Raw genomic sequence first — 114,034 nt, 5'->3', positions numbered from 1 at the left:
GGCCTGGAGGCGGGCGCCAACGACTACGTGGTCAAGCCGTTCAAGTTCGCGGTGCTGCTCGCCCGCATCCGCGTCCAGCTGCGCCAGCACGAGGCCAGCGAGGACGCGGTGTTCCGCATCGGTCCCTACACCTTCCGCCCCGGCGCCAAGCTGCTCGTCGGCGAGCGCGGCTCCAAGCTGAAGCTCACCGAGAAGGAGACCGCGATCCTGCGCTACCTCTACCGGGCGGGCCGTGAGGTGGTGGGACGCGACACGCTGCTGGCGGAGGTGTGGGGCTACAACGCCCACGTCACCACCCACACCCTCGAGACGCATATCTATCGGCTGCGCCAGAAGATCGAGCCGAACCCGGCCACCGCCGCGATCCTCGTCACCGAGGGGGGCGGGTACAAGCTGTTGCCCTGAGGAGCCTCAGGCGCCGGCAGCCGCTGGTTGGCTCTTCGCTTCGCGCGATGCCCCGGCAGAGCCGAGGCCGCTGCGCGGGGCAGTCTTCGTGCCCCCCGGCAAAGGAAATCGGCGGCGGCGTTTCGCGCGCGTCCCGTATCGGTTAAGCTTCACCGGGCCGTGACGGGATCGGCCGAGGGGCGGGACAGGCGTTGGGGCTCGACGACGATATCGCGATCCTGGCCGCCGCTCCGGTGTTCGAGTTGTTCGATCGCGACGCCCTGCGCCTCCTGAGCTTTGCCGGGGATCGGCGTCAGCTCGAGGCCGGCGAACGCCTGTTCGCCCGCGGCGAGCCGTCCGACGGCGGCTACGTGGTGATGTCCGGCACGATCGCGGTCGAGTCCCGCCGCGACGATGCGCCGGCGACCCTGGTTGCCCGCTCCGGGCTGATCGGGCGCAACGCCCTGTTCCGCCAGGTCGAGCGGCCGGCGGACGCCCGGGCCGTGGAGACGGCGGACGTGATGCGCCTGACGCCGTCGGTGATGAGCCGCGTGCTGCGCGAGTTTCCCGAGGTTGCAGTGGCGGTCCATGACGGCATCGCCGGGGAGTTGCGCGACCTCGTTCAGGGGTTCTCGCGGGTCGGCGGGCGCCTGCGGGATCTCGTGCCGAGAGAGCGGTGACAGGAGGGTGCGGCTTTTGTAAGCACGCCCGATCCTTCGCGTCGCGAACCGCCGGAACCTGACGATGTCCCAAGCCGCCTCCCACGCCGATCTCGAAAAGACCATCGAAGCCGCCTGGGAGGATCGCGCGAACGTCTCGACCGCGACGACCGGCGCGGTGCGCGAGGCCGTCGAGGAGGCCCTGAACCTGCTCGATTCCGGCAAGGCCCGCGTCGCCGAGAAGGCCGGCGAGTCCTGGCAGGTGAACCAGTGGCTGAAGAAGGCGGTGCTGCTCTCCTTCCGCCTCAACGACATGGTGCCGATCGAGGGCGGCCCCGGCTCGTCGCCGTGGTGGGACAAGGTGCCGTCGAAATTCTCGGGCTGGGGCGAGGCCGAGTTCCGCTCCGCCGGCTTCCGCGCGGTGCCGGGCTGCTTCGTGCGCCGCGGCTCCTACATCGCGCCGGGCGCGGTGCTGATGCCGAGCTTCATCAATCTCGGCGCCCATGTCGGCGAAGGCACCATGGTCGACACCTGGGTGACGATCGGCTCCTGCGCCCAGGTCGGCAAGAACTGTCACATCTCGGGCGGCGCCGGCATCGCCGGCGTGCTGGAGCCGCTCCAGGCCAACCCGGTCATCATCGAGGACAATTGCTTCGTCGGCGCCCGCGCCGAGGTGGCCGAGGGCGTGATCGTCGGTGAGGGCTCGGTGCTGTCGATGGGCGTCTATATCGGCGCCTCGACCCGCATCATCGACCGCACCACCGGCGAGACCTTCTACGGACGCGTGCCGCCCTATTCGGTCGTCGTCTCCGGCACGACGCCGGGCAAGCCGCTGCCCGACGGCACGCCCGGCCCCGGTCTCTACTGCGCCGTGATCGTCAAGCGCGTCGATGCCGGCACCCGCGCCAAGACCGGCATCAACGAATTGCTGCGGACCTGAGGCGCGGGACGGTGTGCGGGGCGCTCCGCACGCCGTGATGGAACGACGGCCATCGCGTCGCGGCGGCATCGGCCCGCCCGCGACGCGTCGGGGGTCCGTTCGTCCCGCCGCTTCCCTCCCGGCGGCGGACATCCTCGCGCGGGCCGTCCATCGTTCGGTGGCGGTTTCGATGAAGCGGATGCCGATTCGTCGAAACGCGCGACGTAACCGGAACTGAGGGCCGCCGGCCTGATGCGATCAGGTCGGAGGCGGCTCGACGAGCAGGACACCCGCTTGATCATGGCGACGGCCGGCACCTCCCATCCAACGCTCACGACCCGCATTCTCGACCTCACGGTCGCGGGGCAATCCGTCCCGACGCCCTGCACGGAGATCGGCACGGGACCGGCCGCCCTGCTCCTGCCGGCCCTGTCCTCGATCTCGGCCCGGGAGGAGATGCGGCCCCTCGCCCGCGAACTGGCCGGGGGGCATCACTGCCTTGTGCCCGACTGGCCGGGCTTCGGCGCGCAGGCCCGCGCCCGGGTGCCGCTCGCGCCTGCGACCTACCATGCCTTCCTCGACGCGCTGCTCGCCGCCGCGCCCGGACCCTACGCGCTGGCCGTCGCGGCGGGCCACGCCGCGCCCTATCTCGTGGCGGCCGCGCGGCGCCACCCGGACGCCTTCGGGCGGCTGGTTCTGGTGGCGCCGACCTGGCGCGGGCCGCTGCCGACCGCGATGGGCGAGCGGCGCGCCCGGTGGTTCGGGCGCATCCGCCGCGCCATCGAGATGCCGCTCGTCGGCGAGGCCCTCTACCGGATCAATATCAGCCCGCCGATCATCGGCCGGATGATGCGCGCCCATGTCTACGCGGAGGCCGCCCACGTGACCCCCGAGGTGATCCGGGCCAAGCACCGCATCACCCGCCAGAGCGGCGGACGCTTCGGCACGGCGGCCTTCGTGACCGGCGGGCTCGATCCGGTCGGCTCCCGCGCGGAATTCCTGGCCCTGTTCGGCAGCGATATTCCGCCGGTGCGGGTGCTGCGGCCGGAACGGGCGCCCCGTCGCTCGGGCGGCGAGATGGATGCGCTGATCGCGACCGCCGGGGTCGAGGCCCGCACCGTGCCGGGGGCTCTCAGCCCGCATGAGGAGTTTCCCCGGGAGGTCGCCGCGGCGATCCGCGGCTGAGGCCCGGAGCCCGCCCCGACGGAATAGAGGCGGCTCGTCGCGGGACAGAGCGGCACGGCAAGGGCCGGCGATGTCGGCCCGATGAAACGGGGTCGGATACGGCTCCGGCCCCGGTCCGGCCGCTCGCCGGAATCGCCCGAAAGCCGTCTGATCCGCCATTTTCCGAACGACACGGCGGTCACGAAATCGGGAACAACGCGGAAAAGCTGTCAGGAAACAGGATGTTGCAGGACTGTGACAAAGCTGTCGTACGTCCATCATAGAGAAATGCGGATTCGATCAGTATCCGATTCTCGAAAGTGCCTCGTTCGATGCTCCGTCCGCCGGTCCGCCACGCCGCCCTGCTGACCGTCCTTCTGACGACCCTGTGTTCGGCGCTGCCCCTGGCGGCACAGACCGAGGCCCCGCAGGCGGCTCCGCCTCCGGAGACATCCGCGCCCTCGCTGGACCGGGACAAGCTGAATCCGGGGGCGCCGGCGCCGAAGGCCTATCTCACCGACGCGACCGCACCGAACCTCGTCGCGATCCTGCCCCCGCCCCCCGCCGGCCACTCGGTGGCGGAGGCGGCGGATCGGGCCGCCTTCAACGCGACGCGGGCCTATCAGGGCAGCGAGCGCTGGGCGCTCGCCACCAACGACGTCGCCGAGGGCGGCGCGGCCCTGCTGGAGGATTATGCCTGCGTCCTCGGCCAGCGGCTCGAACAATCCCGCGTGCCCGACCTGATGCGACTGCTCGACCGGGCCCGTCTCGACATCGCCCGCGCCACCCGCGAGACCAAGCGCCGCTACCGCCGCCTGCGGCCCTTCGTCGGCAACGACGCGCCGATCTGCGTCGCCCGCTCGCCCGAACTCGCCGACAGCTACAGCTATCCCTCCGGGCATGCGAGCCAGGGCTGGGCCTACGGTCTCATCATGGCGAACCTGATCCCGGAAAAGGCGACGCAGCTCCTCGTGCGCAGCCGGCTCTACGGCGAGAGCCGGGTGGTGTGCGGCGTCCACTGGCTGAGCGACGTCGTCGCGGCCCGCACCGGCGCCTCGGCGCTCGTCGCGGTGCTGCTCGCCGATACCGGTTTCCGTGCCGATCTCGAGCGAGCCAGGGCCGACCTGAAGAAGGCGCTCGCGGCGGGCGGTGCCAAGCCCGACCCGGCGGTCTGCGCCCGCGAGGACGCCGCCGCTCGCCAACCCCTTCTCTGAGTGGAGAGATCTGTTGCGCTCAGGTCACAGGCGGGACAGTTCTGCTGATTGCCCCTTTAGAGCTTTGCGTTGCAGTATTCTGATTTTGTTTATCAATCGCCGCGGCGGTTAGATTTATAATTATTATAGATTCATCTAGCAATTGTATTGCTCTTGATGACGCGCGTGGACGTCGGCACCGAGGGGGCTTGCCGCCTTACGAGTCGTCCATGCCTGCATCCACCCGCCACCACGCCCCCGCGCATCTCGCCGCTCTACTCGTCGCCAGCACCGCACTGACGAGCCCGGCCCTCGCCCAACAGGCCAGCACGTCGCTGGAGACGATCACGGTCGAGTCCGGGGCAAAGCTGACCGAAGGGCCAGCCCTCGGCAACGGTGCCGTCACGAGCGGTGGCGGGGGCGGGCCGAGCGGGGTCGTCGGCTACACCGCGCAGGTCAGCCCGACGGCGACCAAGACCAACACGCCGCTGATCGAGACCCCGCAATCGGTCACGGTGGTCACCCGCGAGCAATTGAACGACCGCAATGTCCAGACGGTCACCGAGGCGCTGGGCTACGTCGCCGGTGCCTCATCGAACGTGTTCGGCTTCGATCCTCGCTTCGATTCCTTCTACGTGCGCGGCTTCGACCTGACCTACAACGGAATCTTCCGCGACGGTCTGCGCCAGATCGGCTCCAGTCTGACGCTGCCGCGGATCGAGCCCTACGGATTGGAGGCCGCCACGATTCTGCGCGGCCCGGCCTCCGGCCTCTTCGGACTCGGCTCGCCCGGCGGCATCGTCGATGCGACGACCAAGCGCCCGATCTTCACGCCCTTCGGCGAAGTGCAGTTCCAAGGCGGCAACTACAACCGCTTCCAGGGCAATTTCGATCTGGGCGGCCCGGTCGAGGGAAGCGGCGGCACGATGGCCTACCGGGTCACCGGCATCCGGCGGCAGGCCGACACCTTCCTACCCGGCGCCATCGACGACCGAACCTACATCGCTCCGGCTTTTACTTGGAAGCCCTCAGCCGATACCACTCTGACGTTCCTGGGCGAGTACCAAGAGAACAAGCTGCCTGGAAACCCGGCGTTCTTTAACGAAAACGGTCGGATCACCCGGCTCTATTCGGGCGATCCTGCGCTCACCGACTTCAAGCAGCGGCAGGGCCGGATCGGCTACGCCTTCGAGCATCGCTTCTCGCCCGATCTCGTGTTCCGCCAGAACGCCCGCTATTATGGCGTCGCCAATTCCTACGCCTATGTGCAGATCAATTCATTGAACGATGCGCGCACGCTGGCGAACCGAGGAACCGGCTTTCTGAAGGAACAATTGAGCCAAGTCACGCTCGACAACCAGATCGAAGCCCATCTCGCGACCGGCCCGGTCCAGCACACGCTTCTCGCTGGCGTCGACTACGCGCATTACGACTTCAACACCCGCAGCGGATTTGGGGTCGCTCCGGATCTCGATCTTCTCACCCTGAATTACGGGCGCCAATCCATCGCGGCACCACCGCTCGGCCCGCGCAACTTCCAGAGTCAGGATCAGGTCGGCGTCTATCTTCAAGATCAAGCCAAGCTCGACCGCTTCATCCTGACGCTGTCGGGACGGCACGATTGGGTGTTCCAAACCAACCGCGCGGAAGGAACCCCAGGGACTCAGCCCCAGGACGATCGAGCCTTCACGGGCCGCGCGGGTCTCAGCTACCTGCTCGCGCCCGGTCTCGTGCCCTATGCGAGTTATGCAACGACCTTCGCGCCGCAGATCGGTTTCGATGCCGCCAAACGCGCATTCAAGCCGACAACCGGCGATCAGATCGAAGCGGGCGTCAAGTATCTGATCCCGAACACGAACATTCAGGCGAACGTCGCCGGCTTCGACATCGTGCAGAGCAGCGTGCTGCGCACGGACCCGAACAATCTCACCGCGCAGATCGCGTCCGGTGCCGTGCGCTCGCGCGGCTTCGAGATGGAGTTGATCGCCAATTTCGCGCCCGGCACCAATCTGACGCTGGCCTACACCCATCTCGATCTGCGCTATCTGCGTCAGTCGACGCCGGATCCCAACGATTCGACGCGGCTGATCGATATCTCCGGCAACGCGCTCTCCGGCATCCCAGGCGACACGTTCTCGGCCTTCGGTACCTACCTGTTCCCGCCTGCCTCGCCGCTCGCCGGCCTGACCATCGGTGGCGGCACGCGCTTCACGACCCATAGCTTCGGGAACGAACTCAACACGTTCCGCAACCCGACGGTGACGTTGTTCGATGCGCTGGTGGCGTACGATTTTGCCGCGATCGACCCGAAATACAAAGGTTTCCGCGCGCAGATCAACGGCTATAACGTCCTCGATCGCAACTACTTTAACTGCCAAGCTGGCTACTGCTATCGCGGCGCGCCGGCAACGGTGATCGGGAGCCTGATCTATCGCTGGTGAGACAAGCCGTCCTCTCAGGCCTCCGACCCAAGCCGCCCTCGACGGCGCCCTGCCGGAAGGCTTCGCCGTCTTCGCGGGCCGGCTGCGCCTCGATCCCGATCCGGAAGCGCGAACGCTGCCGGAACTGGCCGCGCGCGGCGCGCTGTCGGATGCGTTGGCGATCTTCGCCGACACGCATCCCGGGGGCGAGCGCCGGGCGGTGGCGTCGCTGTGGAGCGCCTATCTCTTCGCCGGACTGATCGCACCGGGGCTCGCCGCCGGGGCGCGGCTCGGGCTGGCGCTGGCACCGGATCGCCTGCGCCTCGCCGCCGGGAACGGCTTGCCCGAAGCCTTCCACCTCGGGCCCGAACGTCCGCTCCCGGCCCCGCTGCCGATGCAGGTCGACCGATTGCTCGCCGAATGCGTCGCCCCGGCGGTGCGACTCCTGCGCGCCGAGACCGGGCTGTCGGTGCGTCTCCTGTGGGAGAATGCGGGCGGCTACCTGTTCTGGACGCTCGGGACCCTGGCCCGCGAGACGCCGGAGCGGGCCGGCGAGGTGGAGGAAGCCTTGCGGGCGCTCCGCTGGCCGCAGGAGGCCTGCACCGCCCTCACCCTGATGCGCGCTGATGCCCTGGCCGGGCTCGAGGCGCCGCGCCGCCGGGTCTGCTGCCTGCGCCACGCCCTGCCGGGGCATGGGAAATGCGCCGGTATCTGCCCGCTGCTGCGCGGGCAGGCGGGCGGCTGATCCGGCCCTCGAACCCGCTCGCTGCCGCGTCGACCGCCGGAGCGAGGCCCCGGCAGTCCCGTGCCGTCCGGTGCGGCGGCGATCCTGCGCCGCCGCCGGCTCAGGCGGTTCCGGCCTTCTTCTGCCGACGGCGGCGCGCCAGCATGTTGAGGCCCTCCACACCCGCCGAGAAGGCCATGGCGGTGTAGATGTAGCCCTTCGGCACATGCGCCCCGAAGCCCTCGGCGATCAGCGTCATGCCGATCATGATGAGGAAGCCCAGCGCCAGCATCACCACCGTCGGGTTCGCCGCGATGAAGCGCGAGAGCGGATCGGCGGCGATCAGCATCACGGTCACGGCGGTGACGACCGCGATCACCATGATCGGCACGTGCTCGGTCATGCCGACGGCGGTGATGATCGAGTCGATCGAGAAGACGAGGTCGAGCACGAGGATCTGGCCGATCGCCGCGGCGAAGCCGATGCTCGCCCCGCTTCCGGCCTTCTCCTCCGGGTTCGGATCGACGGTGTGATGGATCTCCTTGGTGGCCTTCCAGAGCAGGAACAGGCCGCCGGCGATCAGGATGAGGTCGCGCCAGGAGAAGCCCTTGCCGAACACCTCGAAGACCGGCTCGGTCAGGTGGACGATCCAGGCGACCGTGCCGAGGAGGGCCAGCCGCAGGATCAGCGCCAGCCCGATGCCGATACGCCGGGCCTTGGCTTGGTTCTCGGGCGGCAGCTTGTTGGTCAGAATCGAGATGAAGATGAGGTTGTCGATCCCGAGCACCACCTCCATGACCACGAGGGTGGCGAGCGCCGCCCAGGCGGTCGGGTCGGCGGCGAGTTGCAGCAGGCTGTCCACGGTCGGTCCGTCCGGCGTCAGAGCTTGAAGGGAAGGGGAATGCGGTTCGCCCCCGTCTCGATCGGGGGCGCGAGCACGCGCACCGCCTTCGGCATCACCTTGAAGTGGGCCGGCGTCCAGGTGGTCAACTCGCCGTCGGTGTTGACCGCCCGCGGCTTGCGGGTCGTGAGCTTGAGTTCGGTCGTCTCGAAGGCGCGCACGTCCTCGGCCTGCCCGTGGGTGCCGCGGCGCAGGGCCGGCAGCAGCGCCACCAGCCGCCACCAATGATCGACCTCGAGGCTGTAGAAATCGAGCTTGCCGTCATCGACGGTGGCATCCTCCTGCACCGTCATGCCGCCGCCGTAATGGCGCCCGTTGCCGACCGAGGCCTGGATCGTGGTCACCTTCTCGGTGGTGCCGTCATGCTCGATCGTCACGGTGAAGGGCCGCGCGCGCCGCAGCAGCCGGAAGGCCGCGATGGCGTAGCCCACCGTGCCCCAGGTCTTCTTCGCCTCGGCGGTCAGTTCGCCCGCGAGGTCGGCGGAGAAGCCGATGCTCGCGACGTTGAAATAGTAATGCCCGTTGACCCAGCCGAGATCGATCGCCTTCTCCGGGGCCGTCGGGATGACCCGCGCCGCGGCTTCCGGCTCCAGGGGCAGGCCCAGGGAGCGGGCGAGGTCGTTGGCGGTGCCGAGGGGCAGGATGCCGAAGGGTAGCTTCGTCTCCACCAGCGCGGGCGCGGCGGCGTTCATCGTGCCGTCGCCGCCGCCCAGCACCACGAGATCGACCGAGGGCGCGTGGCGGGTGATGGTCTCGTGGCAGTCGCGGTTGTTCTCCGGCTCGACAAGATCGAGCCCGCCCTCGCGCAGGATGTTCCGGATTGCATCGAGGGATGCCCCGCCGCTGCGGGCCTTGCCGTTGACGAGCAGCAGGGCGCGGCGCGGTGTTCCGTCCGCCCGGCTCATGGCATGCCTCCCTGGGCTCGGGGGCGGAGGGCGAGTGGCAGATTGATCGCGGCCGGCAAGATCGTCTCGCACGCAGTCGCGCCGCGTCAGCGCTCGGGTCGCGAAGGGGTCCGACATCGCGACCGACGCCTCGGCCGCCAGAGGGGCCCGGACCCGTCTCTGGAGAGCCCACCGCGCCCTCGCTCCAACGAGGAGGAGCGGCGATCCGGTTGAAGGCTCCCGCCCAAGGTGGGAGGTTCCGGCGGGAGGGCAAGGGTTGGGGCAAAGGGTTCGGGGAGGAGGACCGGCATCCGGCAAGGGTCAAGGGTCGGCAAGGACCGGCCGCCTTGTCCGATGCAAATCAGCAACGGTTCCGGAGAATGCGCCGACGGCAGCGCGGGACGGGAACCGCGCATGCGACGGGCCGCGTTTCTTCAGGTCGCGCCCGACCGATCGGTGATGCCATGCGCCCCCTCCTCGTTACGACCGCCCTGGCGGTCCTTGCCCTGTCGTCGCCGGTCGCCGCCCAGCAGGGACCGGGCTGGGTCGATCCTCCGGCCAAGGCAGCGGATGCGCCGGCCAAGCCGAAGACTGAGCTGCCGCCGGTGACACGGTCGGAGACCCCTCCCTCGGCCTCATCCCCTGCGGAGGCGACGGCCCCGTCCCGGCGCGAGACCCGCTCGGCGGCCACGGGCGACACCCCGGCCGCGCATCGCACGGCGCGCGGCACCCGCCGCGTGGGCGAGGAGCGGCAGGCCCGGCGGCAGGCGGCCCGGGAGGCGGCGGCCCGCGAGGCCGCGGGCCGGGCGCCGCGTTCGGCCCGCGTCGCGCCGCCGGTCTTCACGCCGCCGCCGCGGGAGATGCAGGGCATGGCCCGCGCGGAACCGGATCCGCGCTTCTCCGAATGGGCCGGTTCGGCCCAGCGCCTGAGCGATGCCTATCTCGATAGCGTGTCGAGCCCCGGCGACGGGATGGCTGCGGCGGCGCCGCGCTTCTACGCCCCCCAGGTCCGCTTCCATGGACGCATGATGTCGCTCGCCGCGCTGATGGCGGAGAAGCGCCGCTTCGCCCGGCGCTGGCCGGAGCGGCGCTACGAGCCGCAGGGTGATCCGCGGGTTTCGTGCAATGCCGCAACCGCGACCTGCCTCGTGCGCACGATCCACGAGTTCACCGCCGAAAGCCCCGGCCGCGGCGCCCGCTCGCAGGGGGTGGGTGAATTGGTGCTGACGGTGAGCTTCGCGAGCGGGCGCCCGGTCATCGTCGAGGAGACGAGCCGGGTGCTGCGCCGCGGTGCCCTCAGCGCCTCGGTCGGCGGACGTGGCGGCGCCTGACCGGTACGGGGCAGCAGGGGCGTGGCACGGCGGCGGGCGATCCTCCAACCGGCGGTTCCCGCGGGGAAGGCGGCGCTTGGCTCCGCCCTGCGGTTCCGCCCGGCCCGCCCGATTGTGCTAGGAGGAGGCGCGAGACCGGGACCGGTCCGAGAAGCGGCCGGCGAGACGGAGTGACCCGCGCGTGAAGGGATCGGCAAAGGCCGCAGCGAGGAGCGGGACGGAGATCGCATCTCCGCCCGAGATGCCGGTCTCGGAGGATGACCGCCGCATTCGTCAGATCATCCTGGCCGAACTCGACCGCCGCCGGGTCCGTCCGGTGGCGCGCCGCACGCTCGCCCTGATCGCCGAGGGCTTCGTCGAGCCCGCCGACGGGCTGCCCGGCTACCGCATCGTCGATCGCTTCGGCGCGGTCCGATTGCGGGGCGAGGGCGAAGGCGCAGGAGTGCCGCTCACCATCCACGACCTCGTCGACGAACTGGCCGAACAGCACCCGGCCCTGGTCCTGCCGGCCCTGCCGCCGCCGGAGCCTGCGGAGCCGCCGCGCGATCCGATCGCCGACGTGCGGGCGGCGGGCGCCCGCTTCGTCGAGACGCAATCCGCCCTGGCGCGCTCGCTGGCCAACACCTCGGCGGAGCGCAGCCGGGCCCTCGCGAGTGCCGCCAGCGAAACCGTCGAGGGCTGGCGCCACCGCTTGGCCGAGCGGTTCAGGGCCAAGGCTCGTCCGGCACCCGCCGCGCCGTCCCCCGTGGCATCGACGACGCCCGATTTCGCTGTTCCCTTGACGACCTCCTCGTCCGCCCCCCCGCCGGTCGGCGGGGCCGCGAACGGCGCCCGCTTCGGAATGGCCTTGGCCGGACCCGCTCTCGGCGGAGCCGCCTTGAGGAACCGTCTGAGTGGCGGCCTGCGCACCGCTTCCGCCCGGTCCCGCGAGACGGCGGTGCGGCTGCGCGACTGGGTGGATGACGGGCTGGCGGCGGGCAGCCGCCGGCCGGTGGTGCTCATGGGTTTGGGGGCCTTGGCGGGCGCGGCCCTGGTGGCCGCCCTCGTCCTGACCGGGCGGGAGGACGGCGTCGGCGAGACGCAGTCCGAGAGGCAGGCCTCGCGCAATGCCGCCCCGCAGGCACCCGCCGGAGAATCCGCGCCCGATGCCGCCCCGACGGACGCGGCTCCCAACGCTGCCGGAACGCCGCCCCCCGAGACGGAGCAGCGCCCCGCCGAGCCACCCCGCACCGCCAATGCCAACGCCGTCGTCGGCGCCGCCGAGGTGATCGACACCGCGACCCTGCGGGTCGGCGGCAAGCTCGTGCGGCTGTTCGGCGTCGAATGGGTGCGCGGCGGACAGGCCGACGAACTCGCGAAATACCTGCGCGGACGGCCCGTCACCTGCCTGCCGGCGGCGGGCAGCAGCGCCCATGTCTGCACCGTCGAGGGCCGCGACCTGTCGGAGGTCGTGCTGTTCAACGGCGGCGGCCGTGCCTCCTCGGAGGCCACGCCCGAACTCGTCGCCGCCGAGGATCATGCCCGCACCGAGCGGCTGGGCGTGTGGAAGCGGTGAGCCCGCGTCCTGGATCCGCCGGCGCCTGCGTCGGGAGGGCGACCGGCGCATAAACCGGGCAGCGGCCGCGCGGCCAGGCGCGGCGGCCCGGATACCGTCTGCCGGACGATGCTCTACACTGCACGCGGCGCACGATTCGCGCGGCGAACGGACAGACGGGAGCTCATGACCATCTCGCTCGGCCTGAGCGCCTTCGCCGTCGTCCTCGCCCTGCTCGTCGTCGTGACGCTCGCCATCGGGATCCGCACGATCCCGCAGGGTCACGTGCACACCGTCGAGCGGTTCGGGCGCTACGACCGCTCGCTCGGCTCCGGGCTCGGCCTGATCATCCCCTATGTCGAGCGGATCGGCCGGCGGGTGAACATCATGGAGCAGGTCGTCGAGGTGCCGAGTCAGGAGGCCTTCACCCGCGACAATGCGGGTGTGCGGATCGACGCGGTGGTGTTCTATCAGGTCCTCGATGCCGCGCGCGCCTCCTACGAGGTCTCGAACCTTCAGATGGCGCTCCTGACCCTGACCATGACAAACATCCGCACTGTGGTCGGCTCGATGGATCTCGACCAGCTGCTGTCGCACCGGGACGAGATCAACGAGCGGCTGCTGCGGGTGCTCGACGCGGCCGCCGCGCCCTGGGGCGTCAAGATGAACCGCGTCGAGATCAAGGACATCCTGCCTCCCGCCGATCTCGCCGGTGCCATGGCCCGGCAGATGAAGGCCGAGCGCGAGAAGCGTGCCTCCGTGCTGGAGGCCGAAGGCCAGCGCCAGGCCGAGATCCTGCGCGCGGAAGGGCGCAAGCAATCGGCGATCCTGGAAGCGGAGGGGCGCCGCGAGGCCGCCTTCCGCGATGCCGAGGCGCGGGAGCGCGGGGCGGAGGCCGAGGCGAAGGCCACCGCCATGGTCAGCGAGGCGATCGCCAAGGGCGATCTCGCGGCCGCGAATTTTCTGGTCGCCGAGAAATATGTCGAGGCGATCCGCGCGCTGGCGACGGCGCCGAACCAGCGCGTCGTCGTGGTGCCGATCGAGGCGGCGGGGCTCGCGGGCACCCTCGGCGGGATCGCCGAGATCACCCGCTCGGTCTTCGGAGAGGGCGGAAGCGGCGGGGCGGGCCGCGGCGGGCTGCCGCCGCGCGTCCCCGCCACCCCGTCCGCTCCCCCGAAGGTCTGATCCGTGGCGGCTCTCGACGCGCTCGGGCCCGCCTGGATCTGGATCATCGCCGGGCTGCTGCTCGTGGGTGGCGAACTCGCCCTGCCCGGCGTCTTCCTCGTCTGGCTCGGCCTCGCCGCCGGATTGACCGGATTGGCGGAGGCCGCCTTCGGGCTGCCCTGGCAGGGACAGCTGCTGCTGTTCTCGGTGCTCGCCGTCGCCGCCGTGGTGCTGGCGAGCCGCCTCAACCGGGAGCGGGCGCCGATGCTGAATCTGGGAGCCCACCGCCTGATCGGCCGCAGCTTCCGGCTGGAGAACGGCATCGTCGCGGGCGAAGGGCGCGTCCGCCTCGACGACACCCTCTGGCGCGTCGCCGGACCGGACCTGCCCGCCGGAACACAGGTCCGGGTGTCCGGCGTCGAGGGGACGGTGCTGCGGGTGGAATCCGTCCAGCAGAAGGAGGAAACCGTAGGCTCCCCAGGCTCGTGAAAGCCGTCCCAATCGGATTCTCCGACCAAACTCCCTCATCCTGAGGCGCCGGAGCGAAGCGGAGGCCTCGAAGGAGGGCTCCAGCTGACGCGCGATTCCTGAAGCCCTCCTTCGAGGCTCCGCCTTCGGCGAAGCACCTCAGGATGAGGACGAGGATGGGAGAAATTGCCGGATCGAGATGGTCGACGCCCGCTGATCGGGATGTTCAGCGGATGAGGTTGCTCTTCGCGAGATCGAGGATGGCGTCGCCCCGCCCATTCATCACCGCCTGCAGCGCGTAGAGACTGAAGCCCTTCACCTGCTCGGCCTGAAGCTTCGGCGGCATGGCGAGCTCCTGCCGGTTCGTCACGACATCGAGGAGGGCCGGGCCGGGATGGGCGAGCACATCCCGGATCGCACCCTCCAGATCGCCCGGATCCTCCACCCGCCGGGCATGGATGCCCACGGAACGGGCGAGCGCGGAGAAATCCGGGTTCTGCAGTTCGACACCGGTCTCCAGATAGCCTGCGGCCTTCATCTCCAGCTCGACGAAGCCGAGCGTACCGTTGTTGAAGATCACCACCTTCACCGGCAGCTTCTCCTGCGTGAGGGTGAGGATGTCGCCCATCAGCATGGCGAAGCCGCCGTCGCCCGAGAGCGAGATCACCTGCCGGCCCGGGCTCGCCGCCTGGACGCCGATGGCGTGCGGCAGGGCGTTGGCCATCGAGCCGTGCGCCCAGGAGCCGATCAGCCGCCGCCCGGCCGTCATGGCGAGGTAGCGCGCCGCCCAGACGGTGGGCGTGCCGACATCGGCCGTGAACACCGCGTCGTCCGTCGCCGCCTCGCTGAGGAGCCGGGTCAGGTATTGCGGATGGATCGGCCGGCGGCCGGGCTTGCCGGTGGCGAGATCGTCCAGCCCTTCGCGGGCCTTGACGTAGTGCTTCAGGCTGGCGTCGAGGTGGCGGGTGCTGTCGTTGCCCGACAGAAGCGGCAGCAGCGCCTCGATGGTCGCCGCCACGTCGCCGACGAGGCCGAGTTCGATGCGGCAGCGTCGCCCGAGATTCTCCGGGCGGATGTCGATCTGCGCGATGCGGGCATGCTCGGGATAGAATTGCCGGTAGGGGAAATCGGTGCCCAGCATCAGCAGGGTCTCGCAGGCCTCCATGGCCGCGTAACCCGAGGAGAAGCCGATCAGCCCGGTCATGCCGACATCGTAGGGGTTGTCGTGCTCGACATGCTCCTTGCCGCCCAGCGCGTGGACGATCGGGCTCTTCAGGCGCTCGGCCAGCCGCATCAGGGGGGCATGCGCCCCGGCGCAGCCGCGCCCGCACAGCAGCGTGATCTTCTTCGAGTTGTTGAGGAGCTCTGCCAAACGCTCGAGCTCGTCGGCATGCGGCACGACGATCGGCGCGCGCGGCCGCAGCGTCGAGGCCGCCGCCAGCGTCCGCTCGGGCGCGGGCTTGAGCGCGACTGTGCCGGGGATGACGATGACGGCGACGCCCCGCTGCCCGACGGCGCTGCGGATCGCGGCCTCCAGCACGTTGGGGAGCTGCGCCGGATCGGAGACCAGCTCGCAGAAATGGCTGCAATCGCGGAACAGCTGCTCGGGCCGCGTTTCCTGGAAGTAGTTCAGGCCGATCTCGGAGGACGGGATATGCGCGGCGATCGCCAGGACCGGCGTGCGGGTGCGGTGGGCGTCGTACAGGCCGTTGATGAGGTGGAGGTTGCCCGGTCCGCAGGAGCCGGCGCAGACCGCGAGCTCGCCGGTGACCTGCGCCTCGCCCGCAGCGGCGAAGGCCGCGACCTCCTCGTGGCGGACATGGACCCACTCGATCACGTCGCGCGCCCGGATCGCCTCGGTGATGCCGTTGAGGCTGTCGCCGACGAGCCCGTAGATCCGCCGCACGCCCGCCAGCTGGAGGGTCTCGACGATGAGGTCGGATACGTTGTCGGAGGCCATGCGCCGTCTCCCCGGTGACCGCGGGCAATCGATGCGGGCCAACGTCGGCGCGGGGCGATGGTTCGCGCCTTACGCGAATTTCACAAAGGATGCAGGATGTTGCTGGTCGTCAGAGAACGACTCGCGGCCGTACTTGTCTGCCGTGATGCGCGTCCGTTCCTGGGTGGGCTCCGATCCGGATCTCCGCCGTCAGTCAAACCCCCTCGACGGTGCTGATCCGCTCGAAAGCGGCGGGGCCGAGAAAAGCGCCTGACGCCGATCCCGACCCATTCCGTTTGTGGCTCTTGCTCGTGCGGCGCGGATAGCGCCGCCTCAGGTGTTCATCGAGTCGAAGAAGTCGCTGTTGCTCTTGGTCTGGCGCAGCTTGTCCATGAGGAACTCGATCGCGTCGGTGACGCCCATCGGGTTGAGGATGCGGCGCAGCACGTAGGTCTTCTTGAGCGCATCCGGCGGCACCAGCAGCTCCTCCTTGCGGGTGCCGGAGCGGGTGATGTCGATGGCCGGGAAGATGCGCTTGTCCGAGACCTTGCGGTCCAGAATGATCTCGGAGTTGCCGGTGCCCTTGAACTCCTCGAAGATCACCTCGTCCATGCGCGAGCCGGTATCGATGAGCGCGGTGGCGATGATGGAGAGCGAGCCGCCCTCCTCGATGTTGCGGGCCGCGCCGAAGAAGCGCTTGGGCCGCTGCAGGGCGTTCGCGTCGACGCCGCCGGTCAGCACCTTGCCGGAGGACGGCACCACCGTGTTGTAGGCCCGGCCCAGGCGGGTGATCGAGTCGAGGAGGATCACCACGTCGCGGCCGTGCTCGACGAGGCGCTTGGCCTTCTCGATCACCATCTCGGCGACCTGCACGTGACGGGTGGCCGGCTCGTCGAAGGTCGAGGCGATCACCTCGCCCTTCACCGAGCGGATCATGTCGGTCACCTCTTCCGGGCGCTCGTCGATGAGCAGCACGATGAGGTAGCATTCGGGGTGGTTCAGGGTGATCGACTGCGCGATGTTCTGCATCAGCACAGTCTTGCCGGTGCGCGGCGGCGCCACGATCAGGGCGCGCTGGCCCTTACCGATCGGCGAGACGATGTCGATGATGCGGGGGCTGAAATCCTTCTTGGTCGGGTTGTCCAGCTCGAGCTTGAACCGCTTGGTGGGGAAGAGCGGCGTCAGGTTGTCGAAATGGACCTTGTGCTTGATCTTCTCCGGGTTCTCGAAGTTGATCGTGTTGACCTTGATCAGGGCGAAGTAGCGCTCGCCGTCCTTGGGTCCGCGGATCGGGCCCTCGACGGTGTCGCCGGTGCGCAGGCCGAAGCGGCGGATCTGGGTCGGCGAGATGTAGATGTCGTCCGGGCCCGGCAGGTAGTTCGAATCGTTCGAGCGCAGGAAGCCGAAGCCGTCCTGCAGCACCTCGACGGTGCCCGCACCGATGATCTCGGTCTCGTTGGCCGCGAGCTGCTTGAGGATCGCGAACATCAGCTCCTGCTTGCGCATGGTCGAGGCGTTCTCGACCTCGACCTCCTCGGCGAAGGCGATGAGCTCGGTCGGCGACTTGGACTTGAGATCCTGCAGGCGCACCTCGCGCCGCACCGCGGCCTCGACGGCCACGGGGCCGTCCTCGGACGGGGCATCGACGGGGGCGAGAGCGTCGTTCTGTGACGTCATGTGGGGGGATGCAACCAACGAAGGCGGGGGAAGGATCGGCCGGTCGGAAAGCAGGGCTAGGCGCCGGGGAGACGCCCCAGGTCCGGCGCGTCTGCGAGCGCAGCGGTCCGGCCCACGCATCGGTTCCTCTTGGCTTGGAAGAAGCCCCAGGGATGCGACACGGCTGCAATTGGAAAGCAGTCGTCCTTATCGCGTTTCGCGGGGCGGCTCAAGGGGTGCCGGGCAGCGAATGTCCCGCGCGCAGGTTCCAAGCAGCCGGGTAGGCGGTGGGACGAGCCATCTCAGCGCCGTCGCAGCCGCACGTAGAGCGCGCCCGCGCCGCCATGGTGGCGGGCGGCCTCCTCGAAGCCGAGGACGAGGCCGCGCAATTCCGGACCGCGCAGCCAGTGGGGCACGCTCCGGCGCAGCACGCCGCGCTCGGAGAAGCCCGCATCGGAGAAGGCCTCTCCTCCCTTGCCGGTGACGACGAGGACGCGAGCATGCCCGGCCGCCCGGGCCCGCATCAGGAAGCCGACGAGGGCGGCATGCGCCTCCGCCTGATAGAGCCCGTGCAGGTCGATGCGCGCCTCGATCGTCAGGGTGCCGCGCTCCAGGCCGCGGCGCTCCTTGCGCTCCAGCCCCGGCGGAGGCGCAGCCGCGGGAGGCCGCGCGGCCGCGGGCCGACCGGCGGGAAGGCCGGCGAGATCGCCGAGCTTCACCGGCCGCTTGGCGGCGGGCGGGGTCGCCTGGGCCGCGGGCCGCACCGTCGGCGGCACCGCGGCGGCGGGATCGGGTTTGGCGAGGCCCGGCTTCGTGGGGCTCGGCTTGGGGGTGGCGGGCCGAGGGGTGGCAGGCTTGGCGGGAGCAGACTTGGCGGGGGTAGATTTGGCGGCGGCTGATTTTGCGAGAGAGGGATCGGCGAGAGCCGGCGTCACGGGTGCCACCGCGTCCGGCCCGGCCTCGGGCGCCGGCTTCTTCGGCCGTGCCCGCGCCCGCAGGGGCGTGATCAGCTTGGCGATCTCACCCCACAGATAGGCCTCCTCGCGAGAGAGCGAGCGCCGCCGTGGCGGCCTCATGGCCGGGGCTCCGCGATCGCCGGCGTCGCTCCGGGTTTCGGCAGGAGCACCACGAAGCCCATGCGGTCATGCAGGTCGCCCGCGGCGATTCCGGCCTTGGCACCGGTGCCGACATAGAGGTCTCCGCGCGCCGGGCCGACGATGGCCGAACCGGTATCGGCAGCGATCACGAGATGCCCGCGGCCGGGCTGACCCGGCAGCTTGCCCTCGAGGAAGAACGGTAGGCCGTAGCGCCACAGAGTGCCGTCCACCGCCACGCTGCGGCCGGGGCTCAGGGGCGCGCCGGCGGCGCCGGGGGGCCCGAGGCGGGCATCCTCCACCGGCTCGACCCGGAAGAAGACGTAGGACGCGTTCTTCCGCATCAGCCGGCGGGCATGGTCGGGGTTGGCCCGCAGCCACGTCGTCCAGCGCTCCAGGCTCAACCCGTTGAGCGGCAAGTGCCCTTCCGCCACGAGCAGCTTGCCGATGGAGGTGTAGGGCTGTCCGTTCTTGCCGTCGTAGAGCACGCGCACGGAGCGCCCGTCGGGCAGGCGGGCCCGCCCGGAGCCCTGCACCTGCAACACGAACAGATCGACCGCGTCGCGCAGCCACAGCACGGGCTTGGTGCGGGCCGCGATGGCGCCGTCCTCGATGGCCGCGCGGTCGGGATAGGGCTCGAGCCCGGTCGCCGTGCGGCGGCCCGCCTTGTAGATCGCATCGAGCCCCGGCGTGGTCTCGCCGGGCGCCAGCGTCACGAGGTCGTCCGGGCGCGCCAGCACGGGCGCGGTGTATCCGGGACCGGGCTCGAGCGAGCCCACCAGCTCCGGCTCGAAATACCCGGTCAGGAAGCCCAGGCGCCGTTCGGGCTCGGCGCCGGAGGCCGGCCGCACGATCCGGTAGGCCGAGAACCGCGCCTCGAAGAACGCCTTGGCCTTGTCCGCGGGCAGGTCGGCCGCCGCCGCGCAGGCGGCGGCGAGGTCGGCCGGGTCGCCGGTGACGTTCGTGGCCTGGGGCGGGTTCGGCCCCGGCGCGGCGCAGGTACGGCGGAAGGCGTCGAGAGCGGCCGCCGCATCGTCCTCGCGCCAGCCGGCAAGGGCGGAGAACGCTACCGGCTCCAGTACCCCGTCGCCCACGCGCGGCGGTGCCTCCGCGCGGGCGAGCGGAACGGAAAGGGCCGCAGCGACGAAGACCGCTGCGGCCCGAGGGAGAACGTGTCGGAACGACATCGCGCCGAGAGGGAATCAGCCGCCCGCGTCGGTGGCGACGAGCTGCCAGTTCGGATCGCGCGCGCCGAGCGTGCGGGCGAAGGTCCACACGTCGGGCACCTCGACGCCGGTCTCGGCATTGCCGTCGATCACCTTGCCCTCGGCGTCGCGCGTGGCGGTGATGAGGTTCGAGAGGAAGCGCACGGTGACCTGCGCGACCCGGTTCCTGACCTCGACGGCGACGATCTCGGCCTTGTCGATCGAGATGAAGGTGGTCTCGGCGGTCTCGCGGCGCTTCTCGCGCTCGGAGATCGCCCGCTCGAAGCCCTCGCAGACCTCCCGCGACAGAAGCGCCCGCAGGGTCTTGCGGTCACCGGTGGCGAAGGCCGTGACGATAGCCTCGTAGGCGCCCTTGGCGCCCTCCAGGAAGGCCCGCGGATCGAAGGCGGGCTCGACCTGAACGATCTGCTCCAGGCCGCGGGCGACCGCCGAACCCGGCTCGGCGATGCCGCGCCAGTCGCGCGGTGCCGCGCTCTGCGCCGCAGGGGGCTGGCCGCGATCGGCACCGGGCAGGCGCACGACATTGTCGCCCTCGGACCGGTTGCCGGGGGTTTCGGTGCGGTTGCGCTCCACCGGGCGGAAGGGCGAGCGCTCCGTCCCGGTCTTCTGGCCGAGGACCGAGCGCAGCCGCCAGATGACGAAGACGGCGAGCGCCAGGAAAATCAGGGTGGTTGCGTCGAAGGAATCCTGCATCACCGATCCGAATCGTGCCCGTCGCACGCGTGAGGCTGACACCCGAGGGCTGCCGGAGGGGAGACCCCGCGCGATCCGATCTCGCGGCCTGGCCCGGGGGCGACGCACCCGCAGCCGCCAGCGGCCCGAGGGGACGTCTCGCGAAAGGCTTTCGAAGCTCTTAGCCGAGCCCGGCGCGGGGATCGAGCCGGAGGCGCAGCATCTTGAAGGTGAATGTCTCCGGCGTCGAGAACCGCGTGACCTTGCCGTGATATGGGTGAGACCGCGCGCGATTCCAGGCGGACCGGCGGAGCAATCGCTGCAGGCCGGCACCGCGCGGCTCCACTGCCCTCTCGCGCGGGGGCCAGGACACAGGGTCGAGGGCACCGGCTTGTTCGCGGGAAAGCGGCATGTTAGCGCGCTGCCCGCGCCGGTCAGGCGCGCCGGCCCTCGAAGCCGCGCAGCAACGACGCGAGGAGGAGACACTCGTCATGGCCGACACCGCGGCACCCAACGGCAACGGCGCCCAGGACGGCGACCTCACCCCCGCGATCAACGCGCTGGCGCAGTACACCAAGGATCTCTCGTTCGAGAACCCGAACGCGCCGCGCTCGCTGCAGCCGCAGGAGGGTGGGCCGCAGATCAACATTCAGGTCAACGTCAACGCCCAGCAACTCGCCGAAGCGGATTTCGAGGTCGAGCTGTCGCTGGAAGGCGATGCCAAGATCAAGAACGACGTGCTGTTCAAGTTTGAACTGAAGTATGGCGGCGTGTTCCGGATGCGCAACATCCCGCAGGATCAGATCCATCCGGCGGTGATGATCGAGTGCCCGCGCCTGCTGTTCCCCTTCGCGCGCCAGATCGTCGCCGAAGCCGTGCGCAACGGCGGCTTCCCGCCGCTCTACATCGATCCGATCGATTTCGTCGGCCTCTACCGTCAGAAGATGGAAGAGGCCCAGGCCGCCCAGGGCCAGGGCGCGCCGCTCGCCTCCTGAGCGAAGCGACGTCCGTCCACGACACGAGCTCCGGCGCCGACGCGCCGGGGCTTTTTTCTGTCGCGCTGGGCGGCGCGGGAATCGCTCGGACGGTGATGGTCCGCCGGGGCGATAGAGGGCGGTGTGGCAGCCCGAAGGCCGCGCTGAGGCACGGGGCCGCAGCCGGGCGAAACGCCTGCCTGTTTAGGCGCTTACGGCCCAGGTTGCCCGTGGGATGCGACGCGCGCCGACCCACGAATGAGAAAACCTTCTGCTCCGGGCGTTATGGCCGAGCAAGGATGCCCGGGCCGCGTGAGCGGAGGGGCGTCTTCCAGGCTCGACCGAAGGATCCGATGACGCCCACGACCCATCTCGCCCTGATCAACGTCTTCATCGGCGACATCCAGGGAGGGCTCGGGCCATTCCTCGGCACGTGGCTCGCGCAGCAGCGGCAGTGGAGCCCGTCGGAGATCGGCCTCGTCACCACGCTCGTCGGCGGCGGCGCCCTGCTGCTGAGCGGGCCCTTCGGGGCTCTGGTCGACCGGGTCGAGCGTCCGCGCCTGCTGGTGATCCTCTCCTGCGCTGCGATCCTGGCCGGCACCCTGCTGCTGATGCCGGCCCACGGCTTCGTGCCGGTGCTGGCGGCGCAGTTTCTCGCGGCGGCGGGCGGCACGCTGCTGCTGCTCGCCGTGACGGCCCTCACCCTCGGCATCGTCGGCAAGGAGGCCTTTCCGCGCCAGCAGGGCCGCAACCAGGCCTTCAATCATCTCGGCATCCTGTTCGCCGCCGGCCTCATCACCCTGGGGACCGCCCGGTTCGGACCGGCCGTGGCCTTCTGGGTGCTCGGCGCCATGGCGGCGGCGGCCATCGCGGCGACCCTCGCCATGCCGGCCGATGCCTGGAACTGCCGCCGCTCCTTCGGCTGGAAGGAGGAGGACGAGCAGGCCCCGGACCGCTCGTCCTATAGCCAGATCTTCTCCGACACCCGCCTCCTCGTGCTGGCCGTGGCGCTTGCCCTGTTCCAGCTCGGCAATGGCGGGATGCTGACCCTGCTCGGGCAGAAGCTCGTCCACACGACGAGCGATCCGGTCGCCTGGACCGCCCGCTACGTCATGGTGGCCCAGCTCGTGATGGTGCCGGTGGCGCTTCTGGCCGGCTCGCTCGCCGACCGGCGCGGCCGCCGCCAGCTTCTCATCGCCGCCTGCCTCGTGCTCCCGGTGCGCGCCGCGATCTGCGCCTTCGTGGATGACCCCACTTGGCTGATCCTCGCCGAGGTGCTCGACGGCGTGGGCTCCGGCATCATCGGCGTCGCCGTGCCCGTGGTGGTGGCCGATCTCACCTGGGGCACCGGCCGCACCCAGACCGTACTGGGTTGCGTCAACGCGGTGCAGGGCGCGGGCGGGGCGCTCTCGGCGTGGTATGGCGGGCTCGCTCAGGGCTGGCTCGGCTGGACCGGCAGCTTCCTCGCCCTCGGTGCGGCGGGCGTGGCGGCGTTCGGCCTGGTCTGGTGGCTCGCCGCCACCACGGAGGAGAGCGGCGCACAGCGCCGCCACGCGCGGCGGACCGCGCGCCGCGAGGCCCGCACCGCCGAGGGAGCCGCCTGAGGCATCCCCGTAGCCCGGATGGCCCTCCGGGGCATCGCCGGAGCGCCGCTCGTCCGAGTCCACCGGAACAGGCGGACGACCCGCCCGTTTCCGGCGGGAATGCCTCAGCGACGGACCCCATGAACCGCCCCCTGACCGATCGCCGCGACGGCCGCACGATCCACGCCTACGAGCCCAGGGCCGTGCCCTGGCTCAGCGTGGTGTTCGGCTATGGACCGATGCTGCCCTTCCTGGCCGGCGGCGCCCTCGTCTGGCTGCTGCGCGGGGAGGCCGGCGCGGCGATCTTCACGCTGACCCTGCTGTGGGGCTGCGCGATCCTGCTGTTCCTGTCGGGCGTGCGCCGGGGCGTCAGCTTCCGCACCGAGGGCGGGGCCAGGGTCTCGCAGATCGTCACGATGCTCGGGCTGTTCTTCCTCGGTTTCAGCGCGCTCGTGGCCTTCGCCCTCGGCTTCGTCGTGGCCGCCCTCGGGCTCCTGATCGTCGGCTACGTCGCCATCGCGGTGCTCGATCCGATCGCGGCGCGACGCGGGGAGGCGCCGCTGTTCTTCGAGCGGCTGCGCCCGTTCCAGATGCCGCTCGCCGTGCTCGGGCTGGCAGCCCTCCTCGCCTACCGTCTGCTCGCCTGACATGCACGTCACCCACGATCCGCAGGCGCCGGAATCCGAGACAATCGGGTTCGACGCCTTCCTGGCCGTCGATATCCGCATCGGCACGATCATCGCCGCCGAGCCGTTTCCGGAAGCCCGCAAGCCGGCCCTCAAGCTCGTGATCGATTTCGGATCGGTGATCGGCCACAAGCGCGCCAGCGCGCAGATCACCGAACATTACACGCCCGACGACCTGATCGGCCGGCAGGTGGCCGCGGTGGTGAATTTCCCGCCCCGTCAGATCGGCAAGTTCCTGTCCGAGGTGCTGACGCTGGGCTTCGCCGACGCGGCCGGCGCCGTCGTGCTGTTTCGCCCCGACCTTCCCGTACCGGATGGGAGCCGGCTGTTCTGAGGGGGCTGAATGGGATGCCCATGCTCCGTTGCCGCGGCTTGCCGCCGCGCCGCCGCCTGCGATAGAGCCGGGCCTCATTTTCGAAGAATTTCTGATCGGCGACGACATGGCCAAGGCCGAGACCCTGAAACCCCGCCTGCCGCGCGGCTTTCCCGACCGCACCGAGGCCGACCTGCTCGCGCAAGGCCGGATGCTGGACACGATCCGGCAGACCTTCGAACTCTACGGTTTCGAGGCGCTGGAAACGCCGTTCGTCGAGTACACCGAGGCGCTGGGCAAGTTCCTGCCCGACCTCGATCGGCCGAACGAGGGGGTGTTCTCGTTCCAGGACGACGACGAGCAGTGGCTCTCGCTCCGCTACGATCTCACCGCGCCGCTCGCCCGGCACGTCGCCGAGAATTTCGACGTCCTGCCCAAACCCTATCGCAGCTACCGGGCCGGCTACGTCTTCCGCAACGAGAAGCCCGGTCCCGGCCGCTTCCGCCAGTTCATGCAGTTCGACGCCGACATCGTCGGGGCGGCCTCGGTCGCGGCCGATGCCGAGACCTGCATGCTGATGGCCGATACGCTCGACCGGCTCGGGCTCGGCGGCCAGTACGTGGTCAAGGTCAATAACCGTAAGGTCCTGGACGGCGTGATGGAGGCGATCGGCCTCGCCGGGGCCGACAAGGCCGGCCAGCGGCTCACGGTGCTTCGCGCCATCGACAAGCTCGACCGGTTGGGCGCGGACGGCGTCCGCCAACTGCTCGGACCCGGCCGGAAGGACGAGAGCGGCGATTTCACCAAGGGCGCGGGACTCGCCGACGACGCGATCGAGCGCATCCTCGCCTATGTCGGCTTCGAGGCCGCCCCGCACGAGGGCGCCGACCGGCTGGCCTTCTGGGAGAAGTTCTTCGGTTCCTGGCACGCGGTGGTCGGGGATTCCGAGACCGGCCGGGAGGGCATCGCCGAACTCCACGCCATCATGCGGCTGTGCGAGGCGGCGGGCTACGGCCCCGACCGGGTGCGGGCCGATCCCTCCGTGGTGCGCGGCCTCGAATACTATACCGGCCCGGTCTACGAGGCCGAGCTGACCTTCCCCGTGACCAACGAGGACGGCCAGACCGTGCGCTTCGGCTCGGTCGCGGGCGGCGGACGCTACGACGGGCTGGTGGGCCGCTTCCGCAGCGAGCCGGTGCCGGCGACCGGCTTCTCCATCGGCGTCTCGCGGCTGTTCTCGGCGCTGCGCCTCACCAAGAGCCCCCTGGTCGAGGGTGCGGCCAAGCCCGGCCCCGTGGTCGTGCTGGTCCTGGATCGCGAGAACGTCGCCGAGTACCAGGCCCTGGTCGCCCGCCTGCGCGCGGACAACATCCGGGCGGAACTCTATCTCGGCGCTGCCGGCATGAAGGCGCAGATGAAGTACGCCGACCGCCGCCGGGCGCCGGCCGTGGTGATCCAGGGCTCGAACGAGCGCGAGGCCGGCGAAGTCCAGATCAAGGATCTGATCCAGGGCGCCCAGGCGGCCGCCGCCATCGCCAGCAACGCCGAGTGGAAGGCCGCCCGGCCCGCCCAGGTCTCGGTGCCGGTGGACCGGATGGTCGAGGCCGTGCGCGAGGTGCTGTCGCGGCATTTCGGGTGAACGGCGGAATCCCTCTCCCCTGCGGCGAGGGAGCCGGAATGACGGCCGAGCAGAGGATGGCGTCCCGCCTTACCCTGTGACGCTTCACCTGCGGCTCACCCCCAGGGAGAAGGCGAACGCCTGGGAAGGCGGGTGTTTTTCGGCCTAGAACCCCGCCGCGAGCCTCTGCGGCGCGGCCGCCCGGTGCGTCGCCCCCTGGCGGTAGAGGCCACGATGCTGGCCGTCGGGCACCAGCGCCTCGGTGAGTCCGATCACCGTCTCGGCGGCGCCGAGCAGCACCGCTCCGTCGGGGGCGAGCGCCTTGGCGATCCGCTCCAGCACGTCGGCCTTGGTCGGGGCGTCGAAATAGATCAGCACGTTGCGGCAATAGACGATGTCGAACTGCCCGAGATGCTCGAACGGCTGCAGCAGGTTGAGCGGCCGGTAGCTCACCATGCCGGCGAGCTTCGGACTGATGCGCCACTGCTCGCCTACCTGCGTGAAATGCTTCACCAGCAGTTGGACGGGCAGCCCGCGCTGCACCTCGAAATGGCTGTAGAGGCCGAGCCGGGCCTTCTCCAGCACCTCGGTCGAGAGGTCGGTGCCGACGATCTCGATCTGCCAGCCGGCGAGCTGAGCGGCCGCTTCGTGAACCAGCATCGCCAGGGAATAGGGCTCCTGGCCAGTGGAGGCCGCCGCCGACCAGATCCGCAGGCGCCGGGTCGCCCCGCGCGCCGCGATCGCGCGGGGCAGGAGCACATCGCGGAACAGGTCGAAGGGGACCCGGTCGCGGAAGAAGAACGTCTCGTTGGTCGTCATCGCCTCGACGACCGCCCGCTCCAGCGGGCCTTCCCGCGACAGGCGCAGCGTGCCGACGAGATCGGACAGGGTCGCGAGATTGAAGCGGCGGCAGACCGGCGAGAGCCGGCTCTCGACGAGGTAGCGCTTCTCCGGTCCCAGGGCGAGGCCGGAGCGCTTCTTCAGGTAGTCGCGCAGGAAGGCGAAATCCGCCTCGGTCATGCCGCGCTCCCGCCGAGGGCGGTGCGCAGGGCCGGGCCGATCTCGGGTAGCGGCAGCACGGCGTGGCACAGGCCGGCCTTGGCGACGCTTCCGGGCATGCCCCACACCGTGCTGGTGGCCTCGTCCTGGGCGAGCAACTGACCGCCCGCCTCCACGAGGGCGCGCGATCCCGCCGTGCCGTCCGAGCCCATGCCGGTCAGGATCACGCTGAGCGTTGCCCCCCCGTAGAGGGCGGCGGCGTCGAGGAAGAGCACGTCCACCGCCGGGCGGCAGAAATTCACCGGCGGGCTGTCGTCGAGGCGGATCACCGGTTCGGACGCGGTGCCCGACAGCCGCATGTGACGGCCGCCGGGGGCGACGTAGATGCGGCCGGGCTGCACCCGCTCGTCCGCCTTGCCCTCGGCCGCCGGCAGGCCGACCCGAGCGCCGAGATGGTCGGCGAAGACGGCGGTGAAGACCGGCGGCATGTGCTGGACGATGAGCACCGGCAGGCGGCGCAGGGTGGCCGCGCCGATCTTCTCGAGCACCTCGCCGACCGCCTTCGGGCCGCCGGTCGAGGAACCGATCAGCAGGACGCGCGGGGCGGTCATCGTGCGCGGCCGCGGGCGCAGGGTCACCGTACCGGACAGGCGCGAGACCGGGGCGGGCGCGGGCTGCGTCGAGGCGGTGGGTTCGACCGCGGCGGGAACGGGCCGGCGCCGGGCGCGGGCGGCGCCGAACACCCGGATCCGCTCCAGGAGATCGGCCCGGAAGCCGTCGGAGGTCGTGACGCCGCGATTGCTCTCGGGCTTGGGGATGTAGTCGACGGCGCCGAGCGAAAGGCAGCGCAGCGACACGTCGGCGTTGCGCTGAGTCAGCGTCGACATCATCACGACCTGCACGCCGGGCTGGCGCGCCAGGATCAGCGGCAGGGCCTGGATGCCGTCGAGTTCCGGCATCTCGATATCGAGCAGCACCACGTCCGGGGCGCAGCGCGCCAGCGCGTCGACGGCGGCGCGGCCGTTCGGGGCGGTGGCGACCACGTCGTGGCCGGCCTCGCCGAGCCAGCGGGAGACCAGTCCGCGCACCACGGCGGAATCGTCGGCGACCAGGACCTTGACCGCGCTGCGCGGCGCGGTTCCAGGGGCGAAGGCCGGAATGGCCGACATGCGTTTCGTGCCTCCGTGGGAGGAAGGGGAGAGAAGCCCTGCGGCCTCCCCGGGCCGCTCGGCTGGCTCGGGAGCGTCGGCGCGTCCGGCGCCCGCCGGCCGGGGCCGCTCAGGCGTGTTCGGGCAGGCGCACGGTGAAGCCGACCTGATCGAGCTTGGCCATCATGATCTCCCGGTCGAAGGGCTTCATGATGTACTCGTCGGCGCCCGCGCGCAGCGCCCGGGCGATGGCGCCGATATCGTTCTCGGTGGTGCAGAACAGCACCTTCGGACGATCGCCGCCGGGTAACTGGCGCAGGTGCCGCAGGACGTCGTAGCCGTCCATGTTCGGCATGTTCCAGTCGAGCAGGACCACCGCGGGCATCTCCTCGGCGCAGAGCGCCAGGGCCTTCTGCCCGTCCTCGGCGTCGCGGACGCTGAAGTCGAGGGTTTCGAGGATGCGGCGGGCGACCTTTCGGATCACCGCCGAGTCGTCGACGACGAGACCGGTCCTCATCGAATCTCCCCTCACGCGACCTTGGCGTCGCGGCCGGCCTCGCCGAAGGCGAGCAGCGCGTCGACGTCGAGGATGACGAGCAGGCGTCCGTCGAGACGGTGGACGCCGAGCGAGATGTCGCGCCAGCGGGGATCGAGATTGATCGGCACCGGCTCGTGGGTCTCGGCGCCGAGCTTCAGCACCTCGCCGACGCCGTCGACGATGAGCGCGAAGGTCTCGCCCGTCTGCTCCAGGCCGATCGCCATCTGCGCCGCGCCGGCCTCGCGGTCGGGCAGGCTGAGGCGGCGGCGCAGGCACAGGGCGGTGACGACGCGCCCGCGCAGGTTCAGCAGGCCGACGATCTCCTTCGGGGCGAGGGGCACCGGGGTGATGCCGGCGGGCACGAACACGTCGTGCACCCGGTCGATGGTGAGTCCGAACATGGTCTCTCCGACGAACACCGTCACGTAGTCGGTGGTGTCGGCGGGGGCGATGTTGGCGTTGGCGGCCTGCATGGCGGTCGACTCTCTCACAACAGGACGGGATCAGGCGGCGCTGGCGAGGGCGGGCTCGCCGATCTCGGAGAGGGCTGCCAGCAGACCGGAGCGGTCGAACTTCGCCACGAGGTCGCTGATGGCGAGGCTGCGCGCCTGCTCGATCGCCTCGGGGCCGACCGTCCCGGTCAGCGCCACCACCGGCATCTCGGCGAGGCGCCCGCCGGCCTTGCGCATGGCGCCGACGAGGTCGAAGCCGCTGCGGCCGGGCATCTCGAGATCGCTGACCACGACATCGATGGAGGGGTTGGACAGGAGCGTCTTGAGGGCCTCGTCGGCGCTCGCCGCCGCGCTCACGGCATAGCCCGCCGCCTTCAGCACGGGGGTGAGCATGTCGCGGAAGAAGGCCGAATCGTCCACCAGCAGGAGGGACGGCGCCTTGGTGGTGGTCTTGCGCGGACCCCGCGCCCAGTCGTCGTAGGCCAGCGGCAGGAAGTGGGCGATGTTGATGATGTCGGTGGCGCGGCCCCGCAGCACCGCCGAGCCGATGAGGTCGGAGCGGTCCGCGGCGATCTCGATGTCGAGCCGCTCCTCGACGATGTCGACGATCTCGTCGACCACGAGACCCATCGCCCGGTCGCCGTCGGAGAACACGACGAGCGACTGGCTGCCCTCCGAGCGCAGCGGGATCGACGGGTCGGCGGGCACCAGCGGCATCAGGCGGCCGCGATATTGGATCAGCGGACGACCGCCCAGCCACTCGATCTTGGTGGCGTCGATCTCCTCCAGGCGCGTGACGAGGGAGAGGGGCACCGCCTTGAAGCCGCCCGCGCCGCTCTTGAACACGAGGAGCGTCGCCTTGGCGTCGCCGGTCTCGACCTCCTCGACCTCGCTCTCCGCCGCGGCGCCCGACTGCGCGCTCTGGCCGACGAGCCGGGCGACGCCGTTGGGATCGACGATCAGCACCACGGCCCCGTCGCCGAGGATGGTGTTGCCGGCAAAGAGCGGGATGTGGCGGAGCTTGGACGACATCGGCTTCACGACGATCTCTTCCGTATGGAAGACCTCGTCGACCAGGACGCCGAAGCGCTGGCGCCCGACCTGGGCGACGACCACGAAGCCGGATTCGACGACCTCGCCCTCCTCCACCGTCGCCTGTCCGCGCATCAGCCCGTCGAGGGTGACGATCGGCAGGAGCCGCTCGCGCAGGCGCAGGACCGGCGCACCGTTGATCCGCTCGATGGCGTTGGCGCCTTCCTTGGCGCCCTTGGCATCGACTCGCACCAGTTCGAGCACGGCGATCTGCGGCACCGCGTAGCGCTGGGCGCCGGCCTTGACGATGAGCGCCGACACGATGGCCAGAGTCAGCGGGATCTTGATGGTGAAGGTCGTGCCGCGGCCGAGTTCGGTGGCGATGTCGACCACGCCGCCGATGGTCTCGATGTTGGTCTTGACCACGTCCATGCCGACGCCGCGGCCGGAGACCGAGGTGACGGCCTTGGCCGTCGAGAAGCCGGCGTGGAAGATGAACTTCGCGACCTGCGCGTCGGTCATCTTCTCGATCTCGGCGGCGGGCGCGAGGTTGCGCTCGACCGCCTTCTTGCGGATCGCGGCGAGGTCCAGGCCCTTGCCGTCATCGGCGATCTCGATCGTGATCGTGCCGCCCTCGTGATAGGCGGACAGGCGGATCGTGCCGCGGGCGGGCTTGCCGGCCTTGATGCGCTCGTTGGTGGCCTCGATGCCGTGGTCGGCCGAGTTGCGCACCATGTGGGTGAGCGGGTCCTTGATGACGTCGAGCACCTGCCGGTCGAGTTCGGTCTCGGCGCCGGACATCACCAGCTCGATGCCCTTGCCGAGTTCGGCCGAGAGATCGCGCACGACGCGGGGCAGCTTCTGCCAAGCATTGCCGATCGGCTGCATGCGCGTCTTCATGACGCCCTCCTGCAGCTCGGCGGTGACGTGGGAGAGCCGCTGGAGCGGCACCTTGTAGCTGGAATCCTCGTGACGCCGGGCGATCTCGAGGAGCTGATTGCGGGTCAGCACCAGTTCCGACACCATCGTCATCAGGTGCTCGATGGTGTCGACGTTCACGCGGATCGTCTGCGCCTTGGCGATGGCGCCCTCGCCGCCCTCGGCAGGTCCGGAGGCGGCGGCGGAGGCGCGGGGGGCGGCCGGCTCGGGCGCCTCCTCGGCGGCCATGTCCGAGGCCATCTCGAAGGCAGGCAGTTCCCGGGCCGGCTCCTGGGCCAGGGCGTAGGCGGCGGGGGCCGGAGCGGGTTCGAGAGCGAAGTCGTCGGGGCCGGGCGCTTCCAGGAAGGCGCGCTCCAGCTCGTCCAGCGAGACCTCGCCGGGTTTGAGCTCGCGTTCCACCGGCGGCGGCAGCACGATTGCGGCGGGTGCGGCGACGGGGGCCGGGGCGGCGGCCGGCGCCTCCTCGGACGACATGCGATCGAGGGCGCCGATCAGGTCGTCGTCGGAGCCGGAGGGCTCGGTGCCGGAGGCTTCGAGGTCGGCGAGGATCGCCTTGAGGCGGTCGAGGGTCGCCAGGATCAGGGTCACGGAGGCGCCGCTGACGGGATAGCCGTCGCGGAAGCGGCCCATCAGCGTCTCGGCGGCATGGGCCAGAGCCTCCAGCCGCGGCAGCCCGAGGAAGCCGCAGGTGCCCTTGATGGTGTGAACCAGGCGGAAAATGTTGCGCAGGATCTGCTGGTTGTTCGGATCCTGCTCGAAACGGACCAACTCCGCGTCGACCGTGTCCAGATGCTCGGCGCTCTCGACCAGGAACTCGCGAAGCAGATCGTCCATGACAGGCACTCGTCAAACGCGCACGAAAGGATGTGCGCCGAGCACTCTCGCCTTGGAAAGTTAGTGAAGGGTTTCGTGAAGGGCGGAAAGCACAGATAAGCCGTAAGAGATTCCGCCCGCCACGATTTAAGCGAGCTGCGTGTCCGAGGGCGGCGCGCTGTCGGAGGGGCGCTCGTCCTCGACACTCGGCGCGGGCGCGCCGGGCAAGCCGGTCTTGGCTTCGGTCGGCGTGGCGCTGACCGTCACCTCGTCACCCTCGATGACGAAGCGCACGTCCATGGCGGCGGCCCGGGCCACGAGGCCGGCATAGAACGGCAGGATGCCGTGGGCGTCCACCGTGCCGCCCTCGGGCGTGCCGGCGATCAGCGCCTCGACATGGTTCGGGATGCGGGCATGGCTGCCCTTGGAGCGCAGGGTGAAGGTCGGCGCATCGCCGTCGCCGGCGACCTTCACGTCGATATGGCCGCCGCGGGGGATCGCGGTCGAGGCGATGACGACCAAGTTGAGGAGCAGCTTGACCTTGTTCTTCGGAAACAGAGCCTGCGGGGCGCTCCACGAAAGCTGGGTCTTCTCGTCGGCGAACATCGCCCGCGAGACCTTCTCGGCATCCGCGAGGTCGATCGAGGCGCCCGCCGAGCCCGCCGCCCCGAAAGCGATGCGGGCGAACTGAATCCGGGCCGAGGCGGTCTTGGCGCTCTTGCGGATCAGGTCGAGGGCGAATTCGCGCATCGACGGGTCGTTGTCGTCCTCCAGCACCTCGAGTCCGTTCACGATGGCGCCGATCGGGCTGATCACGTCATGGCAGACGCGGGAGCACAGGAGCGCCGACAGGTCGAGGGCGTCGAGGGTGAGGCTGGTGCTGGGGCCGCTCATGGCACGCTCCGTTGCCGGCTCCGATGCCGGATGTCGCGGCAAGCCGCGCGTTCTTGTCCAAGTTCGCCGCCCGCCGGTCCGCGGCCGCAAGGCTGCGTTCGGCGCGGGCACCCGGGCACCGATAGTCATGGAAGGCGGCTTTGGGAAGGCGCACCCGCCCCGCCCGACCGGCGAGCGCTGTCGGCGACACGCCTGCCCTTTCGACGCTCAAGGCGGGATCGCGCCTTCCTTCGGCGCCGATGCGGTCATCGCTCGGGAGCGCCCGACCCCACGGATCCCTCCCGATCCCCTGACGGTTTCCTTCACGATTGCTTGGGCGGACGCTTCAACCGGATGGCAGCCCGAAATGGCACCGACCCGTCTCGAATTGTCCCAAATCGGGCCCGAAGAGGTCTGCGCGGGTCGATCCGCCGGGACGTGCGGGACGCCGTTCAGCAACGAGTCAGGCCGGGACGCGCCATTTGCCCGGCCCTTGCTTGCCGAACCGTGCCGCGTCGCCCCGGCGCCCGCCCAGGTGCCCTGCCCCCGATCGATCGCCCGACCCTAACCGCATCATGACCCCGCGATGACCCCCCCCGATCCGCTCCCCGCGCTTTCCCCGACGGCCCCCGTGCCGGAGGCTCTGCGCGATCCCGTGGCGGAGGCGTTGGCGGGCATCGCCTGCGAGGCGGGACGGATCCTGCGGGGCTTCCACGGCGGCGACTGCCCGCACGTGGTCAAGCCGGACGGTTCGCCCGCGAGCCTCGCCGATGCCCGCTCCGAGGAACTGATCGTCTCGGCGCTGACCGCGCGCTTTCCCGGCATTCCGGTGATCGCCGAGGAGACGTCCTGCACGGCGCCGCCCGCTCCGTTGTTCTTCCTCGTCGATCCCCTCGACGGCACCCGCGACTTCCTGGCCGGCAACGAGCAGTACTGCGTCAATATCTGCCTCGTGCAGGGTGACCGGCCGGTCGCCGCCGCCCTCGCCGCGCCCGGCCTCGGCCGCGTCTGGGCGGCGGGCCTCACCGCCCGCGAGGCCTCGATCCGGGAGGGGCGCCCCACCGCCTTCCATCCGGTCACGGTGCGGGAGGCGCCCGCCGACGGCCTCGTCGCCCTCGTGAGCCGCCTGCACGGCGACAGTGCCACCGATGCCTGCCTGGAGCGCCTCGCCGTCGGCGAGCGCCGGGTGACGTCCTCCGCGCTGAAATTCTGCCTGATCGCCGCGGGCGAGGCCGACATCTACATCCGCTGCGCCCCCACCATGGAATGGGATACGGCGGCCGGCGACCACGTGCTGACCATGGCCGGCGGGCACGTGGTCGGGCCGGATGGCGGCATCGTCACCTACGGGCATTACGCCCGCTTCTACCGGAACGGCCCCTTCGCCGCCCTTGGCTCGGCCCGCTACCGCGACGACCTCGACCTGCCGCGGGACACCGCCGTCACCTATTTCGACCGCCGCCGCGCCGGGGAAGCGCTCGACGTCGGCCTGCGGGGGTGAGGCGGGCGCGCTTAACCCTTCGTTAACCGGAACTTGACTTGATCGGGCCATCGTTGCGCGCTCTCTCCCCGGGCCCGGCCCGGCCGGAGCGCCCGTGTCGCGTCCCGGCACGGGGCCTCCGGCGCCGAGGATCGGGCGCCGCCGAGGGAGACCGACCATGCCGCACGATCCCACCCGGAGCACGAGCCGCCGCGCCGCTTTGCTCGGCCTCGCCGCCGGCCTGATGGCCGCCGCCGCCCCGGCGGCCGCCGTCGATGACGGGGGACGCCCCGAATCCTTTCGCCCCTCCGAGATCATCGACAACGGCCACCGCTTCTTCGGCAGCGTGTCGCGGGGGCTCGCACTGACCATCGAGGAGGCGACCCGGCGCTGGGGCGAGCCCAATGGCTACATCCTCGGCCAGGAGGCCTCGGGCGCGATCGTCGGCGGCCTGCGCTACGGCGAGGGCACGCTCTACACCCGCAATGCCGGGCAGCGCCGGATCTACTGGCAGGGTCCGACGCTGGGATTCGACGTCGGCGGCGACGGCGCGCGCACCATGATGCTCGTCTACAATCTGCCGGCCCTGCCCGCCCTCTACCGCCGCTTCGGCGGCGTCGCTGGCTCGGCCTATTTCATCGGCGGCTTCGGCATGACCGCCGTCACCGACGGTGACGTGGTCGTGGTCCCGATCCGCTCCGGCGTCGGCGCCCGGCTCGGCATCAATGTCGGCTACCTCAAATTTACGAGCCGCGCGACCTGGAACCCGTTTTAAGGGGAGACGCTTGCCTCCGCGGCGGCAACCCGGGCAAAAGACCCGCGGCCGGATGGATCGGCCGAACGCCGCACGAGGGCTGCCCGCGTGATCGAGACCGTGATGATCTTCGGCCTCGGCTTCCTGCTGGCGAGCCTGTGCGCCCTGATCGCCCTACCCACCGTCAATGCCCGTGCGACCCGGCTGGCCCGGCGGCGGATCGAGGCGACCCTGCCGGTGAGCGCCGCCGAGGTCGCCGCCGAGCGCGACCATCTGCGCGCCGAGTTCGCGGTGGCGCAGCGCCGGCTGGAGCGCAGGGCCGAAGCCGCGGCCGCCAAGCGCCACGCCGACATGGCGGCTCTGGGGGCCCGCACCATGGAGGCCGAGACCGCGATCGCGGCGCGGCTGCGCAGCGAGGCCGAGTTCGCCCGCGCGCAGGAGCGGATCGCCGGTCTCGATCAGGATCTCGCTTCATCCCGGGACGAGCACGAAGCCGGCCTCGCCACGCTGCACGCCCTGGAGGAGGCGCATCGCGCCGTCCTCGACAGCCTGAAGGCCGCCCGTCGCAGCCAGGCCGCCGATCCGCAGGCGGCCCCTGACGCGCCCCCGGCGCCGGCCGATATCGCGGCCCTGCGCGCCGAGCGGGAGGCCCTGCGAGCGGAATTGGATGAGGCCCGGTCGGCCCTGGCCGCCCGCGGCGACGACACCGCCGAACTGCGCCGCCGCATCGGCGAGGTGGCCGACGCCCTGGCCCGGCGCGATCACCTGCCGAATGTCGGCGCCTTCCCGGCCGCCGCCATGGCGGACCGCTGACGCCGCCTTCGCGTCGGTCCCGAGGCGCACGCCTAGCGAAAATCCTTCGTGCGCGGCGGCACCTTCCCGCCTCGGGCGCATGTGCCGGGTCCGTGGGCTCCCTTGCGGGCCTGTGTCCAAATCCGTAACAGGAAAAGCCATTTCGCGATGGTCGCGGCCCGCCTTGTTTCGGACATGCGGCAGGCTCATCGCGCCGGATCTATCCCTTGAACCGCGATCGAGCGAACATCATGGCCTTGAAGCTGACGTCCCTTGCCCTCGTGCTGTCGGGCGTGACCGCCCTCCTGGTCGCACCGGCGCAGGCGCAGCAATCGAAGCGCGGCAACGAGACCCTGAAGAAGTACTGCACCGGCGATTACCTGAGCTATTGCGGCAATCTCGATCCGGATGATCCGGCCACCGATCAGTGCTTCAAGACCAACTGGTCCAAACTCTCCGAGAATTGCCGCCGCGCGATCGACGCCTACACCCCGCCGAAGGATGCGTCTCAGCGCAAGAAGAGCTGAAGCCTCCGTCCTTCCGCCTGACGGAAGGATCGGCCCCGCGGGGATCCCGGTATCCGCACGGGGCCTCCGCATTACTGATATGCCTGTTTCAGATCGAGGGTGCAGCGCACCCCGACCTCGTCGTAGCCCTCCGCGAGCCAAGTCTGCGCGGCCTGGCGGCCCTTGTCGCGCAGGCGCTCGATCATCCGCCAGCGGGCGTCGAGGCGCGAGGAGGCGGCATAATCGTCGAGCAGGTCGGTCCCGTCGATGCGGTGGAGGAAGACCCGCTCCAGCCCCTCCACCTGCTGGCCACCTTCCTCGATCAGGCCGTGCACGAAATCGATGGCACGCAATTCCCGCATCAGGTTGGCGTTGAAGGTGATCTCGTTGAGCCTGTTCTGGATGTCCTGCGGGGAGCGGGGCGTCTCGCGGCGCTCCACCGGGTTGATCTGAACCAGCAGGATGTCGCGGGTGCGCGCCTCGTGCAGCGGATAGAGCGCTGGATTGCCGAGATAGCCGCCGTCCCAATAGGGCACGCCGTCGATCTCGACCGCCTGGAACACGGTGGGCAGACAGGCCGAGGCCATGACGTGGTCTGCGGTCAGGCGCTCCCGATCGAACACCGCCAGCTTGCCGGTCCAGACATTGGTGGCCGAGACGAACACGTTCGCGGTGCTGGCCCTCCGCAGGCGCTCGAAATCGACCACCCGCTCCAGGGCGCCGCGCAGGGGATTGATGTTGAGGGGATTGGCCGCATAGGGCCCGGGATTGAGCACCTTCAGCCAAGCCTCGACGAAGGGATTGCCCTTCCAGACGTGGAACAGCCCGTCGATCCAAGTCTGCTGCACCGGCTTGAGATCGGCATCCAGGCTCGCCTCGCGCCAGAACGCCGCCAGGGCGGCGCGTGCCCCCTCCGGCCCGCCCGCGAGCCAGCCGTCGACGAGGACGACGGCGTTCATCGCCCCCGCACTCGCGCCGGTGACCGCTTCGAAGGCGACGCGTCCGTCCTCGATCAACGCGTCGAGCACGCCCCAGGTGAAGGCCCCGTGCGAGCCGCCGCCCTGAAGCGCCAGCGACACCGCCTTCTCGGCTCGCGGCCCGGCCAGCCCCCGAAAGTCTTCCCCGGGGCGGGTGGTGTGAGCGATCGGGCTCGGGACCGCGGTCACGGGATTGTGAGCGTCGTCGTGAGCGTCGTCACGGGACGTTTCCGGCGATACGGCGGCGGCGCTCGTCTCTGGGCTGGTCCTGTCCATCGGATCTCGCACGATTGTTGCGGTGCTTCCACAGATGGTGCAAAGCAGCAATCGGTTCCGTGCGGTTCTTTGCCTCGCGGAGGACCGATGCATACAGGTTAACGCGCGTGGGCGCAGGGACATCCTTGCATTCACGGCACCCACGCTCGACATCCCGCCTGGGATGCGACATGGAAGCGGCCTTGAGCGCAAGGCGCGTCGCGCATCCGTTCGCGCGGGCTTGAGGCGACACGTCGCGGATCGCGCCGGATTCGGATAAGATCCCATCCGCGCCTGCGGAACGCCCGAGGCTGGCACGCGCGGACAACAGACGACCCGCGAAGGCACGATGGAAGTCATGGAAGCTCCCGACGCCCTGGCAAACCCGATCGAGGCTCAGAGCCCGAACCTGCGCGGTCCGGAGATCGCCGGGCCCGCCCCGCGCCACCGCACCGTCGGCGTACGCATCGGTGAGGGCGAGGGCTCGGTCACCGTCGGCGGCGGCGCACCGATCGTCGTGCAGTCGATGACCAACACCGACACGGCGGATATCGATGCCACGGTGGCTCAGGTCGCCCAGCTCGCCCGGGTCGGCTCGGAACTGGTGCGCATCACCGTCGACCGCGACGAGGCGGCCGCGGCGGTGCCGAAGATCCGCGAGCGCCTCGACCGGATCGGCGTGCACGTGCCGCTGATCGGCGACTTCCACTATATCGGCCACAAGCTCCTGTCCGACCATCCGGCCTGCGCCGAGGCGCTGGCCAAGTACCGGATCAATCCGGGCAATGTCGGCTTCAAGGAGAAGAAGGACACGCAGTTCTCGACCATCATCGAGCAGGCGATCAAGTACGGCAAGACGGTCCGCATCGGCGCGAACTGGGGCTCGCTCGACGGCGAGCTGCTGACGCATCTGATGGACGAGAACGCCAAGTCGCCCCGCCCCATCGATGCCCGCGCGGTCATGCGCGAGGCGATGGTGCAGTCCGCCCTCACCTCCGCCGATCGCGCGGTGGCGCTCGGCCTGCCGAAGGATCGCATCATCCTCTCCGCGAAGGTCTCGGCGGTGCAGGATCTGATCGCGGTCTATCGCGAGGTGGCGCGCCGCTCCGACTACGCGATCCATCTCGGCCTGACCGAGGCCGGCATGGGCTCGAAGGGCATCGTCGCGGCCTCGGCCGCCATCGGCGTCCTGCTGCAGGACGGCATCGGCGACACGATCCGCTACTCGCTGACGCCCGAGCCCGGCGGCGACCGCGGGGTCGAGGTCAAGGCCGCGCAGGAACTCCTGCAGACCATGGGCTTCCGCACCTTCGTGCCGCTCGTGGCCGCCTGCCCCGGCTGCGGCCGGACGACGTCCACGACGTTCCAGGAACTGGCCCGCGACATCCAGAACTGGATCACCACGTCCATGCCGGAATGGAAGAAGACCTATCCGGGGGTCGAGGGCCTGAACGTCGCGGTGATGGGATGCATCGTCAACGGGCCGGGCGAATCGAAGCATGCCGATATCGGCATCTCGCTTCCCGGCACCGGCGAGAGCCCGAGCGCGCCGGTCTTCATCGACGGCAAGAAGGCGATGACCCTGCGCGGTGCGACGCTGGCCAAGGATTTCGAGGGCATCGTCATCGACTACATCGAGCGTCGCTTCGGCCAGGGCAAGCGCGACGCCGCCGAGTGAGCCGGAGCGCGCGTGAGCGCGCTCTGCCGACGGATGGCCGACGTGAGGGGGCCAGGCCCCGGAACCCGTCAGGGGCGTTTCCGGGCGTCGCACCCCATGCTAACGCTGGCTCGATCCGCCCGCCCCGCGAGGCCGCGATGCCCGGCCTGAACCTTGCCGTCCCCGACCCCGCGCTTCCGGGCACGGCGATGCCCGGCCTGCCCGGGCGCCCCGCGGCGACGGCACGGGGCATGACTCCGCGGCCCGAACCGGCGGCGGGTCGGCGCTCATCCGGGCGACCGACGCATTCCCTTCACGCGGCTCCGGCAGACGCTTCCGGACGACGCGCGCACCCGAACCCTACGGTCCGATGACCCAGCCAGCCAGCCCGAGCCTGCCGGCCGATTCCACCGCAGCCCCCGTCGTCGGTGGGCCGGCGCCCGGCGAGGGCGGTCCGGTCGCGACCGCCGCCGGCGCCGTCGACGCCTCCGCAGCCTCGGCCCACGGCCACGCCCGCACCGGCTTCTGGGCCCTGACCGTCGGCTCCGTGGGCGTCGTCTACGGCGATATCGGCACGAGCCCGCTCTATGCCTTCCGCGAGGCGCTCGCGCCTTCCCGCGTCGATGGCATCCTTCTACCCGAGGAGGTGATCGGCACCACCTCGCTCATCATCTGGGCGCTCCTGCTGATCGTCACGATCAAGTACGTCGCCATCCTCCTGCGCATGGACAACAACGGCGAGGGCGGCATCCTCTCGCTGATGGCCAAGGCCCGCCAAGCGCTCGGCGGCTCGAAGGTCGTGTTCATGCTGGGCCTGCTCGGGGCCTCGCTGTTCTACGGCGATTCCGTCATCACGCCCGCGATCTCGGTGCTCTCGGCGGTGGAGGGGTTGAAGCTCGTCACGCCGGCCTTCGACCATTACGTGCTGCCGATCACGGTGGCGATCATCGTCGGGCTGTTCGCCGTCCAGAGCCACGGCACCGCCCGTGTCGCGACCTTCTTCGGTCCCATCATGGTGATCTGGTTCCTGGCGCTGGCCGCGGCCGCGATTCCCTACATCGTCGGCAATCCCGGCGTGCTCGCCGCCTTCAATCCCTGGTACGCCCTGCATTACCTCCTCGGCCACGGCACCGGCGCGCTGGTGGCGCTGGGGGCGGTGTTCCTGGCAGTGACGGGGGCGGAGGCATTGTTCGCTGATCTCGGCCATTTCGGGCGTCGGCCGATCCAGGTGGCGTGGCTGTTCCTCGTCGCGCCCTGCCTCGTGCTCAACTATCTCGGCCAGACCGCCCTGGTGCTGGCCAAGCCCGACACGACCGATCCGTTCTATCAGCTGGTGCCGGAATGGGGCCTGATCCCCATGGTGCTGCTCGCCACCATCGCCACCGTCACGGCGAGCCAAGCGGTCATCACCGGCGCCTTCTCGCTGTCCCGGCAGGCGATCCAGCTCGGCATGCTGCCGCGCATGGAGATCCGCCACACCTCGGAGGCGCATTCCGGCCAGATCTACCTGCCGCAGATCAACATGCTGCTGGCCCTCGGCGTGGTGATCCTGGCAGTGACCTTCCGCTCGTCCTCGGCCCTCGCCTCGGCCTACGGCATCGCGGTGACCGGCACGATGCTGCTGACCGCCGCCATGGCCTACGTGGTGCTGTGGAAGGTGGTGCGCCTGACGCCGATCGTGGCGGCGATCGCGATCGCGCCCTTCATCGTCATCGAATTCCTCTTCATGCTCTCGAACCTGCTCAAGGTGCATGAGGGCGGCTACGTGCCGCTGCTGCTCGCGGGCGGCCTGATGCTGATGATGTGGACCTGGGTGCGGGGTGTGGCGATCCTGGTCAACAAGACCCGCAAGACCGACGTGCCGCTGATCGAGCTCGTCGGAATGCTGGAGAAAAGCACCTCCTACCACCGGGTGAAGGGCACGGCGGTGTTCCTGACGAGCGATCCCGACATCGCTCCGGCGGCGCTGCTGCACAACATGAAGCACAACAAGGTCATCCACGAGAAGAACGTGGTGCTCACCGTCGAGACCATGGACCGGCCCCGCGCAACCGAATCCGAGCGGGTGCGGATCGAGCCCGTCGGGCCGGGCTTCTCGCGGGTGGTGATGCGCTTCGGCTTCATGGAGACGCCCAACATCCCCCGGACGCTGGCGCTCCTGAAGCGCGAGGGCTTCAAGTTCGACATCATGTCGACCTCGTTCTTCCTCTCGCGCCGCTCGATCCGGCCCGCCGCCCATTCGGGCATGCCGCTCTGGCAGGACCGGATCTTCATCACGCTGGCCAAGAACGCCAACGACGCCACCGACTTCTTCCAGATCCCCACCGGCCGCGTCGTCGAGGTCGGGACGCAGGTGACGGTGTAGCGGACTCATCGAAAGCGAGGCCGCTTGGCGGGCTGTGCCAGTGAAGGGGCCTCGAACCGATCGCCCACCCGGCTCGATCTCTTGAAAGAAATCCTCCGCACCGCTCGCCGCAACGGCGGGATTGAGGATCTTCGTCAAAGTACAACTTCGCGGATCGCCAAGGCGGCCGATGCGCGAATTGCGCGCAATCCTGTGGCGTGCCTGCTACAGGCCCCGGCTATCACCCTTGCTGTTCCGGCCGGCGCCTTGTCCGTCCCGTCTTGCCTGACTACAGCTGAGCTTACAAAAAGCCAGTAATAACAGTAGTTTAGCATAGTTCCAAACTGGAGATTCGGTCGCGTGTGGGGCACGCAATCGGCTGGATCCGCTGGTTCGGGCAAATGGGACAATCACGGCGATGCGGTCGGCTCACACACTCATCGGCTCGTCCAGACTGCGAATGGCGGCTCTGGCGAGCGCCTCGCTGGTGGCCCTGACCGTCAGCGCCCACGCGCAACAGAGCACGCAGCTCGAAGAGATCTCGGTCGCGGGCGGTGGCGCCGGCGGCAATGCCGCAACCGGCCGTACCGTCCCCGGCCCGCCCGTCGCCGGTGGACGCCCGCTGCGCGAGGACCCGCGCGGGCCCGTCGATGGCTACGTCGCGACCCGCTCGGCGACGGCGACCAAGACCAACACGCCGCTGATCGAAACGCCGCAATCGATCACTGTGGTGGGACGCGAGCAGATCGATGCACAGAAGGCACAAACGCTAACGCAGGCGACGCAATACACGGCTGGTGTATATTCCGGTACGTTCGGTGCTGATACCCGTGTTGATTACTTCACGCTGCGTGGCTTCATTGCGAGCGATTACGGTATCTACCGTGATGGGCTTCAGGTGCTGAACTATGGCTTCGGCACCTTCAAGGTAGAGACGTTCGGCCTGGAGCGCATCGAGGTGTTGCGCGGTCCCGCTGCCGTTCTCTTCGGCGCCGGCAATCCCGGCGGTATCATTAATCAGATCACCAAACGCCCGACAGCCGAACCGTTCGGCTATGTCGAGGTCGGCGGCGGCTCATTTGGTCAGGTCTATGGCGCCTTCGACATCGGCGGCCCTGCCGATGATTCGGGCAAATGGTTCTATCGGCTGACCGGCTTTGGCCGTCAGGGTGGTACGCAGGTCGATGGTGCGCCTGACGACCGTGGCTATATCGCTCCAGCCCTCACCTATCGTCCGGATGCAGGAACATCGCTCACCATTTTGACGAGCTATCAGCGCGACTCGACAGCCGTTACGGCGAACTTCCTGCCCTATTCGGGAACGGTACGTCCGAATGCGAGCGGTCTGCGTATCCCACGCTCGCTCAACGTCGGTGATCCGGCGCTCAACACGTTCCAGCGCGAGCAGGTGTTTGCCGGGTATGAATTCGAGCATGCCATCGACGCGACATGGACCTTCCGGCAAAACCTTCGCTATTCATTCAGCGACGGCTTCCAGAACTCATACCTCAATCAGACCGGCTACGTGGATGCGGCTGAGACGACTCTGAACCGCTACCAGTTCCTGACAAGCTCCAAGGTCGGCATCTTTCAGGTCGATAATCAAGCCGAGGCACGTTTCTTCGACGGATACTTCCGGCACGATCTTCTTCTTGGGCTTGATTACAAGCGTTACGACCTGCACGATAATCAAGGGACCAACTTCACGAACTTCTATCCCGTGCCGGGCCTGAGCATTATCAACCCGGTCTACGGACAGATCCGCGGCAGGCCGGCGCCTTATCTTGTGAATGCCGACACCTTCCAGCAAATCGGCATCTACGCGCAGGACCAGATTAAGCTTACCGATCAGTTGACCCTCGTGCTCGGTGGACGGCAGGATTTTGCCGACAACGTTGTGCGGGACCGACTGACCCCCGCCAATAGTAGCCAACGCAGTGACGAGGCTTTCAGTGGCCGCGCGGCCCTGATCTACAATTTTGTCGATGGTCTTGCGCCCTACGTGAGCTACTCGACATCATTCCAGCCGCAGATCGGCTCGGACGCAAACCGTCGCAGTTTTGCGCCGGAATACGGCGAACAGGTCGAGGTCGGTGTCAAGTTCGAGCCGATCGGCTACGGTTTCTTCCTGACAGCCGCGGCCTTCGATCTCGTGCGGCAGAACGTGGTGCAGCCCGTACCGGGGACCTTCTTCAGCTCGCAGCTCGGAGAGGTGCGCTCGCGCGGCGTCGAGGTTCAAGCCGTCGCCAATCTTGCCCAGGGACTCAACATCGTCGGCGCCTTTACCGCCTACGACCTCGTCACGCTCAAGGGCGAAGCGGATCAGGTTGGGCGCACGCCGACCCGTATCCCGGAGGTATTGGCATCAATCTTTGCCGATTACACGATCCCAAGTGGTGATTGGCGCGGCTTCGGCTTCGGTGGCGGCGTGCGCTATGTGGGAAGTTCATTCGCCAACGTAGCCAACACGCTGGTGGTCCCCGAGTATGTGCTCTTCGATGCTCAGGTGCATTACACATGGGGCAATTGGCGCGCGGCAATCAACGCGACAAATATCGGTGACCGGCGGTTCGTTTCTTCCTGTATCTCCGCCAACGAGTGCTTCTACGGCGAAGCACGCCGCGTCCTCGGAAGCATCAGCTACAAGTGGTGAAGCGCCGCAGGGCCCGTTTCCGGGCCCTGGCCCGGCTTTGACACGACGGCGCGTCGGACTATCTCGGGTCTCTCTTCCTAAGCGGATCGTGAGAATCCGTGGCTTCGAGGAACGTCCGATGACCGCCCGTCTTCTGCTCGCCGCCGCCCTTGTCGGCGGCCTACTCTCTCCTGCGGCCGCGCAGGAGCCGGCAACGCCCCCCGCGGCGACGCCGCCCGCGCAGGGCAGCACGCAAGACGCCGCCCCGCCCCGGCCGATCCGCAATGCGCCCAGCCCCCGTGCGCTGGAATTCGCCGCCTACATCTTCTCGGCGGTCAATGTCTGCGGCTACGTGCTCAGCACGAGCGAGTTCGAAGCGCTGCTCGCCAAGCAGAACACCAAGCCCGAGGATGTCAGCCCGCGCGGGCCGTTCGGCAACCGGGTGATGGGCATCTTCACGCTGATGTCGAACCAGATGAATCTCAACCGCGAGCAGGCCTGTCTCGCGGTGGCCGGCGAGTACGGCCCGGAGGGTTCGGTGGCCAAGAACCTTCTGCTGCCGCCGGGCACCACGCCCCCCGAGGCGAAGCCGAAATAACCTGCGGCGTTCCGGTCCGACCGATCAGCTGGGCGGGCCGTGATCAGGGGCCTGGATTACGATCCCGCATGAGTCGACACCTGTCGGCTCATCGGCCAAGCGATAGGCCGGCTCTCGCGCCGGCCCGAAATGCTGTAGAGGGACGGCCATCGTCTTCGCCGCCCCACGCTGCCACCATGTCCTCATCTCCCTCCGCGCTTCGCCCCCTCCCCCGTCCGGGCGTGCTTGCCATCGAAGCCTATGTGCCCGGCAAGAGCGCTGCGCCGGGCGTGGCCAAGATCCATAAGCTGTCCTCGAACGAGACGCCGCTCGGGCCGAGCCCGCGCGCCGTCGAGGCGCTGCGGGCGGAATCCGCGACGCTGGCGCTCTATCCCGACGGCAGTGCCGCGCGCCTGCGCGAGGCGATCGGGGCGCGTTACGGGCTCGATCCGGCCCGGATAGTCTGCGGTGCGGGCTCGGACGAACTCCTGACCCTGCTGGCGCTCGCCTTCGTCGGCCCCGGCGACGAGGGCATCTTCTGCGAGCACGGCTTCCTCGTCTACCGCATCGCCGTCCTGACGGCGGGGGGCACGCCGGTCGTGGCACCGGAGACCGATCTCACGGCAAATGTCGATGCAATCCTGGCCGCAGTGACGCCGCGCACCCGCATCGTCTATCTGGCCAACCCCAACAACCCGACCGGTACCTACCTGCCCTTCGACGAGGTGCGCCGGCTGCATGCCGGGCTGCCGGGCAACGTGCTGCTCGTGCTCGACGGGGCCTATGCCGAATACGTGCGGGCCAACGATTACAGCGCCGGCCTGGAACTGGCGCTGGAAGCCGGCAACGTCGTGATGACCCGCACCTTCTCGAAGATCCACGGCTTGGCCGCGCAGCGCATCGGCTGGATGGTCGGTCCCGAGGGCGTGGTCGACGCGCTCAACCGCATCCGCGGCCCGTTCAACCTGTCGGCCGGCGCCATCGCGGCGGGGGCTGCGGCCATCACCGACGAGGCCCATATCGCTGCGGCCGTCGCCCACAACGACGAGTGGCTCGTCTGGCTCACCCGAGAGGTCGACGCTCTGGGTCTGACCGTCACGCCGAGCGTCGGCAACTTCCTTCTCGTCCATTTCTCCGACACCCCCGGCCGCAGCGCGGCGGAGGCCGACGCGCATCTCACCAAGGCCGGCGTGATCGTGCGTCGCGTCACCGCCTACGGCCTGCCCGACGCCCTGCGGGTGACGGTCGGCAGCGCGGAGTCCAACCGGGCCTTCGTCGCCGCCCTCACCGACTTCCTCCGCGGAGACCGCGCGTGAGCGAGGTGGTCGAGCGGATCGCCATCGTCGGTCTGGGTCTGATCGGCTCCTCCATCGCCCGCGGCGCCCGCACCTACGGACTCGCCCGGACCATCGTGGCCATCGACCGCGATCCGGTGGTGATCGAGCGGGTGAGAGCCCTCGGCCTCGCCGAGACCGCGACCTGCGATCCGGTCGAGGGCGTGCGGGACGCCGATCTCGTGATCCTGTGCGTGCCCGTCGGCGCCATCGGCGCGGTGGCGGAGGCGATCGCGCCGCATCTGAAGCCCGGCGCCGTGGTTTCGGATGTCGGCTCGGTCAAGGCGGCGGTGGTCGCCGCCGTGGCGCCGCATCTGTCGGATGCCAACACGTTCGTGCCGGCCCATCCGGTGGCGGGCACCGAGTATTCCGGGCCGGATTCGGGCTTCGCCACCCTGTTCTCCAACCGATGGTGCATCCTCACCCCGCCCGAGGGCGCGGAGGCATCCGCGGTCGAACGGGTGCGGTCCCTGTGGCAGGGCCTGGGCGCCATCGTCGAGACCATGACGCCGGAGCACCACGACCTCGTCCTCGCCATCACCAGCCACGTTCCGCACCTGATCGCCTACAACATCGTCGGCACGGCGGCCGATCTCGAAGAGGTCACGCAGTCCGAGGTGATCAAGTTCTCCGCCGGCGGCTTTCGCGATTTCACCCGGATCGCGGCCTCCGACCCGACCATGTGGCGCGACATCTTTCTGACCAACCGCGATGCGGTGCTGGAGATGCTCGGGCGCTTCAACGAGGATCTGTCCGCCCTGTCGCGCGCGATCCGCTGGGGGGACGGCGAGGCGCTGCACGAGCTGTTCACCCGCACCCGGACGATCCGCCGCGGCATCGTCGCCATGGGCCAGGAGACGGCGGAGGCGGATTTCGGACGGGCCCGCGGCGGCGCGCCGTCCGGTTCTGTCCGCAGCGAGAGCCCCCTCCCCGACGTCGCAGCGGGGACGTCGCGTCACGGCGCCGGGTCTTAGCCGCACCATCCGATAGCCGGCACGGCCATCCGATGAGGCCGTGATGAAGCGGCGATGGGGGCTGCTCCGAGGCAGCCCGTCGGCGACGAGGGCGAGGCCCGCAGCGTCAGTAGAGCGGCGGCACCACCACGTTCGGCACCGCAAAGGGGCCGAGCATCAGGCGACCATCGCCGAGCTTGAGCGTCGGCAGGGGCTTGAGCGCGTCGGTCCCGGTCTCCGCCGCACGGCCTTCGCCATCTTCCTTCCGGCGCAGGCCGCCGAGGAACTGGCCGACAAGATTGCCGATCAGCGCCCCCTTATCCGCCCCGTAGCGCTGGCCCATCACCTGCCCGACCAGTGCCTCCAACCCGACCGCGCGCAGTTCAAATCGGCCCTCCGGGCGGTGTTCGGGGTCGAGCGCGGCGGCGCCCTTCGCCTGAAGCCGGCGCTCGCCCTTGGCGATCGAGAGACGCGTGACGTCGAGGCGTCCACCGGCCTGCCGCCACGTCTCCAATTCGTTCGCCACCGTGCCGGTGCGCAGCACGGCGGCCTGCTCGATGGTGGTGTCGAGGTCGATATCGGCGGGGTCGGTGCTGCCCGCGAGAACGTCGAGGCGCGGCACGGCGGCCTGGGCGAGGCGCAGGCTCACGTCGACCGCGCCATCGCTGGCGAAGCGGCCGGGCGTCGGGCGGGCATGCAGTTCGAGATGACGCGCGGCGAAATCGATCGGACCGGGATCGGGCGTGTTCACGACGCCCTTCGGGGCATCCAGCACGAGGGAAGCCCGTGTGAAACCATCGGACGCGCCGTGGAAGCTCGCTTCCAGCGCGTTCCAGCTCACATCGGCGCTCAGATCGCCCTGTTCGACCCGGAACGGGCCGGTGGCCTCGAGCAGCAGGTGGCGCGGATCGTAGATCTGCACGACCGCCGTGATCGGCCCGAGCGAGAAGCGGCCGTCCGAGCGGGCGAAGCGCACCGATGCGCAGCGAAGTTCGAGGCGGAACGGGAAGCCGGTGATGGAGCGGTCGGCGCAGGTCCATTGGCGGCCCTCCTGCGCCTCGTGGGCGAGCCACGCATCCATCTCGCTCTCGGCCCGCGCCCGGATCACGAACCAGCCGACCGTCCAGGCCAGCACGAGGGCAGCGAGCAGGATATAGGGGAGGAACAGGCCGATCCGCCTGCGCGGCCGCTCGGCCGTTCCGCCGGGGATCGGAGAGTCAATCTGCGCCATCGGCCTCGTCCTGCGCGGCCCGGCGAAGCATCCGGGCGCGCCCGTGTTTGGAGATCGGGCGCGCGCAAGGCAAGTGCGCTGTGTCGCAGCGGAACGCCGCGACGGGTGCTTCAGGCGGAGGCCGCCTCATCATCGAGCGCCAGATCCGCCACGATGGCACGACGCTCCTCCTCGCCCTCGGCGAGGCGGTGGACGTGCATCTCGGTCGCGCCCTTCTGGCGGACCCGGGTGAGCCAACCACGGGTCAGCCGCTCACGCGGGCTCTCGCTGGTGGCCGTCACCGAGACGGGCTGGGCGATGCCGGCACGATCGCGGCGGACCGCGATCAGCACCGCCGGACCCATCTCAGCCACCTCTGCGGGGGCGACATCGGGCGCCGCAAGATCGTGAACGCCGACGACGTAGCGCCGGCCCGAACGTCCGCGCCACGCGCTCAGGGATAGGGCCGGGCTGCCACGCAGGCCCGCCATCGTTCGCAGACGCTCCTCGCGCACATCCGCTCTCCGGGTTCGGTCGTCCCTCAGGTCGCGCAGCGCAACCGACCAGGACAGGGCTCGTTTGTTCGCCATTTGTTCCAATTTACGCCGCGCGTTCGTCCAGCGTCAAGGCGTTGATCGAAGCGTGGTTGCGGTAGAGGAGAAATGGGGATCGGCCGCCTCGCGCGCAAGCGCGCGACCCACCCGCCGGACGATCATCGTCTCGCCGCAGAGGTTTCGTAAAGCATGGTTCTGGCAGGATGACCGGGCGGGCGGCTTGCCGTACAAGCGGGGCCGTGCACGCGTAAGGTCGAGGAGCAGCCGTGAGGCATCGGATGGGTGTGGCGACGGACAGGCCGGGGGCCCGGCTCGCGCGGCTCGCGCTCGCCCTGGGGCTCGCGCTCAATCTCGGCGCCTGCTTTCGTCCCCTCTACGGACCGACCGCCTCGGGCGAGTCGATGCAGACAGTTCTGGCGGCGATCCAGGTCGACGACGTCGTCATGGCGCAGGATCAGGAGCGTCTGGGACATTACCTGCGCAGCGAGCTGATCTTCGCCCTCGACGGCTCCGGCCAAGCCGGTCCGCCCAAGCGCTACCGCCTCAAGATGCAGGGCAGCGAGCAGGTGCAGACCCCGATCGTCTCCTCGACCACCGCCCGCGCCGAGGCCGGCACGATCGTCGGAACGGTGCGCTACGCCCTGGAGAGCGTCGATGGACGCCGCGTCATCACCGAGGGCGTCGCGACCTCGACCGCGACCTACGACCGGTCGATCCAGCGCTTCGCCTCCCTGAGGGCCGCCCGCGACGCCGAGATCCGGCTGGCCAAGGTGCTGGCGGAGCAGATCAAGACCCGCATCGCCTCCGTCCTCGCCGTGAAGCCGAACAGCTGAGCCCATGAGGGCGACCTCATGACGGCGGTCAAGGCTGGCGATGTCGAGGGGCTGATCCGGCGCGGCCCCGATCCGCGGGTGCCGGTCATTCTGCTCTACGGCCCCGATACCGGCCTCGTCGGCGATCGGGCGGCGCGGCTGATCACCAAGCTGGTGGCGGATCCGGACGATCCCTTCGCCCTGATCCGTCTCGACGGCGACGTGCTGGCGGGCGATCCCGGACGTCTCGTGGACGAGGCCGGCACCCTCGGCATGTTCGGCGGTGCACGCACCATCTGGGTGCGCTCGGGCAGCCGCAACTACGCTCCCGCGGTCGATGCCGTGCTCAAGGCGCCGATCGAGGGCGCTCGCATCGTCGTCGAGGCCGGCGACCTTGCCCGCTCCGCGCCGCTGCGCACGCTCTGCGAAGGGTCACCGAAGGCCCTCGCCCTCCCCTGCTATCCGGACGACGAGCGCACGCTCGCCGATCTGATCGACCGAACGCTGCAGGACGACGGTCTGCGCATCGACCGGGATGCCCGCGATCTCCTCGTCGGCAGCCTGGGCAGCGACCGCCGGGCCAGCCTGTCCGAGATCGGAAAGCTTGCCCTCTATGCCCGCGGTCAGGGCAGTGTCGGCGTCGAGGACGTGGAAGCGATCGTCAGCGATGTCGGTGCCAGCGTCCTCAACGTGCTGATCGATGCGGCCTTCGCCGGCCGCCCGGGGGAGGCCGAGCGCACCTATCGCCGCTTCCGCCACGAGGGGATGGATCCTTCGGCGATGCTCGGCGCGGGCCTTCGCCATGCCATGACGCTGCTGTCGTTGCGCCTCGACAATCCCCGCGGCAGCGCGAGCCAACTCGTCGCCAATTGGCGCGGCCTCCATTTCCGTCGCAAGGCGACCGCCGAGACGCAGCTCGCCCGCTGGTCGGCGGACGGTCTGCGTCAAGCGGTGGCATGGTTGCAGGACGGCGTGCTGGCCTGCCGCCGCGCCGAGCCGGACCTTGCCCACGCTCAGGCGCAGGCGATGTTCCTGCGCATCGCGATCGAGGCGGCCCGGCGGCGGCCCTGAGCAAGGGAGGCGGTGCCCTCAGCGGTCCAGAACCGCGCGGTCGTTCTTCGCGACGAGGGTCCGGAAATGCGGGGTCAGATCGACCTCGCTCAGACCGAAGCTCCGGGCGAAATCCATGATGAGACGCTGCTCGCCGGGCTCCGCCTCGCCATCGGCCATGGCGCTGTCGATCATGTTGAGGACGATGCAGAGGCGCTGATCCGGCCGCAGCCGCGGCGTGGCATCGGCCAGGAATTGCTGCGGCGGCGTGGACCGGGCGTAGCGCAGGGCGGCGTCGAGCTGTTGCCGGGTGGTGTTTCGGCCCAGCACGGACATCAGATGCCCCAGCTCCTCAGGATCGAGTTCCCCGTCGGAACCCATGCAATAGAGCAGAGCGACAGTCAGGCAATTGCGTGGTGTGAGGTCGAGGGACGATTGCGACTTGAACATGTTGAACATGGTCGTACCTCCAGCGGCTTTCCGCATCGAGCGGAAGGGCCGGAGGCTCTTAGACGAGGAGTACTGCGCTGTCGATCGGATTAACCTGCACGATTACTTGGATAATTTAATCCAATCTATCATACGAACTTAATCGGCAAATCAAATCTGACAGCGACTAGTAAAGCGTATCGGCTTACGATTCCGCACCCGAGCCGCTGAGTTTGCGGCAGAGCGCGTCGCGCTCCTCGGCGCTGCCGTAGCGAATGCGTATCTCCCCCTCCCCGCTCGCTTTGTCCTTCACGGCCACCGCGTGGCCGAGAGCGCGGCCCAGCACATCCTCCAGCGATCGAAGGGTCGTATCGCTGCCCGAGGCACGTCGGGGTCGTCCGGGTCGCGGTGCTTCGGACACAGAATTGTCCGCCGCGGCGAGAGCCTCGACCTCGCGGACGGAGAGGCCCTCGGCGACGATGCGTCGAGCGATTCCCTCCGGATCGCGCACGGAGAGCAGCGCGCGGGCATGGCCGGCGGTGATCTCTCCGGCTGTGACCCGATCCTGAATCGCGGGCGGGAGCTGCAGCAGCCGCAACGTATTGGCGAGATGGCTGCGGCTCTTGCCCAACAACTCCGCCAATTCGGCCTGGGTGTACTGGAATTCTCCCATCAGCCGCTCATAGCCGGCGGCTTCTTCGATGGCGTTCAGGTCGGTCCGCTGAACGTTCTCGAGGATCGCGTATTCGAGCGAGGTACGGTCGTCGATCTCGACGACGACGACCGGCGCCTCGGTGATGCCGGCTCGCTGAGCGGCGCGCCAACGGCGTTCGCCGGCGACGATCTCGAAGGTCCCCGGCACGGCGGGCAGGGGCCGGACGACGATGGGCTGAATGACGCCGCGCTGGCGGATCGAGGCCGCAAGCTCATCGAGTTCCGGCTCCGAGAACCGGCGCCGGGGATTGCGCGGATTCGGACGCAGGAACTCCACCGCCACCTTGCGCTGCGATTGGGGCGGGCGGGAATCCTCCCGCGGCGCGTCGTCGGAGAAATCGCCGATCAGGGCCGCGAGGCCACGTCCGAGCCGCGGCCGGGCCGCATCATCCGCCATCGCCACTGGAAAACTCCGTTACTCTGTTGGGTCTGTTACGCGGCGGCCGCGGGCGGCGGTGCCCGGCCCTCGCGCTGGATAACCTCGGATGCGAGGCGCAGATAGGCCTGAGATCCCGCGCATTTCAGGTCGTAGAGCAGCACCGGCTTGCCGTGGGACGGGGCTTCCGAGACGCGGACATTGCGCGGAATCATGGTCTCGTAGACCTTGTCGCCGAGAAAGCCGCGCACGTCCGCCACCACCTGGGCCGAGAGGTTGTTGCGCGGGTCGTACATCGTGAGCACCACGCCCTGGATCTGGAGCTTCGGGTTCAGGGCGCCCCGCACCTGCTCGACGGTGCGCAGAAGCTGGCTCAGGCCTTCGAGCGCGAAGAACTCGCATTGGAGGGGCACCAGCACCGCATCCGATGCGGCCAACGCATTGATCGTCAGTAGATTGAGCGAGGGTGGGCAATCGATCAGGACGTAGGTGATCGGCTCCGCGCCGGGCGTTTGCGTGAGATCGCGCAGGACGTTTCGCAGGCGGTGGGCGCGATCCGGAGCGCTCGCCAATTCCAGTTCGAGGCCGAGCAGATCCATGGTCGAGGGCGCGACCGAGAGGCGCGGAACGGCGGTCGGCGTCACCGCTTCCGCCAAGGGCGCCTCGCCGGCCATGACATGATAGGTCGAAACCCGACGGCGACGGCGGTCGATGCCGAGGCCTGTCGAGGCGTTGCCTTGGGGATCGAGGTCGATCACCAGCACCTGCTCGCCGATGGCGGCGAGCGCGGTGCCCAGATTGATCGCCGTAGTGGTCTTGCCGACGCCGCCCTTCTGATTGGCGAGCGCCAGCACCCGGAGCGGCTTGGGCTGTGAAGAATCGGTCATGAGTCCACGCGGGAAAGCGACGTGACGCGCACGATTCGTGCCTGCGAGTCGGTACGGCTCGGAATCAGGTCGCGGGCGAATGTCCACTCTCTGTCCGCATCGGTCAATTCCACGGCTGCATCACGGCCCTTCGGAAACAGACCGACTGTTCCCCTTTTCAACAGAGGCTCGGTCCAGGACAGCAATTGAGTCAGCGGCGCGAGCGCCCTGGCACAGACGATGTCCGCACCGGCAAGTTTGCCGATGACCGCTTCGATCCGCCCATTATGCACGGTGACCGGCGCGCGGGTCAGCCGAGCCGTTTCGGTGAGGAAGGCGCATTTGCGCGCGTTGCTCTCAACGAGCGCAACATGGAAGTCCGGCCGTTCCCGTCCGGCAATCGCTAGGATCAGGCCGGGAATGCCTGCACCGGATCCGAGGTCGACCCAGCTGTTCGCGGTGGGTGCTAGAGACAGGAGCTGGAGGGCGTCCGCGACATGCCGATGCCAGACCTCGCTCAGCGTTGCTGGGCCGACGAGGTTCTTGACGTTCTGCCAACGTCCAAGCTGCTCCACATAGATATCGAGCGCGGATGCTGTTTCACGTGAAACATCATGCGCAGCGAGAACGCGTTCGCGCTGGTCGGAGGTCATCTGGCGGTCACGAATGGCGAAACGCATCGAAACGAAACCCTTCGACGATGCTCATCAGAGACTGAAAGTGGCAGGCAGCCGAATGGATGCCCCTCCCGTCCCGGGTCGCGCCAGGCATCCCAGGTACAGATCGTCGATACGGGTCTGGGATCATTTCGACCTACGCCGATGCCTGTAGGCGCCCGCGTCGCGCATGCGCGGCCAAGAGAGTCAGCGCCGCAGGTGTCACCCCCTCGATACGCGCGGCCTGCCCCAGCGTGGTCGGGCGGACGCCATCGAGCTTGACCTGCATCTCGTTCGACAGACCGGCAATGGCAGCATAGTCGAGGGAGGCCGGGAGGCGGACCGCCTCGTCACGACGGAACGCGGCAATGTCGGCCTGCTGTCGGTCGAGATAGACCGCGTAGGTCGCATCCGTGCGAAGGCGCTCGGCGATCCGCGGCGGCACTTCCGCCAGATCCGGCCAAATCGCGGCAAGGCGCTCCCAACCGATTTCCGGATAGGAGAGCAGTTGGAACGCGCTGCGACGCAGACCGTCACGGTTGAGCGATAGGCCGTGACCGGCCGCCTCGTTCGGGGTCAGGCTCAGGGCATCGAGCCGGGCGCGCGCGCCCCTTAGATCCTCCTGAGAGGCGGCAAAATGGGTGGCCCGGACTGCCCCGACGCAACCGAGCGCCGCGCCGCGGGGTGTCAGCCGCTCATCGGCATTGTCGACGCGGAGCGAGAGGCGATACTCCGAGCGCGAGGTGAACATACGGTAGGGCTCGCTCACCCCATGGGTGACGAGGTCATCGATCATGACGCCCAGATAGGACTCGGCCCGGTCGAACACGGCGAGATCGGAGCCGCCGGCCAAGCGCGCGGCATTCACGCCTGCGACCAGCCCCTGCCCTGCCGCCTCCTCGTAGCCCGTGGTGCCGTTGATCTGTCCTGCCAGGAACAGGCCGGGCAGCCGCTTGGTCTGAAGCGTCGCGTCGAGCTCGCGCGGATCGACGTAGTCGTATTCGATGGCGTAGCCGGGCCGCAGGATACGGGTCCGCTCCAGGCCCGGAATCGCGGCGATGATGGCGGTCTGAACCTCTTCGGGTAGGGCCGTCGAGATGCCGTTCGGATAGACGGTCGGATCCTCGAGACCCTCGGGCTCCAGAAAGATCTGGTGGCCTTCACGGTCCCCAAACCGTACCACCTTGTCCTCGATCGAAGGACAGTAGCGCGGGCCGCGGCTGCTGATGCCGCCGGAATACATCGGGGAACGGTGCAGGTTCGCCCGGATCAGATCGTGCACGCCTTGCGTCGTGCGGGTGATCCCGCACGCGATTTGGGGCGTCGTGATCCGTTCGGTGAGGGTCGAGAACGGGACCGGATCCTCGTCCGCCTGCTGCATCTCCAGGGCGGTCCAATCGATGGTGCGTCCGTCGAGCCGCGGCGGTGTACCCGTCTTGAGGCGGCCGAGGCGGAAGCCGTGACGATCGAGCGTCTCGGCCAGCCCGAGCGCGGGCCCCTCCCCGGCGCGGCCGGCTGGAACCTGCCGTTCGCCGATATGGATCAGCCCACGCAGGAAGGTCCCGGTGGTCAGGACAACGGCCCGTGCCGCCAGACGTCGCCCATCCGCCAACATCGCACCGGCGACGGTGGTACCCTCGATGATCAGATCGTCGACTTCGCCCTCGATCACCGTGAGACCCGCCGTCTCGGCGATCGCCGCCTGCATGGCACGGGCGTAGAGGGCTCGATCGGCCTGGGTGCGAGGGCCGCGCACCGCCGGACCCTTGCGCCGGTTGAGAAGGCGGAACTGAATTCCCGAGGCGTCGGCCACGCGGCCCATCAAGCCATCGAGGGCATCGACCTCGCGCACGAGATGGCCCTTGCCGAGGCCGCCGATGGCGGGGTTGCACGACATGGCCCCGATGGTCGCGGCACGATGCGTCACGAGGGCGGTGCGGGCACCGACCCGCGCCGCAGCGGCCGCAGCCTCGACGCCGGCATGGCCGCCGCCGACGACGATGACGTCGTAGCTCGTCAGAGAAGGGTGCATGACCGGTTGCTTACGCGTGGGTGCGCCGCGCGGTCAACGCGATTCGTCGTTCGAATCACGGGCGCTCGACAGGGGAGGGATCTGACTTCGTCGACACGGCGTCTGATGCCTCCTCCACCTCGTCGCCATCTGTGGCCATAGATCCGGAGAGAGTTTGTCTTGGGGAAACGAAGGCTGTGTTCTTGCTTCTCGTCCTTCCCTCTTCGGCTGCCCTGCCCGTCGATGCTTGTGGGTGAGATGAGAGGGACTGGGTAGGCTGTGACGATTCGCAATCGGACGAGTGATTGGGGTCACGATGCCTTCGAGCCGCGGGAGGATGACCGAAGGATACGGACGTCAAACCGAACCTAAGGTCATACATAAGCCGGCAAATAACTTTTATTTGCCGATACAGAAGCCGGCAAAGAGTCGATCCAGCATGTCATCGACACTGACATGGCCACCGACTTCGCCGAGGGCTCGGACACCCAAGCGCAGATCCTCGGCGATCAATTCGGGCGGATGGTCGGGGGCCGCGCTCGCCACGCGATCCAGGTGAACGATGGCACGGTTGAGCGCATCGCGATGGCGCTCGCGGGTCACCAATGCGTCGCCCCCGAGAGACGCCTCGGCCTGCTGGCGAATCGCATCAAGCAAGGCATCGAGACCGGCACCGGTGCGTGCCGAAATCGCGAGAGCACCCTCCTCCAGCGGCCGAGCTGTCGTGAGGTCGGACTTGGTGTGCACCTGGATCGTCGTCGTTCCCCCCAGCGATGCAGGCTCCGGAGCATCCGCCGGGATCAGGTGCAGAACAAGATCCGCCGTCTCGATGCGTCGTCGGGTGCGGAACACGCCTTCGGCCTCGATCGGATCGTCCGTCTCGCGCAGCCCCGCCGTATCGACGAGGGTCACGGGCAAGCCGCCGAGATCGCAGCGGACTTCGATGGCGTCGCGGGTGGTGCCGGGAATCTCCGAGACGATGGCGGCATCGCGCTTGGACAGAGCGTTGAGCAGGGTCGATTTGCCGGCATTCGGCGGACCGGCCAGGACGACGAAGAACCCCTCCCGTAGACGTTCGCCCCGGCGCCCATCGGCCAGCGCTCCTCGGATTTCCTGCGAGAGGCAAGCCGCGCGTTCGGCCTGCGCCGCGTCGAGGCCCACCTCGTCCACGTCACCCTCGTCGGCAAAGTCCAGGGCAGCCTCGGCGGCGGCGAGGAGATCGATGGCTCGGTCGCGCCAAGCCATCACTTGACGACCCAGGGCACCATCGAGTTGGCGCAGGGCCTGACGCCGCTGCGCCTCGGTCTCGGCATCGATCAGGTCTGCGATGCCCTCGGCCTCGGTCAGATCGATCCGCCCGTTGAGGAAGGCACGGCGGGTGAAGGCACCGGCCTCCGCAGGCCGGCACCCGGGCACGGAACGCAGAGCCTGCAGCACGGCCTCCCGCACGGCGGTTCCGCCATGCAAATGGAGTTCGGCCATATCCTCGCCGGTGGCCGTACCGGGGCCAGGCAGCCAAACGACGAGAGCCTGATCGAGCAACGAACCCGACGCAGGATCGCGTAGGCGACGCAGCGAGAGCCGCCGCGGCTCCGGGCGGTCGCCCGCCAGGGCAGAGAGCGCGGCGGCGGCCGCCGGACCGCTGATCCGGACGACGCTCACCGCCGCACGACCGAAGCCGCTGGCAGGAGCGTAGATCGTGTCGGCCCGCTCCGGCAGGGCAGGGGGCATCGGTTACACCACGAGGTTCACGATCCGCCCTGGGACGACGATGACCTTCTTGGGCGCTCGTCCCTCCAGCACCTTCTGCACGGCATCGAGCGCCAAGGTCGCGGCCTCGACCGCCTTGGCATCGGCGTCCCGCGCGACGGTGACGTCCGCACGCTTCTTGCCGTTGATCTGGACGGGGAGGGTGATCTCGTCCTCGACCAGCAACGCTTGATCCGCCTCGGGCCACGGCGCGTCGGCGACGAGTCCGGTCTGCCCGAGCACGCGCCAGCACTCCTCGGCGAGGTGCGGCATCATCGGGGCGATGAGCTGGACGAGGATGCGGGCCGCCTCCCCGGTCGCGGCTCGGGATGCACCGGTACGCAAACCCTCGTCCAGGGCGTTGGCGAGCGTGTAGATATGGGCGACGCACCGGTTGAAGCGGAGCCGCTCCACGTCCTCACCGACGGCAGCCAGGGCCTTATGGGCCGCCTTGCGCAGGACGAGGTCGGTAGCCCCTCCCTCCCCGTTTGCGGCCGCCGCTCCGTGGACGAGACGCCATACGCGCTGCACGAAGCGGGCAGCGCCCTGCACGCCTTCCTCCGTCCAGATCACGTCGCGCTCGGGCGGTGAGTCGGAGAGCATGAACCACCGTGCGGTATCGGCGCCGTAGCTGGCGATGATGTCGTCGGGGTCGACCACGTTCTTCTTCGACTTCGACATCTTCTCCGTCGGGCCGATCTCGATCGGCTCGCCGGTTTTCACGTGAAACGCTTTGCGCTGGCCGCCCTCCGTTTCGAAACGGATATCGGCCGGCGGCACCCAGGCACCGGCCGGGTCCTTATACGTCTCGTGAACCACCATGCCCTGCGTGAACAGGCCGGCGAAGGGTTCGGAGATACCGGCCCAGCCGGTCGCCCGCATCGCCCGCATGAAGAAGCGCGAGTAGAGGAGGTGCAGGATCGCGTGCTCGACGCCGCCGATATACTGGTCCACGGCGAGCCAGTGATCGACGGTCTTGCGGTCGGTCGGTGCATCCGCCAGCCACGGCGCGGTGAAGCGGGCGTAGTACCAGGACGAGTCGACGAAGGTGTCCATCGTGTCCGTCTCGCGCCGGGCGGCCGTGCCGCAGCGGGGGCAGGGCACTTGGCGCCAGGCTTGGTCGCGCTCCAGCGGGTTGCCCGGCTGGTCGAAAGAGACGTCGTCCGGCAGCTTCACCGGTAGATCCTCGACCGGCACAGGCACCGGGCCGCAGGACTCGCAGTGGATGATCGGGATCGGGCAGCCCCAGTAGCGCTGGCGGGAGACGCCCCAGTCGCGCAGGCGGAACTGCACCTTGCGACGCGCGACCGGCGTGCCGTTCAGGCTCTCTGCCTCTAGCCGATCGGCAACGGTACGGAACGCGTCGTCCGTGCTCATGCCGTCGAGGAAGCGCGAATTGATCATCCGGCCATCACCGTCATAGGCGGTGTCGGTGATCGTGAAGCTCGCAGGGTCCTGGCCTTCGGGGCAGACCACGGGCGTGTTGCCGAGCCCGTATTTGTTCGCGAAATCGAGGTCGCGCTGATCATGCGCCGGGCAGCCGAACACGGCACCGGTGCCGTATTCCATCAGCACGAAGTTCGCGACATAGACCGGCAGCTCCCAGGACGGATCGAGCGGATGGCGGACCTTGAGCCCCGTGTCGAAGCCGAGCTTCTCCGCCGTATCGATCGCCTCCTGGGCGGTGCCGATGCGTCGGCATTCCTCGGCGAAGGCTTTCAGGCCTTCACCGTCCGGGCCGATCTCGGCAAGTGCCTTCGCCAAGGGATGATCGACCGAGATCGCAAGGAACTTCGCGCCGAACAGGGTGTCGGGCCGGGTCGTGTAGACCGTCAGCTCCTCGGTGCCGGCGAAGGGGGCGGCGAGGGCAAACCGGACCTCCAAACCTTCGGAGCGGCCGATCCAGTTCTTCTGCATCAGCCGGACCTTCTCCGGCCAACGCTCCAGCCCATCGAGGGCATCGCTGAGATCCTGAGCGAAGTCGGTGATCTTGAAGAACCACTGCGTCAGTTCACGTTGCTCGACAAAGGCCCCCGAGCGCCATCCGCGTCCGTCGATCACCTGCTCGTTCGCCAGCACGGTGTGATCGACCGGATCCCAGTTCACCTTGGCGGTGCGGCGCGTGACCAGCCCCTTGTCGAGGAAATCGAGGAACATGCGCTGCTGATGCTTGTAGTAGTCGGGATCGCAGGTCGCGATCTCCCGGCTCCAGTCGAGCGACAGGCCCATGCTCTGCAGCTGCCCGCGCATGGTGGCGATGTTGGCATAGGTCCAGTCGCGCGGGTTGACCTTACGCTCCATGGCGGCGTTCTCGGCCGGCAGGCCGAAGGCATCCCAGCCCATCGGATGAAGCACGTTGTGGCCCTTGGCGCGCTTGTAGCGGGCCACCACGTCGCCCATGGCGTAGTTGCGCACGTGACCGATATGGATGCGCCCTGACGGGTAGGGGAACATCTCCAGGACGTAGTATTTCGGGCGCGGGTCGTCGTTCTGGGTCTCGAACAGCTTCGCCTCGTCCCAGGCCTGCTGCCAGCGCGGCTCGGCGTCCTTGGCGTTGTAGCGTTCGAGGCTCGGGGCGGGATGTGCGGTGTCGGTCATGAACGGCGCCGGATCAGCGGAGAACGGGGGCGGGTCCCGAGGGGGCATCGCCTTCGGGATCGGCACCTAGCATATCCGTCCCGCGAAGGGTCAACGAAACGCTGGGGCCTGCCTTGAACGCCAGCGACCCGCGCCCCAGGAAGACGGCTAAAGAATACGGCAAGGAACATGGAATGAGCGAACAGCCGACATCCCTCGACGCCATGCCTCCCGTCGGTGAGGCCGACGTGGCTGCAGGATTGGCCGAGGTGCAGGCCGGCATCCGCCGCGCAGCGCAGGACAGCGAGCGCGATCCGGCCAGCGTCCACCTGATCGCAATCTCAAAGACCGTACCGGCGGAGGGGATCTTGCCGGCCTTGGCCGCCGGGCAGCGCCTGTTCGGCGAGAACTACGTGCAGGAATCGACGGCGAAGTGGCCGGCATTGAAGGAGCAATTTCCGGAGACGGAGCTGCACTTCGTCGGCCCCCTGCAATCGAACAAGGCTCGTGAGGCGGTGGCCCTGTTCGACGTGATCCATTCCCTTGATCGGCTCTCCCTCGCCGCGGCGCTGGCGAAGGAGATCGACCGGGCGGGGAGGGCGCCCAAACTTCTGATCCAGGTCAATACCGGCGACGAGGCGCAGAAAGCCGGCGTCGCGCCGGATCAAGTCGAGACGCTGCTCGCCGAGTGCCGCGACACCCATGGGCTCGCGATCCACGGACTGATGTGTATTCCGCCCGCCGAGGATCCGCCCTCGCCCCATTTCGCGCTGCTGGCGCGCATCGCCCGGGAACAGGGCCTGCCGATCCTGTCGATGGGCATGAGCGCGGATTACGCGGCAGCGATCCAGATGGGGGCGACCCATGTGCGGGTCGGTACCGCAATTTTCGGGAGGCGGTTGAAGCGCGCCTGAGGCGAGCGCCTCTCCCGTCCCTCCCCTTCATTCCGACATGCCCGCGTCGGCGGGGCCATGAGGGAGAGCTTCAGCGTCTCGCGCGATCTTGGAGCCTTCCTTCGATGCGGCGCCTCGCTTCGCACCCCAGGGTGATGGGCGGGACGAGGGGGGAGGGGGTTACCCGCGCAGCTCGTCCTCCAGGAACGCCCGCACCTCCGCCCGATCGATATCCGGTGCGATGAAGCTCTGACCGATGCCATGGGCGAGAATGAAGGTGAGGCGACCGTCGCGCACCTTCTTGTCCTGGGCCATGGCATCGAGAAGCGCGTCCGGGTCGCCGACCCCGCCGGGCACCTGCTGCAGACGCGTCGGAAGACCCGCCAGGGCGAGGTGGTTGGCGACCCGGCCGGCATCCTGTCCGCCACAGAGGCCCAGACGAGCCGAGAAGCGGAAGGCCAGGGCCAGCCCGATGGCGACGCCCTCGCCATGGACCAGACGGGCGGAATCGTAGCCGGTCAGGCGCTCCAGGGCGTGCCCGAAAGTGTGTCCGAGATTGAGCAGGGCCCGCTCGCCATCCTCACGCTCGTCCCGCACGACCACGCCGGCCTTGGCGCGGCAGCAGGCGGCCACCGCCTCGTCTCGCTCCGGGCCGCCGGCGAAGATGCCGGACCAGTTGGTCTCGCACCATTCGAAGAACTCGGCGTCGCCGATCAAACCGTACTTCGCCACCTCGGCGTAGCCGGCCCGCATCTCCCGTTCCGACAGCGTGTCGAGAGTCGCGGTATCGGCCAGCACGAGGCGGGGCTGGTGAAACGCGCCGATCAGGTTCTTGCCCAGCGGCGAGTTGATCCCGGTCTTGCCGCCAACGGACGAATCAACCTGTGCGAGCAAGGTTGTCGGCGCCTGCACGAAGCGGACGCCCCGCCGCAGGCTCGCGGCAGCGAAGCCTGCCAGATCCCCGACCACTCCGCCGCCGAGGGCCACGACGAGGTCGCCGCGCTCGATCTTGTGGGAGAGCAACCCGTCGCTGACGCGGGCGAACTCCGCGTAGCTCTTGGACGCCTCACCGGGCGGAACGGTGATCATCCCGCAGCGCAGGCCCGCCGCCTCCAGGCTCGCCTGGACCCGTTCGCCGTAGAGACCCGCCACGGTCTCGTCGGTAACGATACCGGCGGCGCGGGCACCGAGATCGCGCGCTTCGATCCCGATCTCGTCGAGCAGGCCGCGGCCGATCCGGATGTCGTAATCGCGGCCCTGGTTCAGCGGAACGTTGACACGCAAGGGTTGTGGCATGGCGGGGCTTCTGCGGGGGGCGGACGGGTTCATATGCAGGTCGAGGGCCTCCATCACGTCCTGCACCACCCGATCGTGCGAGACGTCGCGGGAGAGCACCGTGAGATCGGCCCCGGCATAGACCGGATGGCGCACCTCCATCAGGGCGCGCATGGTGGCTTCGGGGTCCTCGGTCTGAAGGAGGGGACGGGTGTTGCGCTTGCGCACGCGGCGCATCAGCACGTCGAGATCGGCCTTGAGCCAGACCGACATGCCGCCCTCCGCGATCCGGGCGCGGGTCGCCTCGCGCATGAAGGCGCCGCCGCCGGTGGCGAGCACCATCGGTCCCTCGCGCAGAAGGCGCGCGATCACCCGCTCTTCGCCTTCGCGAAAGCTCGCCTCGCCATAGATCGCGAAGATGTCGGCGATGGTGAGCTTGGCCGCGGCCTCGATCTCGTGGTCGGCATCCTTGAACATGAGGCCGAGGCGCGAGGCGAGGCGGCGCCCGACCGTGCTCTTGCCGGCCCCCATCAAACCGACGAGCACGATCGACCGGGCCCCGAGGCCACGGCGCAGGCGCGCTTCGATCGGTTCGCCGGGCAGGGGCGCCGGCGTCTCGGGGGCGGTCATCGGGCGGTCATAGACGGTTTTGCGGGAGCGGCGAAGCCGTCCGGGTACAGTGCGAGGCCCGGCGCCGGAAGCCCCGCACGGGGGGCTGCGTAGCTTTTGCGCGCATAGAGCGCAGCCTCCACACCGATTCCTTGTGCGGAAAGACTTGCCAAGCGCGGCGCGGGCAGGAAGGCTCGCGCATGCGTGGGACGGCACCGCTCTCGACCGGGTCCGGTCGAGTGCCCCCACGCTTGTCGCTTCGTGCCCGGGATATCATGCTGCCGTTCGGAAACGTCTCACTCCCCTTCACCCTGAACGACAGTGATCGCGAGGCGGTCAGTTCCGGAAACGATCCACGGGGAAACCAATCGCGTCCTCCCCGTCTCAGCGGCCCTGCCGCCCGTGCCCGTCCGACCCCGATCTCGACCGATGCGCGCCTTCTCGCCATCGCCAGCGAGCATCTCGCCCGCCTCGGGCCGAAACGCGTCACCGTCGTGGCGGTGGCGGCGGAGGCCGGCATGACGCACGCCAACGTCTACCGCTACTTCCCCTCGAAGGACGCGCTGCTCGATGCGGTGGCGGGGCGCTGGTTGCGCGAGCTGGAAACCGAACTCGCCGACATCGCCGACGCGCCGGACCCGGCCGACGACAAGATCGAGCGCTTCCTCGGTGCGCTGGCCACGGCGCAGAGCGAGATGCTGGTGCGCGAGCCGCACCTGTTCGCCGTCCATCTCGACGCCGCCGTCGCGGCCCGCCCGATCGCCCGGCGCCACCGGGTGCGCCTGCGGGCCTTGGTGGAGCGAATCGTCGAGGAGGGGATCGGTACCGGCGTGTTCGCCGCCCGCGACCGGGAACGGGCGATCGCCGTGATCTTCGATGCCAGCTACCGCTTCACCCATCCGGTCGCGATCCAGCACGATTCGGACGTGCCGCGCGACCTGCTCGACGCCCGCCTCGGTGCGGTGATCCAGTCGATCCAGCGGGCGCTGCGCACCGGTACGTTCTGAGAACGGCATTGCGTTGCGAAGCGGGCATTCCGGTTCGAATGACAGACACGAAGTTGTGTCACGGACACTTCGTCGGCCGTGCGGCGGCGGACGGATGCGCAGCAAACTATTGATTTAAATCAGTTTCTATCGCGGGTCGGTTGGTCGTTCGCTTTTCGCGGGCTGGCCCGACACCTGCTTACCTCCCCTTTGGTCGGGTTGATGCCCTGTGGCTTTTCGGCCAAACACCGGCCGCATCAGCGTTGATCGGCAAAGGTTCGGCCGCACCGCAGCATTCACGAGACCGGGGCAGGACCGAACCGTCACGAATTACGACCGGAGGCGAGACCACCCATGGCACGCAGCAAGATCGCCCTCATCGGCGCCGGACAGATCGGCGGCACGCTGGCCCATCTCGCGGGTCTGAAGGAATTGGGTGATGTCGTGCTGTTCGACATCGTCGACGGCGTGCCGCAGGGCAAGGCGCTCGACATCGCCGAATCCGCCCCCGTCGACGGCTTCGATGCCAAATATGCGGGCGCCAGCGATTATTCCGCGATCAAGGGCGCCGATGTGGTGATCGTCACCGCGGGCGTGCCGCGCAAGCCCGGCATGAGCCGCGACGACCTCATCGGCATCAACCTCAAGGTGATGGAAGCCGTCGGCGCCGGCATCAAGGAGCATGCCCCCGACGCGTTCGTCATCTGCATCACCAATCCGCTCGACGCGATGGTGTGGGCGCTGCAGAAGTTCTCGGGGCTGCCGGCCAACAAGGTCGTCGGCATGGCTGGCGTGCTCGATTCCGCCCGGTTCCGCCACTTCCTCGCGGAGGAGTTCAAGGTCTCGGTCGAGGACGTGACCGCCTTCGTGCTCGGCGGCCACGGCGACGACATGGTGCCGCTCACCCGCTACTCGACCGTGGCCGGCGTGCCGCTGACCGACCTCGTCAAGCTCGGCTGGACCACCCAGGAGAAGCTCGACGCCATGGTCGAGCGCACCCGCAAGGGCGGCGGCGAGATCGTCAACCTGCTCAAGACCGGCTCGGCCTTCTACGCCCCGGCGGCCTCCGCCATCGCCATGGCCGAGAGCTATCTCAAGGACAAGAAGCGGGTCCTGCCCTGCGCCGCCTATCTCGAGGGCCAGTACGGCGTCGACGGCCTCTATGTCGGCGTGCCGGTGGTGATCGGCGAGAACGGCGTGGAGCGCGTTCTCGAAGTGACCTTCAACGACGACGAGAAGGCGATGTTCGAGAAGTCGGTCGGCGCCGTGAAGGGCCTGATCGCCGCCTGCCAGGGCATCAACGAGAAGCTGGCCTGAGCCAACGCCATCCGGCCGGAGACCGGGCGGCGGGAGGGCCGCCCGCCGCGCCTTATCACTTGCCCGTCCGACGAGGGTCCCGATGAACATCCATGAATATCAGGCCAAGGCCGTCCTGAAGGAGTTCGGCCTGCCCGTCTCCCGCGGCGTGGCGATCTTCAAGCCGGAAGAGGCGGAAGCCGCGGCGAACGAGCTCGGCGGTCCGGTCTGGGTGGTGAAGAGCCAGATCCATGCGGGCGGCCGCGGCAAGGGCACCTTCAAGGGCGCGCCCGAGGGCGCCAAGGGCGGCGTGCGCGTCACCAAGTCCATCGACGAGGTGAAGCAATTCGCCTCCGAGATGCTCGGCCAGACGCTGGTGACGATCCAGACGGGTCCCGCCGGCAAGCAGGTCAACCGCCTCTATATCGAGGAAGGCGCGGCCATCGCCGCCGAATTCTACCTGTCGATGCTGGTCGATCGCGAGACCGGACAGGTCGCCTTCGTGGTCTCGACCGAGGGCGGCATGGACATCGAGCAGGTCGCCCACGACACGCCCGAGAAGATCGTGACCTTCTCGGTCGATCCGGCCACCGGCATCATGCCGCATCACGGCCGTGCGGTCGCCAAGGCTCTCGGGCTTTCCGGGCCGCAGGCCAAGGAAGCGGGCGAACTCACCAACAAGCTCTACGCGGCCTTCACGGCCAAGGACATGAGCATGCTGGAGATCAACCCGCTGGTCCTCACCGGCGACGGCCATCTCAAATGCCTCGACGCCAAGATCTCGTTCGATTCCAATGCGCTCTACCGGCACCCGGAGATCGTGGCGCTGCGCGACGAGACCGAGGAGGACGCCAAGGAGATCGAGGCCTCCAAGTACGACCTCGCCTATATCGCCCTCGACGGCACTATCGGCTGCATGGTCAACGGCGCGGGCTTGGCCATGGCCACCCTCGACATCATCAAGCTCTACGGCGAGGAGCCGGCGAACTTCCTCGACGTGGGCGGCGGCGCCTCGGAGGAGAAGGTCACGGCGGCGTTCAAGATCATCACCGCCGATCCGCAGGTGAAGGGCATCCTCGTCAACATCTTCGGCGGGATCATGAAGTGCGACGTCATCGCTCGCGGCGTGCTCGCGGCGGTGAAGGCGGTCGGCCTCGAAGTGCCGCTCGTCGTGCGCCTGGAGGGCACCAACGTCGAGGAGGGCAAGGCGATCATCCGCGGCTCGGGCCTCAACGTCATCCCCGCGGACGATCTCGACGACGCCGCGCAGAAGATCGTCGCCGCGGTGAAGAAGGGCTGAGCTGACCGATGTCCATTCTGATCGACAAGAACACGAAGGTCATCTGCCAGGGCTTCACCGGCAAGAACGGCACCTTCCACTCCGAGCAGGCCATCGCCTACGGCACCAAGATGGTCGGCGGCACCTCCCCGGGTAAGGGCGGCTCGACGCATCTCGGCCTGCCGGTGTTCGACACCGTCGCCGAGGCCCGCGAGGCCACCTGCGCCAACGCCTCCGTCGTCTACGTGCCGCCGCCGGGCGCCGCGGACGCGATCTGCGAGGCGATCGCGGCGGAAATCCCGCTGATCGTCTGCATCACAGAGGGCATTCCGGTGCTCGACATGGTGCGGGTGAAGCGCGCGCTCGAGGGCTCGAAGTCGCGGCTCATCGGCCCGAACTGCCCCGGTGTCGTCACCGCGGGCGAGTCGAAGATCGGCATCATGCCGGCCAACATCTTCAAGCCGGGCTCCGTCGGCATCGTCTCGCGCTCCGGCACGCTGACCTACGAGGCGGTGTTCCAGACGACCGTCGAGGGCCTGGGCCAGACCACCGCGGTCGGCATCGGCGGCGATCCCGTGAAGGGCACCGAGTTCATCTCGATGCTGGAGCTGTTCCTGGCCGACGAGAAGACCCAGTCGATCGTGATGATCGGCGAGATCGGCGGTTCGGCGGAGGAAGAGGCGGCGCAGTTCCTGGCCGACGAGGCTAAGCGCGGGCGCAAGAAGCCGATGGTCGGCTTCATCGCCGGCCGCACGGCACCTCCGGGCCGCCGCATGGGCCATGCCGGCGCGATCATCTCCGGCGGCAAGGGCGGCGCCGAGGACAAGATCGCGGCGATGGAGGCGGCGGGCATCCGCGTGTCGCCGTCGCCGGCGCGGCTCGGCCGCACCCTCGTCGAAGTGCTGAAGGGTTGAGCACCTCTGTAACCGGGTTCCGCGCGGCTGTGTTGCACCGCACGCAAACGCGCGCCACCCATATGAGCGAGATCGTCGGGGCGCATCCGTGCCCCGATTCCATCCGGAGGCGCGACGCGGGGCTCTAGGCTCCGCGACCGACGGCGCGCCGGATCGGACTTGGACCGTGGCCGCCCGCACGACGCGCGGGCCGCCCGAGCGGACAGGACAGGCAGCCATGGCACGCCAGGACGCGAACGAAGCGCTTCTCGAGACCTCCTTCCTCTACGGCGCCAACGCCGCATGGATCGAGGAGCTTCAGGCGGCCTATGCCCGCGATCCGAATTCGGTCGATCCCCAGTGGCAGAAATTCTTCGCCGAACTCGGCGAGGACGACGCCCTGGTCAAGAAGAACGCCGAGGGTGCCTCCTGGGAAAAGCCCAACTGGCCGGTGCCGCTGAACGGCGAGATCGTCTCCGCCCTCGACGGCAATTGGGGCGCGCTCGAGAAGGCCCTCGGCGAGAAGATCCAGGCCAAGGCGCAGCCGGGCAAGCCCGGCGACTCGGCCAAGGGCGCGGCGATCGTGGCCGCGACCGGCGTCTCGGTCGAGCAGGCGACCAAGGATTCCGTGCGCGCGATCATGCTGATCCGCGCCTACCGCATGCGCGGCCATCTCCACGCCAAGCTCGACCCGCTCGGCCTCGCCCCCCGCGGCGACCACGAGGAGCTGCACCCGCAGCATTACGGTTTCCAGGAGAGTGACTGGGATCGCAAGATCTTCCTCGACAACGTGCTCGGCATGGAATTCTCGACGATCCGCGAGATCGTCGGAATCCTGGAGCGGACCTACTGCCAGACGCTCGGCGTCGAGTTCATGCACATCTCCGATCCCGAGGAGAAGGCATGGATCCAAGAGCGCATCGAGGGCAAGGACAAGGAGATTTCCTTCACGCCCGAGGGGCGCCGGGCCATCCTGAACAAGCTCATCGAGGCCGAGGGCTTCGAGAAGTTCCTTGATCTCAAATATACCGGCACCAAGCGCTTCGGCCTCGACGGCGGCGAGGCGATGGTCCCGGCGATGGAGCAGATCATCAAGCGCGGCGGCGCGCTGGGCGTCGAGGAGATCGTGCTCGGCATGGCCCATCGCGGCCGGTTGAACGTGCTGACCAACGTGATGGCCAAGCCCTTCCGGGCGGTGTTCCACGAGTTCAAGGGCGGCTCGTCCTCGCCGGCCGAGGTCGAGGGGTCGGGCGACGTGAAGTACCATCTCGGTGCTTCCTCCGATCGCACCTTCGACGACAACAACGTCCACCTCTCGCTCACGGCGAACCCCTCCCACCTCGAGATCGTCGATCCGGTGGTGCTGGGGAAGGTGCGGGCCAAGCAGGACCAGAAGGCCAAGCCCAATGTCGAGCGCCGCCGGGTGCTGCCGCTGCTGATCCACGGCGACGCGGCCTTCGCCGGCCAGGGTGTGGTGGCGGAGTGCTTCGGCCTGTCCGGCCTGAAGGGCCACCGCACCGGCGGCTCGATCCACTTCATCATCAACAACCAGATCGGCTTCACCACCGATCCGCGCTTCTCGCGGTCCTCGCCCTACCCGTCGGACGTGGCCAAGATGGTCGAGGCGCCCATTTTCCACTGTAACGGCGATGATCCCGAAGCGGTGACCTTCGCGGCGAAAGTCGCGACCGAGTACAGACAGAAATTCGGCAAGCCGGTCGTGATCGACATGCTGTGCTACCGCCGCTTCGGCCATAACGAGGGCGACGAGCCGGCCTTCACCCAGCCGAAGATGTACCAGCTCATCCGGAAGCATCCGTCCGCGCTGGAGACCTACGGCAAGAAGCTCGTCGCGCAGGGCGACCTGTCTCAGGAGCAGCTCGATGCCCGCAAGGCCGAGTTCCGCGCCATGCTGGAGAGCGAGCTCGACGTCGCCGGCGGCTACAAGGCCAACAAGGCCGACTGGCTCGACGGGCGCTGGTCCGGCTTCAAGGCGGTGCGCGAGGACGTGGACGATCCCCGCCGCGGGCGCACCGGCGTGCCCGCCGAGACCCTGCGGGATATCGCCAAGCGGATCACCACCCCCCCGCCCGGCTTCCACCTGCACCGCACGATCCAGCGCTTCTTCGACAACCGTTCCAAGGCGGTCGAGACGGGTGTCGGCATCGATTGGGCGACGGCCGAGGCCCTCGCCTTCGGCTCGCTCCTGACCGAGGGCCACCGGGTGCGCCTGTCCGGCCAGGACGTGGAGCGCGGTACCTTCTCGCAGCGCCACGCCGTGGTGATCGATCAGGAGAACGAGCAGCGCTACACGCCGCTGAACTCGGTGAAGGAAGGCCAGGCGATCCTCGAGGTCATCAACTCGATGCTCTCCGAGGAGGCGGTGCTCGGCTTCGAGTACGGCTACTCGCTCGCCGAGCCGAACGCGCTCGTGCTGTGGGAGGCGCAGTTCGGCGACTTCGCCAACGGCGCGCAGGTCGTCATCGACCAGTTCATCTCGTCCGGTGAGCGCAAGTGGCTGCGCATGTCCGGCCTCGTGCTGCTGCTGCCGCACGGCTACGAGGGCCAGGGGCCGGAGCATTCCTCCGCCCGTCTGGAGCGCTATCTGCAGATGTGCGCCGAGGACAACATGCAGGTCGCCAACTGCTCGACGCCGTCGAACTACTTCCACATCCTGCGCCGGCAGCTGAAGCGCGACTTCCGCAAGCCGCTGGTGCTGATGACGCCGAAATCGCTGCTCCGTCACAAGCGGGCAGTGTCGAAGATCGAGGACATCGCCGAGGGCTCGACCTTCCACCGCATCCTGTGGGACGACGCCGAGCAGGACGAGTCGGGCGTGAAGCTCGTGCGCGACGACAAGATCCGCCGCGTCGTGCTCTGCTCCGGCAAGGTCTATTACGATCTCTACGACGAGCGGGAGAAGCGCGGCGTCAACGACGTGTACCTGATGCGCGTCGAGCAGCTCTACCCGTTCCCGCTCAAGGCGCTCGCCACCGAGATGACCCGGTTCCGCAACGCCGAGGTGGTGTGGTGCCAGGAGGAGCCCAAGAACATGGGCTCTTGGACCTTCGTCGAGCCCTATCTCGACTGGGTGCTGGGACAGGCGGGCTCCGCCTCGAAGCGCGCGCGCTATGTCGGACGCCCGGCCTCGGCTTCGACCGCCGTCGGCCTTATGTCGAAGCACCTCGCCCAGCTCCAGGCCTTCCTCAACGAGGCCTTGGCGAACTGACAGGTCGGAACGCACGGGCCAAAGGCGATGCCCTACTTCCTCCTCCGATTGACCCCGCCGCGTCCGAGCTTCCCGTTCGACGCGACGGAGGCGGAGAAGGCGCTGTTCTCCGAGCACGCGGCCTACTGGATCGCGCGAGCGGGGGAGGGGAGGGCGATCGCGGTGGGCCCGGTGTTCGAGCCCGACAGCACCTGGGGGCTCGCGCTGGTCGAGGCCGAGGACGAGGCCAGCGCGCTGGCCCTCGGCGCCGACGATCCCGTCATCGCGGCCCGTGCCGGTTTCGCCTACGCGGCGGCGTCCGTCCCCTCCCTGATCCTGCGGCAGCCGTGAGCATCCCTTGAGGCCCGCTTTTCCCTCATCCCGATCCTGACAGGAGGCCCCCGAAGAGGGGGCGCGAACAGAGCATGGCAACCGATATCCTCGTCCCGACGCTCGGCGAATCCGTGAGCGAGGCCACGATCGGCCGCTGGTTCAAGAAGCCCGGCGACACCGTCGCCGCGGACGAGCCCTTGGTGGAACTCGAGACCGACAAGGTCACGCTCGAGGTCAATGCCCCGGCCGCGGGCCAGCTCGGCGAGATCCTGGTCAAGGACGGCGAGACGGTGGAGCCCGGCGCCGTGCTGGGCTCGATCGTCGAAGGCGGCAAGGGCGCCGGCTCGTCGGAGCCCAAGTCCGAGGCCAAGGCTGCGCCGAAGAGCGCGGAGCCCGCCGAGACCAAGGCCGAGGCGCGTCAGGAGACGGGCGAAGCCAACTCCGCCAAGGCCGAGAAGCCGGCTCAGGAATCCTCCGCTTCCTACGGCAGCCACGGCGATGCTCCGCCCGCCGCCGGACGCGGGGCCGATGCGAGCGGCCCGGCGGTGGCCAAGCTCGCCCGTGAATCGGGGGTCGATCCGGCCTCCCTCAACGGCAGCGGCAAGGACGGGCGCGCCACCAAGGGCGACATGCTCGCCGCCATCGCCAAGGGCGGTTCTTCGAGCGGCGACAAGGCGCCGGCTCAGCAGGCGAAAGCCCCGCCGCCCCCGCGCGCCCCGTCCGCTCCGGACGACGCCGCCCGCGAGGAGCGCGTGCGGATGACGAAGCTGCGGCAGACCATCGCCAAGCGTCTCAAGTCCGCCCAGGACACGGCGGCGATGCTGACCACGTTCAACGACGTGGACATGGGCGCGGTGATGGCCCTGCGCAGCCAGTACAAGGACGTGTTCGAGAAGAAGCACGGGACGAAGCTCGGCTTCATGGGCTTTTTCACCAAGGCGGTGATCGGCGCGCTCAAGGACGTGCCGGCGGTCAACGCCGAGATCGACGGGCAGGACCTCGTCTACAAGAACTACTATCATATCGGCATCGCTGTCGGCACCGATAAGGGCCTCGTCGTTCCGGTGGTGCGCGACGCCGACGACCTGTCGATCGCCGGCATCGAGAAGAAGATCAGCGGGTTCGGCAAGAAGGCGCGCGAAGGAAAGCTTTCCATCGAGGAGATGCAGGGGGGCACCTTCACCATCACCAACGGCGGCATCTACGGCTCGCTGATGTCGACCCCGATCCTCAACGCCCCGCAATCGGGCATTCTCGGCATGCACCGCATCGAGGAGCGGCCGGTCGTTCGCAACGGCAAGATCGAGGCGCGGCCGATGATGTATCTGGCTCTGTCCTACGACCACCGCATCGTCGACGGGAAGGAGGCCGTGACCTTCCTCGTGCGGGTGAAGGAAGCGCTGGAGGATCCGGCGCGCCTTGTCCTCGATCTCTGAGATCGACCGATCGGCGGTGTCCGCTCTCCCGAGCGGGCCCGCTTCCGCGGCGGGCGATGATCGAGCCGCTGCAGGGATCGCTCCTGTTCCCATCCCCGGCGTCGTTCCTGGCAGCCTCTCGTTGACGCCGGCCGTCGGCATTTCCGCGACGCACCGGCCGATCCACCTTCCCCTTCGCCGTTTCAGGTAGACCCGCATGTCCTACGATCTCGTCGTCATCGGCACCGGCCCCGGAGGCTATGTCTGCGCCATCCGCGCGGCCCAGCTCGGGCTGAAGACCGCCGTGGTCGAGAAGCGGGCGACCCATGGCGGCACCTGCCTCAATGTCGGCTGCATCCCGTCCAAGGCGCTGCTGCACGCCTCCGAGGCGTTCGAGGAAGCCAACAAGCATTTCGGTGAGCTCGGCATCGATGTCGGCACGCCGAAGCTCGATCTGACGAAGATGCAGGCCTTCAAGCAGGGCGGAGTCGACGGCAACACCAAGGGCGTCGAGTTCCTGCTCAAGAAGAACAAGGTCGACAGCTATCACGGCCGCGGCCGCATCGCCGGCGCGGGCCGCGTCGAGGTGATCTCGGACGACGGCGGCAACCAGATGCTCGAGACGAAGAGCATCGTCATCGCCACTGGCTCGGACGTGACGCGGCTGCCCGGCGTCGAGATCGACGAGAAGACCGTCGTCTCCTCCACCGGCGCCCTGGAACTCGCTCAAGTCCCGAAGAAGCTGGTGGTGATCGGCGCAGGTGTGATCGGCCTCGAACTCGGCTCGGTCTGGCGTCGGCTCGGCGCCGAGGTGACCGTGATCGAGTATCTCGACCGCGTCCTGCCGGGCATGGACGGCGAAGTCGGCAAGCAGTTCCAGCGCATCCTGGCCAAGCAGGGCATGACCTTCAAGCTCTCGACCAAGGTCACCGGCGTCGCCGTGGCCGACAAGGGCGCGACGGTCACCGTCGAGCCCGCCCAGGGCGGCGAGGCGGAAACGATCGAGGCCGACGTGGTTCTGGTCGCGATCGGCCGGGTCCCCTACACCGAGGGGCTCGGGCTGGAGACCGTCGGTGTCGCGACTGACGAGAAGGGCCGCGTTCAGACCGACAGCCACTACGCCACCAACGTCACCGGCATCTACGCCATCGGCGACGTGATCGCCGGGCCGATGCTCGCCCACAAGGCTGAGGACGAGGGCGTGGCATTGGCCGAGATCCTCGCCGGCCAGTCGGGCCACGTGAATTACGGCGTGATCCCGAACGTCGTCTACACGTTCCCGGAGGTCGCCTCGGTCGGCAAGACCGAGGAGGAGCTGAAGAAGGACGGGATCGCCTACAAGACCGGCAAGTTTCCCTTCACGGCCAATGGCCGCGCCAAGGCCAACGGCACCACGGATGGTTTCGTAAAGATCCTGGCCGACACTGAGACCGATCGCGTGCTCGGGGTCCACATCGTCGGGGCCGATGCCGGCAACCTGATCGCCGAGGTCGCGGTGGCGATGGAGTTCGCGGCCTCTGCCGAGGACATCGCTCGCACCTGCCATGCCCACCCGACCCTGACCGAGGCGGTGAAGGAAGCCGCGCTCGCCGTCGACAAGCGCGCGATCCACGTCTGAGCGGAGAGCGTTCCGGAGCCGGCATGGCCGGTACCGGAGCGTCTTCCCGGTCTCTTCGGCATCGCCAAGCCACCACTGTATGATTTCATACAATGGTGACTTGGCCAAATGCTGTTTTAGTTCCCTGGCATCCGGTTCAATTTTTCATTCGTGGGTGCGTGACTTTGCATCGTTGACCGGTTGTCTCCATAGCCTTTACCCGTGGAACGACCTCCGGCATCGTCGGATTGAGAGGCGAACCGGCCCCCGAGGGTCGCGACCCGCGGGAATTCCGACACGATGCCCTCCTCACCCGAGAAGCCGAAGACGCCCGGCAAAAATCCGTCGGTCTCCGGCAGCGGGCCGTCCGGCGTCGTCGATCAGCACCACGACATCTTCTTCGCCGCCGTCGAGACGACGCGGATGCCGATGATCGTGACCGACCCCCATCAGCCGGACAATCCGATCATCTTCGCCAACCGCGCCTTCGTGCGCATGACGGGCTACACGGTCGAGGAGCTGATCGGGAGCAATTGCCGCTTCCTGCAGGGGCCGGATACCGATCGCGATACGGTCTCGGAGGTGCGCGAGGCGATCGCCGAACACCGCGAATTCGCCACCGAGATCCTGAATTACCGCAAGGACGGCTCCTCGTTCTGGAACGCGCTGTTCGTCTCGCCGGTCTTCAACCGTCAGGGTGATCTGGTCTACTTCTTCGGCTCACAGCTCGACGTCTCACGCCGCCGCGACGCGGAGGAATCCCTCTATCAAGCGCAGAAGATGGAGAGCCTCGGCCAGCTCACCGGCGGCATCGCCCACGACTTCAACAATCTGCTGCAGGTCGTGTCCGGCCACAACGAGGTGATTCTGGCCCAACTCGAGCGCCCGGAGATCGACCCGGTGCGGCTGCGGCGGGCCGGGGAGGCGGTGCGGGCGGCGACCGATCGGGCCGCCAAGCTCACGCATCAGCTGCTGGCCTTCTCGCGCAAGCAGCGCCTTGAAGGGCGTCTCCTGAATCTCAACGGCCTCGTCGAGAGCATGAGCGAGATGACCGGCACGACGCTCGGCGAGACGATCGTGCTCAAGAGCGTTCTGGCGCCCGACCTCTGGACGACCCGGATCGACCCGACTCAGGCCGAAGTCGCGCTGCTCAACGTGCTCATCAACGCCCGCGACGCCATGCCGGACGGCGGCACCGTCACGGTCCGCACCGAGAATCTGCTGATCGAGGACGACGACGCCGCCCTCTACAAGACGGTGCCGCGCGGCGCCTACGTCGTCGTGTCGGTGACCGATACCGGCACCGGCATGCCGCCCGAGATCCTCAAGCGCGTCATGGAGCCGTTCTTCACCACCAAGGGGGAGGGGAAGGGCACCGGGCTCGGGCTCGCCATGGTCTACGGCTTCGCCAAGCAGTCGGGCGGTTCGGTCAAGCTGTATTCCGAGGTCGGCCACGGCACCACCGTGCGGATCCTCTTTCCCGCCTCCGATCAGAAGATCGACGAGGAGCGTCTGCCGACCCAGCGCGCGGTCGACCGGCACGGCACTGAGACCGTACTCGTCGTGGACGACCGGCCGGACGTGGCCGCCACGGCCGGCACGATCCTGGAGGATTTCGGCTACAAGGTCACCGTCGTCGACGGCCCGAAGGCGGCGCTCGAAGTGCTCGACGGCGAGGCGCGCATCGACCTCCTGTTCACCGACCTGATCATGCCCGGTGGCATGAACGGCGTGATGCTGGCGCGCGCCGCCCGCGAGCGGCAGCCGAAGATCAAGGTTCTGCTCACCACGGGCTATGCCGAGGCCTCCCTGGAGCGCACCGATGCGGGCGGCACCGAGTTCGAGATCATCAACAAGCCCTACAAGCGGATGGAATTGGCCCGCCGGGTGCGCCGGGTGATCGACGGTCCGACCGGCGTCGGCTGAGGCCGATCGCGCCGCGGATGCTGACGCGTCTTGTCACGGGCGTCCTGGCCCTGCTGCTGGCGCTGCCCGCGGGCGTCCTCGTCTTCGCCGGCGGAGCCCTGCTCGATCCGGCTTTGCGTGACGCGTTCGGTCGCCTCGGCCTCGCCGGACTTCTGGTGGGCTTCACCGACCTCGCGGCCGGGCTCCCGCCGGACATGGCCACCGCGATGCTGGCGATCCTGGCCCAGGCGCTCGCCCTTCTACTCGCGCTGCCGCCGCTCCTGACGGCGGCGATCGGTGAGATTCTCGGTCTGCGCTCGCCGTTCTGGTACGGCGGCGCCTGCGCCGCGCTGACGGCCGCCTTGCCCTGGCTCGCCCGCGGTGCCGTCCCCCCACCCACCGGTGCGGCGGCCGTCGCCGAAGCGCGACTCTCGATTCTCCTGCTCGCGACGGGCGCGGCTTCCGGCTTGGTCTATGGGCTGATCGCCGGCCGAACCGCGGGCGCGCATCGCCGGCCGGACGGGGTCTGACGCATTTTTAGGGTGGACAGCCGCCCGCCAAGTCGTAGAACCAGAACGCGCAACGCTCCGCCCACCTCCGGGCCACCGGCGGAGCTTGCCGGTGCGGGCGTAGTTCAGTGGTAGAACGTCAGCTTCCCAAGCTGAATGTCGTCGGTTCGATCCCGATCGCCCGCTCCAATCCCCTTAAGCACTTAGCTGGGGGCCGTGGTACGCCGGAAACCGAGCGTACCACCAGCGTACCACTTCAGACCAAATCCATCGCCCCTTGCGGCGCACCGATTCGAGGTCGATCCTCCCGGGATCTGTCGCCTCCGTCAGGGACGCAGCGCGACCGGCAGGCATCACCGGGGCGGTCCGTTCGAGACGGAAGCGCGCGCATAGGTCCCGCCGCCGGGGACGCCGACCAGACATCCGGACCCCGGGCGTGGGAGAGCCGGCGCCATCGGGCCTATGGGCTCGGTCCCCGGAAGGGGTCAGGGTATCCCCCGAGAGCTTCGCCCCAAGTCCGATCCCGGCTGGACGGCCCCCTTTCGGGGGCTGCTCTCGTTTCAGTGTCCATCGCCCGGTCCCAGGGCTCATCGTGGCGACCCTGCAGGCCTCTGAGCTGGTCGCCGTGCAAGTGGCGGACAACCCGCGCATCCTGTGCGCCGCGCCCGCCTACCTGGCGACGCACAGATGTCCAGAGCGCCTCGCCGACCTCGACGACCACGCCTGTCTGACGCTGCATGCGATGGACGCTTGGACGTTCCGCCAAGCCGGGCATCCGGTTGCCAAGCGTATCAAGGGTCGATTGGCCGCCAGCAGCGTCGATACGGTGCATGCCGCCTGCGTCGCCGGGGCGGGGCTCGCGATGCTGACCTACTGGGACGTGGCGCAGGACCTGGCCAACGGCACCCTAAGGGCCCTCGCGCTCTCCGACGCCGAGCCGGAGCAACTGGCCATCTGGGCCGTTCTCCCGACCCGACAGCACATGCCAGCGCGCGTTCGTCGGTTCATCGACGGGCTCAAATCCGCATTGATGGCTTCTATACCGCCACAGACGCGATAGGCCATGACGATCAAGCATCATGATCTCGGCAACCTCGATCCTGATACGAATGGTCTGCCTTATCCCACAGTCCGGACGTTCATCTCTGGGCACACGAACTACCGCTTCCCACCCCCATCCGGTCCTTCAGCGGCCGTCACCCGAGAGTCCGCTTGGGGTCAGGAGTTCGCACACCAACTGTTCGGCTGTGCGCCATTAGCCGACCTTGGACTGACATGCGCAGAACCGCCGCTTTCGCCCCCAAGCGGACTATCAGCTTAGCCTATAAAAATGTCTGCAATGGAGCAAGAAGCAGATCTATTCACGGCAGTTATAATTTCAGCAGGTTCGCATACATAAGCTGCTTGTATTTCTAAGCCTTGTCGGCCAATTCGGTGGCCCGATAAGTCATTCCAAGTTGCTGGAGAACTGCTCCGCTAGCTGCTCCGCCTTGAACGCCTCACCTCGCAATCGACAAAGGCTGGCGTTTTAGCCGGCAGATGGACGCGCAAGTCGACGTGGAAGGAAATCGCACCAGCATCGGCGTATCAGCGCCGCTTTGGGCGAGGGGGGCGGAGTATTCGCTCGTGACAGCGCGTTGACGTGAGGGATTGGTCCAGGGACCGAGATCGCGTCGAAACATGCGGCACGGGTCCCGTGACGGCACCGCTACCGGGTACGGGTCAGACACGGTCCCGGCGGGTCAGGCCACCCTCGCGAGTTCTGTCGTGATGTGCTTCACCGAGGGCGTTATCAGCGCGACGAACTGCCCCTCGCGCAGGCGGCGGAACGGCTCCGAACCTTCGAGATAGCCGCGGGCGCCGAACTGGAGCATGGCGGATTGCGCCGCCTCCAGCGCCAGGAACGACACGTCGAGGCGAAGTCGCAGGGTGTCCAGGAAAATCGCGCGGTCGGTCTCGGCATGACGCTCGGCCGCTGCAGCAATTCTTTCGCGCAGAGCCTCGGCTCGCGCTTCGATTTCCTCGGGCCCGAGCGGCAGGAATCGGCCGTCGTGGCGGCCACGGGCGTCCTCGCGCATCAGGCGGGCGACGCCGCGGACGAGGCCGAGCCCCATCCCGGTCTGGAGCAGGACGAAGCCGTTGCGGATGCGCGGCACAAAAGCGCCCGCGTCGTGGGCGATCACGTCGGCGTCCGGCAGGTATGCGTCGCGCACCATCACCGTGACGGTGCCGGTGCCCTCCAACGCCACGAAGCGGGCGTTGGCGGCGATCGCGACCGCCTCGCTGCCCGCCTCGAACAAGCCCATCACCCGCTGCCCGTCCGGCAGCGAAAAGATGCCGGCGAAGCGGTGGCCGGGGGCGAGGTTCGAGACCCAGGGCAGGCGCCCGCGCACCCGGTAGCCCGCGCCCTCGCGCTCACCGCGCAGCGCCAGCGGCTCGATGCCGGAAAACGCCTTCATCGGGTTCGACAGCCCGGTGCCGCCGAGGCCCGCGCCTTGTGCGAAGGCGGCGAGATGGCGGCGCGCACCCGCTTCCTCGGAGCGGGCGAGGTACCAGACCAGCGCATCCTGGCACCACATGCAGAAGGCGGTGGAGAGGCAGGCCTCGCCCGCTTGCGCCATCGCCTCGATCGCCGCGAGGAGGCCCGCGGGCGCGCCCGCGACATGGTGAGCGTAGGCGCCGGCCGCCCCGAGCGCGTGCAGCACGTCGTCCGGGTATTGCCCGGCATCGATCGCCGCGAGGCGGGGGCGCAGGTCCTCGCGCACGATGTCTGCGACCGTGCGGGGCGAGGGCGCCATGCGGGCACTTGCCACCATGGCAGGGTCAGCCCCGGGCCAGGGTGACGGGGACCGGGTTCTGCACGGTGTTGAGCACCGGCGACCATTGCGCGGCGTGCGCCACCAGAGCGTCCAGTTCCTCCGGGCTCGCGCCGTCGATGTCGAGATGGGCCTTGAGCCTCACGGCGGTGAGCCCGACCGGCTTTTCCGAGAGATCGCCGGTGCCCCAGACCGAGGTGATGTTGATGTCGCCTTCCGACTCGATCGTGATGCCGCGCACGGTCCAGCCGCGGGCCACCGCATTGGCCTGGAGGCCGACCGCGACGCAGGTGCCGAGCGCGGCGAGCAGCGCCTCGGTCGGGTTCGGGGCGGTGTCGTCGCCGAGAAGGGCCGGCGGCTCGTCGACGACGTGGGCGTCGAGGTTGCGGACGTAGTTGAGATGGCGGAAGCGGCGCCCCTCGGCGATGGTTTTCGCGCGTACGGTCTTCACCACGGACGGGTCGGCCCGGCCTCTCTCGGACAGCGCCTGGAGCTTGTCGCGGTCGATGGTCTCGAAGGTCTGAACGATCTCACGGGCGGTCGCGGTCATCTTGAAAAGAATCCTTCAGGTTGCGGGAATCCAGCGGGCGCGGGCGGCAAGCCGCCCGAGCAGAACGTCGAGGGCGTAGCCGATCAGGCCGATCAGCAGGACGAGGGCGGCGAGCCGGTCGTAGGAGAGGGTGTCGCGGGCGTCGTTGATGGCGTAGCCGAGCCCGCTCGTGACCCCGAGATATTCGGCCGGCACCAAGACGATCCAGGCGACGCCCAGTGCCAGGCGTAAGCCCGGTCAGGATGTCCTGCAGCACGGCCGGCACCACGACGGTGCGCAATGTGGCGAGGCGGCCGGCGCCGAGGTTGCGCGCCATGGCGAGCCAGACCGGATCGACCCGCTTCACCCCCGCGGCGGTGGCGAACAGGATCGGCCAGATCGCGGCCGCCGCGATCAGGAAGACGATGGCTCCGTCCCAGCTCGGGAAGGCCAGCACCGCCACCGGCATCCAGGCGAGCGGCGAGATCATCCGCAGCAGTTGGAACGGCGGCTGGAGGATGCGCTCGGCCAAGGACGAGGAGCCCATCAGCAGCCCGAGCGGCGCGCCGAGCCCGAAGGCGACGAGGAGCCCCTGGCCGATCCGTAACAGGCTCGGGGCGGCGGCCCGCCACGCCTCGCCAGAGGTCAGCAGTTCGGCGAAGGAAGCGAGCGCCGGGCCGGGCGCGAAGCCGGCGAAGGCCGCGTAGCCCGGCACGCTCTCCAGCACGAGGCCAGCGGCGAACCAGACGAGGCCGAGACCGGCGAGGCCGAGGAGCGGCGCCAGCCGGTCGAGCACCGGGCCGATCCGGGCCGGGCGGCGCGGCGGCACGGTCGCGGCCCCGGCGGCGAGGGTGGCGCCCCCGCTCACAGGCTCAGGGTCTCCTGGCGGGTGAGCGCGGCCGGATCGCTCGCCCCCGGCCATTCGGTATAACGCTTCAGCGCGGCGGCAACGAAGCGGTCGTCCACGAGGTCGCGCGCGACGAAATCCGGATCGAGGCCTTTGAGGAAGGTGGCGTCGCCCTCGACCACGGTGTGGCCCATCGCCTCGACGATGAGCTTCGTCGCTGACGGATAGGGCCAGGGCTGGAAATCGATGCGGCGTGCCGCCCAATCGGGATGGCGGATCGCGCCGCTCCGCTCATAGGCCGGCCCGTAATCGGTGGTTGCCTTGATCACCACGTCGGCCGGCATGGGCAGATAGCCGCGGCCCTCCTTGGAGATGAGGCGGGCGACTTCCTCGCGGTTCTTCACGCAATAGGCCTGCGCGCGGACGATGGCCTCGACCGCCTTGCCGGTCCATTCGGGGTTCTGGCTCACCTGCCGCTCGTGGGCGACGACGACGCAGCAGGGATGGTTCTTCCAGATGTCGCCGGTGAAGCGCAGCATCCGCGCCCCGGCCTTGAGTTCGCCGAGCGCGTTGAACGGCTCGGCGACGATGTAGCCGTCGATCTTGCCCGCCGCGAGCGCCGCCGGCATCTCCGGCGGCGGCAGGATCTGCAGGGCGCACTCGCTTGCGCCGGCCTCGCCGCGGATCACCGGCGTCACACCGGATTCACGCAGGGCGTATTGCAGCACGACGTTGTGCATCGAGTACCAGTACGGCACCGCAACGCGCTTGCCCGCGAGCCCGCGAAAATCCTCGATCCCGCTCTTGCCACCGACGACGATGCCGGAGCCGTTGGTGTGGGCCCAGGCCAGCACCTTGACCGGGAATTGGTTGTTGTAGCGCATCCAGACCGGGATAGGCTTGAGCAGATGGGCGAGGTTGAACTTGCCGGCCGCGAACCCCTCGACCAGGGCCGACCAGGAGCGCACAGGCGTCGGCTCGGCGACCTTGAGGCCGGCCTCCTCGAAGTAGCCCTTGGCGTGGGCGACGAGCAGCGCGGTTGCATCGGTGATCGGCAGGTAGCCGATGCGCACGGTCTCGTCGTCGGCCGCATGCGCTGTCCGGCCCGACAGGCCGAGCGCGCCGCCGCCGAGGAGCGCCGCAAGGCCGCCGCGGGCGAGTGCGTCGAGGGTATCGCGCCGGGTCCAGTCGGCGCGGGTCCATTCGTGCGTCCACAGGGCGGAGAGGTCGTCGGGGGCGCTCATCGGGTCTCGTTTTTTTGGGACTTTTTGGGAGGTCAGGCGGCGGCGCGCTGGGGCGTGGTCGGGCCGAGGCGGCGGCGAAGTTCGGCCTCGGCGTCGTCACCCAACAAGAAATCGTCGGCGATGCGGGCCGGGCGGCCGGCGAGCACCACGGCGCGGCGGGCGAGCGCCGCCACGTCGGCGAGGTCGTGGGTGACGACGATCAGGGTGAGGCCGCGCGCCTCGACGAGCCGCAGCACGTCGGTCCGCAGGCTCGCGCGCATCTCGGGATCGAGCGCCGAGAACGGCTCGTCGAGGAGCAGGATGCGCGGCCGGCTCGCCAGCGCGCGGGCGAGCGCCACGCGCTGCTGCTGGCCGCCGGAGAGCTGGTGCGGCTTGGCCTCGGCCCGCTCGCCGAGGCCGAGATCCTCGAGCAGGCGGCGGGCTTCCGCCCCGGCGTCGGTGCGCCCCAAACGTCCGCCGAGCCGGGCCGGCAGCAGAACGTTGTCGAGGACGGTGGCCCAGGGCAGCAGCGCGGGCCGCTGGAACATTACGGTGCAGCCCGGCACCGGGCCGCGCACATCCGCACCATCGATCCGCACCGCGCCGGAGGACGGGGCGGCGAGCCCGGCGAGGACCTGCAGCAGCGTCGACTTGCCGACGCCCGAGCGGCCGAGGATGCCGACGCGCTCGCCGGCCTCCACCGCGAGATCGACGCGCTCGAACACCGGCGCGGGTCCATAGCGGTAGGCGACCGAAGCGAGGGCGAGATGGGGGCTTGAAGGGTGGGGGCTGGGACGCGTCATCGGTTCCGGAAACTGGGCGCAGCCCGCACCTCCTTGGGCTCGAAGGCCTGCGGTCGGCACCGTGGGCCGCGTGTGGTCAAGATGACCGATCGACGGCAGCAAGATCAATGAATGCAAAATCCAAATATCTCTCAGCTCCGGGGAGAATATTCCGCGTAACGATGGGGCAATGATGCGTTTCGTCTTTGTGGGCTCAACAAACCTCGCAAGCCCCCCGCATTCCGATGCCGGAAGGCAATTCCTTGCTTCAATCGTTCTCTGCCCGGCGGTCTAACCGCATCGGCCGGGTCGCCCTGCGACGGCCTCGGTTTGGTCGAGGAGTAAGGACATGGCGGGGATCCCGCGCGAGATCAGGCTCACCGAGGGGCGCCGCCGCCTCGACGTGATCTGGGAGGACGGCTCGGCCTCGCGGCTGCCCGCTGCGACCCTGCGGTCGCACAGCCGCAGCGCCGAGACCGTCCGGGCCGGGATCGACGGGCTACCGCCCGCGCTCCCCGACGACCTCGCCATCACCGCGGTCGAGCCGGTCGGCACTTACGCGGTCAATCTCGCCTTCTCCGACGGGCACGACCGCGGAATCTTTCCCTGGCCGTACCTGCGGGCGCTGGCCGACGGCGCGACGGCGTGAGGGCAACGGTGATGGACGAGATTCACGACGCGACCTCCGAGGTCGCCTGCGACGTGCTGGTGATCGGCGGCGGCACCGCCGGGCCGATGGCGGCGCTGAAGGCCAAGCTGCGCAACCCGGCCGCCCGCGTAGTGCTGCTGGAAAAAGCCAACGTGAAGCGCTCTGGCGCGATCAGCATGGGCATGGACGGGCTGAACAACGCCGTCATTCCCGGCTACGCCACGCCGGAGCAGTACACCAAGGAAATCACCATCGCCAACGACGGCATCTGCGATCAAGCGCCGGTCTACAAGTATGCCGAGCGATGCTTCGAGATCATTCAGGAACTCGACCGGTTCGGCATCCGCTTCCAGAGGGACGGCAACGGCGATTACGACGTCAAGAAGGTGCATCATCTCGGCACCTACGTGCTGCCGATGCCCAACGGCGACACCGTCAAGAAGGCGCTCTACCGTCAGCTGCGCAAGGCGCAGGTCTTGATCTCCAACCGCTTCATGGCGACCCGCCTGCTCAATGCCCCCGACGGCGCGGCGGCCGGCGCCGTTGCGGTCAACACCCGCACCGCCGAGTTTCTGACCATCCGCGCCAAGGCCGTGATCCTGTGCCTGGGTGCGGCCGGGCGGCTCGGCCTGCCGCATTCGGGCTATCTCTGGGGCACCTACGAGAACGCCGCCAATTCGGGCGACGGCTATTCGATGGCCTATCATGCCGGCGCGGGGCTGGCGAACCTCGAGTGTTTCCAGATCAACCCGCTGATCAAGGACTATAACGGTCCGGCCTGCGCCTACGTTGCCGGCCCGTTCGGGGCCTACACCGCCAACAGCGCCGGCAACCGCTTCATCGAGTGCGACTACTGGTCGGGCCAGATGATGCAGGAGTTCTACAACGAATTGCAAAGCGGCAACGGCCCGGTCTTCCTCAAGCTCGACCACCTGCACGCCGACACCGTGTCGGAGATCGAGACGATCCTGCACAAGGTCGAGCGGCCCTCGCGCGGGCGCTTCCACGAGAACCGCGGCACCGATTACCGCGAGCGCATGGTCGAGATGCACATCTCGGAAGTGGGCTTCTGCTCGGGCCACAGCGCGTCGGGCGTGTTCGTCGATGAATTTGCCCGCACCACCGTAGCGGGGCTGTACTCGGCCGGTGACATGGCCAACGTCCCCCACAATTACATGCTCGGCGCCTTCACCAACGGCGCGGTGGCGGGCGAGCACGCCATCGATTTCGCGGGCGAGATCGATCTCCCGGCGATCGATGCCGAACAGGTCGCCCGTGAGCGGGCGCGGGTGTTGGCGCCGACGAAGCGGGAGGACGGCATCCCGCCCAACCAGATCGAGTACAAGACCCGCCGCTTCGTCAACGACTACCTCCAGCCGCCGAAGGTGACGGCCAAGATGGAGATCGGCCAGCGCCGCTTCGGTGAAATCCGCGAGGATCTCGAGACCCGGATGGTCGCCCGCGACAGCCACGAGCTGATGCGGGCGCTGGAGGCCGCCTCGATCCTCGACTGCGCCGAGATGGCCGCCCACGCCTCGCTGTTCCGCACCGAGAGCCGCTGGGGCCTCTACCACAACCGCACCGACTTCCCCGAGAAGAACGACGCGGACTGGTTCTGCCACACCATCCTGCGGAAGCGGGACGGGCGCATGGTGAGCGAGAAACGCCCGATCACGCCGTACATCGTGCCGATCGAGGCCGACGAGCGCGGCGCCTACGACCGCCAGCGCGTCCGAAAGCAGGCTTGAAGGGCACGCCGCGCAACACGCCTTCTCTCACCCAACCCCCCTCACCCTGAGGTGCCGGAGCGCAGCGGAGGCCTCGAAGGAGGGCTCCAGGGATCGCGCGACCGGCTGGAGCCGTCCTTCGAGGCTCGCTTCGCGGGCACCTCAAGATGAGGGGAATGGATGGGAGGAAGGCACCCGTTTCAGGAGACACCCATGCCCCTCGCCCACCAGCCCAGCACGGTCCCGGTTACCGTCGACCCGGACAAATGCATCGCCGACAAGGGCTGCACGGTCTGTGTCGATGTCTGCCCGCTCGACGTGCTGCGGATCAGCGACCTCACCGGCAAGGCCCACATGAAGTACGACGAGTGCTGGTACTGCATGCCCTGCGAGACCGACTGCCCGACCGGCGCGGTCACCGTCCAGATCCCCTACCTGCTGCGGTGACCGCCATGCCCAAGACCCAGCCCGTCACCGATCCGTTCGAGGATTTCGGCGACGTCGCCGATCTCGCTCAGGGCCTCGCCGACGCCGACCCGGCAGTGCGCCGCGTCGCGGTGCTGGCGCTGGCCGAGACCGCCGACCCGGAGGCCGTGCCGCATCTGGCGCGGGCCGCCACGGATGCCGACCCGGACGTGCGGCGTCAGGCGGCGCTCTCGCTCGGTGGCTTCGACGGGACCGAGACCGCCGCCGCGCTGGCCGGCGCCCTCGCCGATCCCGACCGCTCGGTCGCGGCGGCCGCCGCCGAGAGCCTGACCGAGCTGAAGGATGCGTCCGCCGGCCGGCCGCTGCTGCCGCTCGCCGGCCATGCCGACGCCTTCGTGCGGGCCGCCGCCTTGCGCGCCCTGCGGGGGCTGCGCCTGCCCGAGGCGCTGGGCCCTGCGGTCGCCGCGCTCGGCGATGCGGAGCCGGCGGTGCGGGCGCAGGGCGTCGGCGTCATCGCCTACCTGAAGCGCGAAGAGACGCTGCCCTCGCTCATCGCGGCGACCCGCGACACGGATTCCGAGGTGCGCCGCGCGGCCATCGGCGGGCTCGCCTTCTCGCGCCACGCCAGCGCGGTCGAGGCCATCGCCGGCGCCCTGCGCGATCCCGAATGGAGCGTGCGCGAGACCGCCGCCGAGGCGCTCGGCCGGGCGGGAAATCCGGAGGCCGCCGAGGTGCTGATCGCGGCGCTCGACGACCCCGCGTGGCAGGTTCGCCAGAAGGCCCTGCGCAGCCTCGGCCGGCTCAAGGCGCGCCGCGCGGTGCCGACGGTGCTGGCTGCGCTCTCCGACGCGATGGCGGGCTTGCGCAAGGAGGCGGCCGCCGCGCTCGGCGAGATCGCCGACCCGGCGGCGCGGGCGGGGCTGGAGGGGATCGCCAACGATCCCGACCCGGACGTGCGCAAGACCGCGCGCTGGGCGCTGGAGCGGCTGGCGGCGTAAGGCTGCGCCTCACGCCGACCCGGCCTCTCCCATTCAAAGCCTCATCCTGAGGTGCCGGCGCGGAACGTCGGCCTCGAAGGAGCCCTCCAGCCAGCGCGCGGAGCCTGGAGACGTCCTTCGAGGCTCCGCTTCGCTTCGCACCTCAGGATGAGGGAGCGGGTGGGGGAAGGGCGGATCGATCCGCCGACGCGCTGCGTCGCGCGCCCGTCCTCACCCGTCCGTCAGCACGATTTCCTGCAGCCGGCCCGGCCGCAGCAGCCGGATATGCGCGGCGTCGATCGCCACGATGCCCTCGCGCTGGAAGCGCTTGAGCATCATCGTCACCCATTGCCGGGTGGAGCCGACCAGCGCCGCGAGTTCGTCGTGGGTGATGCGGCGGCGGATGACGACGGTGCCGTTCTCCGGCGTCCCGTAGAGGTCGCCGAGGTTGAGCAGCAGTTGCGCCAGCCGCTCGATAACGGAGCGGGTGCCCAGCATCTGCGCCATGGCGGTGTAGCAGCGGCCTTTGGCTTCCAGGGCCGCGATGAGGCACAGCGCGAAGCCGGGCATCTGGCGAATGAGGCTGCGGAGCGTCGGGCTCGACAGCACGGTGACCCGCACCGGCTCGATCGCCACGCCCGACCATTGATGGCAGCCGCCGCCATGGATGCTCGGGCCGCCGATGAAGTGGCCCGGCGTCCAATAGGCCAGCGTCACCTGCCGGCCGGACGGGCCGGAATAGAACACCCGCACCCGCCCCTCCTCGATGAGGAAGATGCCCTCGTGCGGTGCCCCTTGCGTGAACACGCTCTCGCCGGGCGCGAGGACCACCGATCGGCCGGCGGCGCGCACGCGGGCGATTTCGGCCGGCGTCAATCCGTCGAGGAAGCTCGCGCCGTCGTCGAGCCCCTCGACCGTTTCGCTGAGGAACAGGGCGCTGGCGATCAGCGGCGCCGGGCGGCGCTCGGGAAGCGCGAGCGGTGCGGAGGACATGGGCGAAACCTTCACGGAGAACGTCCGGTGTTTCGATCCGTCTCCGGGCTCGATTATCGGCCCGGCACGCTTGAGAGCAATTCCAAATCAGCGGCACTGGGCAAGATGATCTTCTCCAATCGAACATCCTGCGAGAAGAGAATTCCGGGGTATCAAGAATAGGGGTGGGCGAGCAAAGATCTTATCCGATCAACGAAATTAATTGCTCGTTCCGGCGCGCCTGCCGGTCGCAGAACGGCGGCGTCGCCGTCCTCGTGAGCGGTCGACGAAAACCGTTCACGGAGCCTCCGGTGCCTCAACGCTTTCCGCTCACCCGCCGCCTCGCCACCCTGCTCGTGGCAGCGACCGCCCTCGGCGCGGCAGCGCCCGTGTCGGCGCGCGCCGAGACCATCCGGGTCGCCATCGGCACGCAGGACACCACCATCAACTGCGCCACCGGCGGGCTGCTGATCCGCGAGTTGAAGCTGCTCGAAAAGTTTCTCCCGCATGACGGGAAGTACAAGGACGCGACCTACGACATCCAGTGGCGCAACTTCACCAGCGGGGCGCCGCTCACCAACGAGATGGTGGCGGGCAAGCTGGATCTCGGGGCAATGGCCGAGTTCCCCGGTTCGCTCAACGGCTACGCCTTCGCCAAGGCCGGGCGTCGCTCGCTGTTCATCTCGGTCCTTTCGGGCTCCCTGCGCGGCAGCGGCAACGGCATCGTCGTGCCGAAGGAATCAGCCGTACAGTCCTTCGGCGACCTCAAGGGCCGGACCATCTCGGTGCCCTTCGCCTCGACGGCGCATGGGCTGCTCCTGAGGGCAGTGAAGGCGCAGGGCTGGGAGCCGGGCCGCGATGTGACCATCATCACCCAGGCACCAGAGGTGGCGGGCGCGGCGTTGCTGGCCAACAAGATCGAGGCACATGCCGACTTCGTACCCTTCGCCGAGCTGTTTCCCTGGCGCGGCTTCGCCCGCAAGATCTACGACGGCGCGCAGGCCAACGCCCCGACCTTCCACGGGGCCTTGGCCGACGGCGACTATGCCGAGAAATACCCGGAAATCGTCACCGCCTATCTCCGGGCGGCAATCGAGGCAGACCGCCTGATCGCCGCCGAGCCGGAAAAGTACGCGGAGCTGATCGAGCGGGTGACCGGGATCGAGGCGGAGGTCTCGTACCTGTTCCACGGACCGCTCGGCCTCCAGACCCGCGATGTGACTTGGAAGCCCGCCTACCGGCAGGCGGTGAAGACCGCGTTCGAGACGCTGAAACTCCTGAAGAAGGCCGATTCCGACATCGATCTCGACCGCTTCATCGACGACCGCTTCATCCGCGCGGCCGCGGCCCAGGCCGGGCTCGACTACGAGGCGCGACTGAAGGACGAGGCGCCCAGCGCGCTGACCACGAACGACGCCGCCACGGGGCAGCCGATCACCGATCCGTCCCGCGTCGCGCAGCTCTGGATCCGCGGTGAGTCCAAAGTCCGGCACTACGCCACTCCCGAAGCAGCATTCGCGGCGCTAGCCGATCTCGAGAAGCAGGGCCGCGAGGCTCGTGCGGTCTACGCGCAGGATCGGAACACCGGCATCAAGCTGTTCGCCACTCAGGCCTGGTACGTGCGCGACGGGCAGGGCCAGCTCGGCGCCTTCCTGCTCAAGGGCGACGCGCAAGGCTACGCCGCGGCTCACGGCGGCGAGGTGCTCGACTTCGCCGGTGTCCGGGCCGGCCATCCGAAGCTGTCCGCGCGATGAGCGCTTCGGCGATCGAGACGGCGCCGGCACTCCGCACGGCGCGCGGGCCGGCGGCCCGGGCGAGCCGCCCGCGGACACTGCCGCTCCGGCGCCTCGCGCTGCGCGGCCTCGCCCTGGCGCTCAGCCTCGCCGCGTGGCATCTCGCGGCCACCTACCGGCTCGATCTCGGCGTCCTCACCTTCCGGAACGTGCCGACGCCGACGGCGGCCGCGCAGGCCGCCTGGGCGTTGCTGCACGCGCCCGCGCTGCCGACGCATCTGGCGGCAAGCCTCGCCCGGGTGCTGTCGGGCTTCCTCGCCGCGCTCGGCGTCGGCGTCGTCCTGGGACTGGCCATCGGCCGCTCGAAGCGCGCCCACGACCTGCTGCTCCCGCCGCTCGAAGTCCTGCGGCCGATTCCCGCCGTCGCCTGGATTCCGCTGGCGATCCTGATGTTCCCGTCCTCCGAGGTGTCGATGGCCTTCATCACCTTCACGGGGGCGCTGTTTCCGATCCTGCTCAACACCGTGCACGGGGTGGAATCGGTCCATCCGCGGCTGGTCGCCGCCGCTCGCAGCCTCGGGGCGGGGGATGCCGCGATCCTGCGGGAGGTGATCCTTCCGGGAGCGGCGCCCAGCATCGTCACGGGCGCGGCGATCGGCATGGGCACGGCGTGGTTCTGCCTGATCACTGCCGAGATGATCTCCGGCCAGTACGGGATCGGTTACTTCACCTGGGAATCCTACACGCTGCAGAACTACGACGACATCGTCGTCGGCATGCTGCTGATCGGGCTGCTCGGGATGGGATCGAGCCTCGTCGTGCGCTGGCTCGGCGCCTGGGCGACGCCGTGGGTCGGCGCGGGAGTCCAACGATGAGCGCCGCACTCGCCGAACTCCAAGTGGACGACAGGGCCGATGACGGCCACGTGGCCATCCGCGGCGGCGCGATCCGCCTCGGGCAGGGTGCTTCGGCCTTCGATGTCGTCGAGGGTATCGACCTCGACATTCCGGCTCGCCAGTTCGTCTGCATCCTCGGGCCCTCGGGCTGCGGGAAGTCGACCCTGCTCGGCGCGGTCGCCGGCCATCTCGCCCTGTCGCGCGGTCGCGTCAGCCTCGACGGACGGGCGGTGACCGGCCCGCATCCGGATCGCGGCATCGTCTTCCAGCAGCACACCCTGTTTCCGTGGCTCAGCGTCCTCGACAACGTCGCCTTCGGCCCGAAGATGAAGGGCGTCGCCCGCGGCGAGCGGCGGGAGCGCGCTCGGTCGCTGCTGGCCCAAGTGGGGCTGTCCGATTTCCTGGAGGCTTACCCAGCGGAGCTGTCGGGCGGAATGCAGCAGCGCGTCGAGATCGCCCGCGCGCTGATCAACCGGCCCCGCGTCCTGCTGATGGACGAGCCGTTCGGGGCGCTCGACGCGCAAACCCGGCTGACCATGCAGGAACTGCTCCTCGACATCTGGGCCCGCCACCGCACCACGATCCTGTTCGTGACGCACGACATCGACGAGGCGCTGTTCCTGGCCGACCGGCTCATCGTGATGACGCCGCGACCGGGCCGCATCCTCGACGACATCCCCCTCGAGTTCGGCCGCCCACGCGAGCGCGGGCTGATCACCGATCCGCGCTTCACGGCGATCAAGCAGCGCTGCCTCACGCTGCTGCGGAGCGCGCCGGGCGGCCTGCCGCTCGCGCGGCTGAGCCCGATCGGCGTATAGATCGCCCCGTTCCTGCGCCGTAAGGATTGTCGCATGCTGGAGGTGCCGCCCGTGGTCGCGCACGGTTCCTCGACGCCGAGCGTCACCTACTATTTCAGCTTCCTATCGCTGTGGTCCTATGTCGGCAGCCGCGCCTTCCGGGCGCTCACTGAGCGAACCGGCGCGGAGGTCGTCTATAAACCGGTCGATCTGCTCGCCGTCTTCGCGGCGGGCGGCGGCAAGCCGGTCAAGGAGCGGCCGCTGCAGCGACAGGCCTACCGCCTCGTCGAGATGCAGCGCTGGCGCCGTATCCGTGGCATCCCGCTCACCCTGCACCCAAAATTCTACCCGGCCGATCCGTCGCTGGCCCATCGCGTCCTGCTCGCCGCCCTCGACGAGGGGGCGGATGTCGCCGACTTCGTCCATGCGGGCCTGAGCGCCGTTTGGGCGGACGAGTTCGACATCGCCGATCCTGCCACGATCACTCGCCTGGCCGACGCGGCCGGGCTCGAGGGGGCGCGGCTGCTCACCCGCGCCGACGAGCCATCCCTACGCGAGCGGGAGACGGCACTGACCCTCGAGGCGATCCGGCGGCAGGTGTTCGGAGCACCGTTCTTCTTTTTTCGCGACGAGCCGTTCTGGGGTCAGGACAGGCTCGACCTGTTGGAGGCTGCGATTTCGGGCTCCGACGCTCCGATCCCGCTGCCGGATTTCTCCGTTCCCGCCTGAGCCCGCGTCTCCCCGAGAAGCGCGTTGAGGACGATGGCTGCAATCGCGGTGAGCAGGATCGGGTCCTTGACGATCGGACCGAAGGCGTCCGGCACCGCGCGAAAGAATTGCGGCTGCACGATCGGGATCAGGCCGATCCCGAGCGAGGCGGCGATGATCAGCGCGTCGCGGCTGCCGGCCCGGGCGTAATCGACCTGCGCCAGGATGCGGATGCCGGTCGCCGCGACCATGCCGAACATCACCAGCGCCGCCCCGCCGAGCACGGCCTGCGGTATCGAGGCCGCGAGGAAAGCTACCTTCGGCACGAGGCCGAGCACCAGCATGATCGCGCCGGCCATGGCGCAGACCCAGCGGCTGTGCACGCCGGTGAGCCCAACGAGGCCGACATTCTGCGAGTAGGACAGGTAGGGGAAGGTGTTGAGCAGGCCGCCGATCAGCGTGCCGAGGGCGTCGGCGCGCAGGCCCCGGCGGATGTCCTCCGTCCCGACAGGGCGCCCGGTCATCACACCGAGGGCCAGGAACATGCCGGTCGCCTCGATGAACACGACGGTCATCACGAGGCACAGGATCAGGCAGGGCACGAGGTGGAAGGTCGGGGCACCGAACTGCAACGGGAGCACCACCCTCAGCCACGGCTCGGCGGCAAGCCCCTCGAAGCTCGTCCAGCCGAGCGCCACGGTGACGACGGTGCCGAGCCCGATTCCGAGCAGCACGGCGATGCGCCCGAGAAAGCCCGGTCCGAACCGGGCGATCAGCAGGGTCGCGGCGAGCACGAAGCCCGCCACCGCGATCGTGGCGGGCGCGCCGAATTCCGGCTTGCCCGCGCCCCCGCCCGCCCAGCCGACGGCGACGCGGGTCAGCGCGATGCCGATCATGAGGAGGATCGTGCCGGTCACGACCGGCGGGAAGAAGCGCATCACCCGGCCGATGAAGGGCGTGACGAGGAGGCCGTAGAGGCCGCCGACGATCACCGCGCCGTAGATGCCGGTGAGCCCGACGCCGGGCATCGCCGCGATGGCCAAGAGCGGCTGGATCGCGACCGCCGTGACGCCCATGATCACGGGAAGCCGGATGCCGAAGGGGCCGATGCCGACCGTCTGGATCAGCGTGGCGATGCCGCAGGCGAACAGGTCGGCGTTCACGAGGAATGCGATCTGGTCCTTGGGCAGTTGCAGCGCCCCGCCGACGATGAGCGGCACCGCGATGGCGTTGGCATACATGACGAGCACGTGCTGGAGCCCCAGCAGGAACAGCCGCGGCGCGGGCGGGACCGCATCGACGCCGTCGCGGAGCGCGGCGCCGGGGATCGGATCGACCGGCCTCATCCTCGCACCCGCGGAACGACGTGTTCGGCAAAGCGCGCCATCTCGGCCTCGAACGGCTGGAATTGCAGCATGAACAGCTCGATGCCGGCCGCGTGGAAGGCGCGGATGTGCTGCGCGACCCCATCGTAGCTGCCGACGAGCCCAGCCGCCGTGCCGCCGTTGGTGCCGACATGGTGCGAGGCCGCCGCATCGGTCTTGGCGAACATCACGCTCGCTGCGTCGGTGCGGGCGCGGGTGTCGGCGCGGATGGCCTCGTCGCGGCGGCTCAAATCGAGCAGGCGGGCGAACTCGGCCTGGGCCTCGGCTTCCGTGTCCCGCGCGATCACGAAGGCTGAGAGGCCGTAGCGCAGGCGGCCCGCGGCGGCCGGGCGGCGGGCCACGTCGGCGAGCAGATCGGCGACCGCGTCGAGCGGCTGGCCGTTGATGAACCAGACGTCGCCGTGGTCGGCGACCAGCGCGCGGGCCGGCTCGGACTCGCCGCCGACATAGAGGGTCGGCCGCGCCCGATACGTGCCGGCGGGCTTGAGCTGGTAATCGTCGACGCGGAAGTGGCGACCCTCATAGGTCACGCGCTCGCCGCGCAGCAGCCGGTCGACGAGCGCGATCCACTCGCGGCCGTAGGCGTAGCGCTCGTCGTGGGCGGGGAACGGCAGGCCCGCCCGCTCGAATTCGGCGCGGTTCCAGGCGTTGACGAGGTTGAGGGCGAAGCGGCCGGTGCTGATGTGCTCGATCTGGAGCGCCATCTTGGCGAGCACGATCGGGTGATAGAGCCCCGGCTTGATCGCCGCGATGATCTCGATGCGCTCGGTCACCGCCGCGAGCGCGGCGGACGCCGTCCAGGCCTCCAACTGGTCGCGGCTCTCGTCGTAGGGGTTCACCGTGTGCTGGGCGACGAGGATGCTGTCGTAGCCGAGGCGCTCGGCCTCCAGGACGAGCGCGCGGTTGCGGGCCCAGGAGGCGTCGTGCGGCTCGTCGGGATCGTGGCGGGCGGCGCGCGAGCCGTGGACGGGGGCCCAGACGCCGAAGCGGAGCGGATGCGTCATCGGTCTCAGCCCCGTCCGCCCGGCGGCTGCCACAGCCGCACGGCGGTGGCGTCGAGCCGGCGCGGGATCAAGCCGGCCTCGAAGAAGGTGTCGGCGATGGCCTGCTGCTCGGAGAGTGCGGCCCGCTCGACCGCCCCGACCGCGTAGGAGCGCCGTGCGTTGACGGTGTCGACGACGTCCGGTGGCAGGTCGCCCCAGGTCGGTGCGAGCAGGGCCACGGCCTCCTTGGGGTTGGCCTTCACCCATTGCTTGGCCTCGACCAGCGCGGCGAAGACGGTGGCCACCACCTCCGGCTGCTCGACGGCAAAACTGTCGTTGACCGTGTAGTAGCGGTTGTAGCTCGACAGGCCGGTGGCGTCGGCCAGCACCCGCACCGGGCGCTTGGCCTGAACGATCGCGAGGAACGGGTCCCAGATCGCCCACGCTTCGATGCCGCCCCGCTCGAACGCCGCGAGCCCGTCGGGCGCTTCCAGATAGGCCGGGCGGATGTCGGCGAAACGCAGGCCCTCGCGCTTGAGCGCCCCCGCGAGGATGAAGTGGCAGCCCGAGCCCTTCGACACGCCGACGCTGTGGCCCTTCAGGTCCGCGACCGTGCGGATCGATGATTCCTCCGGCACGATGATCGCCTCGGCCCGCGGCGAGCCGGCCTCCATGGCGTAGAAGGTCAAGGGCGCGCCCGCCGATTGGGTGAAGATCGGCACCGCGTCGGCCACATCCGCATGGAGATCGACCGCGCCGGTGTTCATCGGCTCCAGGACCTTGGTGAACAGGTGCCAGCTCACCCCGAACCCCTGGCGGCCGAGCCGCTCCTCGAGGGTACCCTTGGCTTTCAGCACCGTGAGCAGCGTCGAGGAGCGCTGGTAGCTGAGGCGCACCGTCCGCCCGGCGCGGGCCGCGCCGGATCGGCCGAGGACGAGGCCGGCGGTGAGCGCCCCGGCGAGATGGCGGCGAGTCAGGCTCATCGGGCCTCCGTGCGATCGGTGGGGCGGGCCGCGGGCGGCGGGACGTCCGGCCGCGGATCGGCGGTGAAGCCGTCGCGGTTCGGCATGGCGACCCGCGGCAGCGCGGCGGCGTCGAGGCTCGCCTCCTCGGACAGCAGGCCGTTGAGGTGCAGCACGTAGGCGCTGACCGCGTAGGTCTCGTCCGCCGAGAGCGATTGCGGCGCGTCGAACGGCATGGCCCGGCGCACATAGTCGAACAGGGTCGTGGCGTAGGGCCAGTAGCTGCCGACCGTGCGCAGGGGCTTGGGGCTGGCGAGGCTGCCCTGTCCGCCGGCCAAGGCCTCGGCGGCGGCGCCCTCGCCGCGGGCGCCGTGGCAGCCGGCGCAGCGCGCGGCGTAGAGCGCCGCGCCGTCGCGCACGCTGCCGTGACCGGGCGGCAGGCCCTGGCCGTCGGGGCGCACGTCGATGTCCCAAGCCGCGATTGTTTCCGGTGGGGCCGGACGACCGATGCCGAGCGGTTCGGCGCTGGCCGGGCCGGCGAGACACAGGATCAGGGGGAGAAGGGCCTCACGCCGCATAGGTCACCGCCCCGTTCGCTCCGACGCTCCAGCCGAACACCGCGTTGTTGTGGTAGAACGAGCGGGTGCCGCGCACCGCCACCAGCGCGTCGCGCGAGGGCTGGACGTAGCCGGTCTCGTCCCGCGCCCGGCTCAGGAGCTGGGCCGGCCCGCCCTCCCAGTGCCAGGGCAGGCGGAAGCGGGTGAAGCAGCGGGGCAGAACTGGCCCCTCCAGTCGCGCCTCTCGCCACGAGGCGCCGCCGTCGGTCGAGACCTCGACGCCCGCGATCCGCCCGCGCCCGGTCCAGGCGAGCCCGCGGATCTCGTGGAAGCCGGGCTCGCGCAGGTGCTGGCCGCCCGAGGGCGCGGTGATGACGGATTTGGCCTCCATCACGAAGGTGAACTGGCGCGCCGTGCCGTCCGGCATCAGGTCGGTGTATTTCGAGGTCTCTTCCCGCGTCTGGAACGGCCGGTCGCCGAGCTTGATCCGGCGCAGCCACTTGATGCTGAGATTGCCCTCCAGCCCCGGCAGGAACAGCCGCAGGGGATAGCCCTGCTCCGGCCTCAGACGCTCGCCGTTCTGCGCGTAGGCGAGGATCGCCCCGTCGAGGCCGTCGAGCGGGATCGAGCGCGTCATGGCGCAGGCATCCGCCCCCTCCGCCAGGAGCCACGCGGCGCTCGGTTTCACCCCGACTTCCGCCAGCACCGTCGCGAGTTCGACGCCGGTCCACTCGGCGCAGGAGATTAGGCCGTGGCTGTCCTGCACCGTCCAGTCGGGCTTGGCCCCGAGCCAGGGCGTGTTGCCCGAGCATTCGAGGACGTGCAGCCGCGACACCGCGGGAAAGCGCACGAGGTCGTCCATGGTCAGGATCAGCGGGCGCTCGACGAGGCCGTGGATAGCAAGGCGGTGCCGGTCCGGATCGATGGCCGGGATGCCGGCGTGATGGCGCTCGAAATGCAGGCCGTTCGGTGTGACGATGCCGTGCAGGCCCTGCAGCGGCGTCACCGTGGAGGTGGCGCCGGGAAAGCGCGGCGGCAGCCGCGGGTAGCGCGCGAGTTTTTCTCCTCGGGCAGGCAGGCCATAGCCGGGGGCTGTCGCGCCCTGCTCGCGGGTCCAGAGCGGCACGTCGAGGGCATTTGCTTCTGCGAGCGCGCCCGTGGCGGCGCCGGTCGCCATGCCGGCTCCGGCGAGGCGCAGGAAGCTGCGGCGGTTTTCCAGTCGCTGGCTCATCTACTTCGCGCTCGCCTCGGTCTGGACCGCCTCGAAGAAGCGGGGATCGAACAGGCCGTCCGTCGGCGGAGTCGTCTCGTTGACGCCGAGGGTGGTCTGGAAGGCCAGCATCGCCCGCGTCGCCGCCACGATGGTGCGGGGATCGGCGACGTACTGGGTGGCCGGCGAGGCGAGCGCCGCCCGCAGGGTCGCGGCGGTGACGATGCCCTTGCCGAGTGCCGCCTCCACCGCCGGCAGCGCCCGCTCCGGCTCGCGCTTGATCAGATCGACGGCGCGCACGATCCCCCGGACGAGCGTGCGCACGGCCTCCGGGTTCTGTTCGAGGAAGGCGCCGCGCACCGCCACCACCGTGCCGGGTTGGCCCGGAAACAGGTCGCTGCCGCCCGCCACGAGGCGGATCTGCGGGTTGCGCTCGCGGATGATGGTGAGGCCCGGCTCGCGCACCGTCGCGGCCTCCACCGCGCCGGCCAGGATCGCCTGCTGGGCCGCATCGATGCCGAGCGTCAGGATCTGCACGTCGGCCGGATCGACCCGGTGCACCTCGAGCAGCCAGTAGGACAGGTTGGTGTAGGGGATCGAGCCGGGCGGCTGGGTCGCGATCTTGGCCGGCCGGCCGTTCTCCGCGCGGAAGCGGCGGAAGACTTCGGCCGGGGCGGTGCCGTCGGTGAGCGGCCCGGCGAGTTTGGGGCCTGCCACCAGCACGTTCTCGCCCACTGCGGTCGCCGCCACGACCCGCAGATCGACCCCGCGGGTCCGCCCGATCGCCACCGGCGTGATCCCGGCGATATAGACGTCCAGCGTGCCGCTCGCCGCGGCCTGCACGGCGTTCGGCCCGGAATCGTAGAGCGCGACGACCGGCTTCAGGCCGCCTGCGGACAGCCAGCCCTCGCGCTCGGCCACGAACAGCGGCGCGGCGCCGAGTACCGGAATCGCCCCGATTCGCACAGCCAGGGCCTGCCCTTGGCCTTGCGCCCAGGCGGCGGTGGAGGCACCCAACATCGCGAAGAGAAGAATGGCCCACCGAATGATGCGCGACGACATGATCGTTCTTTTATTTTGAGAGATCGAGGCAAGATCTATCTAGATCTATTTGTATTATGAACAGATCATACAGGGACGCAAGACTGCTTGCGAAGACAGGAATATAGCCTCTGCCGATGGGCGGACGAGAACGGGACGAACGGGCGATGCAGGACGAGAGCGAGCGCCGGGAGTTGCTAGGCGCGTACGTGGCGCCGGAGGGCCTCTACGCGGCGATCAAGGCGCGGCCCTTCCTCGGAAGCGTCCGGTGCAGCCACGACCGGTTGGTGGCGGGGAGCTGGCACGAGATCGTGCTGACCTACGAGGTCGGGGCCTGCGGCATCGCCGACGGGGCCACCTTCAAGGCGACGTTCAAGTTCTATTCCGATTGGGCGCTGTTCCAGACCGCGGACTCGAGCGCCGCCAACTACGTGAGCGCGGAGTACGAGGCTGGCCCGTTGCTGCCCGGCCAATCGCCCGCCACCGTGCAGTCGCTCAGCGTGCGCTTCGACCAGAAGGGCCACGAGCGCCCGTTCCAGAAGGCGGTGATCGTCGACGTGATCGACGGCTACCTGAATGCGGGCGACCGCATCGTCATTCGCCTCGGCGACCGGCGGGCCGGTGGGCCGGGCACCCGCGTCCAGACCTTCGTCGAGGACGGCTTCCGCTTCCGCTGCTACGTCGATCCGCTCGGCACCTCGCGCTACGTCGCGGTGCCGAACGACCCGGTGATCGCCGTCGTCGCCGGGCCGCCGGAGCGGGTCCAGATCGCTGCGCCCCGCTTCGTCGCGGAGGGCGTCGCGCCGCCCGTGACGGCGGCGCTCCTCGATCGCTGGGGCAACGTCGCCCGCGATTGCGGCGGGTCGCTCGGTGTCACGGCCTTCTCGGGCGAGCGCGAGGTCTACGCCCGGCGGCACGATTTGCCGGCGGAGGGCTGGGCGTGCCTGAGGATCGAGGATTTGCCGGTCGTCGCCGGCGCGTTGCGCATCGCCGCCGCCCACGAAGGGTCGGAGGGCGTGGCCTATGTCACGGGCCTACCCGACGCACCCGTCCCCCGCGCGCTCTACGGCGACCTGCACGTCCACGCCCACGACACGGTCGGCACCAACAGCCCGGCCTACAACGCGGCCTATGCCCGCGACGTGGCGGGCGTCGATGTCTACGGCTACACCGCCAACGATTTCCAGATCACCGACGAGGGCTGGCGCGCGGGCGTCGCGGTCACGGCGAGCTTCGATGCGCCGGGCCGGTTCGTCGCCTACGCGGTGCAGGAATGGTGCGGCAGCTCGACCGCGGGCGGCGACCATCAAGTGCTGTTCCTCGGCGACGACCCGCCGGGCTTCCCCTTCAACGAGAAGGGCGAGCACAACCGCACCTTCCTGTGGAACGAGAGCATGGGGAGCACCGGCGTCGAGGTCGGGCGCTGGCCGGTCGAGGATCTGTGGGCGGCCTACGCGCACGATCCGGAGAACCACCTCGTCATCCCGCATGTCGGCGGGCGCCGCTACATTCCGGACTGGCACCATCCCGAACTGGAGCGCCTCGTCGAGATCGCCTCGGCCTGGGGCCAGTTCGACTGGCTCTACCAGGACGTGATCGCCCGCGGCTATCGGCTCGGCGTCTGCGCCAACGGCGACGAGCATCGCGGGCGCCCCGGCGGCGGCGCGCCGGGCGTCCAAGTCTTCGGCGTGCGCGGGGGGCTGACCGGCATCCTCGCCGACAGCCTCGACCGCCGCGCGGTCGGCAGGGCCCTGCGGGCGCGCCACACCTTCGCGACGACGGGCGAGCGCAGCGCGCTGCTCGTCACCTGCGGCCCGCACCGCCAGGGCGACGCCTTCGCCCACGAGGGCCCGGCCCGGCTCAATTACCGCTTTCTGGGAGACGCCGGCTTCGAGGAACTGACCGCCCACGACCATACCGGCGAGATCTGGCGGCGCGATCTTCACGCCGAACTTGGGTTCTCGCAGCGCCTGGTGCGCCTGCGCTTCGGCGGCGCGCGCATCCGTGACCGCTACCGCTGGGCTGCCTGGGAAGGCCGCATCCGCATCCTCAACGGCACGATCCGCCGCGTCGCGACCCAGGGCTTCGAGCATCCGGAGGAGACCGCGTGGCGCGCCGGCCCGACCGAGATCGCCTTCCGCTCCGAGACCTACGGCGACAGCGACACCATCGAGATCGACATCGGCGACCTCCGCGAGTGCCGCATCCGCGTCGAGGGGACGATCGGCGGCTTCGTGAAGGTCGGCGATCCGCGCCGGCCCGCCCCCTTCGTCCACGCGCCCGACTTCTCCTGGGAGATCACCGGCCGCGAGCTGATCGCTTCCGGCGCCCTGCGCCGCGATCTCGGTGGGGCCGGGCTGTTCCTCGCGCTGGAGCGGATGACCGAGGCGCCGCTGCCGCGGGATGTCGCCGGACACATCACGGTCGAACCCCAGAACGCCGCCTTCGGCTTCCGACCGGTCTACTTCTCGGGGCGCCAGCGCGACGGCAGCCGCGTCTGGTCCTCGGCGCAGTTCATCGCTTTTGCGACTGCGGCGCCCCGAGGTGAGGCCGGATGATCGTCAGCATCCGCTCGGCCGAGGTGCCGGGCGGGAAGAAACCGAGATAGCGGCCTTGCGCGTCCAGCAGGTAAACGAAGACCGAGTGCTCGATGGCATCCTCTCCCCGCCGATAGAACACCTTGAAGGCGTCCGCCGCTCGGCCGATCGCGGCCTCGCTGCCGGTCAGCCCGACCAAGCGCGGATGGAAGCTCGGGACGAACTCCGCGAGCACCGCCGGCGTGTCGCGGGCCGGGTCGAGGGTGACGAAGACCGGCTGGATCGCCGCGCCCGCTTCGCCGAGAAGATTGAGCGCCTGGGCGATCGCCATCAGGTCGGTCGGGCAGACATCGGGACAGCCGGTATAGCCGAAGGTGAGGAGGACGAGCTTGCCGCGAAAATCCGCGTCGGTGCGGGGTCGCCCGTCCTGATCGATCAGCGCGAACGGGCCGCCGACCGGCTCGCGGTTCCACATCAGCACGTCCATCAGCTCGGCGGCCGAGCGGCGCGGTGCCTCCTCGGCGCGCAAGGGTCCGAGCAGCGCGAGGCCGATCAGGCAGGCCGTGAGGCGGCTACGCACCGAAGGTGAGCCGGCTGCCGGTGGTCGGCACGATGACGTGGTCGGGGAGTTGGGCTTGCGCTTCGAGGGCGAAGTTCAGGCCGCTGCAATGCATCGGGATCACCACGTCCGGCTTCAGGGCGCCGATCTCGGCCACCACCTGGGTGAGATACTCCTTCGGCGCCGGTCCGAGATGGAGGCCGCCGACGATGGCGTGCACCTTCTCGATCCCCGAAACCTCCTGCGCCTGCCGCACCGAGTTGACGATGCCGACATGGCCGCAGGACGAGATCACCACGAGGCCCTTGCCGCGCACGTGGTAGCAGGTGGCGTGCTCGTGGACGTGCTCGTCCGCGATGATCTTCCCCTGCAACTCGGCCGGCGAATAGTGGCTGGCATCGCAGCCGAGCCCGTCCTTGATGCCGCGCTCGACGAAGGTGTTGGGCAGGATGCGCTCCGACGAGGTGCGTTTGATCTGGCCGGTGGTGAAGGCGTGGCCGGCGATGACCGTCGGCGCCTCGCACAGCACGGTGCTGATGCGCCGTGCGGTCAGCTCGCGCCGGTCGAGCTGACCAAAATCGGTGAACTGGCCCTGGACCCCGCTGGGCGACAGGCGGTGGCAGAAATTGTCCTCGCCGCCGGCATAGAGCTTCAGCTCGGGCGAGAGCCGGTCGCGGTAGCTGTCGAGGAAACCGGTCAGGCCGCCGTAATGATCGTGATGGCCGTGGCTGACGATCAGGGCGTCGACCTTGGTCGGATCGACCTTCAGGATCTCGATGTTGTTGAGCAGCGCCTCGGGGCTGTAGCCGAAATCGAGCAGGACGGTGCGGGCCTCTTCGCCCGCCTTCGACTCGGCGAACAGCGAGAGGCCCCACTGATTGTGCAGCACCTTGCGATAGTCGGCGCCGCGCCCGTTGCCCGGCGGCTGATGGCGCACGCCCTGGACGGTCGCGGGCTTGAGGAACTGGTCGTGCGCGGAATCGATCAGGACACGCAGGGACAACGTATCGACGGTCGGGACCTCGACGGGGGCGGCACGCGCCACCTCGATGCAGGAGAACCCGGCCGCCGAGCCTGCGGCGAGCGCGGCCGACAGTTTCAGGAAACCACGCCTGTCGAGAGCCCCGGTCATCGCATGCCTCCGCCGTTGGATATCGTATCCAACAACGTATAGCGGAGCTTGTCCGGAACGGATTTGTTTCTTTTGAAGGACGGTAGGAAGAAACTTCGCAGATCAAGCGGGAATGCAGAATGTTTTCGCTAGACCCGACCGGGGCTTCGAAACCTGTCGATTATGTTCCTCTGCGATTCTCGACTCGCACGATCAGATGAGCCGCTACGACTTCGCGTAAATCTTCTCTCAAAGCGCGTTGCAGGGCATCGGCAGATCTCTCATGTAGCGTTCTTTAAAAAGAACAATTCCATTGACTTGACGAACGACGGCCGACACCTTGACGGCCTCGGTCGGGCTTGCGGCCCGGCCTTCGACGGAGAGAGGACGGCCCAAACCATGGCGTTTCGACCCCTGCACGACCGCGTGCTGCTGCGCCGCGTCGAAAGCGACGAGCGGACCAAGGGCGGTATCATCATTCCGGACACCGCCAAGGAGAAGCCGCAGGAGGGCGAGGTCGTCGCCGTCGGCCCCGGCGCCCGCGACGAGCAGGGCCGCGTCAACGCCCTCGACGTGCGGGCCGGCGACCGGGTGCTGTTCGGCAAGTGGTCCGGCACCGAGGTCAAGGTCGACGGCCAGGACCTGCTGATCCTCAAGGAAACCGACATTCTGGGCGTGATCGCCGCCTGAGCCCCCACCAACCCACCGGGAGAACCCCCATGGCTGCGAAAGACGTAAAATTCTCCGGCGACGCGCGCGAGCGCCTGTTGCGCGGCGTCGACATCCTCGCGGATGCCGTGAAGGTGACGCTCGGGCCGAAGGGCCGCAACGTCGTCATCGAAAAGAGTTTCGGGGCGCCCCGCATCACCAAGGACGGCGTCACCGTCGCCAAGGAGATCGAGCTGGAGGACCGGTTCGAGAATCTCGGCGCCCAGCTCGTGCGCGAGGTGGCCTCCAAGACCAACGATCTCGCGGGCGACGGCACCACCACGGCCACCGTGCTGGCCCAGGCGATCGTGCGCGAGGGCGCCAAGGCGGTGGCGGCGAACTTCAACCCGCTCGACCTCAAGCGCGGCATCGACCTCGCGACGGCGGCGGCCGTGAAGGACATCACCGGCCGCGCCCGCAAGGTAACCGCGTCTGATGCCATCGCCCAGGTCGGTACCATCTCGGCCAACGGCGACGCCGAGATCGGCCGCCTCATCGCGGAAGCCGTCGAGCGGGTCGGCAAGGAGGGCGTCATCACGGTCGAGGAGGCCAAGACCGCTGAGACCGAACTCGACGTGGTCGAGGGCCTGCAATTCGACCGCGGCTACCTCTCGCCGTATTTCGTCACGAACACCGAGAAGCTGATCGCCGAACTCGACGATCCCTACATCCTCATCCACGAGAAGAAGCTGTCCTCGCTCCAGCCGCTGCTGCCGGTGCTGGAGGCGGTGGTGCAATCGAGCCGGCCACTGCTCATCATCGCCGAGGACGTCGAGGGCGAGGCGCTGGCCACCCTCGTGGTGAACAAGCTGCGCGGCGGGCTGAAGATCGCGGCGGTCAAGGCGCCGGGCTTCGGCGACCGGCGCAAGGCGATCCTGGAGGACATCGCCATCCTGACGAATGGGCAGGTCATCTCCGAGGATCTCGGGATCAAGCTTGAGAACGTCTCGATCCCGCTGCTCGGCCAGGCCAAGCGCGTGCGCATCGACAAGGAGAGCACCACGGTCGTCGACGGTTCCGGCGAGAAGGCGCAGATCGACGCCCGCGTCGGCCAGATCAAGGCGCAGATCGAGGACACGACCTCGGACTACGACCGCGAAAAGCTGCAGGAGCGCCTCGCCAAGCTCGCGGGCGGCGTCGCGGTCCTGCGCGTCGGCGGCGCCACCGAGGTCGAGGTGAAGGAGAAGAAGGACCGGGTGGACGACGCCCTCAACGCCACCCGCGCGGCGATCGAGGAGGGCATCGTGCCGGGCGGCGGTACCGCGCTGCTGCGGGCCAAGGCGGTGGTGGCGGGGCTCACGACCGACAACGCCGACGTGCGGGCCGGCATCAACATCGTCCTCAAGGCCCTCGAAGCGCCGATCCGCCAGATCGTGGCCAATGCCGGCGTCGAGGGCTCGATCGTGGTGTCCAAGGTGCTCGAGAATTCATCCGAGACTTTCGGCTTCGACGCGCAGACCGAGACCTACGGCGACCTCGTCGAGGCCGGCATCGTCGATCCGGCCAAGGTGGTGCGCACCGCACTGCAAGATGCCGCATCGGTCGCGGGCCTGCTCGTGACCACGGAGGCGCTGGTGGCCGACCGGCCGAAGGAGAAGGCGCCGCCCTCGCTGCCCGGCGGCCCGGACTTCTGAGCGTGTCTCGCCGGGCAGCGGCCGTCCGCCGCCCGGCAAGCTTGGCGGCACCGTTGTTGCTCAGACTGCCTCGGCCCGCTCCGTCCGGATCGGGCCACTCACGACGCGGCCCCGGCCGGGGCCCGTCGGGTCACCCTGCTTCGACGAGGTGGATGCATGGCCCTGTCATCGGAGTTTCGCCGCAGGCTCGAAGGCTACGGCCTGACCACGGCCGAGATCCTGTATCACCTGCCCGATCACCCGCACCTGCTCCAGACCTTCGTCTGGCAACAGCTCGACCTGTTCCCGCGCTTCCCTGAGCTGAAGCGGTTCCTGGCCCTCTGGCAGGAGCGGCTCGACGGTCCGCTGCACTCGGTGCGGGTCATGCACAGCCGCCTGATCAAGCCGGCCGAGCTGAAGTCGGTCTCCGGTGAGTTTCACCTGCACTGAGATCAGCGGCGCCGCATCCGGCCGCGGGTCGGACCGGCGCCGTTCCGGTTTCAGCCGATGGGAACCGTCCGCGGTCGTCCGGCCTCGCTCGCGGCCTCGACCTCGTTGAGGCGCCCGGTCGCGATGTCGTAGACGAAGCCGAAGATCGGGATGTGCCCGGGCACGAGGGGGTGGGCGCGGATGCGGCGCACGTCGGCGGCGACGCTGCCCAACCGGTCCGGGATCGTCAGCCAGTCGATGCTGCGGCCGGCGGGCGAACCGCCCCCGTGGGCCGGGTTGACCCAGGCGCCGTCGCGAAGTTCCGCGGTCTCGAGGTTGTCGGCCAGAAGGTCGCCGATCACCTCATCCGTGAACAGCTCCATCCCGCAATTCGTGTGGTGGATCACGAACCACGCGTTCGTGCCGAGCAGCTTGTGCGAGATGACGAGCGAGCGGATCGCGTCGTCGCTGGCCCGACCGCCCGCATTGCGGATGACGTGGGCGTCCCCCTCTCCGAGGCCGGCATACTTGGCCGGGTCGAGTCGCGCGTCCATGCAGGTCAGGATCGCGAAGCGCCGGGCCGGCGGCAGGGCGAGATCGCCCTTGTCGAAACCCGCCGCGTAAGCGTCGTTGGCGGCCAGCACCTCGTGGTAGACCGGCGCCTGGACAGGATCAGGCATGGCGGCGATCCCTCGAAGGCGAAACCGGCAGGCGGACGAGGTGCGGGGCGAGCCACTCGTTGCTGAGCATCGCGCCCGCCGCCAGCGGGAGCGGGCCGGCCTCTGCCGGCAGGTCCAGGGCGCGCAGGTAGGCGCGGATGCGGATCAGAACGTTTCTCATGCGGCCCTCGCTTCGGTGTCGAGCAGGTCGGTGTAGTGGGCGGCCGCCACGTCGGGGTGTGAGCGCAGGCGGCCTTTGAGGTAATTGCGGCCGACCTCGCGGAAGAGCGGATTGTCGGGGTCGCTCGCGGGTCCCCACGCCTGCGCGGCCAGGTCCGCCGGCAGGTCGAGGAGCGGCACGGTGGCGTCGTGGCGGGCGCCGAGGAAGAAGGCGACCGAGAGCCGGTTGCGCCCCGCTCGCGGCGTCACCACCCGGTGGATCGTGGAGCGTAGATATCCGTTCGAGGCCAGTTCCAAGAGTTCGCCGACATTGACCACGAAGGCGCCCTCGACCGGTCGCGCGGCGATCCAGCCGCTATTGACGTCCGCCACTTCGAGGCCGCCCTCGCCGTCCTGCACCAGCAGCGTGAGGAAGCCGCTGTCCTTATGGGCGCCCACGCCCTGGTCGTCCGGCGTCGCCTCGCGGCCGGGATAGCGGATGATCTTGATGTGCTGGTTGGGAGCGCCCGCGTAGATCGGCGCGAAGGCGTCGGCGGGCTGGCCGAGCGCCAGGGCAAAGGCTTCGAGCAGGCGGATGCCGACGCCGGTCACCGCCTCCTGCCATGCCAGCAGGCCGACCCGCAGTCCCGGCAGCGCGGCGGGCCAGAGGTTCGGGCCCTGCAGCCGGGTCCAGGCCGGGGCGCCGGACTCGCGCGGGAGCGCGGCACGCTCGGCGCCGATGTCGAACTGCTCGCGCCAATCGGCCCGCCCGCGTGTGATCTCCGCGCCGGCCGCATTGTAGCCGCGGAAATGGGGCGAGTTCACCATCGCGACCGCCCGCTTTTCTTCCGCGGGCAGGGCGAAGAAGCGCCGCGCCAGCGCCTGCACGCCCGCGATCTGCGACGGCGGGATGCCGTGGCCGACGAGGTAGAAGAAGCCGACGTCGCGGGCGGCTCTGCGCAGGTCCTCGAGGAAAGTTTTTCTCTCGGTCTCGCCCGCATCGAGCCGGGCGAGGTCGAGGATCGGGAGGGAGGCCGTCATCTCAGGCCGCCCGCGCCAGGGAGCCGGCGGCGGCCAGCGCCTGATCGAGATCGGCCAGGATGTCGTCGATATGTTCCAGCCCGACCGCGAGGCGGACATAGCCGTCGGTGACGCCGGTGGCGCGCTGCTCCTCGGGCGTCAGCTGCGAGTGCGTGGTCGAGGCCGGATGGATCGCGAGGCTGCGGGCGTCGCCGATATTGGCCACATGGTAGAACAGCCGGAGCGCGTCGATGAAGCGTCGCCCGGCGGCTCGGCCCGCCGCCAGCTCAAACCCGACGAGGCCGCCATAGCCGCCTTTCAGGGTGCGGTCGGCCCGCTCGCGGGTGGTGCCGGTCTGGGCCGAGGGGTGGATCACCCGAGCGACCTCCGGGCGCCGCCCGAGCCAGTCGGCCACGCTTTGCGCGTTCCGGCTGTGACGCTCGATGCGCAAGGGGAGCGTCTCGATGCCCTGCAGCGTCAGGAAGGCGTTGAGCGGCGAGACCGCGGGGCCGAGATCGCGCAGGAGCCGCACGCGGGCGCGGAGCGCGTAGGCGATCGGGCCGATGGCTTGCGCCGCCTCGGTCCAGACCGCGCCGTGATAGCTGTCGTCCGGCGTGTTCAGCGCCGGCTGCCGGTGGGGATGGGCCGCCCAGTCGAAGCGCCCGCCATCGACGATCGCCCCGCCGATGGCGATGCCGTGGCCGCCGAGATACTTCGTGGTCGAGTAGACGACGACCGCCGCGCCGTGATCGAGCGGCCGCGCCAGCAAGGGGGCGGCGGTGTTGTCGACGATGAGCGGGATGCCGAGCGGCCGGCCGATCGCCGCCACCTCGGCGATGGGGAACACGGCGAGCTTCGGGTTCGGCAGGGTCTCGGCATAGTAGGCCCGCGTCCTGCCGTCGGTCGCGCGGGAAAAGTTGTGTGGGTCGGCGGGGTCGACGAAGCGGACCTCGATACCCTGCTCCTTCAGCGTGTGGGCGAACAGGTTCCACGTGCCGCCGTAGAGGTCGGTCGAGGAGACGATGTTGTCACCCGCCCGCGCGAGGTTCTGGACGGCGAGCGCCGACGCCGCCTGCCCCGAGGCGAGGGCGAGCGCCGCGGCCCCGCCTTCGAGCGCGGCGAGGCGCTGCTCCAGCACGTCGACGGTCGGGTTGGTGACGCGGGTGTAGATGTTGCCGAGTTCCTGGAGCGCGAACAGGCTCTCGGCGTGGTCGGTGTCGCGGAACTGGTAGGAGGTGGTCTGGTGGATCGGCACCGCGACCGACCCGGTCTGCGGATCGGCCCGCCAGCCGGCATGCAGCGCCAGCGTTTCGGCGTGAACGGAGGCGGGGGTCTGGCTCGACATCGGCGGCTCCCTTGGAAGAACAGTCCAAGATGATCGGCGGATCCGGCGCGAAGTCAACGAAAGCGGATTTCGTTGTTTGTAAGGGTTAGGTAATTTTATTCGCAATAGGGGATCGATTGGCGAAATTCATTCACGACATTTCTAGTCGCCGCGAGAGTCCCTCGATCCGAAAGCTTCGCCCGACCGCATATCCCCCATCGTCATTCCGGGGCGCAGAAGGCGAACCCAGGCCCGAAGGGGCGCGCCAGCGGCGTGCAATCCTCGACTGGCCGTGACGCAACATGCGGCGTCGCATCACGGGTCGATTCCGGGTTCCGCTGCGCGGCCCCGGAATGACGGTGCAGGACGGGGATCGTGGGTGACTGCTTCGTTGCTCGGATTGAGAGCCTTGGAGCCTCACGGGTGCTGGTGGATCGGATCGACCCAGTAGACCGTCTCGGGCCGCTCGGCCGCGTTGACGTCGGGCAGGTTGACCACCACCGCCTCGTTGTCCGAGCGCACCAGCACGCAATGTAGGGGCTCGTCGGTCGACGCGTTGATCTCCTGATGCGGCACGTAAGGCGGCACGAAGATGAAGTCGCCGGGGCCGGCCTCGGCGACGTATTCGAGCCGCTCGCCCCAGCGCATCCGGGCGCGGCCGGAGACGATGTAGATCACGCTCTCAAGGGCGCCGTGATGGTGAACCCCGGTCTTGGCATCGGGCTCGATCGCCACCGTGCCGGCCCAGATCTTCTGGGCGCCGACGCGGGCGGCGTTGACCGCCGCCTGCCGGAACATGCCGGGCGTCTGAGCGGTGTTGGGGTCGAGCCGGTCGCCGGGGATCACCCGCACGCCGTCGTGCTTCCAGCGCGCGGCGGCGCCTTCATCGTGATCGTGGGTACGCGGCTCGTGCTCTGGCTCGTGCTCTTGCTCGTGCTCATGGCTGTGGCCGTCGCCGATGTCGTGCATGGTGAAAATATCTCCTGCCCGATCATCGCATGACGGCGAGCGCGTCGGAAAACCCCGCGTCGAGGATCGCCTCGGCGCGCGGGGCGCGGGCCGCGGGGATCAGGCCGGCGCGCACGTAGAGGTCGATGATGCGCTGTTCGTCGGCGATGACGCTCTCGTCGATCGGCACGGTGCGGTACTGCGCGCGTCCGAACCAGCGCAGGGGCACCGCCTCGGGCAGGCCGATCAGCTTCGACCACGCGGCGGCGTAGGGCGCCGGGTCGGTCAGCGCCCAGGCCCGCGCCTTGGCGAGGCGGGCGGCGTAGTCGGCGATCAAGGCGCGCTTGGTCTTGAGCGCCGAGTCGTTCGCGACCGCGTAGCTGAGCCCCGGCGTGATGCCGTTGCCGTCGCGGACCACCCGGACGAGGCCGGCGAGTTCGGCCGCCGAGGTATAGGGCTCCCAGGTCGACCACGCATCGACCGCCCCGGAGGCCAGCGCCAGCTTGGCGTCGGCTGGGGGCAGGAAGCGGAACTGCACGCTGTCCGCGGGCAGCCCTGCTTCTTCGAGGGCTGCGAGAACGACCTGATGGCCGATCGAGCCGCGATTGGTGGCGATGCGCTTTCCCTGCAGATCCGCGACGCTGCGGATGGCAGAATCCGGTCGCACGAGGATCGCGAGCCCGTCCTGCCGGTTGCGGAAGGCCAGGAAGGCCTTGACCGGCACGCCCGCGGCGGCCGCGAAGGTGAAGGGCGCATCGCCCACCCCGCCCGCATCGATCGCGCCAGCGTTGAGCGCCTCCAAGAGCGGTGCGGCGGCCGGGAACTCGCTCCATTCGAGCCGGTAAGGCAGGCCGTCGAGGACGCCCGCGGCCTCCATCAGGGCGCGGGCATTGCCGCGCTGGTCGCCGACGCGCAGGGTTTCCTGCGCGCGGGCCGGAGCGAGGGTAGCGAGCGCGAGCGCGATCAGGACGAGGAGGCGGGCCATCACGCGGCCTCCGCCGCAAGGCCGCGCCGGGAAAGTAAATCCCTGAAGGCGGGCAGCAGCGCGCGCCCGTACTGGATCGCGTCCTCCAGCGGGTCGAAGCCGCGGATCAGGAAGGTGTGCACGCCGAGGTCGTGATAGTCGAGGAGCGCGTCGGCGACCTGCTCGGGCGTGCCGACGAGTGCGGTCGAGTTGCCCGACGCCCCGGTCTCGGCGGCGATGGCGGTGTAGAGCCGCTTGTCGAGGCGCGAGCCCTGCGCCGCCGCGGCGAGCAGCCGACGCGAGCCCTCGTTCTCCGGCACGGGAGCGGGCCCGAGGCCGCGGGCGGCGCGCAGCCGCCGGGTCTCGGCGAGGATGTGTTCCGCCCGCGCCCAGGCCCTTTCCTCGGTCTCGGCCAGGATCGGGCGCAGCGACAGGCTGAAGCGCGGCGAACGCCCGTGCGGAGCGGCGGCTGCCCTCACTCGGCCGATCAGCTCGCGCACCTGCGCTTGGGTCTCGCCCCAGAGCGCGTAGGTGTCGGCATGCCGGCCCGCCACCGCGAGCGCGGCGGGCGAGGCACCGCCGAAATAGACCGGGATCGTCTCCGCCGGCTTCACTTCGGAGAAGCCGCCCTCGATCCGATAATGCGCGCCCGCGTAGTCGAACGGCCTGTCCGAGGTCCAGGCGAGGCGCAGGATATCCAGAAACTCGTGGGTGCGAGCGTAGCGCTCGTCCTTGGTGAGGTGGTCGCCGTCGCGGGCGAGATCGCGGTCGTCGCCGCCGCTGATCGCGTGGACCGCCACCCGTCCGCCGGTGAGCCGGTCGAGCGTCGCGAACTGGCGGGCCGCGACGGTGGGCGCGGTGAAGCCGGTGCGATGGGCGATCATCAGCCCGATCCGCTTCGTGGCGGCGGCGATCTCGGCGGCGATCAGGAGCGGATCGGGCGCCGTCGCGTAGAAGGCCACCAGCACCCGGTCGAACCCGCCGCGCTCGTGCGCCTGCGCCAGGAGGCGCAGGTAATCGGGTTCGATTGCGGGGCCGCGGGCGGGGCGCGACTCGGAGACCTCGTGCGGGGCGACGAAGCCGATGAACTCGGTGGCGTCCGGCGGCAGCAGGCTCATGGGGTTCTCCTTGTCTAAAGGCCGAGCGCGGTGCGACCGGCGGCGACCCGCACCGCGTCGCCCTGCGGCCAGTGAATGCGCGCGCACAGGACGTCGCGCAGGTGCCGCTCCAGCGGATGTTTTCGGGAGAGCGCGGCGTTGCCGCACAGCTCGGACACCCGCTGCACCGCCTGAATCGCGTTCTCGGTGACCGTGATCTTGACGAAGCCCGCCTCCTGCGGCGCGGGCGGCGCGCCCGCATCCGTCTCGGCAGCGAGGCTCGCCACGAGCCGGGCGTTGACCGACAGCAGCCGCTCGTTCTCGCCCAGGGCCTCGTGAAAGCGCGGCAGGCTCGCGAGCGGCGCGCCGAGACTGCCGGGGACGCGTTCGTGGAGGAAGCGCGCGAACCAGCCTTGAGCCGCCCGCGCGACCCCGTCGTAGAGGGCAGCGAGGAGCACACAGCTCCAGGCCTGCTGCAACGGATCGGACCGACGCCACTCCTCCGGGCGGCGCAGGTCGACGGCGTGGTCGCCCGGCACGTAAACTTCCTCGAACACCACGTCGTGGCTGCCCGAGGCGCGCAGGCCCAGATGGTCCCAGGTCTCCTCGATGCGGATGCCGGGCGCCGACATCGGCACCAGCAGGTTGCCGACCCGCGTCTCCACCTCGTCGGTGCGCACGAAGACGACGCCGTGGGCGAGGCCCGGCGCGCCGGTGGAGGTGATCTTTCGCCCCGTGATGCGCCAACCGTCGCCGTCGCGCCGGGCGAGCGTGCCGGGCAGGCCGCCGCGGGCGGGCGTGCCGAGATCGGGCTCGACCCGCAGGGCATTGATGAGGGCGCCGTCCGCCGCGGCCTCGCGCCCGATCCGGTCGGCGAGCGCGCGGGGCCAGGGCGTGCCGGCGCGATGGATCAGCCCGTGCTGGAGCAGCGTCATCGCCAGCACCAGCGCGACGGCCGGATCGCCCGCGCCGAGCGCGCCGACGACCTGGGCCGCCTGCGCGAGCCCGGCCCCGCCGCCGCCGAGCCGCTCCGGCACGGCGAGCCCGATCAGCCCGGCCTCGCGCAGAGCCGCGATCGGCTCGTGCGGGAAGGCGCCGCTGCGGTCGCGCTCGCCCGCGCTCGCGGCGAACCGTTCGGCGAGAGTCTTGGCGATGTCGAGGGATCTGGCGGCCGTGGTCATCGAGGGGGCATGGGACCGGAGGGGGCGAGTCGGCGGCTGGGTCGAGGCGCGGAGACCATTGACGGCCGGCTTCTCGACCGGCCTTGTTATGCTCGGGGCGCGGCGCCGGGCGGTCAACGAAACGTGTTTCCAAAGTCGGGGCCACCGGAAGGAGGTTCTGCCCGCGCTGGGCGAAATGCCGGAAGATCACGCTCTGCCCTGCCGCCGACGCGCAGGACATCTGCCGCGGAAGCAGTCCCGGCCAAGTCTCATCCGGGATCGGCTCGTCTTCGCAGCTTGGTCCGACGATGTGCGGTCAATCGCTACCGAGCCGAGCCGCCGGATGGAGAATTTTCTCGCTCGAGCCAAGCTGGGAGATTTTCGACACAAAACGCGCCGTATCTTGGAAAGATACTTCGATTGACTTCCACCGAGTCAGACTGAAGACTGAATACAGCGGCCCGAGCAACGAGGCTGTTCCCCCAATCGATGCGCCACGCCGTCCCGGCTCGCCGGGCGGCCTTCGCGCGTGCGCCCCTACTTCGTGCGCCCGTTCTCGGAGACGACCATGACCGACCAGCCCCCGCGCCCCGGCCTCCTGCCGTCGCGCCGGTCCCTGCTGCGCACGGGCGCCGCCGCCGCGGCGCTGCCCCTCGGGTTCGGGATGGGCGGGGTGCGGGCCTGGGGGCCCGGGCCCGGCGTGCCGTTCGATCCGGGTCCGATCTGTCGCCCAGCCGCCGCGGAAGCCTCTGCCGGCCCGCTCAAGCCGATCAAGCTCGCCTGGAACGCCACCGCGATCTGCACCGCCGCGGCACCGCTCGCCAAGGAGCGCGGCATCTTCGCCGCCCACGGGCTCGACGTGGAGTTCGTCAATTTCGGCGGCTCGACCGAGGCGCTGCTGGAGGCGATCGCCACCGGCAAGGCGGATGCCGGCATCGGCATGGCGCTGCGCTGGCTGAAACCCCTGGAGCAGGGCTTCGACGTGAAGATCACCGCCGGCCTGCACGGCGGCTGCCTGCGGCTGCTCGGGGCGAAGTCGGCTGGCATCACCGAGGTCGCGGCGCTGAAGGGCAAGACCATCGCGATCAGCGATCATGCGAGCCCCGCCAAGAATTTCTTCGCCCTGCTGCTGGCCAAGGCCGGCATCGACCCGGAGACCGGCGTCGAGTGGCGGCCCTATCCGGCCGACCTCCTCAACCTCGCGGTCGAGAAGGGCGAGGCGCAGGCGCTCGCCGATTCCGATCCCCGCACTTGGATCTGGCTTAAGGACCGGAAATTCTCCGAGGTCGCGACCAACCTCTCGGGCGACTACGCCGACCGCACCTGCTGCGTGGTAGCGGTGCGCGGCAGCCTGATCCGCAACGACCGCGCGGCGGCCACCGCGCTCACCCGCGCCGTGCTGGAGGCGGGCCACCGCGTCCACGCGGACCCGGAGGACGCCGCCCGCATCTTCTCCGGCTACGGCGGCAAGGGCTCGGTCGAGGATCTCGCCGCCATGCTGCGCAGCCAGCACCACGGCGACCGCCCGGTCGGCGCCGACCTCAAGCGTCAGCTCGTGCTCTACGGCGACGAGCTGAAACAGGTGAACGTCCTCAAGCGCTCGACCGACACGGCCAAGTTCGCCGAGCGCGTCTACGCCGACGTGCTGAGCTGAGGGCGCGACCCATGGCCCATCTTACGGGTTTCGCCGTCACCCTGCCGAGCGCGGCGCGCCTGCCCGGCCTGCCGCTGCGGGCGCTCGCCCTCGGGGCGGCGTGGCTCGCGCTGGCAGCAGCGACCTACGCCCTGCCGGAAGAAGGCGATTTTGCCTACACCGCGACCTTCGCCGCCGGTGCGTTGGCCCTCGGCCTCGCGCTCGCGCCGCTCGCCGCCCTCTCGGCCCGCCTCGGCCGGGCCGGGGCCGCGCTCGCGCACTGGACGCCGTGGCTGACGCTCGTGGCGCTGGGCTTCCTCGCCTGGGAGCTGATCACCGCGAAGTTCGCGCTCCTGCCGATGCCGTTCTTCCCGCCGCCGCAGGCGATCCTGGAAGTGTTCCTCGACGACTGGCCCCGGCTCGGCAGCAGCATCCTGGCCTCGCTGAAGCTGTTGGCCGGCGGCTACCTGATCGGTGCGAGCCTCGGCTTCGTGCTCGGCGTCGCCATCGGCTGGTCCAAGGCGGTGAGCTACTGGGCCCATCCGATCCTGCGCTTCGTCGGGCCGCTGCCCGCCACCGCGTGGCTGCCGCTCGCCTTCTTCGTGTTTCCCTCGTCGTGGTCGGCCAGCACCTTCCTGATCGCCCTCGCCACCGGCTTTCCCGTGACGGTGCTGACGTGGTCGGGGGTGTCCGGCGTCAACAAGGCCTATTTCGACGTGGCGCGCACGCTCGGCGCCTCGCCCGCTTTCCTCGTGCTGCGGGTGGCGGTGCCGGCGGCGCTGCCGCACGTCTTCGTCGGGCTGTTCATGGGGCTCGGCGGCGCGTTCGCCGTGCTGGTGGTGGCCGAGATGCTCGGCGTGAAGGCCGGCCTCGGCTGGTACCTGCAATGGGCCCAAGGCTGGGCGGCCTACGCCAACCTCTACGCCGCGCTGATCGTGATGGCGCTGATGTGCTCGGGCCTCATCAGCCTGCTGTTTCGCTTACGCGATCGGGTGCTCTCCTGGCAGAAGGGGCTGGTGCAATGGTAGCCGCGACGCTCGAACGTACCATCGCCGCCGTGGCCGGATCGCGCCTCGCGGTCGAGGCCGTCTCGCACGCCTTCGACATCCGCGGCACGGCGCTGCCCGTGC

The 114,034-nt window shown here is 69.4% G+C and carries 99 protein-coding genes, 1 tRNA gene and 1 pseudogene (1 of these 101 only partly in view); 55 read left to right on the top strand and 46 right to left on the bottom strand.

Translation table 11 applies throughout. The features are described 5' to 3' along the window. The 7 genes from OWC43_RS12395 to fhuF form a co-directional block, all read left to right on the top strand. Positions 1–405: the 3' portion of a response regulator transcription factor gene (locus OWC43_RS12395; protein ID WP_137830444.1), read on the top strand. It extends 282 nt beyond the left edge of the window; 405 of the gene's 687 nt are visible here — the last part of the coding sequence; its start codon lies off the left edge, out of view; it ends in the stop codon at positions 403–405. Positions 406–596: 191 nt separating this feature from the next. Beyond that, positions 597–1,064 carry a cyclic nucleotide-binding domain-containing protein gene (locus OWC43_RS12390; RefSeq protein ID WP_137830443.1) on the top strand — a complete coding sequence of 156 codons (468 nt, stop codon included), beginning with the start codon at positions 597–599 and terminating at the stop codon, positions 1,062–1,064. Between the two features lie 64 nt (positions 1,065–1,128). Further along, positions 1,129–1,983, top strand: a complete 855-nt coding sequence (dapD, locus tag OWC43_RS12385; protein WP_137830442.1) for a 2,3,4,5-tetrahydropyridine-2,6-dicarboxylate N-succinyltransferase — start codon at positions 1,129–1,131, stop codon at positions 1,981–1,983. Between the two features lie 279 nt (positions 1,984–2,262). Then, complete coding sequence (locus OWC43_RS12380; protein WP_393958548.1) at positions 2,263–3,147, top strand: alpha/beta fold hydrolase; 885 nt, start codon at positions 2,263–2,265, stop codon at positions 3,145–3,147. A 311-nt stretch (positions 3,148–3,458) separates the two neighbouring features. After that, complete coding sequence (locus OWC43_RS12375; protein ID WP_137830440.1) at positions 3,459–4,340, top strand: phosphatase PAP2 family protein; 882 nt, start codon at positions 3,459–3,461, stop codon at positions 4,338–4,340. 209 nt (positions 4,341–4,549) lie between these two features. Continuing rightward, entirely contained in the window at positions 4,550–6,760 is a 2,211-nt protein-coding gene (locus tag OWC43_RS12370; protein ID WP_393956908.1) for a TonB-dependent siderophore receptor, read from the top strand. Between the two features lie 154 nt (positions 6,761–6,914). After that, positions 6,915–7,484, top strand: a complete 570-nt coding sequence (fhuF, locus tag OWC43_RS12365; RefSeq protein WP_171015515.1) for a siderophore-iron reductase FhuF — start codon at positions 6,915–6,917, stop codon at positions 7,482–7,484. 100 nt (positions 7,485–7,584) lie between these two features. Here fhuF and OWC43_RS12360 read toward each other — a convergent pair whose 3' ends face one another. Together OWC43_RS12360 and OWC43_RS12355 are read right to left on the bottom strand one after the other, a co-directional pair. Beyond that, positions 7,585–8,325 (bottom strand): TerC family protein, encoded by a 741-nt coding sequence (locus OWC43_RS12360; protein WP_137830437.1) that lies wholly within the window; start codon positions 8,323–8,325, stop codon positions 7,585–7,587. 17 nt (positions 8,326–8,342) lie between these two features. Then, on the bottom strand, positions 8,343–9,269 hold the full coding sequence (locus OWC43_RS12355; protein ID WP_393956907.1) for a lipid kinase: 927 nt from the start codon (positions 9,267–9,269) through the stop codon (positions 8,343–8,345). A 443-nt stretch (positions 9,270–9,712) separates the two neighbouring features. On the opposite strand from OWC43_RS12355, the gene OWC43_RS12350 reads away from it, so the two are divergent. From OWC43_RS12350 to OWC43_RS12335, 4 genes are all read left to right on the top strand, one after another. Continuing rightward, on the top strand, positions 9,713–10,579 hold the full coding sequence (locus OWC43_RS12350; RefSeq protein WP_393956906.1) for a hypothetical protein: 867 nt from the start codon (positions 9,713–9,715) through the stop codon (positions 10,577–10,579). A gap of 181 nt (positions 10,580–10,760) precedes the next feature. After that, positions 10,761–12,134: a thermonuclease family protein gene (locus tag OWC43_RS12345; RefSeq protein ID WP_393956905.1), complete on the top strand. Its 1,374-nt coding sequence runs from the start codon at positions 10,761–10,763 to the stop codon at positions 12,132–12,134. 165 nt (positions 12,135–12,299) lie between these two features. After that, the gene (locus OWC43_RS12340) at positions 12,300–13,298 is read left to right on the top strand and encodes an SPFH domain-containing protein (protein ID WP_137830433.1); all 999 of its coding nucleotides are present in this window, start codon (positions 12,300–12,302) and stop codon (positions 13,296–13,298) included. 3 nt (positions 13,299–13,301) lie between these two features. Continuing rightward, entirely contained in the window at positions 13,302–13,766 is a 465-nt protein-coding gene (locus OWC43_RS12335; protein ID WP_393956904.1) for an NfeD family protein, read from the top strand. Positions 13,767–13,971: 205 nt separating this feature from the next. On the opposite strand, the gene poxB is transcribed toward OWC43_RS12335, so the two are convergent. The 5 genes from poxB to OWC43_RS12310 form a co-directional block, all read right to left on the bottom strand. Beyond that, positions 13,972–15,705, bottom strand: a complete 1,734-nt coding sequence (poxB, locus tag OWC43_RS12330) for a ubiquinone-dependent pyruvate dehydrogenase (protein WP_393956903.1) — start codon at positions 15,703–15,705, stop codon at positions 13,972–13,974. Positions 15,706–16,017: 312 nt separating this feature from the next. Beyond that, positions 16,018–17,361 carry a transcription termination factor Rho gene (gene rho, locus OWC43_RS12325; RefSeq protein WP_137830430.1) on the bottom strand — a complete coding sequence of 448 codons (1,344 nt, stop codon included), beginning with the start codon at positions 17,359–17,361 and terminating at the stop codon, positions 16,018–16,020. 281 nt (positions 17,362–17,642) lie between these two features. Further along, positions 17,643–18,416 carry a Smr/MutS family protein gene (locus OWC43_RS12320; RefSeq protein ID WP_238307436.1) on the bottom strand — a complete coding sequence of 258 codons (774 nt, stop codon included), beginning with the start codon at positions 18,414–18,416 and terminating at the stop codon, positions 17,643–17,645. After that, entirely contained in the window at positions 18,413–19,621 is a 1,209-nt protein-coding gene (locus OWC43_RS12315) for a murein transglycosylase A (RefSeq protein WP_137831647.1), read from the bottom strand. Before OWC43_RS12315 ends, OWC43_RS12320 begins: the two co-directional genes overlap by 4 nt. A gap of 15 nt (positions 19,622–19,636) precedes the next feature. Next, positions 19,637–20,353, bottom strand: a complete 717-nt coding sequence (locus tag OWC43_RS12310) for a Tim44/TimA family putative adaptor protein (RefSeq protein WP_137831646.1) — start codon at positions 20,351–20,353, stop codon at positions 19,637–19,639. Positions 20,354–20,823: 470 nt separating this feature from the next. Between OWC43_RS12310 and secB the strand changes: the two genes are divergently transcribed. The 5 genes from secB to hisS all read left to right on the top strand — a co-directional run bounded on the left by secB (position 20,824) and on the right by hisS (position 25,527). After that, positions 20,824–21,327, top strand: a complete 504-nt coding sequence (gene secB, locus OWC43_RS12305; RefSeq protein WP_137831645.1) for a protein-export chaperone SecB — start codon at positions 20,824–20,826, stop codon at positions 21,325–21,327. 332 nt (positions 21,328–21,659) lie between these two features. Next, positions 21,660–22,910, top strand: coding sequence for an MFS transporter (locus OWC43_RS12300; protein WP_393956902.1), 1,251 nt, complete (start codon positions 21,660–21,662; stop codon positions 22,908–22,910). 119 nt (positions 22,911–23,029) lie between these two features. Further along, positions 23,030–23,536 carry a DUF3429 domain-containing protein gene (locus OWC43_RS12295; RefSeq protein ID WP_393956901.1) on the top strand — a complete coding sequence of 169 codons (507 nt, stop codon included), beginning with the start codon at positions 23,030–23,032 and terminating at the stop codon, positions 23,534–23,536. 1 nt (position 23,537) lies between these two features. Beyond that, on the top strand, positions 23,538–23,909 hold the full coding sequence (locus OWC43_RS12290; RefSeq protein WP_393956900.1) for a tRNA-binding protein: 372 nt from the start codon (positions 23,538–23,540) through the stop codon (positions 23,907–23,909). A 106-nt stretch (positions 23,910–24,015) separates the two neighbouring features. Further along, a complete protein-coding gene (gene hisS, locus OWC43_RS12285; protein ID WP_137831640.1) occupies positions 24,016–25,527 on the top strand; it encodes a histidine--tRNA ligase in 1,512 nt (503 codons plus the stop codon). 144 nt (positions 25,528–25,671) lie between these two features. Here hisS and OWC43_RS12280 read toward each other — a convergent pair whose 3' ends face one another. The 6 genes from OWC43_RS12280 to chpT form a co-directional block, all read right to left on the bottom strand. Beyond that, complete coding sequence (locus OWC43_RS12280) at positions 25,672–26,526, bottom strand: protein-glutamate O-methyltransferase CheR (protein ID WP_137831637.1); 855 nt, start codon at positions 26,524–26,526, stop codon at positions 25,672–25,674. Beyond that, positions 26,523–27,674: a chemotaxis response regulator protein-glutamate methylesterase gene (locus tag OWC43_RS12275; RefSeq protein WP_137831636.1), complete on the bottom strand. Its 1,152-nt coding sequence runs from the start codon at positions 27,672–27,674 to the stop codon at positions 26,523–26,525. The genes OWC43_RS12280 and OWC43_RS12275 overlap by 4 nt, the downstream gene beginning before the upstream one ends. A 109-nt stretch (positions 27,675–27,783) precedes the next feature. Beyond that, positions 27,784–28,170, bottom strand: coding sequence for a PleD family two-component system response regulator (locus OWC43_RS12270; protein ID WP_137831635.1), 387 nt, complete (start codon positions 28,168–28,170; stop codon positions 27,784–27,786). 11 nt (positions 28,171–28,181) lie between these two features. After that, complete coding sequence (locus tag OWC43_RS12265; RefSeq protein ID WP_137831634.1) at positions 28,182–28,664, bottom strand: chemotaxis protein CheW; 483 nt, start codon at positions 28,662–28,664, stop codon at positions 28,182–28,184. A 30-nt stretch (positions 28,665–28,694) separates the two neighbouring features. After that, entirely contained in the window at positions 28,695–31,448 is a 2,754-nt protein-coding gene (locus OWC43_RS12260; RefSeq protein WP_393956899.1) for a chemotaxis protein CheW, read from the bottom strand. 126 nt (positions 31,449–31,574) lie between these two features. After that, positions 31,575–32,321: a histidine phosphotransferase ChpT gene (chpT, locus tag OWC43_RS12255; RefSeq protein ID WP_137830512.1), complete on the bottom strand. Its 747-nt coding sequence runs from the start codon at positions 32,319–32,321 to the stop codon at positions 31,575–31,577. Between the two features lie 565 nt (positions 32,322–32,886). Here chpT and OWC43_RS12250 point away from each other — a divergent pair. The 4 genes from OWC43_RS12250 to OWC43_RS12235 all read left to right on the top strand — a co-directional run bounded on the left by OWC43_RS12250 (position 32,887) and on the right by OWC43_RS12235 (position 35,853). Then, the gene (locus OWC43_RS12250) at positions 32,887–33,801 is read left to right on the top strand and encodes a 3'(2'),5'-bisphosphate nucleotidase CysQ (protein WP_393956898.1); all 915 of its coding nucleotides are present in this window, start codon (positions 32,887–32,889) and stop codon (positions 33,799–33,801) included. A 157-nt stretch (positions 33,802–33,958) separates the two neighbouring features. Beyond that, positions 33,959–34,555: a DUF1134 domain-containing protein gene (locus OWC43_RS12245; RefSeq protein WP_393956897.1), complete on the top strand. Its 597-nt coding sequence runs from the start codon at positions 33,959–33,961 to the stop codon at positions 34,553–34,555. Positions 34,556–34,657: 102 nt separating this feature from the next. After that, positions 34,658–35,347, top strand: coding sequence for a hypothetical protein (locus OWC43_RS12240; protein ID WP_393958547.1), 690 nt, complete (start codon positions 34,658–34,660; stop codon positions 35,345–35,347). Between the two features lie 230 nt (positions 35,348–35,577). Then, entirely contained in the window at positions 35,578–35,853 is a 276-nt protein-coding gene (locus OWC43_RS12235; protein WP_137830509.1) for a 3',5'-cyclic-nucleotide phosphodiesterase, read from the top strand. Positions 35,854–35,924: 71 nt separating this feature from the next. On the opposite strand, the gene OWC43_RS12230 is transcribed toward OWC43_RS12235, so the two are convergent. Next, positions 35,925–37,085, bottom strand: coding sequence for a patatin-like phospholipase family protein (locus tag OWC43_RS12230; RefSeq protein WP_137830508.1), 1,161 nt, complete (start codon positions 37,083–37,085; stop codon positions 35,925–35,927). 328 nt (positions 37,086–37,413) lie between these two features. On the opposite strand from OWC43_RS12230, the gene ispG reads away from it, so the two are divergent. The 6 genes from ispG to OWC43_RS12200 all read left to right on the top strand — a co-directional run bounded on the left by ispG (position 37,414) and on the right by OWC43_RS12200 (position 46,582). Further along, on the top strand, positions 37,414–38,742 hold the full coding sequence (gene ispG / locus OWC43_RS12225; protein WP_137830507.1) for a flavodoxin-dependent (E)-4-hydroxy-3-methylbut-2-enyl-diphosphate synthase: 1,329 nt from the start codon (positions 37,414–37,416) through the stop codon (positions 38,740–38,742). 349 nt (positions 38,743–39,091) lie between these two features. Continuing rightward, the gene (locus OWC43_RS12220; protein ID WP_393956896.1) at positions 39,092–41,086 is read left to right on the top strand and encodes a potassium transporter Kup; all 1,995 of its coding nucleotides are present in this window, start codon (positions 39,092–39,094) and stop codon (positions 41,084–41,086) included. A gap of 397 nt (positions 41,087–41,483) precedes the next feature. Continuing rightward, positions 41,484–43,718, top strand: a complete 2,235-nt coding sequence (locus OWC43_RS12215; protein ID WP_393956895.1) for a TonB-dependent siderophore receptor — start codon at positions 41,484–41,486, stop codon at positions 43,716–43,718. Between the two features lie 118 nt (positions 43,719–43,836). Next, on the top strand, positions 43,837–44,295 hold the full coding sequence (locus tag OWC43_RS12210) for a hypothetical protein (protein WP_393956894.1): 459 nt from the start codon (positions 43,837–43,839) through the stop codon (positions 44,293–44,295). Between the two features lie 176 nt (positions 44,296–44,471). Then, on the top strand, positions 44,472–45,590 hold the full coding sequence (locus OWC43_RS12205; protein WP_393956893.1) for a pyridoxal phosphate-dependent aminotransferase: 1,119 nt from the start codon (positions 44,472–44,474) through the stop codon (positions 45,588–45,590). Next, entirely contained in the window at positions 45,587–46,582 is a 996-nt protein-coding gene (locus OWC43_RS12200) for a prephenate/arogenate dehydrogenase family protein (protein ID WP_393956892.1), read from the top strand. Before OWC43_RS12205 ends, OWC43_RS12200 begins: the two co-directional genes overlap by 4 nt. 106 nt (positions 46,583–46,688) lie before the next feature. Here the strand turns inward: OWC43_RS12200 and OWC43_RS12195 are convergent, their stop codons facing one another. Beyond that, complete coding sequence (locus OWC43_RS12195) at positions 46,689–47,792, bottom strand: DUF2125 domain-containing protein (protein ID WP_393956891.1); 1,104 nt, start codon at positions 47,790–47,792, stop codon at positions 46,689–46,691. Between the two features lie 110 nt (positions 47,793–47,902). Then, entirely contained in the window at positions 47,903–48,361 is a 459-nt protein-coding gene (locus OWC43_RS12190; RefSeq protein ID WP_238307441.1) for a hypothetical protein, read from the bottom strand. Between the two features lie 242 nt (positions 48,362–48,603). On the opposite strand from OWC43_RS12190, the gene lptE reads away from it, so the two are divergent. Together lptE and holA are read left to right on the top strand one after the other, a co-directional pair. Next, positions 48,604–49,158 carry an LPS assembly lipoprotein LptE gene (lptE, locus tag OWC43_RS12185; protein ID WP_137830500.1) on the top strand — a complete coding sequence of 185 codons (555 nt, stop codon included), beginning with the start codon at positions 48,604–48,606 and terminating at the stop codon, positions 49,156–49,158. Between the two features lie 18 nt (positions 49,159–49,176). Next, on the top strand, positions 49,177–50,208 hold the full coding sequence (holA, locus tag OWC43_RS12180) for a DNA polymerase III subunit delta (protein WP_393956890.1): 1,032 nt from the start codon (positions 49,177–49,179) through the stop codon (positions 50,206–50,208). 18 nt (positions 50,209–50,226) lie between these two features. On the opposite strand, the gene OWC43_RS12175 is transcribed toward holA, so the two are convergent. From OWC43_RS12175 to leuS, 7 genes are all read right to left on the bottom strand, one after another. Beyond that, positions 50,227–50,646 (bottom strand): TerB family tellurite resistance protein, encoded by a 420-nt coding sequence (locus OWC43_RS12175; protein WP_393956889.1) that lies wholly within the window; start codon positions 50,644–50,646, stop codon positions 50,227–50,229. Between the two features lie 175 nt (positions 50,647–50,821). Continuing rightward, entirely contained in the window at positions 50,822–51,727 is a 906-nt protein-coding gene (locus OWC43_RS12170) for a ParB/RepB/Spo0J family partition protein (RefSeq protein WP_393956888.1), read from the bottom strand. 35 nt (positions 51,728–51,762) lie between these two features. Next, positions 51,763–52,593: a ParA family protein gene (locus OWC43_RS12165; RefSeq protein WP_137830497.1), complete on the bottom strand. Its 831-nt coding sequence runs from the start codon at positions 52,591–52,593 to the stop codon at positions 51,763–51,765. Next, positions 52,590–53,225, bottom strand: coding sequence for a 16S rRNA (guanine(527)-N(7))-methyltransferase RsmG (rsmG, locus tag OWC43_RS12160; protein ID WP_393958546.1), 636 nt, complete (start codon positions 53,223–53,225; stop codon positions 52,590–52,592). The genes OWC43_RS12165 and rsmG overlap by 4 nt, the downstream gene beginning before the upstream one ends. Before the next feature lie 160 nt (positions 53,226–53,385). Continuing rightward, positions 53,386–55,260, bottom strand: coding sequence for a tRNA uridine-5-carboxymethylaminomethyl(34) synthesis enzyme MnmG (mnmG, locus tag OWC43_RS12155; protein WP_393956887.1), 1,875 nt, complete (start codon positions 55,258–55,260; stop codon positions 53,386–53,388). Between the two features lie 378 nt (positions 55,261–55,638). Then, a complete protein-coding gene (gene mnmE, locus OWC43_RS12150) occupies positions 55,639–56,970 on the bottom strand; it encodes a tRNA uridine-5-carboxymethylaminomethyl(34) synthesis GTPase MnmE (protein WP_393956886.1) in 1,332 nt (443 codons plus the stop codon). A gap of 3 nt (positions 56,971–56,973) precedes the next feature. Beyond that, positions 56,974–59,586, bottom strand: a complete 2,613-nt coding sequence (gene leuS, locus OWC43_RS12145; protein ID WP_393956885.1) for a leucine--tRNA ligase — start codon at positions 59,584–59,586, stop codon at positions 56,974–56,976. A gap of 173 nt (positions 59,587–59,759) precedes the next feature. On the opposite strand from leuS, the gene OWC43_RS12140 reads away from it, so the two are divergent. After that, positions 59,760–60,479, top strand: coding sequence for a YggS family pyridoxal phosphate-dependent enzyme (locus tag OWC43_RS12140; RefSeq protein ID WP_393956884.1), 720 nt, complete (start codon positions 59,760–59,762; stop codon positions 60,477–60,479). Positions 60,480–60,638: 159 nt separating this feature from the next. On the opposite strand, the gene aroB is transcribed toward OWC43_RS12140, so the two are convergent. After that, positions 60,639–62,363: a 3-dehydroquinate synthase gene (gene aroB, locus OWC43_RS12135; RefSeq protein WP_137830491.1), complete on the bottom strand. Its 1,725-nt coding sequence runs from the start codon at positions 62,361–62,363 to the stop codon at positions 60,639–60,641. A 254-nt stretch (positions 62,364–62,617) separates the two neighbouring features. Between aroB and OWC43_RS12130 the strand changes: the two genes are divergently transcribed. The 12 genes from OWC43_RS12130 to OWC43_RS12075 all read left to right on the top strand — a co-directional run bounded on the left by OWC43_RS12130 (position 62,618) and on the right by OWC43_RS12075 (position 76,823). Beyond that, on the top strand, positions 62,618–63,349 hold the full coding sequence (locus OWC43_RS12130; protein ID WP_137830490.1) for a TetR family transcriptional regulator: 732 nt from the start codon (positions 62,618–62,620) through the stop codon (positions 63,347–63,349). 333 nt (positions 63,350–63,682) lie between these two features. Then, positions 63,683–64,645, top strand: coding sequence for a malate dehydrogenase (gene mdh, locus OWC43_RS12125; RefSeq protein WP_393956883.1), 963 nt, complete (start codon positions 63,683–63,685; stop codon positions 64,643–64,645). 82 nt (positions 64,646–64,727) lie between these two features. Continuing rightward, on the top strand, positions 64,728–65,924 hold the full coding sequence (sucC, locus tag OWC43_RS12120; protein WP_137830488.1) for an ADP-forming succinate--CoA ligase subunit beta: 1,197 nt from the start codon (positions 64,728–64,730) through the stop codon (positions 65,922–65,924). An 8-nt stretch (positions 65,925–65,932) separates the two neighbouring features. After that, positions 65,933–66,817: a succinate--CoA ligase subunit alpha gene (gene sucD, locus OWC43_RS12115; protein ID WP_393956882.1), complete on the top strand. Its 885-nt coding sequence runs from the start codon at positions 65,933–65,935 to the stop codon at positions 66,815–66,817. A 217-nt stretch (positions 66,818–67,034) separates the two neighbouring features. Further along, positions 67,035–70,025, top strand: coding sequence for a 2-oxoglutarate dehydrogenase E1 component (locus tag OWC43_RS12110; protein WP_137830486.1), 2,991 nt, complete (start codon positions 67,035–67,037; stop codon positions 70,023–70,025). 27 nt (positions 70,026–70,052) lie between these two features. Continuing rightward, a complete protein-coding gene (locus OWC43_RS12105; RefSeq protein ID WP_393956881.1) occupies positions 70,053–70,355 on the top strand; it encodes a YciI family protein in 303 nt (100 codons plus the stop codon). Positions 70,356–70,429: 74 nt separating this feature from the next. Further along, a complete protein-coding gene (gene odhB, locus OWC43_RS12100) occupies positions 70,430–71,773 on the top strand; it encodes a 2-oxoglutarate dehydrogenase complex dihydrolipoyllysine-residue succinyltransferase (RefSeq protein WP_393956880.1) in 1,344 nt (447 codons plus the stop codon). A 196-nt stretch (positions 71,774–71,969) separates the two neighbouring features. Continuing rightward, the gene (lpdA, locus tag OWC43_RS12095; RefSeq protein WP_137830481.1) at positions 71,970–73,370 is read left to right on the top strand and encodes a dihydrolipoyl dehydrogenase; all 1,401 of its coding nucleotides are present in this window, start codon (positions 71,970–71,972) and stop codon (positions 73,368–73,370) included. A gap of 279 nt (positions 73,371–73,649) precedes the next feature. Next, positions 73,650–75,275, top strand: coding sequence for a hybrid sensor histidine kinase/response regulator (locus tag OWC43_RS12090; RefSeq protein ID WP_393956879.1), 1,626 nt, complete (start codon positions 73,650–73,652; stop codon positions 75,273–75,275). A 17-nt stretch (positions 75,276–75,292) separates the two neighbouring features. After that, positions 75,293–75,784: a hypothetical protein gene (locus OWC43_RS12085; RefSeq protein ID WP_393956878.1), complete on the top strand. Its 492-nt coding sequence runs from the start codon at positions 75,293–75,295 to the stop codon at positions 75,782–75,784. Positions 75,785–75,877: 93 nt separating this feature from the next. Next, a tRNA-Gly gene (locus OWC43_RS12080) sits at positions 75,878–75,952 on the top strand. Between the two features lie 403 nt (positions 75,953–76,355). Next, the gene (locus OWC43_RS12075) at positions 76,356–76,823 is read left to right on the top strand and encodes a substrate binding domain-containing protein (RefSeq protein WP_393956877.1); all 468 of its coding nucleotides are present in this window, start codon (positions 76,356–76,358) and stop codon (positions 76,821–76,823) included. 682 nt (positions 76,824–77,505) lie between these two features. On the opposite strand, the gene OWC43_RS12070 is transcribed toward OWC43_RS12075, so the two are convergent. The 5 genes and pseudogenes from OWC43_RS12070 to OWC43_RS12050 all read right to left on the bottom strand — a co-directional run bounded on the left by OWC43_RS12070 (position 77,506) and on the right by OWC43_RS12050 (position 81,981). Continuing rightward, on the bottom strand, positions 77,506–78,579 hold the full coding sequence (locus tag OWC43_RS12070) for an acyl-CoA dehydrogenase family protein (RefSeq protein ID WP_393956876.1): 1,074 nt from the start codon (positions 78,577–78,579) through the stop codon (positions 77,506–77,508). Positions 78,580–78,586: 7 nt separating this feature from the next. Next, on the bottom strand, positions 78,587–79,129 hold the full coding sequence (locus tag OWC43_RS12065; RefSeq protein ID WP_393956875.1) for an OsmC family protein: 543 nt from the start codon (positions 79,127–79,129) through the stop codon (positions 78,587–78,589). A 15-nt stretch (positions 79,130–79,144) separates the two neighbouring features. Further along, a pseudogene (locus OWC43_RS12060) lies at positions 79,145–79,976 on the bottom strand (ABC transporter permease). After that, positions 79,973–81,199: an ABC transporter substrate-binding protein gene (locus tag OWC43_RS12055; RefSeq protein WP_393956874.1), complete on the bottom strand. Its 1,227-nt coding sequence runs from the start codon at positions 81,197–81,199 to the stop codon at positions 79,973–79,975. The pseudogene OWC43_RS12060 and the gene OWC43_RS12055 overlap by 4 nt, the downstream one beginning before the upstream one ends. Positions 81,200–81,231: 32 nt before the next feature. Continuing rightward, positions 81,232–81,981 carry an ABC transporter ATP-binding protein gene (locus OWC43_RS12050; protein ID WP_393956873.1) on the bottom strand — a complete coding sequence of 250 codons (750 nt, stop codon included), beginning with the start codon at positions 81,979–81,981 and terminating at the stop codon, positions 81,232–81,234. A 328-nt stretch (positions 81,982–82,309) separates the two neighbouring features. On the opposite strand from OWC43_RS12050, the gene OWC43_RS12045 reads away from it, so the two are divergent. From OWC43_RS12045 to OWC43_RS12030, 4 genes are all read left to right on the top strand, one after another. Next, a complete protein-coding gene (locus OWC43_RS12045; RefSeq protein ID WP_393956872.1) occupies positions 82,310–82,609 on the top strand; it encodes a gamma-butyrobetaine hydroxylase-like domain-containing protein in 300 nt (99 codons plus the stop codon). 11 nt (positions 82,610–82,620) lie between these two features. After that, on the top strand, positions 82,621–84,357 hold the full coding sequence (locus OWC43_RS12040) for a fumarate reductase/succinate dehydrogenase flavoprotein subunit (protein ID WP_393956871.1): 1,737 nt from the start codon (positions 82,621–82,623) through the stop codon (positions 84,355–84,357). A gap of 192 nt (positions 84,358–84,549) precedes the next feature. Continuing rightward, the gene (locus tag OWC43_RS12035) at positions 84,550–84,783 is read left to right on the top strand and encodes a ferredoxin family protein (protein WP_056240084.1); all 234 of its coding nucleotides are present in this window, start codon (positions 84,550–84,552) and stop codon (positions 84,781–84,783) included. 5 nt (positions 84,784–84,788) lie between these two features. Beyond that, the gene (locus OWC43_RS12030) at positions 84,789–85,760 is read left to right on the top strand and encodes a HEAT repeat domain-containing protein (protein WP_393956870.1); all 972 of its coding nucleotides are present in this window, start codon (positions 84,789–84,791) and stop codon (positions 85,758–85,760) included. 210 nt (positions 85,761–85,970) lie between these two features. Here OWC43_RS12030 and OWC43_RS12025 read toward each other — a convergent pair whose 3' ends face one another. Continuing rightward, complete coding sequence (locus tag OWC43_RS12025; protein ID WP_393956869.1) at positions 85,971–86,732, bottom strand: Crp/Fnr family transcriptional regulator; 762 nt, start codon at positions 86,730–86,732, stop codon at positions 85,971–85,973. 290 nt (positions 86,733–87,022) lie between these two features. Here OWC43_RS12025 and OWC43_RS12020 point away from each other — a divergent pair, with 290 nt between their 5' ends. From OWC43_RS12020 to OWC43_RS12005, 4 genes are read left to right on the top strand one after another with little or no spacing between them, the layout of a single operon-like run. Next, positions 87,023–88,465 carry an ABC transporter substrate-binding protein gene (locus tag OWC43_RS12020; RefSeq protein ID WP_393956868.1) on the top strand — a complete coding sequence of 481 codons (1,443 nt, stop codon included), beginning with the start codon at positions 87,023–87,025 and terminating at the stop codon, positions 88,463–88,465. Beyond that, positions 88,462–89,319, top strand: coding sequence for an ABC transporter permease (locus tag OWC43_RS12015; protein ID WP_393956867.1), 858 nt, complete (start codon positions 88,462–88,464; stop codon positions 89,317–89,319). Before OWC43_RS12020 ends, OWC43_RS12015 begins: the two co-directional genes overlap by 4 nt. Continuing rightward, positions 89,316–90,158: an ABC transporter ATP-binding protein gene (locus OWC43_RS12010; RefSeq protein WP_393956866.1), complete on the top strand. Its 843-nt coding sequence runs from the start codon at positions 89,316–89,318 to the stop codon at positions 90,156–90,158. Before OWC43_RS12015 ends, OWC43_RS12010 begins: the two co-directional genes overlap by 4 nt. A gap of 33 nt (positions 90,159–90,191) precedes the next feature. After that, positions 90,192–90,866, top strand: coding sequence for a 2-hydroxychromene-2-carboxylate isomerase (locus OWC43_RS12005; RefSeq protein WP_393956865.1), 675 nt, complete (start codon positions 90,192–90,194; stop codon positions 90,864–90,866). On the opposite strand, the gene OWC43_RS12000 is transcribed toward OWC43_RS12005, so the two are convergent. Genes OWC43_RS12000 through OWC43_RS11975 form a run of 6 tightly spaced genes read right to left on the bottom strand, consistent with a single transcriptional unit; the run spans position 90,782 to position 97,004 of the window. Then, positions 90,782–92,191 carry a nucleobase:cation symporter-2 family protein gene (locus tag OWC43_RS12000; protein WP_393956864.1) on the bottom strand — a complete coding sequence of 470 codons (1,410 nt, stop codon included), beginning with the start codon at positions 92,189–92,191 and terminating at the stop codon, positions 90,782–90,784. The genes OWC43_RS12005 and OWC43_RS12000 overlap by 85 nt on opposite strands. Beyond that, positions 92,188–93,234 carry an LLM class flavin-dependent oxidoreductase gene (locus OWC43_RS11995; RefSeq protein ID WP_393956863.1) on the bottom strand — a complete coding sequence of 349 codons (1,047 nt, stop codon included), beginning with the start codon at positions 93,232–93,234 and terminating at the stop codon, positions 92,188–92,190. Before OWC43_RS11995 ends, OWC43_RS12000 begins: the two co-directional genes overlap by 4 nt. Positions 93,235–93,239: 5 nt before the next feature. After that, positions 93,240–94,196 carry an aliphatic sulfonate ABC transporter substrate-binding protein gene (locus tag OWC43_RS11990; protein ID WP_393956862.1) on the bottom strand — a complete coding sequence of 319 codons (957 nt, stop codon included), beginning with the start codon at positions 94,194–94,196 and terminating at the stop codon, positions 93,240–93,242. Then, positions 94,193–94,753: a c-type cytochrome gene (locus OWC43_RS11985; protein WP_393956861.1), complete on the bottom strand. Its 561-nt coding sequence runs from the start codon at positions 94,751–94,753 to the stop codon at positions 94,193–94,195. The genes OWC43_RS11990 and OWC43_RS11985 overlap by 4 nt, the downstream gene beginning before the upstream one ends. Next, positions 94,743–95,963 (bottom strand): sulfite dehydrogenase, encoded by a 1,221-nt coding sequence (soxC, locus tag OWC43_RS11980; RefSeq protein WP_393956860.1) that lies wholly within the window; start codon positions 95,961–95,963, stop codon positions 94,743–94,745. Before soxC ends, OWC43_RS11985 begins: the two co-directional genes overlap by 11 nt. Then, positions 95,964–97,004: an ABC transporter substrate-binding protein gene (locus OWC43_RS11975; protein WP_393956859.1), complete on the bottom strand. Its 1,041-nt coding sequence runs from the start codon at positions 97,002–97,004 to the stop codon at positions 95,964–95,966. It lies immediately after the preceding gene. Between the two features lie 146 nt (positions 97,005–97,150). Here OWC43_RS11975 and OWC43_RS11970 point away from each other — a divergent pair, with 146 nt between their 5' ends. Continuing rightward, on the top strand, positions 97,151–99,541 hold the full coding sequence (locus OWC43_RS11970) for a hypothetical protein (RefSeq protein ID WP_393956858.1): 2,391 nt from the start codon (positions 97,151–97,153) through the stop codon (positions 99,539–99,541). Here the strand turns inward: OWC43_RS11970 and OWC43_RS11965 are convergent. Together OWC43_RS11965 and OWC43_RS11960 are read right to left on the bottom strand one after the other, a co-directional pair. Continuing rightward, positions 99,498–100,100, bottom strand: coding sequence for an SCO family protein (locus OWC43_RS11965; protein ID WP_393956857.1), 603 nt, complete (start codon positions 100,098–100,100; stop codon positions 99,498–99,500). The two genes, OWC43_RS11970 and OWC43_RS11965, sit on opposite strands and share 44 nt — an antisense overlap. Then, a complete protein-coding gene (locus OWC43_RS11960; RefSeq protein ID WP_393956856.1) occupies positions 100,093–101,211 on the bottom strand; it encodes an MBL fold metallo-hydrolase in 1,119 nt (372 codons plus the stop codon). The genes OWC43_RS11965 and OWC43_RS11960 overlap by 8 nt, the downstream gene beginning before the upstream one ends. A 378-nt stretch (positions 101,212–101,589) precedes the next feature. Here OWC43_RS11960 and OWC43_RS11955 point away from each other — a divergent pair, with 378 nt between their 5' ends. The 3 genes from OWC43_RS11955 (at position 101,590) to OWC43_RS11945 (ending at position 103,961) form a co-directional block, all read left to right on the top strand. Further along, entirely contained in the window at positions 101,590–101,880 is a 291-nt protein-coding gene (locus tag OWC43_RS11955; protein ID WP_393956855.1) for a co-chaperone GroES, read from the top strand. Positions 101,881–101,909: 29 nt separating this feature from the next. Further along, positions 101,910–103,532, top strand: coding sequence for a chaperonin GroEL (groL, locus tag OWC43_RS11950; RefSeq protein ID WP_393956854.1), 1,623 nt, complete (start codon positions 101,910–101,912; stop codon positions 103,530–103,532). A 156-nt stretch (positions 103,533–103,688) separates the two neighbouring features. Then, positions 103,689–103,961, top strand: a complete 273-nt coding sequence (locus tag OWC43_RS11945; RefSeq protein WP_393956853.1) for an usg protein — start codon at positions 103,689–103,691, stop codon at positions 103,959–103,961. Between the two features lie 50 nt (positions 103,962–104,011). On the opposite strand, the gene OWC43_RS11940 is transcribed toward OWC43_RS11945, so the two are convergent. The 8 genes from OWC43_RS11940 to OWC43_RS11905 all read right to left on the bottom strand — a co-directional run bounded on the left by OWC43_RS11940 (position 104,012) and on the right by OWC43_RS11905 (position 111,292). Then, positions 104,012–104,620, bottom strand: a complete 609-nt coding sequence (locus OWC43_RS11940; protein ID WP_393956852.1) for a beta-class carbonic anhydrase — start codon at positions 104,618–104,620, stop codon at positions 104,012–104,014. Next, the gene (locus tag OWC43_RS11935) at positions 104,613–104,780 is read right to left on the bottom strand and encodes a hypothetical protein (RefSeq protein WP_393956851.1); all 168 of its coding nucleotides are present in this window, start codon (positions 104,778–104,780) and stop codon (positions 104,613–104,615) included. Before OWC43_RS11935 ends, OWC43_RS11940 begins: the two co-directional genes overlap by 8 nt. Continuing rightward, positions 104,777–105,799, bottom strand: coding sequence for an isopenicillin N synthase family dioxygenase (locus OWC43_RS11930; protein WP_393956850.1), 1,023 nt, complete (start codon positions 105,797–105,799; stop codon positions 104,777–104,779). The genes OWC43_RS11935 and OWC43_RS11930 overlap by 4 nt, the downstream gene beginning before the upstream one ends. Before the next feature lies 1 nt (position 105,800). Then, on the bottom strand, positions 105,801–107,123 hold the full coding sequence (locus OWC43_RS11925; protein WP_393956849.1) for an O-acetylhomoserine aminocarboxypropyltransferase/cysteine synthase family protein: 1,323 nt from the start codon (positions 107,121–107,123) through the stop codon (positions 105,801–105,803). Between the two features lie 396 nt (positions 107,124–107,519). Beyond that, entirely contained in the window at positions 107,520–108,071 is a 552-nt protein-coding gene (locus OWC43_RS11920) for a cupin domain-containing protein (protein WP_393956848.1), read from the bottom strand. A 22-nt stretch (positions 108,072–108,093) separates the two neighbouring features. Then, complete coding sequence (locus OWC43_RS11915) at positions 108,094–109,035, bottom strand: ABC transporter substrate-binding protein (RefSeq protein WP_393956847.1); 942 nt, start codon at positions 109,033–109,035, stop codon at positions 108,094–108,096. Next, positions 109,035–110,132 carry an LLM class flavin-dependent oxidoreductase gene (locus OWC43_RS11910; protein ID WP_393956846.1) on the bottom strand — a complete coding sequence of 366 codons (1,098 nt, stop codon included), beginning with the start codon at positions 110,130–110,132 and terminating at the stop codon, positions 109,035–109,037. The genes OWC43_RS11915 and OWC43_RS11910 overlap by 1 nt, the downstream gene beginning before the upstream one ends. Before the next feature lie 14 nt (positions 110,133–110,146). After that, positions 110,147–111,292, bottom strand: a complete 1,146-nt coding sequence (locus OWC43_RS11905; protein WP_393956845.1) for an acyl-CoA dehydrogenase family protein — start codon at positions 111,290–111,292, stop codon at positions 110,147–110,149. 547 nt (positions 111,293–111,839) lie between these two features. Here OWC43_RS11905 and OWC43_RS11900 point away from each other — a divergent pair. Together OWC43_RS11900 and OWC43_RS11895 are read left to right on the top strand one after the other, a co-directional pair. Beyond that, entirely contained in the window at positions 111,840–112,925 is a 1,086-nt protein-coding gene (locus OWC43_RS11900) for an ABC transporter substrate-binding protein (RefSeq protein ID WP_393956844.1), read from the top strand. An 11-nt stretch (positions 112,926–112,936) separates the two neighbouring features. After that, complete coding sequence (locus tag OWC43_RS11895; RefSeq protein WP_393956843.1) at positions 112,937–113,932, top strand: ABC transporter permease; 996 nt, start codon at positions 112,937–112,939, stop codon at positions 113,930–113,932. Positions 113,933–114,034: the final 102 nt, after the last annotated feature.

The organism is Methylorubrum sp. POS3, assembly GCF_043352485.1.
GTDB lineage: Bacteria > Pseudomonadota > Alphaproteobacteria > Rhizobiales > Beijerinckiaceae > Methylobacterium > Methylobacterium suomiense.
Note: the sequence above shows the minus strand (reverse complement) of the source record. Positions and strands in the feature narration are given on the sequence as shown.

Bases quoted from the DNA above. Each gene is read 5' to 3' on its own strand.
- OWC43_RS12290 (WP_393956900.1), top strand. From the start codon at position 23,538: ATGCACGTCACCCACGATCCGCAGGCGCCGGAATCCGAGACAATCGGG.
- mnmG (WP_393956887.1), bottom strand. From the start codon at position 55,260: ATGCACCCTTCTCTGACGAGCTACGACGTCATCGTCGTCGGCGGCGGC.
- OWC43_RS11940 (WP_393956852.1), bottom strand. From the start codon at position 104,620: ATGCCTGATCCTGTCCAGGCGCCGGTCTACCACGAGGTGCTGGCCGCC.
- OWC43_RS12350 (WP_393956906.1), top strand. From the start codon at position 9,713: ATGCGCCCCCTCCTCGTTACGACCGCCCTGGCGGTCCTTGCCCTGTCG.
- OWC43_RS11945 (WP_393956853.1), top strand. From the start codon at position 103,689: ATGGCCCTGTCATCGGAGTTTCGCCGCAGGCTCGAAGGCTACGGCCTG.
- OWC43_RS12070 (WP_393956876.1), bottom strand. From the start codon at position 78,579: ATGGTGGCAAGTGCCCGCATGGCGCCCTCGCCCCGCACGGTCGCAGAC.
- OWC43_RS11925 (WP_393956849.1), bottom strand. From the start codon at position 107,123: ATGTCGAGCCAGACCCCCGCCTCCGTTCACGCCGAAACGCTGGCGCTG.
- OWC43_RS12065 (WP_393956875.1), bottom strand. From the start codon at position 79,129: ATGACCGCGACCGCCCGTGAGATCGTTCAGACCTTCGAGACCATCGAC.
- OWC43_RS12005 (WP_393956865.1), top strand. From the start codon at position 90,192: ATGCTGGAGGTGCCGCCCGTGGTCGCGCACGGTTCCTCGACGCCGAGC.
- OWC43_RS11990 (WP_393956862.1), bottom strand. From the start codon at position 94,196: ATGAGCCTGACTCGCCGCCATCTCGCCGGGGCGCTCACCGCCGGCCTC.
- OWC43_RS12055 (WP_393956874.1), bottom strand. From the start codon at position 81,199: ATGAGCGCCCCCGACGACCTCTCCGCCCTGTGGACGCACGAATGGACC.
- OWC43_RS12175 (WP_393956889.1), bottom strand. From the start codon at position 50,646: ATGTTCAACATGTTCAAGTCGCAATCGTCCCTCGACCTCACACCACGC.
- poxB (WP_393956903.1), bottom strand. From the start codon at position 15,705: ATGGCCTCCGACAACGTATCCGACCTCATCGTCGAGACCCTCCAGCTG.
- OWC43_RS11960 (WP_393956856.1), bottom strand. From the start codon at position 101,211: ATGACCGGGGCTCTCGACAGGCGTGGTTTCCTGAAACTGTCGGCCGCG.
- OWC43_RS12090 (WP_393956879.1), top strand. From the start codon at position 73,650: ATGCCCTCCTCACCCGAGAAGCCGAAGACGCCCGGCAAAAATCCGTCG.
- OWC43_RS11970 (WP_393956858.1), top strand. From the start codon at position 97,151: ATGCAGGACGAGAGCGAGCGCCGGGAGTTGCTAGGCGCGTACGTGGCG.
- OWC43_RS12270 (WP_137831635.1), bottom strand. From the start codon at position 28,170: ATGAGGACCGGTCTCGTCGTCGACGACTCGGCGGTGATCCGAAAGGTC.
- OWC43_RS11995 (WP_393956863.1), bottom strand. From the start codon at position 93,234: ATGACGCATCCGCTCCGCTTCGGCGTCTGGGCCCCCGTCCACGGCTCG.
- OWC43_RS11930 (WP_393956850.1), bottom strand. From the start codon at position 105,799: ATGACGGCCTCCCTCCCGATCCTCGACCTCGCCCGGCTCGATGCGGGC.
- OWC43_RS12050 (WP_393956873.1), bottom strand. From the start codon at position 81,981: ATGACGCGTCCCAGCCCCCACCCTTCAAGCCCCCATCTCGCCCTCGCT.
- OWC43_RS11905 (WP_393956845.1), bottom strand. From the start codon at position 111,292: ATGACCACGGCCGCCAGATCCCTCGACATCGCCAAGACTCTCGCCGAA.
- OWC43_RS12015 (WP_393956867.1), top strand. From the start codon at position 88,462: ATGAGCGCTTCGGCGATCGAGACGGCGCCGGCACTCCGCACGGCGCGC.
- OWC43_RS12010 (WP_393956866.1), top strand. From the start codon at position 89,316: ATGAGCGCCGCACTCGCCGAACTCCAAGTGGACGACAGGGCCGATGAC.
- OWC43_RS12030 (WP_393956870.1), top strand. From the start codon at position 84,789: ATGCCCAAGACCCAGCCCGTCACCGATCCGTTCGAGGATTTCGGCGAC.
- OWC43_RS11955 (WP_393956855.1), top strand. From the start codon at position 101,590: ATGGCGTTTCGACCCCTGCACGACCGCGTGCTGCTGCGCCGCGTCGAA.
- sucC (WP_137830488.1), top strand. From the start codon at position 64,728: ATGAACATCCATGAATATCAGGCCAAGGCCGTCCTGAAGGAGTTCGGC.
- OWC43_RS12130 (WP_137830490.1), top strand. From the start codon at position 62,618: ATGCTGCCGTTCGGAAACGTCTCACTCCCCTTCACCCTGAACGACAGT.
- OWC43_RS11975 (WP_393956859.1), bottom strand. From the start codon at position 97,004: ATGTCGTCGCGCATCATTCGGTGGGCCATTCTTCTCTTCGCGATGTTG.
- OWC43_RS12105 (WP_393956881.1), top strand. From the start codon at position 70,053: ATGCCCTACTTCCTCCTCCGATTGACCCCGCCGCGTCCGAGCTTCCCG.
- rsmG (WP_393958546.1), bottom strand. From the start codon at position 53,225: ATGACCTCCGACCAGCGCGAACGCGTTCTCGCTGCGCATGATGTTTCA.
- OWC43_RS12375 (WP_137830440.1), top strand. From the start codon at position 3,459: ATGCTCCGTCCGCCGGTCCGCCACGCCGCCCTGCTGACCGTCCTTCTG.
- OWC43_RS12275 (WP_137831636.1), bottom strand. From the start codon at position 27,674: ATGTCGGCCATTCCGGCCTTCGCCCCTGGAACCGCGCCGCGCAGCGCG.
- dapD (WP_137830442.1), top strand. From the start codon at position 1,129: ATGTCCCAAGCCGCCTCCCACGCCGATCTCGAAAAGACCATCGAAGCC.
- OWC43_RS12210 (WP_393956894.1), top strand. From the start codon at position 43,837: ATGACCGCCCGTCTTCTGCTCGCCGCCGCCCTTGTCGGCGGCCTACTC.
- OWC43_RS12190 (WP_238307441.1), bottom strand. From the start codon at position 48,361: ATGGCGAACAAACGAGCCCTGTCCTGGTCGGTTGCGCTGCGCGACCTG.
- soxC (WP_393956860.1), bottom strand. From the start codon at position 95,963: ATGAGCCAGCGACTGGAAAACCGCCGCAGCTTCCTGCGCCTCGCCGGA.
- odhB (WP_393956880.1), top strand. From the start codon at position 70,430: ATGGCAACCGATATCCTCGTCCCGACGCTCGGCGAATCCGTGAGCGAG.
- OWC43_RS12110 (WP_137830486.1), top strand. From the start codon at position 67,035: ATGGCACGCCAGGACGCGAACGAAGCGCTTCTCGAGACCTCCTTCCTC.
- OWC43_RS12320 (WP_238307436.1), bottom strand. From the start codon at position 18,416: ATGAGGCCGCCACGGCGGCGCTCGCTCTCTCGCGAGGAGGCCTATCTG.
- OWC43_RS12295 (WP_393956901.1), top strand. From the start codon at position 23,030: ATGAACCGCCCCCTGACCGATCGCCGCGACGGCCGCACGATCCACGCC.
- OWC43_RS12140 (WP_393956884.1), top strand. From the start codon at position 59,760: ATGAGCGAACAGCCGACATCCCTCGACGCCATGCCTCCCGTCGGTGAG.
- aroB (WP_137830491.1), bottom strand. From the start codon at position 62,363: ATGACCGCCCCCGAGACGCCGGCGCCCCTGCCCGGCGAACCGATCGAA.
- sucD (WP_393956882.1), top strand. From the start codon at position 65,933: ATGTCCATTCTGATCGACAAGAACACGAAGGTCATCTGCCAGGGCTTC.
- leuS (WP_393956885.1), bottom strand. From the start codon at position 59,586: ATGACCGACACCGCACATCCCGCCCCGAGCCTCGAACGCTACAACGCC.
- groL (WP_393956854.1), top strand. From the start codon at position 101,910: ATGGCTGCGAAAGACGTAAAATTCTCCGGCGACGCGCGCGAGCGCCTG.
- holA (WP_393956890.1), top strand. From the start codon at position 49,177: ATGACGGCGGTCAAGGCTGGCGATGTCGAGGGGCTGATCCGGCGCGGC.
- mdh (WP_393956883.1), top strand. From the start codon at position 63,683: ATGGCACGCAGCAAGATCGCCCTCATCGGCGCCGGACAGATCGGCGGC.
- mnmE (WP_393956886.1), bottom strand. From the start codon at position 56,970: ATGCCCCCTGCCCTGCCGGAGCGGGCCGACACGATCTACGCTCCTGCC.
- chpT (WP_137830512.1), bottom strand. From the start codon at position 32,321: ATGAGCGGCCCCAGCACCAGCCTCACCCTCGACGCCCTCGACCTGTCG.
- OWC43_RS12315 (WP_137831647.1), bottom strand. From the start codon at position 19,621: ATGTCGTTCCGACACGTTCTCCCTCGGGCCGCAGCGGTCTTCGTCGCT.
- rho (WP_137830430.1), bottom strand. From the start codon at position 17,361: ATGACGTCACAGAACGACGCTCTCGCCCCCGTCGATGCCCCGTCCGAG.
- OWC43_RS11900 (WP_393956844.1), top strand. From the start codon at position 111,840: ATGACCGACCAGCCCCCGCGCCCCGGCCTCCTGCCGTCGCGCCGGTCC.
- OWC43_RS11895 (WP_393956843.1), top strand. From the start codon at position 112,937: ATGGCCCATCTTACGGGTTTCGCCGTCACCCTGCCGAGCGCGGCGCGC.
- OWC43_RS12260 (WP_393956899.1), bottom strand. From the start codon at position 31,448: ATGGACGATCTGCTTCGCGAGTTCCTGGTCGAGAGCGCCGAGCATCTG.
- OWC43_RS11920 (WP_393956848.1), bottom strand. From the start codon at position 108,071: ATGCACGACATCGGCGACGGCCACAGCCATGAGCACGAGCAAGAGCAC.
- OWC43_RS12170 (WP_393956888.1), bottom strand. From the start codon at position 51,727: ATGGCGGATGATGCGGCCCGGCCGCGGCTCGGACGTGGCCTCGCGGCC.
- secB (WP_137831645.1), top strand. From the start codon at position 20,824: ATGGCCGACACCGCGGCACCCAACGGCAACGGCGCCCAGGACGGCGAC.
- OWC43_RS12045 (WP_393956872.1), top strand. From the start codon at position 82,310: ATGGCGGGGATCCCGCGCGAGATCAGGCTCACCGAGGGGCGCCGCCGC.
- OWC43_RS11985 (WP_393956861.1), bottom strand. From the start codon at position 94,753: ATGCGGCGTGAGGCCCTTCTCCCCCTGATCCTGTGTCTCGCCGGCCCG.
- OWC43_RS12035 (WP_056240084.1), top strand. From the start codon at position 84,550: ATGCCCCTCGCCCACCAGCCCAGCACGGTCCCGGTTACCGTCGACCCG.
- hisS (WP_137831640.1), top strand. From the start codon at position 24,016: ATGGCCAAGGCCGAGACCCTGAAACCCCGCCTGCCGCGCGGCTTTCCC.
- OWC43_RS12220 (WP_393956896.1), top strand. From the start codon at position 39,092: ATGACCCAGCCAGCCAGCCCGAGCCTGCCGGCCGATTCCACCGCAGCC.
- OWC43_RS12000 (WP_393956864.1), bottom strand. From the start codon at position 92,191: ATGAGGCCGGTCGATCCGATCCCCGGCGCCGCGCTCCGCGACGGCGTC.
- lpdA (WP_137830481.1), top strand. From the start codon at position 71,970: ATGTCCTACGATCTCGTCGTCATCGGCACCGGCCCCGGAGGCTATGTC.
- OWC43_RS12025 (WP_393956869.1), bottom strand. From the start codon at position 86,732: ATGTCCTCCGCACCGCTCGCGCTTCCCGAGCGCCGCCCGGCGCCGCTG.
- OWC43_RS12235 (WP_137830509.1), top strand. From the start codon at position 35,578: ATGGCCTTGAAGCTGACGTCCCTTGCCCTCGTGCTGTCGGGCGTGACC.
- OWC43_RS12250 (WP_393956898.1), top strand. From the start codon at position 32,887: ATGACCCCCCCCGATCCGCTCCCCGCGCTTTCCCCGACGGCCCCCGTG.
- OWC43_RS12215 (WP_393956895.1), top strand. From the start codon at position 41,484: ATGCGGTCGGCTCACACACTCATCGGCTCGTCCAGACTGCGAATGGCG.
- OWC43_RS12265 (WP_137831634.1), bottom strand. From the start codon at position 28,664: ATGCAGGCCGCCAACGCCAACATCGCCCCCGCCGACACCACCGACTAC.
- ispG (WP_137830507.1), top strand. From the start codon at position 37,414: ATGGAAGTCATGGAAGCTCCCGACGCCCTGGCAAACCCGATCGAGGCT.
- OWC43_RS12165 (WP_137830497.1), bottom strand. From the start codon at position 52,593: ATGACCGATTCTTCACAGCCCAAGCCGCTCCGGGTGCTGGCGCTCGCC.
- OWC43_RS12370 (WP_393956908.1), top strand. From the start codon at position 4,550: ATGCCTGCATCCACCCGCCACCACGCCCCCGCGCATCTCGCCGCTCTA.
- lptE (WP_137830500.1), top strand. From the start codon at position 48,604: ATGGGTGTGGCGACGGACAGGCCGGGGGCCCGGCTCGCGCGGCTCGCG.
- OWC43_RS12040 (WP_393956871.1), top strand. From the start codon at position 82,621: ATGGACGAGATTCACGACGCGACCTCCGAGGTCGCCTGCGACGTGCTG.
- OWC43_RS11910 (WP_393956846.1), bottom strand. From the start codon at position 110,132: ATGAGCCTGCTGCCGCCGGACGCCACCGAGTTCATCGGCTTCGTCGCC.
- OWC43_RS12240 (WP_393958547.1), top strand. From the start codon at position 34,658: ATGATCTTCGGCCTCGGCTTCCTGCTGGCGAGCCTGTGCGCCCTGATC.
- OWC43_RS12085 (WP_393956878.1), top strand. From the start codon at position 75,293: ATGCTGACGCGTCTTGTCACGGGCGTCCTGGCCCTGCTGCTGGCGCTG.
- OWC43_RS12230 (WP_137830508.1), bottom strand. From the start codon at position 37,085: ATGGACAGGACCAGCCCAGAGACGAGCGCCGCCGCCGTATCGCCGGAA.
- OWC43_RS12310 (WP_137831646.1), bottom strand. From the start codon at position 20,353: ATGCAGGATTCCTTCGACGCAACCACCCTGATTTTCCTGGCGCTCGCC.
- OWC43_RS12205 (WP_393956893.1), top strand. From the start codon at position 44,472: ATGTCCTCATCTCCCTCCGCGCTTCGCCCCCTCCCCCGTCCGGGCGTG.
- OWC43_RS12195 (WP_393956891.1), bottom strand. From the start codon at position 47,792: ATGGCGCAGATTGACTCTCCGATCCCCGGCGGAACGGCCGAGCGGCCG.
- OWC43_RS12280 (WP_137831637.1), bottom strand. From the start codon at position 26,526: ATGACCGAGGCGGATTTCGCCTTCCTGCGCGACTACCTGAAGAAGCGC.
- OWC43_RS12380 (WP_393958548.1), top strand. From the start codon at position 2,263: ATGGCGACGGCCGGCACCTCCCATCCAACGCTCACGACCCGCATTCTC.
- OWC43_RS11915 (WP_393956847.1), bottom strand. From the start codon at position 109,035: ATGGCCCGCCTCCTCGTCCTGATCGCGCTCGCGCTCGCTACCCTCGCT.
- OWC43_RS12355 (WP_393956907.1), bottom strand. From the start codon at position 9,269: ATGAGCCGGGCGGACGGAACACCGCGCCGCGCCCTGCTGCTCGTCAAC.
- OWC43_RS12340 (WP_137830433.1), top strand. From the start codon at position 12,300: ATGACCATCTCGCTCGGCCTGAGCGCCTTCGCCGTCGTCCTCGCCCTG.
- OWC43_RS11935 (WP_393956851.1), bottom strand. From the start codon at position 104,780: ATGAGAAACGTTCTGATCCGCATCCGCGCCTACCTGCGCGCCCTGGAC.
- OWC43_RS12300 (WP_393956902.1), top strand. From the start codon at position 21,660: ATGACGCCCACGACCCATCTCGCCCTGATCAACGTCTTCATCGGCGAC.
- OWC43_RS12245 (WP_393956897.1), top strand. From the start codon at position 33,959: ATGCCGCACGATCCCACCCGGAGCACGAGCCGCCGCGCCGCTTTGCTC.